Source organism: Sphingobium sp. CECT 9361, from assembly GCF_918741285.1.
Lineage (GTDB): Bacteria > Pseudomonadota > Alphaproteobacteria > Sphingomonadales > Sphingomonadaceae > Sphingobium.
This window is the reverse complement of sequence record NZ_CAKKNC010000015.1, coordinates 1-115,343: the sequence shown is the minus strand read 5'-3', so window position 1 is coordinate 115,343 and position 115,343 is coordinate 1. Positions and strand designations below refer to the sequence as shown.

Below are 115,343 nucleotides of genomic sequence, written 5' to 3'. Positions count from 1 at the left end.
TGATGGGAACAGCTGATTTAACGTTCTGAGCCTTGCATGACCGGATGGAATGGGTGCTTGGGTCACGCTGCATTTCTCCCCGCACTTCGGCGGGGTTTCGAAGCTGCTGCGGATAGACCACACGCAGCTTTGACTGCTGCGTCGAATAGGAGGTCGAGCAAGGCATGAAACGCTGCAGCAATCGATCCGGCTGTAGGTTTAGGACCGGGGCCAGACCCCTGGGCAAAACTCGCGACCTTGGGCTCCACCGCATTTTCGACGAGGTTCGCGAAACAGAATCCGCACTTTTGGCAATACAGCCGATGATAGTCGGTGCTGTCCCACCCGGCATACGGGCCAGAAAGACAGATGGCAGCGCACAGGAACACGGCGAAGAAGAGATACGGCGCACCATGCCCTTTCTGTCAGACAAGACAGTGGCACAGGCCAAAGCCAGAAGCGTCACCTGTATCGGTAAGCCGCAACGCACCCCATGCGCGACCAACACGCAAACGATGAGAAAGTCCAAGATGGGGTTGCCGCCTATAAAGCAGGATATTGTCCGCTTATCGGTCGGCAAAGAACGACGGCCGCCCGTCCGCTCTAGTGGAGCGAAAAATCTGCTTCTAAATAGCAAAGACGGGCAACATTCTGTCTGGTTCAGCGCGAAACTGAACGGGAAACGCGGCCGATATAGTCTGCTGACCCGTCATCGGCTGCGATCCAGCGCTTCGCTTTGCCTACGCCACTATCTGCCGCGAACCAGGTCGTCCGTTGGCATCCGGCGTATCGATCAGAGAGCATGGCTACGCGTGGTGAAGCATCAATGACACTGCGAGCAGCGTCTTGAATAGCTTAATTGGAGACGGGTCCGGCATCTGTGCCGTGATCAAATCACAGGCAAGGGAACTCCCCTACGGCCTGGCATCATGGAGCCTGATAGCCCATCGGCCGCACCCTCAAAGCAAGGCTACTGGGATCATGCTCGAAATACAGGCCGCCTTGTGCGGTGCCATGGCCTGAAACATAATCAATCGTGCTGCTGCTCGTCTCAATCACTCGGCCCTGGTCGGTGAGTTGTCCCTCGATCTCAAGCGCAGCAGCAGAGGCCCCGCCCCTATTGCGGGCATCGAAGGTCACCAGATATCTTTCCCCCGCCTTCACGCTTGTATGAACATCGATGTGAATGTCGGGGGGAACACGCGATCCACCCTGCACTACGTCCAGGCCTATCGCTACCAGCAGGAACAGCAAAAGTAGCAACCCCGTGGCGGCAGCGATCCATTCGAGGATGGGGGTCCGAGCAACAGTGGAAGAGTAAATTTTCACGGAGCTACGTCACACGACAAGGCGGGCGATCGCTGCACCGATGGATGCGGGAAACCCGAGTACAACCATACTGCCGGCAATGGCGTGAACCGCCTGGCCATCTACGCGGCCGAAGGTCCAAAGTATGTAGAGGCCGACCAGGGCAGCGATGGCATATCCGGGAATGGTATAGGCTAGGAACAGCCTTATCCCGCCATAGCCCTCGGGCGCGCGCTCTTGACCCGGAAGACCTACCGCGAACACCAGTACATGCAGTGCAAAGAGAGACACAGCGATAAGCGCCAAACTGTGCCAAGGCGTCATCTTTAAACCGATCAGAATGACCTCTTCTGTGGGTGCGACGTTGAACGCGAGGAACAGCGCCCCGGCGAGCATAAGAAACAGCTCGCCTGCATATTCGCCTGACCTCCGCTTCTGGTCCTGCGACTTTTCCCTTTCGCCCTCACCCAACTGCTTGCGTGCCAACATCGCGCCAAAGCTCGTAGGAATGGACTGTATCGCGATCATACGTGCAAATTCGCCGATCGGCATCGACGTGTATAGCAAACCAAAGAGGCTCAAGATCAGCGTGGATCCCGCTATGCCCACCGCATAAGCACCAAGGGCGTCCAGCAAGTCTTCACTGAAGGAATCGGTGGGCTCGAAGCCGCCAAAGCGCGAGAGAACGACAAGGACGCCGAAGTTCAGGCAGACGAAAAGCAGCAGCCGGGCGGGATGGATGTCGAGACCCAGTGACCACATTTCCATGGTCATGAGCAGAGGAAGGCCGAAGATAATCGCCCCACCGAGCGCGCGGGCCAGTCCAAGCGCATAATCCTGATTAGACATGGCTGGCAGGGTTGCTGGCATTTAGTGGACTAGCCTCATGTAGACGGCCCCGGGGTAATGGTGATGAGGCCGAACGTGGCGATAGGATGGCATTGGATACATATCGGGCGGAAGGTCAAGAGCCGTCGTAAAAGGCCTTCATCCTCGACGATGGCACGATGATTGCCGAAAACGTCGCGGTACCCCGGTGGATCGCCGGTGAGACACCGGCGCTGCAGGTTGGCGGCACGCTGGGGTGAACGCACGTGCTCGAAGCGCTGACCTGCATCACCACAGAAATCCACCGGCCTATAAGCTGATGTGGCACCCTAGCAGTGCCGCCGAAATGCGAAGGCGAGCGAAACGGTGCTGCGACTGCTGCAGCCGCTTTCTGATGACCTGCAGGGCGACTATCTCTTCGGCGCCAAGCCCCAGCGTTGCCGACTTCTACCTCTTTGTGATGTTGGTCTGGGCGGACCGCTTTGCGCTCGATCTACCGGTTCCCCTGCCCGCACTTCGCGAACGCCTAAAGTCGCGTCCGGCTGTTCGAGCCGCCATGGCGGCAGCGGGAGTCAACTGAACCTGCCAGTCTTTCGGGGCGCCGCAGTCCGCCGTCGAATTCCATCGAATTCGAAGGCGATATCGCTCTCCTCGACAGGTTCTGGCTGGCTCGACACCCGCCTCGATACGCCGCCTTCAATCCTCCATTGTCACCTATTTTCCCGCATAGCTCGCGAAACACGCGTGCAAACTCGGCATGTCCGCTGGTCATGCGGTAGGAGTTGAACATGCTCGCTCCTCTAGCTGCCGCCGACGTGGATCGAGGGGCTGGCGCCGTTCGCGCCTTGCCACCGAGGACGCACCGGTGGACGACCCTACCTCCTGGCCGTTCGCCGTAACGAGGCGGCTAGGCCTGGGTGACGCTCTGCTACAGCAGTAGGTCACCCATCGTCAGTGCCGCGCCATCGACCGTTTCCACTTGGATGAGGGCGTCTGTCTTGAGGTCGCCATCGAAGTCGATCTTCACGCGGGTGTAAGCGCCCGCGACCAGCGTGACTGTGGCACCGGTGAAGGCGGAGAGGTCTAGCTGGTCGATTCCTACCTCGAAGTCGTAGATCTGGTCCCGCATCCCGTAGGCCAGGCTGACATCGCCAGGGGCGAACACGAACACATCCGCGCCGCTGCCGCCGAAGAGCTGGTCCGCTCCCTGGCCGCCGACAAGCCTGTCGTTCCCGCCGTCGCCGTTCAGGCGATCCCCGTCGCTTCCGCCGTAAAGGATGTCGTCGCCGCCCCCACCGGTAATCCTGTCCGAACCGGCGTCACCGTGAACCTCATCGTTGCCAGCGGCACCAAATCCCGCAATGTCCCCGTCCAGTTCATCATTGCCGCCGCCGCCGCGGATGATGTCGTTGCCACTCCAGCCGCTGAAGACATCGGCAAAGGCGCCCCCGGTCACGACATCATCACCGCGGGTGCCGTAGCTGTAGGCGGAGATGGACTCAACGTTGCGAACGGTCGCACCAAGCAGGGTCTGTTCGACGGTCGGATCGGCCAGCGAGAAGATCATGGTCTCTGACGCCGGATAGTAGCCAGAGAAGTGGATGGAGTCGATCCCGTCGCCCCCATCTACCAAGATGTCTCCCAGGCCGAGGGATAGATAATCGTTACCATCTCCGCCAAGCAGGGTGTCGCGGCCATCATCCCCACGTAAAATGTCGTCACCGCCGCCACCTTGTAGAATGTCGTCGGCCCGCCCGCCAGAAATCTCGTCATCCAACGCACCGCCGGTTATATCGTCGCCGAAACTTGAGCTGTTGCCACGATACACCAGTCGCTCGATGTTGACCAAAGTAACGCCATAAAACGGCTCCCGCGGCGTGTTTACGTATGCATAGAATGTCTGCGGAATGGAGGGATCAGAAAGATTGATTATCGAATCGAAACTCGAGCTTATTACGGCAGTGTCTACGCCGGAGCCTCCGTCAATCAGTGTTATAGGAACCTCTGTCCCGATGACTGTGTTTCCATCTGTGAACTGCAGAATGTCGTCTCCGTCGCCGCCCGAGAGAATGGCGTCCGTCTCGTGAAAGAAGCTTCCACTATACCCGTTGACGATATCGTTGCCGTCGCCGCCGTAAAGCTCGTCGCGGCCGTCCCGTCCGGTGATTTCGTCGTTGCCGCCGAGACCTTCGATCACGTCGGCGTCGGCGGTTCCCAGTAGGTTGTCAGGGCCTGCGGTGCCGAGAATTATAGCCATTTCACCCTCTCCCCTTTTCTCAATCAAGAACTTGGCAACTCTTGCGCGGCGAGAATTCGATCGTTCCTTAAGGTCTCCGTCAGGTTACACGTGAACGGAGTGGGAAACAAATCAATTAACGGATCGAACTGCGACCGCTTTTGCTAGGATTGACGTTCAACTCTACTGCTCTGAACGGCTGGGTCTGGTCGATAGTGTTGAAAAACTCTGGCTTGAAGTAGTTTGCGAGGTCTGATTCACTGCTCGTGCAGGACGGAGACAGGCCGATGATGGGCGAGCGGACGGTGGCACAGGAAGCGCTGTTTTACAGCTTCAACGTGGAACGGCATGTGCCGGCAGGCCATCTGCTGCGATCGATTGACAGGTTCGTCGATCTGTCTGGAATCCGCGAGCATTTGCGGCCCTACTACAGCAAGACCGGCCGGCCATCGATTGATCCGGAACTGATGATCCGGATGCTGCTTATTGGCTACTGCATGGGCATCCGTTCGGAACGCAGGCTGTGCAATGAGGTGCATCTCAACCTCGCCTATCGCTGGTTTTGCAGATTAGGACTGGAAGGCGATGTGCCCGATCATTCGACCTTTTCCAAGAACCGCCATGGCCGGTTCCGCGACAGTGATTTGCTGCGCACGCTGTTTGAGACGACGGTAAAGCGCTGCATATTGGAGGGATTGGTCGGCGGTGAAGGCTTCGCCGTCGATGCCAGCCTCATAGCCGCTGATGCCAATCGCCAGCGTGGTGTTCGAAATGCCCTTCTATCACCCCACGTTCGAGGAAGGACTTAAACAGGCGTTGCGGACCGTCCGCGCTGCGACCCCGATCGCAATCCCACAAAAAAATCAAACTCGGGCTCGCCTGTAGGCGCGTAGCACCAGACGAGCCGGGCGTCATTCGACCGTAGGAAGGCGCACCTCGAACGTACTGCCTTCTCCGAACATGCTGTGTTTCAGGCGGATGGTTCCGCCATGCAGCTCAACCAGCTGCTTCACCAGCGCCAGCCCGATCCCGAGGCCGTCCTGCTTGACCTTGCCCTTGACATCGGCTTGCTCAAAAATCCCGAATATCCGGCTTTGCTGATCAGGCGCAATGCCGATACCGTTGTCGGCAACCTCAATCCAGGCAGTCTGGTCTTCAACCCGCGCGGTCAACCGGATTTCGCCCGCTGCAGGAGTGTATTTGGCAGCATTGCTGATCAGGTTGCCAATAATCTGCGCCAGGCGGGCGTGATCGGCGTTAAGCAGCACCGGACCTGGCGGAAGATCGATTTGCAGCGTATGCCCTGCCTCGTCGATCGCTGGACGCGATGTTTCGACGGCAAACGCCAGCACATCGTTCAGGTCCACTCGCTCGCACTGCAGAGAAATCTTGCCTTGCTCGATCCGCGCGATGTCGAGCAGATCCTCCACCAACCGTGTCATGTGCATCAGACAGCGGTTCATCGAAATACGAATGTCGCCTTCGACAGGCTGTCCCTTTTTCCGCTCGAGCATGATCAGCCCGGCATTCAGCGCTGCGATCGGGTTGCGCAGCTCGTGCCCCAGAACCGCCAGGAAGCGGTTCTTCTGAATATCGGCTTGCTTCAGCGACGCGCTCAACGCGGCAAGTTCATCGCGCTGTGCCGCCAGTTGTCGGCGCTGGCTGTAGAGCTCAAGAAACACACGCGCTTTCGATCGCAGGATATCGGGCTCGATCGGCTTCTGGATGAAATCGACCGCACCGGCCTCATAGCCCTTGAACCGCCGAGTCCCGTCGCCCGCACCAGCTGTGACGAAGATGATCGGAATGTGCCGAGACCGTTCGCTGTTGCGCATGAACTCGGCCAGCTCGAAGCCATCCATGCCGGGCATATGGACATCGAGAAACGCCAGCGCATAGTCCTTGACCAGCAGCAGCTCGAGCGCCTCCTCGCCACTGCGGGCGGTGTCGCAGCTCAGCCCCTCGCGACGCAGCAGCGCGTTCAGGGCGATGAGGTTCTCCTCCAGGTCATCGACCAGCAGAATGCGGACCGGTTCGTTTGCCAAGGTCATCACGCCGCCTCCTTCCGCAGATATTTAACAATTTCGTCGATGCTCAGGCATCGGGCCGCCGGGCACGCCTCGAGCGCGGCTCGCGGCATGGTTGGCATTTCAGCGGTCACCGGGTCCTGGACGATCACCGTGCCACCCGCCGCCCAGATCGCCCGCAGCCCCTCGGCGCCATCATGATTGGCACCGGTCAGGACGATGCCGGTCAGTTCAGGGCCCAAAGCGTCTGCGGCTGTTTCGAACAGGACATCGATCGCGGGGCGCGAGTAGTTGACAGGTTCATCGGAAGTCAAGGCAATCGCCATGTTTTTCTCTACCAGCAGATGGTAGCCCGGAGGCGCGAAATAGACCGTGCCTTGTTGAAGCGCTTCCTTGTCCTCCGCCTCTTTAACCTCGAGCAGACATCGGAGCCGCAGCAACTCGATGAGCGGGTTGTCATTGCGCTGCGGCACATGAAGGACAATCAGGATCGGGTGCGCGAAATGCGGCGGCAAGGCCGTCAGAATCCAGGACAGAGCCTGCACTCCACCTGCCGACGCGCCGATGACGATAGCTCTGGTCATGAACCGGCCCGCTGATAGATCTTTTCTTCCCGCGCAAACGCGCCAAAGGAATCGGCATGCGCGGAAAAACGCAGGCTCTCCTTCGAGCCGAGGCCCAGAAAGCCTCTGCGCGCGAGCGAATCCCGGAACAACCCGACCGCGCGGTCCTGCAGCTCACGGTCGAAATAGATCAACACGTTGCGGCAGGAGATGAGGTGCATCTCGCCGAACGCGGCATCGGTGACCAAGCTGTGATCCGAAAACACCGCTTGGCTGCACAGCGTTTTGTCGAATACCGCACGGCCATAGTTGGCCGTGTAATAGTCGGACAGCGATGAGCGGCCGCCCGATTGCTGGTGATTTTCGGTAAACAGCCGGATTCGGTCAAGCGGATACACGCCGGCTTGCGCGGCATTGAGCGCGGTCGGGTTGATGTCGGTGGCGTAAAATAGGGTTTTCTTGGCCAGTCCCTCTTCATGGAACAGGATGGCGAGCGAATAGAGTTCCTCGCCATTGCTGCACCCGGCCACCCACACCTTGAGCGAAGGATAGGTCCGCAGATGCGGGATGACCTTCTCCCGCAGCGCCCGGAAATAGGATGGATCGCGAAACATCTCGCTGACCTGCACCGTCAGGAAATCGAGCAATCTTGGCAGCAAAGTCGCGTCACGCAGCACTTCCGCCTGGATTGCGGAGATGCTGTCATATCCCAGTTGCGCGCGCGCTTGCACCAGCCGACGCTTTATTGAGGCGCGGGCATAGTGCCGGAAGTCATAATGATAATGCTGGTACAGCGCTTCCAGCAACAGCTGGATTTCGATGTCCTCGATTGAGCTGGTCACTAGCGCGGCATCCATACCCGCACCAGCGAGAGCAGTTTGTCGACATCGATAGGCTTGGCCATATAATCGTTGGCACCCGCATCGAGGCAGTTCTGCTGATCGTCCGGCATGGCTTTGGCGGTCAGCATGATGACCGGCAGCTTAGCCCATTTGGGATCGCTCCGCATCTCGCGCACGGCAGTCAGCCCGTCCATTACAGGCATCATTACGTCCATCAACACGAGGTCGATCGACTGATCGGCCTGATCGTCGCTTGCCTCCAGAATATCAAGCGCCTCCTGGCCATTGCGCGCAATCTTGGCGATCACGCCGCGCGGTTCAAGAACGCTGGTAAGCGAATAAACGTTCCGCACATCATCTTCGACAATGAGCACCCTCCGACCCTCGAGCGCGGCATCGCGATGCCGGGCCTTTTCGAGCATCCGGCGCTGTTCGGGCGGCATTTCGGCGACGACCTGGTGGAGGAACAGCGAGACCTCATCCAGCAGCCGTTCTGGCGACTTGGCGCCCTTGATGATGATCGAGCTGGAATAGCGACGCAGACGCTGCTCCTCCTCGACCGTCAGATCGCGCCCGGTATAGATGATCACCGGCGGATAGGCGCGGTCGCTGTCTTGACTCAGCTCTTCCAGCAGCGAAAAACCCGACGCATCGGGCAGCGCAAGATCGAGCACCATGCAATCGAAAGACTCGCTCTGCAGCAGCTCCAGGCACCTGGCCACCGTGCCCACCCCCACGGTTTCGACATCCTGCGACTTGAGCAGTTCAGATACCGCATCGCGCTGGACTTCGTTGTCCTCCACGATCAGCACACGCCGCATTGAGGATGCGAGCTTCTGCTGCAGCCCGGCCAGCACTTGGGCCAGCCGTTCCCGCTGGACCGGCTTTTCCAGATAGCCGATGGCTCCCAGCGCCAGCGCGGTCTGGCTCTGGTCGGCGCCGGAGATCACATGGATCGGGATGTGCCGGGTCTCGTTCTGGTGCTTGAGATGATCGAGAACGGTCAGCCCGGACTGGTCGGGCAGACCGATATCGAGCACGATCGCGCTCGGCTTGTAGTCGCGCGCAATGTCGATGGCCTCCTGCGCGGTTCCGGCGACGATGCACTGGAAGCCGAGATCGTGCGACAGGTCGCACACGATCGAGGCGAAGGTCGCATCGTCTTCGATCACCAGCAGCAGCCGCTTGCCGGTATCGAGCACGTTGCGGTCGTCCTCAATCCCGGAAGGGCGAGGTTTGGCCGCCGCACGGTGCTTGACAGGCTGCGGGTTGGCCAACGCCGGCTGCGGCGCGGCGCGCGTTTGCTCGCGCACGGGAACCTTGAAAGGATCATAGGTCGCGGGGATGGTCAGCATGAACCGGCTGCCCACGCCGACCTTGCTTTCCACCGTGATCGCGCCGCCAAGTAGCCGGGCAAGTTCGCGCGAGATCGACAGGCCCAGACCCGTCCCGCCATAGCGCCGACTGATCGAGCCATCGGCCTGTTGGAACGCGTCGAAAATGCTGTCCTGCTGCTCCTGAGTAATGCCGATGCCCGTATCCGCGACCGTCAGCGTCACGCTGTTGTCGGCCGCCGACGCTACGGTCAGGCACACGCTGCCACGCTCTGTGAACTTGAGCGCATTCGACATCAGGTTCTTGAGAATCTGTTCCAGGCGCATGCGATCGGTAAGGAATGTGCGCGGGCAATCGTCGGAGAGCTCCAACGACAATGTCAGCCTCCGCTCGTCTGCGATGGGCTGGAAAACCTTCTGCAGATCGTTCAGCAGCCGGTCCACCGGCACCGCCGCCGGCTGGATTTCGATGTGCCCCGCCTCGATCTTGGAGAGATCGAGAATGTCGTTGATCAGGTTGAGAAGGTCGTTGCCCGACGACTGGATCGTCTGCGCGAACCGCACCTGCTCGGGCGATAGATTGCCATCGGGATTGTCGCCGAGCAGCTTCGACAGGATCAGCAGCGAGTTGAGCGGGGTGCGAAGTTCGTGGCTCATGTTCGCGAGGAAATCGGTTTTGTACTGGCTGGCTTGTTCCAGTTCGCGCGCCTTGAGCTGCAAGGTGGCGCTGGCGCGTTCGAGCCCGTCACGCTGGGTTTCGAGCGTCTGCGCCTGTTCCTCAAGCTGGCTGTTGGTCTGTTCGAGCTCGACCTGCTGAAGCTCGAGCCGCGCCTGCGATTCGCGCAGCGCTGTCCCCTGTTCTTCGAGTTCCTCGTTGGACACCCGCAACTCTTCCGATTGCGCCTGCAGTTCACTGGCCTGATGCTGGGTCTCCTCGAGCGCATCCTGCAGGCGTTCGCGAAACCGTGCCGAGCGCAATGCGATGCCGATGGCGCCGGACGCCTCGTCGAGCAGTTCGAGTACCACAGGGTCCACGGGCTCGAAAAACCCGAGCTCGATTACCGCATTTACCACATCGTCCGCCTTGGCCGGCGCGATGACGAGATGCCGCGGCGCGGAGCGTCCAAGCGACGATCCGACCGTAAGATAGCCCGGCGGAACATCGTCAAGAACCATGATCTTGCCATCGACCGCGACCTGACCCATCAGTCCCTCGTTTAGCGCGAATTTATCGGGAACATCGGCATCGCTGGGCACGCCGAGCATGTTGGCGCGCCGGAAGCTACCGCCCTCTCCCTTAAATAGCGCGCCGGCCGGGCTACCAGTCCGCTCGTGCATGAACCCCAGGATGGCTGCGGCGAGCTCCGAAATGCTTTTGTCGCCCATCATCGCCTTGGCCAGATCGGCCTGCGCGCCCTGAAGCCACTGCTGGCGTTCGCGGCTGCGCGCATTGCGCATGAACAGGATGAAAATGGCGATCGTCAGTCCTATACCGGTGAGGCTGGTTATGACGGAACTGACAATCGCCGCCTGAGAGGCGGCTGCCATCGCAACGAGACGGGTTTCACGAATCCGCTGCTCTTCGCGCGTCATTCGCGCGATCTGTTCGCGAATATCATCCATGACATTCTTGCCACGATCGGTGTTCAACGCGGCTACCGCAGCCTCGACACCGCCGACCCGACGCACCTTGATGACATCACTCATGATCCGCATTCTGGCCATGACCCTGTTTTCCAGGGAGACGAAGGTTTCCTCCTGGACGGGGTTGGCGCGCGTCAGGCCATTAAGCTTGCGCAATTCGTCATCGGCGCGTGCGATTCCCTCGGCATAAGGGTCGAGATATGTGTCCCGCCCCGTCAGCAAATATCCGCGCTGCCCGGTCTCGGCATCGAGCATGGCAGACAGCACATCGTCAAGCGTGGTGAGAACGCCATGGGTGCGCCGGATCTCGCGTTCGCTGGCGCGCACATTCGCGATGTTGAGATAGGCAAGGGCCGCACTTATTACGAAGAAGGCGATGCCGATAACAAGTCCCACGACAGCCCATCTGCTCGCAAGGCCATGTGCATGCGACGTAACGCTCGCTTTTTTCACTCTGTTTCTTCTCGCAAACCTTGGTGCCGCCCTGCTTAGCCAAGAGTGGCGATGATGCACAAGGCCGCAACTCCTCGTGTCTCCATCGGACTGTGTGAATGCAATGGTCGAACCGCGCGCGGCGACACACTATGCCTGCAACTCTCTGTCAGCCAACGCCCGCTCTTGTTTGACGTATGCAATCGGCAAAATGGCGGGATAGAGCGCTGGGACAATTCTGCCGTTCCCGCGCGACGAGTACAGCGGCAGGTTCCAGGCCAAGCCCGACAACTCAGTGGTCGGTCCGCATCGTCGACATGCAGGCCGATTACTTGACAGAGACGAGGCTTTGCGTTCTACTCGACTTATAAATCTATAAGATTTGCGCTCGGGTCGGTGAGCGGGGATTTCTGGCCATGAGTAAAGAAGCAAATGCGCTCGCGAAGCTTATCGCGGAATATGTCCCACCCTTCGTGCTGTTCGAACTGAACGATCCGGACGTGATGCTGGACGTCAAGAACTGGCGCAACGAACTCACCGGGCACAAGGCGCAGAAACTCGAACTGGCGCAGCGGATCGTCGATGCGTTCGAGACGCGCGGCTTGATTTCGTCGCTCGCCAATACCCTCTATCGCAAGATGGGCAGCGACGATCTGGTCGCCGCCAAATTCGTACCCTTTGCCAAGGACGGCACCCAGGATAATCAGCAGGCGGCCTTGGCCTATCGCGCGCTCATGCTGCAGCAGTCCAAGCTGCGCGAATTTCTCATCGAGTGCGAGCCGCGCATCTGCATGGTCTTTGCGCCAGGCCCTCAGGGCACCGCCTCGCTCGGCACCGGCTTCCTTATCGGGCCGGACTGCATATTGACCGCCAGACATGTCGTCGACTTCGGCATCAGAGGCCCCGGAGGTGGCATCTACGAGAGATATTGCGCCGTGTTCGATCATGTCACCGGGCCTGCGCTCAACAACATCAAGGATATCCCGGCGACCGCCCGCAAGGTGATGTTCGCGCCCAACTGGCAGGAGTTGCTGCAGGCACGGGACGTGATGCCGAACGACGGCGGTATCGCCAATCCGAATGCGGAACAAATCGAGCAACTGAAGAAGAATCTGGATTTCGCGGTTATCAAGCTAGCCGAGCCGGTCGGCTCGGAAAGTCGCTACAATAATGGCGGCAGCCGCCGCGGCTGGTTCAGCGCGAGCGCCTTCACGGGGCCGGACCTCGATCAGCGCATCATCATCCCCCAGCATCCGATGGGGTTCCGCCAGCAGATCGACTTCGGCCGCTTCAAGGAGAAATGCCCGTCGGAGACGCGGATCCGCTACGATACGGAGACGGCCAAGGGCACGTCCGGCGCGCCCTGTTTCAACGAGAAGTTCGAGCTGGTCGGCATGCATAACGCTGCCTACCGTCCGGACGGGCTCGACAAGTGGAACCAGGCCATTCGGTTCGACTGGATCGCGCCGCTGCTGCCGCCGATCGACAACAGCACGCCGAAACCCGTTGCCGTGCAGATATGGAGCGCCAGCCAGACCGGCTCCAAGCCCATCTTCGGCCGGCGACTCCTGATCGAATGGATCGACCGCGCCATGTCCGTCACCGCGCCGGTTGTCGACCAGATCTTCGCGGCCGAAGGCAAGATCGGCAAATCCGGCCGCGCCTTCTCGGTCGAGATATTGCGCGAGAAGCTCAGCGTGCGCAGCGATCCCGTGGTCGAACTCGGCACCGCCCTCGCTCCGCTCCCGACGACGGTCGAGGACATCATGGCGACCATTGTCGACCAGTTGGCGCTGCCCCCGTCGGTGCTGGCCGACATGCCGGTGCGCCCCTACAAGAACGCGATCGACGGCTCGAAGAAGACCGCGACCTGGGCCTCGAAGGAGGTCCCCGACTGGTTCGAGCGCGTGCTGGCAGACAATCGCCAGTTCGGCGTGAGCCTGCTCGATTATGTCCGCCAGCTGCAGGAATACGGGCAGGCCGCGTTCGACGCGAGCGCGACCGACGACGAGCGCGCGCAGGGCCGCAAGTTCGAGTTGACCCCGGAGCAGCAGCAGATACTGGCGACGGAAGATGGCGGGATCGAGAGCCGGAGTCGCTGGCAACTGATCTGGGTCGTCCTGCGCCTGCGCACCGGGCAGAAGCTCACCGAGGAGCTCAGCAACCTGCTCGCCCGGCTCGCCCGGACGGTGGAAGGCGGCACCAGCGAACTCGGCCGCATCCGCTGGCTGTTCATCGAGACGATTCCCGATTTCATCGCCATCCTCGATCCGCGCTCGAAGGAAGTGCTCAACCCCGCCGAGATCGGCGAGACCGAGCTGCGCAATTGCTGGCGCGGCATTGCCAATGCGGCGAACTATCCGTTCAATGAGAATGATCCGAATGTGGTCGGCTCGCTGAACTTCTTTAAAAAGCTGGACAAGCTTGTTCAGACGGAACAGCGCCTGCCCATATTCCAGCAATATATGTTCGAGATCGCCACTGCATTTCGCGCGACCGTGTCCGCTAACAGATCGGCGGGTGTATGACAGCTGCGGATTCCCCGTCCGTCTCCCCTATGGAGCGGCTTCTGGCGCAATTCGACACGATGACCGCATCGGACCTCGCCAAGAATTTCCCACAGGCAAGCCCGCAACCTGAGCCGATACTTCCGGTCAGCGCGGCCTCGATCCAGGCGGCGATTTCCGATTATTTCATGCCCGGCGCCATCCACCCCTCGGGGCAGGCGACCGATGCGTTGGTGCGTCACGCAGCGCCGGTGATCGTCGACGGAGTCAGCCGTCTGCGGCTCACCGATCAGGCGCGGGCCGATGTGCTTTGCGCTGCGCTGCGCGATCCGGCGACCAAGGCCTATCTCCACAAGCATATCGCCCTGCTGACGGCCGACAATGTGCCGGACGCCCCCGTCAGCAAATGGATTCGCCGCTTCCTGGCCGGCGAGGCCGTCAAGCTCACCAATGCGCCCCCGCACGAATTGCGCGCCGCCGTCGATGCGCTCGAACGGCTGTGGGAAGTGCCGCCCGATCTGGTGCCGCGCCCCGCCGCCGCAGAAGCGCGCCGCGCGCTCGAGCGGGCAGAACTGCTCGAACCGCTGCGCCTGCTCGTCGGAACCGAGGGCGGCTGGGACGGCAGCCCGGTCACCGACCAGTTCGTCGGCCGGGTCCAGCAGCAGCATGATCTGCGCGCCTATGTCGATGCCATCGCATCGCACGGGGCGCTGGAAGCGATCAGCCGCTACGGCAACCGGACCCTCCAGTCTTTGGGACTGGCGGATGCCGGGATCGTCGTGATCGAGGCGAGCGGCGGGCTCGGCAAATCGGCGCTGATGGCCAAGTTCGTGCTCGATCATGCCATGGATCAGGTCGATCCATTCCCCTTCGTCTATCTGGATTTCGATCGCAGCGCGTTGCAGCCCCGCGAGCCGCGCCATCTCCTCGCCGAGACGCTGCGCCAGCTCTCGCTCCAGTTCGGCGAACATGCCGAACCGCTGCTCGCACTGCGCGATCAGCTGCTGGGCGAATTGCAGGGCGCACTCACCCGCGGCGAGCCTTTCGCCGCCTGCCGCGCTCTGCTGACCGATCTGCTGGGCGTCGGCCGGCGCCCCTTCCTGCTCGTCCTAGATACGCTGGAAGTCGCCCAATATGAGCCGGTGGCGATCGACGGGATCGACCGCTTCGTCGAGGCGATGGCCGGCCCAACCGGATTGCCGGGATTGCGTGTTGTCGCGGCGGGCCGGGCCGGCCTCGGCAACATGGGCTTCCTCAGCGCGATCAAGGGCCCGGTCCACCCCATAGTACTCGATGCACTCTCGGTGACCGAAGCGATTGAGATGGCCAACAAGCGCGGCGGGGCGGTCTTGGGCAATGCGTGGAACGAGCGCTGGGCCACCTGTATCGTCGGCCTCGATCGGGAAGCCCGGGAGGAAGTGGAACGCCGCGAGCCGCTCTCGGTTCGCGTCGCTGTCGATGCGGTGGCGCATACCGAGCCGGCCAAGCGGGCGCAGCTTGCGGAAAAGATGGCCAAACATGGTTTTGCCGCGGATTCAAGCTTCGTCGGGCGCCTATACGAGCAGCGCGTGCTGGCCCATGTCAACAAGGACGCGGTCAAACTTGCCTGGCCTGGCCTCATCGTGCGCAACGTCACCGTCGAGATCGTCCGCGACCTGCTGGCGGGCGTGATCGGGATGAAGCCCGAGGAGGCGCAGGCCGCGTTCGACTCGCTGGCGCGCGAAGTGTGGATCGTGGAAGGCGCGTCACAGGACGGGACCAAGGTTCTGCGGCACAAGCGCGAACTGCGCGCCAAGACATTGCCGCTGATGCGATTGCAGGAGGACAACAAGTTCGACGAAGTGAACCGCGCCGCGATCGGCTATTTTGGGCTGTTCAGGGACGCCGCCAGCCACGCCGAATGGATCTATCACCGATTGCTCGACGATCAGGAGCCCGCCGTCGTCGACGCCGACTGGACGCCGGACGACGCGCGACGGCTGGCCGATGCGGTGAACGACTTCCCCCGCAGCAGCCCGCAGCGCCTCTATCTGCTCGGACAGACCGCCCAGGCGCTCCTGCCGGCAGACACGCTCATGAAGCTGCCGGATTGGCAGGCGCTTGAGCATCTCGCGCGCACCGCGGCCGATCATGGCGGCTTCGACGATGTGCGCACCCTGCCGGAAATCCTGCCGCTCACCCGCCAGTCGCCGTCGAAACCATTGTCGAAGGAGGCAGCGGCCGTGCGCGCCGCCCTCCTGATCAAGGCCGGCATCTGGGACGACGCGCTGCCGGATCCCGCCGACATCGCCAATCCCGCATGGGCGGAGCGCGCCCGGTTCGCGCGTAGCTATCGCGAGGCGCGCCGGCCTCCGCCGTCGCCGGACCTCAGCACGGTCGCCGCGCTTCCGGACATGGCCGGCCCCAACCAGTATAGCTGGCTCGCCCAGGATCTGGCCGCCGCGCGACGGCTGCGCCCGCACCTGTTCGAAACGCTGGACGACGAGCTTGCCGCCCATCTGGACGATGTCCGATCGCTCCCGCAACGCTGCGACCTGGCGTCGCTGCGCGTGGCGGCGATCTTCGGCGAGAAGAGCTGCCTGCCCGCCGCCCGGCTCTGGTCGGCGGCGAGCCGTCAGACGCTCTCGCGCGACCAGATGCTGACCATGTCGGGAGCGGAAGCAGAGATACTCACGTCGGGCGACTTCGATATCGCCGAATTCGCCGAACCGCAGGATCGCGACCTGATCGTCGAGCGGCTGCAGCTCCTGACGAAATCCCGCCAGAGCAAGATTCGCCTGGCCGACGCGGAATTCGACGGCGCGTTGCAGCGCACGCTCGGACATCTCGCGGTCAGCGTAGCGCCGAATATCGACATTCTCGTCACGCGCTATTTCGCCCAGCGCCAGCCGGACTGGATCGTGCCGCTGGCCTATGCCGCCGCCGCCGCGCTCGACGACAAGCCCGCCGCCGCGCGTCGCGTGGCGACTTATGTCAACGCCTATCAGCCCAAGAAACTGTTCAGTTCCGCCCACCTGATCCACGCGAGCAATCCGCTCGACATGGTGGAAGTCATGCGGCTCGCCGACGAAGCCTCGGATCTGCGCGGCATGGCGGCGGAAATTCTCGATCTTGCCCCGCATTCGCCCGCCGCAGACCGCCTGCACACCCTGATCAAGGATTTCGACGACTGGCGCGCCGCCATCAGCACGGTGGTCGCGGCGGACATGCCGCAGTACCGCTCGCGCGAGGATTGGGCGCCTTCGCCGCCGGCGATCACGGTGGAAGATGATCCGCAAAAGAACCGCTGGGGCGGTAAGCCCGAGCGCGACGGCCGCCGCCTCGGCGTCACCCTGACCGGCGAGAGCAAGTCCCTCTTCAACATTGATATTTTCGTCGATTCCACCGACGGTACCGAGCTTGTCGGCCCGGTGATCTTCCATCTCCACTCGACCTATCCGCGCAGCGTCATCCGCATCAACCGCGTGCGCAACAGCCGCGCGACGCTCTTCCAGGTCGTGTCCTACGGCATGTTCACCATCGGCGCGCAGGTGAAGCGGGCGAACGGCGCCTGGACCCAGCTCGAACTGGATCTGCTCGACGTGCCGGGCATCCCGAACTGTTTCCTCGACAAATGAGACCGGCCGGGCGTTCGCGATAGCGAATGCCCGGACGCCTCACTGGTCCTGCGCGTAGCTGGCGCCATATTTCGCCACGATCTTGTGCAACGCCGCGAAATGATGGCCGTAATTTTGCTCGCGCGAGATGCCGGCGAAATGGAGGCCGATCACCCGCCCGCCATTATCGTCCAGATCGACCAGCGCCGATCCGGAATTTCCCGCGAGGGTCGAGCAGCCATGCGCGATTGCCCATTTCCTGCCTTCGTCGCCGGGCATCTGGCCGGGCAGTTGCATGACGCGGCCGGGCGCCAGCTTCTTCACCCCGAGCTTGCGATCGAACACGCTGTTGACGACATCCGCCGTCTCGAAGCGCGGCGGCGGCTTGCCCGGGCCGAACCATTTCATCGGCGGCGCGGGAAAGCCCACCGCATAGATGCCCTGCCCATGATAGAGCGCGGCCGGATTCTGTTCGAGCGTGACGGTACCGATGGGCTTCGGGTCGCCGACCGGCACCATACGCAGGATCGCCATGTCGAGATGCGCGAAATTGACCGTGCCGTTGATCGGATCCGCCCCGAAATATTCGACGCCGATCACCCGATAATCGGCATGGGTCGGCAGGCCGAATTCGGCGGTAAAATCAATCACCGTGTCGTCGGGCCATTCGAGCGTCCAGCCTCCCTTATCATCGGGTCGGGCAATCGCTTCGAGCACATGGCGGTTGGTCACGACCAGCTCGGGCGTGATCGCGAACACCGTGCCGGCAAAGCCCGGATTGATCGGCACATTCAATCGCCCGACGCAGGAGATAACCTGCTGGATGAGGCTTTCGAACTTGATAAGCGCGAACTTCCAGTCGCCGACCGCCGGCGCCTTCACGTCGATAAAGCCTTTCTTGACCGTCAGGCTTGGCGCCGAACCATCGGTCTGGATGACGGCTTCCAGCGCGACCAACTGGCGCATCGTATAGCCGTCCTGCGGCTCGCCATCCCGCTCCAATATTTCGCGCGCGCCGCGAACGACCTGCGCCGCGGAATCCTTGTCCTCCACGTCCGCCAGCGCGGCATCCAGCAGGTCGAGCCGATCGGCGGCAGACTTGCCATCGGCGGATTCGAGCGAGGGCATGGCGCCGGCTTCGAGGCTGGACATGGTGAAGCCGCTGCTCTCAGCCACCTCGCCGCTACCCCCGGCCCCGGCCGCACCATTGGCGACGCGGATGGCGGCCTTCACCTCGCTGGCCGGAACCGGCGCATCCCAATCGGTCATGACAGGCTCTCTTCTCCTAGATCGCCCATGGCGCGGTCGAATCATAATCCGCCTTTTCGGTCCCGACCGAGATATGGACATGGTGGTTGTGCGGATTGCGCCCGGAATAGGGCCGCCATGCCCAAGCCGGCTGGCCGTCCTTCGGAGCGGAACTGGCGATGCAGCGGTTCCAGATGATATATTTGACCCGCTTGTCCTTGCTCGCGCGGATCGCCTCGGCCAGCGCATTGGCGTCACAACCGCCGTTAGGATCATGGGTGATGTCCATCGCCGTCACCACGCCCTGCCGCCCATCGGAAATCCAGGGATTATGGTCCGAGCTGCGGCTGGCATGGGCGGCGTCGCCGATCGTGCCGTCGGACGCCTTGCTGCGACGGGGCGCCCTGGCATTGACCTGATTCTTAAGCGTGAGCAGCGCCTTGGCGACGCGCCAGTCGATCGGCCCTTCTGTGAAGTCGCAGACCGCCGCCGCGATGCGGTTCGTGTCGAAATCGGCGTCCTCATCGTCGCCGCTATTGGGCGTCGCCGTGTCGCCCGACATGGCGTCGTCCGCTTCGGCGACGCGTTCGATCCCGGCGCGGAAGGCGACTTCGCGGCCGCGATCGTCGATGAACTGGTCGGCGTCGCGCACCTCCTTGCCGAACAAGACCCCGGTCCGCGCCTCGATCTCCGCGATCGGCACCATCAGCCGCCGGAAATTCTCGGTGACCGTCATCTCCAGCGGCACATTGCTCAGATCCTGCTCCAGGATGAAGCCATAGGCCGCGATACCGTCGCTCACCCGCGCGACGACGACTTTCCAGAAGGCTTGTGGGATCTTGGCGCGCAGCGGAACGCCATAGCCGGCCGTGCCCACGAATGTCTCGTCATCGCCGGCCAGGATCGGCCCGGCGAAGACGCACAGCCGTTCGCTCGCGGCATTGCCGTACACGAGATTCTCCAGGTCGCCCCAATTATCCTTGCCCTTGGTCGACTGGTTGAACTGTGCGACCTGCGGCGAGCAATTGGTGACATGATAGGTATCGCCATTGGCGCGGCGCAGCACCGCATAGCTCCTGCCCCAGGCGACATCCTCGCGGCGCACGATATGCCCCTTGTCGAACGCGCCCTGATCCTTGGTGAAGAAGGCGTCGGGCAGTTGATAATGATCGGCGATGCGCGGTTCGGGCAGCCACTTCTCGATATCGTTCGGCCCCAGACCGGAGAGGCCCTTGCGGGTATAATTCTTGCCCGCCTCGGGCTCCTTCAAGGCATGCTCGTCGGTGACATTGCTCGCCGTGAACAGGGCAATGCGCCGCTGGGCGTGGATCTGAAGAGAGAAATTCTCATATTTGAGCGTCTTGCTGCCGTCCTTGAGCGGCGCGACCACGCCGGGATCGGCCGCTTGCGGCATCGGGACGGTAAGGCCGCCGCCGAGAAATCCGGAATCATAGCCGCCACGCGCCGAATAGTCCGGGTCATGGACAGGCTGCACCATCTTCTCGGTCAGATCCGCAGCGGCGACGGATTCTTGGGCGACGGCAGCGCCGGCCGGAACCGGCGCCCCGAGTCTCACGGTGATGTGCAGCGGCACGGTGATCGAGATCGAGCCATCGCCATGCGTGGTTTGCGCTGGCGGGGGGGGCGGCGGCGGTGGCAGTGCCGCCGGGGCAGCGGCTGCGGCGCTGACGCCTCCGCCGTCGCTGCCTCCGATGCTCTCAGTCGCCTGCCAGAAACGCTCCCATGGCGGCGTCCCGCCGGTCGGCACGCCCGCAAAACCCACGCCGGCATCGACGACCCGGCCGTCACGCGCCAGTTCGAACGCGGGCACGGCATAATTGATGTCGAGAAAGCGACCGCCGAAATGCAGTCCCAGCACCTCGCCGGTCTCAAGATCGATGATCGCCGATCCCGAATTGCCACCGAGCGTCGAAGCATCATGCGTGCCTGCCGACACCAGCTTGCGGAAACTCTCCGTGTCCCGCCGCGCGCCGAGCTTGCCTGGCTGCAGCCGCTTCACGCCATAGACGCCGTCGAACAGCTCATTCTGCGTCGCGACATCGTTGCGCAGCGGATCATAGGCGGGATAGCCGATGACCGCGACTTCGCGCTTGTCGAGATCGCCTATGTCCATCAGCGACAGCTGCAAGGCGGAGCGCTGGGCGCCGACGCCCTCGACCGACAGCAGAGCCATGTCCCAATAGGGATGGATCATCCTGATGCCGCGCACCGTCAGCATCTCTGCCGCCGCGCGATCGCGCTCGTGGCGGAAGTCGATCGTCGCCTGCCAGCCGGTCTGGAAACGCAGCGTCCGGTTGCCCAGCCCGGCCGCGAATATCTCGGCGACATGGCGATTGGTCATCAGCAGGCCAGGGCCGACCAGAAACCCGGTTCCGCCATAAGGCAGGCGCGTCTGCCCGGGCAGATCGATGCGCCCGACCGCCGGGATCTTCTCCACCAGCCGGGCGTGAAGTGCCGTGTCGCTGTCGAGCTTGAGCCATAGCGGATGGTCGGCGGTGAAATCGCCATCCTGCACGTCGAAGGCCGGACGTTCCTTGGGGATGATGATCGCCTCGATGGCAGCAAGTTCCGGCCGGGACAGCTGGACGTCGGGCGTTTCCTTGAGCTTGCGTAGGCCCTCATTGGCCAGTTCAAGTGCTTCATCGGGACCGGACAATTCCGGTGCGGCCTCGATCATGCTCTCGGTCTGCGGCGTGCGCGCGGCCGCCGGTTCGGCAGGAGCGACCGCCTCTATGCCGCCCTCGCCCCGTTTGATGTGCGCAAGATATGCTGCCAGCCGCCTCTGATGAACTCCGGACATGACCGTATCCTCCTCTGCCGCAATCAGCTCTTTCGCCGCGGCCGGCCGCTACTGTGCGGTGCCGTCGGCCGTGGGAAGCGGCGCGCACACGCTGAACGCCGTGGACGCGCGATAATCGCCATTCTCCAGCCGGACCTCATAATGGCCCGGCTCTCCAATCGGATCGAGATACAGTCGCAGCCGGCTGAGCGCTGGGCCTTCATAATGCAGCGGCACGCGGCGGACGTCCTGCGCCTTCGCCTTCTCCTCCTGCAGGACGCGCACCAGGACGAGGTCGCCCGACAATTGCTCGATCGATGCCGGCATTTCCTCGGGACCATCGGGATAGATGAGCAATTCGACCGACTGGTCGGCCGCGATCATCGGGGATTCGACCGACATGGCGAGCTGGCCCAGCCCAGCCTCGACCGCCGGCCCTTCATTGCCGCCGAGCAGCCGCACGAATGTCCGGCGGAATGCGACGCCCTTGAAGGCGGTGGCATGTTCGTTCGTGACGATCGCGCGCTGGCCCGGTCGCGGGAGCGCGCTGTAGAGCGGGACCGTGCCGTCGCCGCCATCCTCGGTGCGGGTCAGCACCGTCTCGCCAAGATCGAGATCGCCCCCCGCCTTGCGGACTATATTGATCCGCGTGACCGTGCGGTGGCCGGTGCCGCTGAAATAGAAATAGCGCACCTTGTCCGGCTGGTTGCCTGCGCCCAGCACGGCATGAACCGCCTGCGCGCGCGCGATCAGCCTGGTGTTGAGCTTGAGCAGGGCGATGCCTGCTGCGTCATAGATATCGATCGGCGCAAGCGGCGGGTCCGTCTGGTCCGACTGGTCCCAGCATGATCCTTCGCCCGGTGCCGGCAGCAGCTGATAGGCCGAGGGATATTCCTCCCGGCTGGCGAGCCAGGCGAAATCCGCGCCGCTGATGCCCATCGCGCTGTCCTGCCCTAGCACCCGGCCGAGTGCGAGCGGGGCGCCGAGATGCGGCGTAGCGATGGCGATCAGCTGGTCGATCAGCCCGAACCAGGGCTCAGTGCGGAAGCGCGGATCTTCCAGCAGCAACCGCGAAATCAGGCCGCCCATCGAGTGGGCGACCAGCGAGACGCGCGTGGCGCCCTTCGCCACCTCATGGGCGATGAGTTCGCCCAGATCGTCGGCGAGGTCGAACAGGTCGCGGCGCCAGTCATAGGGGAACTCGATCTGGCGCTTGGCCGCGCCGTCCGCGGTGAAGCCCAGTCCGGTCAGCAGGTCGAGCAGCGGCTGGTAGAAATCGAAGCAGGCAACGCGCGTGATGATGCCGCCCGGCTTGACCTCGGCGCTGGCGAGCTTCTGCGTGCGCTTGTAGCCGAGCTGGGTCTCCAGCGGCGTGGGCGGCCAGACTTTTTCAATGCCGTCCGGGGTCGGCAGCAACAGCTCGGTCCCCATGATTCCCGGCACGACGATGACGATGTGCATTCAGTCCCCCGCTTCCCACAATCCCTCCGCGACAGCCCTGCGCCACAAGCATGGCCAGCTCCGCTCAGAGCTTGGCTTCCGCTATGAAGCTGGTCGCCAGCGCCGCCAGCTTCGTGCGCAGCGCCGATTCCATCAGCGCGAGCAGGCTGTTGTTCGCGGTCAGCGTCTTGGTCGAGCTTTCGAATTCCGCTTCGGCCTTGGTCAGCTTGAAGAACAGGATGCTGGTCGTCTGCTGCTGAACATGCAGCCGGGCGACGGCGTAGCGGATGGTCGTATCGATGTTGGTGCTGCTGACCGCGGCGAAATGCATCTCGCTCGCATTGAAGCGCCGCGTTTCCCGGTCAAACAAGGTAATCCAGGGCTGGTCGGCGTTCATGTCCTGCAGATTCTTGAGGCCGGCGAGGATGACCGGGCCGATCGCGGCGCCGCCAAAGGCAATGGTGAGGAACGGGATGATCGCCTTGTGCACCTCGACGCCGGTCTTCTTGAACGTCGATTTGGTGATCGCCGTCCCGGCGACGTTGAAGCCGAGATTGCTCAGATTAGACGTGTAGGCGGCGAGCCAGTCATCCTCGTCATCGTCGCCCGTCATCGAGGTCGTCGCGACCCGGCTCGCGAACAGCATGGCTTCCGACACGCCGGCGCGCACCGCCATGCTGGGCACTTGCGAGAAATCGATGAGCGTGGTGCCCGACACCACGGCGGGCGGAAGCTGGTCCAGATTGAGACCCGGCGCCTCGATGCCGGCGACCGACTCCTCGATATTTCCAAGTTCGGCGCTTTCGATGAAATTTCTGGGATCGGTCGTCATAGCTCCTCCTTCTGGCGTGCGAGACAGAATAATGCTTCCGAACATCTTTAACAGAAGACAGGCGCGCGGCGCCCGATATCGGCGACCGATCGGCCGATTAGCTCGGCTCGATAGTATTTCTAATAAATATCAGAGTAACCGAGTCGATGGTTCGACCATACTCGAACAAATGGAACTTCGCCAGAGCCCTTGGAGACCGTATCAGACACCAAGCGGTTGATTGCTGCTAAGAGTCTGTTTGGGAATGGGGTGAGTAGCGGCGGGATGCGTGGTTCAAACTCGGGATGTGGAACCGAGCGAGCCTTAGCCGGATGGCTGAACGTTAGAAACAGGCTGAGCGCTACCCGACCGATCTGACGGATGCGGAGTGAAAGACTGTCCGGCCGTTCCTACCCTCGCCGCCGAAGCATGGGCGCGAGCCCACGACGGATCTGCCCGAGGTGCTGAACGCCTTAAGGTATCTGGCGCGTTCGGGCTGCGGCTGGCGGATGCTGCCCAAGGATTTTCTGTCCTGGCAGACCGTCTATTGGTGGTTCCGACGCTTCGTGCGCCGCCTACTGTGCCGCACGATCCACGATATGGCGCTGAGGCTCAACCGAGAGCGTGAGGCGCGCGAGCACAGTACGTCCGCAGCGGTGGTCGACAGCGAGTCGGTCAAGGCGCCTTTGTCCCCATCCGGGGGTGGCCACGATGCAGGCAAGCGGATCAAGGGGTGCAAGCGCCACATCGCGGTGGACACGGATGACCGACTACAGTCGCAACCTGCAGGCGCTGGCTTCGAGAGCGCGCCTCGACCGAGCCGGCCAGGAGCGGCGCTGAAGCTACGCCTGCCAGAAGCGCCTCGCGGCGTGACAAGGCCCCGCCTGCCGCAAAACCGTCGTTCATCGCTTCAACACCTGCTCCTGAAGGAACGCGTCGGCCAAGGAAAGCGCTTCCCGTTCACGGGAAGGCACCGGCCAGCATTTGGCGATCACGCTGGCGCCATCATCGGTCACCAGAAACCGCTCAATAGGCCAGGGCGCAGCCATCGGCGCGCATGTCGCTACCTGCCGCATAGACGCGTTCGCTCTGGGCACCACGGGTTTCGATACCGTGATAGCGGCCGAAGAAACCTGTTCGCGGCTCCACCAGATCCCATCCGATGTTGCTAAGAAAGGACTTTGCCTCTGTTGGCACGGCACTTTCAAGCCGGAGTTGTCCGCGCGGGCCGACACCCGGCGCGTCCTCGCCCATGTCCTCGGATGATCCCGAATGGTACCATCGTGGGCTATCTCCCGACGCCTGAACGTCAAGACTATAATCCTCGCGGTTGATGATGACCTGAGCCTGGGCCTGCGGCTGAATCTCGCCTCCCATAACGCCAAAGCTGAGTAGCGGGCGGCCTTCCTTCAGAGCAAAGCCCGGAATGATTGTCTGGAATGGGCGTTTGCCCGGTGCGTAGATATTGGGATGACGATCATTCAGGTTGAACAGCTGCCCGCGGTTCTGGATCATAAAGCCAAGGCCATCGGGAACCAGGCCGTTGCCCAATCCAAAATAGTTGGACTGGATAAGCGAAACCATCATCCCGTCATCGTCCGCCACGGTCAGATAGGTGGTGTCGCCATGGGCCGGCGCTTGGCCCGGAAAGATCTGATCGATCAGTCGATCCTTCTTGATGAGCTTCGCACGCTGCGCCCCATATTCCTTTGAAATCAGCCAGCCGACGGGTACATCGACGGCCTTTGGATCGCCGTAGTGACGGGCGCGATCCTCAAAGGCCAGACGCTTGGCTTCGGCCTGCAGGTGCAAGGACAGTCCAGACTGAAAGGCCGCGCTCTGCAGATCGAAACCCTCGAGAATGTTGAGGATCTGGAGCGTGGAAATGCCTTGTGTATTCTCCCCCAGCGCGAACACTTCGGCATCTCGATAGGTTGTGGACAGCGGAGTCGTCCAGTCGCCACGGTGGCTCGCGAGATCCTCCTTGCGCAGCCATCCGCCGATACGACGAAAATAGCGATCCATCCGGTCGGCGATCTCGCCGCGGTAAAATGCATCGCGGCCGCCATCGGCGATCAACCGATAGGTTCGGGCAAGATCGGGATTTCGGCGGATATCGCCGACGTTCGGAAGCCTGCCGCTTGGCGCGAACAGCTTTTCGGCATTTTCAAATTCTTCGATCTGCGCGCGATTGCGCCGCAGATCGCTCATATGGAAGCTGATGAAGCCGGCGATGACGTCCGGAACGACCGTTCCTTCCGTGGCCAGCGCAATTGCCGGCTCGAACAGGGCCTTCCAGGGTAGCTTGCCATAGCGCTGGTGAAGCAGCCACCAGCCATCGACGGCACCCGGCACCGATGCCGTCACCGCACCGTATCGGGGCAGCACGCCGCCGATGGCGCGCGAGCGGGCCGTTGCTAGGTCGAGCGAACGAGGCGATCTTCCGGAACCGGCAAGGCCGACGACCTTTTCGGCCCGTGGATCCCACAGCATAGCATAACAGTCACCGCCGATCCCGCAGCTGGCAGGTTCCAGTAGCCCGAGGCAGATGTTGATGGCGATGGCGGCATCGACCGCCGATCCGCCCTCCCGCAATATCGCTATCCCCACCTGCGTGGCGATGGGATGCGCCGATGCCGCCGCGCCGTGGCGCCCATAAACGGGGCTGCGTGAGGAGCAACTTGCGCCGAAGGGACGATCACCAGGACGGATGTTCGGACCATCGCTTCCAAAGGGCAGCTCAGATGGCGCCTGCCCGGACGGCGCCTGTCCGGATGGGCGGGCCGACTGGGCAGCCGACCCGACTGATCCGAACATTGCTGCGGCCGTAAGTCCCAGAGACGTGCCCAGCAGGGAACGGCGATCAATTTCGGAGACCGGGCGCATCAGTAGCGCCATCCCAGGCTGATGCCGTAGGTAACGGGCATACCCGCATTGCGAACGACGGCATCCTGCAGACGATTGGCGGCGACCCAGTAATAGGTGTTGGTGACGTTTTGCCCCCAGATGCTCGCTGTCCACCGGCGATCGGAGCTTTCGATGCCGGCGCGCAAATCGAGCAAGGCATAGCTACGCAGGCGGTAATTGGCGAGTTCGCCGAAGCCACCATAGGTATGGCTCTGGAACGTCAGCGTTCCGCCCAGAAACGCGTTAAGGGTCGAGTTCAGGCCCCAGCGATACTCTGCATCGGAGCTTCCAGTCCATTCGGGCGTATAAGGGAAGCTTTCTCCACCCAATTCGACGGCCGGCGGGAAGCCGTCGGCACGAAAATTGACGAAGGGCTTCTCGATCTTCGATTTGACGAAGGACACCGACGGCGAAATCGTCAGGCCGCCATATGGGCGGATGGTTGCACTCACCTCAGCGCCAACGACATGGGACTTGGGAATATTGACCAGCCCCTCGAGCGCGCCAAAGGGCGGAACGTCGCGGCGCCCCCGGATCTGCTTGTCCTTATAGTCATAGTAGAACACCGCGCCGTTCAACTGTAGCGCTCGGTCGAAAAGCGTAGCTTTGGTGCCCGCCTCATAGGCCGTCACCCGTTCCTGCACCACTGGCGCGAGCTGCCCGGCACGCGAGGCGGACACGGTCGGATAGCTGCCCGCCTTGAAGCCGCGGGTAATGTTGGCATAGAGCATGAGGTCCCGGTTGGGCTCGAACCGCACGCCGGCGCGCCATGACAGGTTATCCTCATCAAGGCTCGACCGAACCAGCCCGCCGCTCGTCGGCGTGATGAGCGTGATGCAGTCGCCAGGACCAAAATTGTTCGGCACACCCGTCAGCGCATTGAACACTGCGGCCGTCGTGCCCGAACCGGAGTCGCGCGAGCAGCCCGCATAGTTCCGATCTTGGCTCGTGTAACGAATACCGCCATTGAAGCTTACCCTCTCAGTGACGGGAATGTCGATGTTGCCATAAATCGCCTTGGTCTCGACGATCTGCTCGTTGTCGTTAGTGAGCGTACGGCCAAGATGCCGCTGCGAGCTTTCACTTACATCCAGGAAGCCCGATTCGAAGGTATTGTCGTGCTGATAATTGGCGCCGATGATCCAGCTGCCCCGACTGCCCAGATCTCCTCCGATGCGAAGCTCCTGGAACCAGGTTTGGATCTTGCCGGTCCGCAATATATAGATATTTCTGAACGACGAACCGTCATTGTCCAGCGGCATGTAGAGCTTATAGTCCTGATAGGACGTTAGCGACGTTAGATTCAGGTCATCCGACAGGGCATAGTCGGCGCGCAGCGATGCCTGGTAGAAGCGGTTGTTCCGTCGATAGTCGTAGCCGGGGGTCCAATCCGCAGCCCGCGCGTTTGCAGGCGCAATCGGGGATCCCGCAAGCCCTGGGAATGCGCGACTGGGGTCGGGACTCTGATTCGATATGAGACGCAACTGAGCGACAGGCGATTCCGAACGGTCGCGCCATGCGTTGACGTTGAAGGAAAATGAGAGGCGGTCGGTGGCATCCCAATCCAGCAATATGCGGCCGTAGAGCTGATTCTTTTTACCGATCTCATCCGCACGCGTATAGCTTTTCTGCCAAGCATCGGCCTGGAGTGAGCGGGCGGACACGCGAATACGCATCGTGTCAGACAGAGGGCCGCTGACAAAGCCAGAGAGATCCGCGGTATTGAAGCGCCCATAGCGGATATTGCCGCCAGCCGAAAAAGTGTTGGTTGGCTTGGCTACAATATAGTTCACAAGCCCGCCGGTCGCATTCTGACCATAGAGCGTGCCTTGCGGCCCTTTCAGCACTTCGACACGGTCAAGATCGAGTGATGCGCCAAGGGTCGTCAGGGCATAAGGCAGCGGAATTTCATCGACATAGACGGTAACCGACGGACTGGCCGCCACCGTGCTTTCCTGGAAGCCGATACCGCGAATGGTGTACACCACGGCACCTCGGGCATCGGTGTTGAAAGTGAAGCCGGAAACGACCTTGGCCAGGTCCGCCGTATCAGTGATGCCGCGCGATGCAAGTTGCTCACCGGAAACCGCCGCGATCGACATCGGCACGTCATTGACGGACTCAGCACGCTTCTGGGCGGTGACGATGATTTCGCCACTTTCGAAAGGCGACGGTTCGACGGTGGCCGGAGCTTCCCGCACCGGCAACGAAGCTTGCTCCGGAGGCGCCACGACCGCCGACAGCTTTCGCACGGGCGACGACTGGGCCAGAACGGTGAAGGTCCGGGAGCCGGTCAGCCGGGCGACCAGCCCGGTCCCGTTGAGCAACTGCCGCAACCCCTGCTCGATCGACATTGTGCCGCGGACCGGGTTCGTACGCCGCCCCTCGGTCGTCTTGCGGGATGCCGCGATCTGGATATCGGCCTGTCGCCCGAGATCCGATATACCGGACCTTGCTGGCTGCGCCGGAATGTCGAACGATTTCGACTGTGCGGCGATGGGCGCTGCGGCAACAATATAGATAGCGGCCGACGATGCCAGGATCGCGGCACGTGACATGCTGACGGTCATTGAAAATCCCCCTTTTTTGCTTTGCCTCTGACATCAAGAGTCCGGAAAGGGGAATTTCCTAGGCTGTAAGTCGAATTATTTTTGGTTTGTGGATCCAATCTGGATCAGGAGTGGGTCAGCCATATTTAATGGAACATTCAGGCTGGTCCTGATGGCTTCCGCGAAACCTATTGGATCATCGGTCCGGAAAATTCCGTCAAATTGTTCGGCACCCAGAGCCGGATCGAGCAGGACAATCTTGCGTTTGTTGTAACGGTTAAACTCGGCGACTGCTTCCGACAGCGGCTGGCCGACCAAGTCGATCTTACCGGCGCGCCAGGCGAGTGACCGGTCAACCGACGAGGTGCGGGGATTGGCCATTTCCACAAAGGAGTTGTCACCCACATAGGCACGATTGCCCTCGGCGATCCGGACTATGTGCCCCTCGGCGCCATCGGTCCAGACCTCGACGACACCTTCGGTCACCAGCACATCTGCACCCTTCTCGAGCCTGCGTACCGAGAAAGCGGTGCCCACGGCCCGCACCCGTACCCGACCGGCTTCCACCAGGAAGGGCCGCTGGCGGTCCTTGGCGACTTGGAACCAGGCCTCTCCCTCCGAGACTTCGACCAGCCGGAGATCTTGGCGCAGATCAATAGATACGCGGCTCGCCGTGTTGATCGCTGCGGTCGACCCATCGTCCAACGGGATCCGTCGTATCTCTCCAACCTGGGTCCGATAGGTCGATCCCGCCGAGATTAAATCGAAGAAGCCAATCGACGCCGCTACTCCTGCTACGGCAGCACCGCCGCCAATCAAAAACTGCCGACGGCGGACCCCTCCCTCATACCGATCGGCATCGTTGGCGGCCAAGGCAGGTACCCGGGCAGCCTCAATCATGGCGAGCGCAGCTTGTGCCTGAAGCAGCGCGCCTTCGCGACGTGGGTCGCCCTCCCGCCAGCGCCCCAGCTCGGCCTCACGTTCGGCGTTCCATTCACCAGACGCCATCTGCGCCACCCAGCGGGCAGCGCGGTCTGCGATCTCAGATGCAGTCTCGCGCGTCACCGCCAATGGCCTTTCTGCTCATGTTCACCCAAATGTTGGGCCATCTTCTCGTCCTGCTCCTTCAGTGCACGAATGACGGTCTTGATGCCCTGATAAACATGATATTCGACCATGCCCTCGCTGATCCCCTCGCTGCTGGCGATCTCGCGCTGGGAAAGTCCGTCGAATTTTCTCTTTTCGATGATCCGCCGCGAACGCTCCGGCAACGCTGACAAAAGCTTACGGACACGGTCGAAGTCACTGCGCGCCGCCGCTTCGCGCTCGGGAGAGGGACGGTCGTCATCGAAGGCCTCGATCTCGGCGATCGTGGTCAGCGGAACGACGCTGGACCTGCGCAACTTCCTCAGCAGGAGATTGCGCGTGAGGGAAAAGAAATAAGCGTCCGGGCGCTCGATGTGATCGAAGGTGTCTAGGCCAGCCAGTTTGCAATATGCCTCCTGAAGGAGGTCATCGATATCATCGCGCGAGACTTTTGCTCGCCCTAACCACGCCCGCACCTTGGGCTCGTGCGGCATGACCGAGGCACCAATCCAATTCGCGAGCGCAGGTCTGTCAGCTGGTTTCGCCATAAAATCTCTTCGCAGGGCACCCTTGTCCCAATAGAGTCCTCACATTGGATTTTCCTAGGAAAGTTTCTTCGAAAAAATTAGCGGCCCCTGCTCATAGCGAGCCCTCAGGGGGCTGATGCTGCGGGCATCGAGGATCCGGGCATATTAAACGCCATCGATGATTACACCGCCTAGCGTGGGTTAGCCATAACCGGACCAGCCAGAGGCTGAACAGGAGTGATACACTTATTCTGGTTTTCGTCGGGTTCCACCTCGCCGGGGAGATTATGGTGCTTTTGAGAACACGCTATCGTCTCAAGAACGGTTTGGATGCGGTGCCTTGCTGCCATGTCTCGGTTGGCTGAACGAACATGGGGTAATCGCGGGAGCGGGTCGCCTCTGAGCTACTGATGTATGGAGAGCAGCAAGTGCACACCCTATACCCCGTGGTGGCCGCACTCAGCCACCATTCAAATTTCAAATGGGAGTGGCAGAAGCTGGGATGGGATGGCACGGGGCAGCACCGTCGGAATTTGCTGCGAGCTTGCAAGTCCTGCTGCGAAGAATGCCGCGGCTCCTTTTTCGTCGGATGCACGCTCGTCACTTCGTGAAGAATGCGGAATTCACAGGAAGCCGGCGTTGATATAGGCTGGCTATCGGTACAGAGTGGCAGAACGATCTCGAGCATTGGCTCCGCTACTTTTTAGCCAGAGCCACTTGGCAACAAGACGCTGTGCGGATCCGACTCTATTGTGGTTGTCGCAGTTCAGAGCTCCCGATATACCGGTCTACATGGTAGAAACCCGAAATAATAAGAGATACACTCAGGCCCGCGGCCGAGCGCGGCGAGAAGCATTACTGACGGCAGCACGCGCATTGCTAGAGGAGCGTGCAATGCACGAAATCACCTTACCGATGATTGCCGAACGCGCGGCAATTCCTACAAGCTCAACTTACCATTTTTTCCCCGATATACGCGTGCTTTACAAAGAGCTGGCCCGGAATATCGCTGACGAAATGAGCCTGATGGCGCCAGAGGCCATTGCCTATGAGCGTTGGCAGGATTGCGTCAGCACCTTCTTGCGAGCCTCGGCCGCCTATTTCAATTCAGACGCCGCAGCCCGTCAGTTGCTGCTCGGTCCCCAAAGTGCGTCAGATATCAAGCGAGCAGCCTGTCATGACGATTTGCGTTTTGGCGCCGTGTTGAGCAGCGTTTTGGAATCCTTCTACCACCTTCCCCAAATGAAAGACCCGGTGCTGACTTGCTTCTACGCCGTTCAGATTGCCGATACCTTTTTCAGCCTTTCGGTGTTGGAAGATGGCATTATCACCAAGCAAATGCTTGATCAGGCAATCATTGGCTCAACATCTTATCTGGCGAATTATCTGCCACCCCTTTTGGAGATGCGTCACAGCCCGACCATCACGAGTGAGGCACGAAAGACTGTCAGTCTAATCGCGTCTAGCCGATCGCGTGCAGACAGCACGATCGCGGTGGCATGATAGCCTGAGAATAGCGTGGCAAAACGATAGCGCGCGAACATTTAACGGTAAGCGAACACCGAAAAAGACCATGATCGTTACCGACCCGCGGCAACAATATGGTCTTTTTCAATAATGATTGGACGTCAAACGGCTGAAGTGCGTGAAATCGCCAAAGGTCAAGAGGGCACCGATAGAGGTGCATCGATATAGCACTTCCAAACGCCGTCAATTTTTCGCCAAACTGTCAGGAGCCGCACGCGCCCCCCTACCCGCCGCTTGTTACTGTCGAGCGAAGTAATCATGGCGCTGCCGATAACATATCCGATTGCCCCGTCTGACGATACCGTCGCACGCTCAAGATCAAAGGCAACGTTAAACCCAGGACGCCCTCCTAATATTGCCACATAGTCGCGAACAGCGTCACGGCCTTCGACGATGGGGCCTTCCCCTCCGACGATCAGAGCATCGTCTGTAAAATCCTTGACGCCTTCAACCTGGTCATTGGCATTCACCCTGGCGAGCCATGCTGCATGAGCGCTCACCAGCTCCTTTTGACCCGCCGATCCTGGAACCTCTGCACTGACACCGGTTGCAGCAAAAGCCAGTGTGATCGGAATGAGCCCGGCGGTGTATTTCGTCTTCATACCGATCGTCCACTTGGTTTGGGATTGGATATTCGCTGTCGCAAAAGGCGCCTTTCAGGTCATTACCGCCCTGGCCTAAACCATTGCGATAACGACCCTGAGACAAAGTCAGTAGCGATAGCTCAGGCGTACGCCATAGGTTGCTGGGCGGCCCGCATAGCGTGTAATGAAGTCGCCAATGTTGCCTGTCGACGTTTCATACGTCTTGTTGAAGACGTTCCGGCCCCAGAGACTTGCTGTCCATTTGTCCCCTTCAATACCCGCGCGCAAATCAACGAGCGCATAGCTGGCAATCTTGAAGGGCGCAGAGCGGGCCAGATCGCCGTAGCTGACCGACTGGTAGTTCACATTACCACCCACGAATGCGGTCAATTCACTACGCATCGCCCAGCGATATTCGATATCCGTATTGCCCGACCATTTCGGCGTAAAAGGAAATGCCTGGCCGCTAAAATTCTCCTGATTTCCAGCGACATCAAAGTTCGTGAAGTTGCCACGAATTTTGGAATCGACCATCGTTACCGACGGGGCAATCGTCAGGCCGGTGATCGGCTTCCAGGCAGCATCCAATTCGAAACCAACAACGCGCGACTGTGGTATATTCACCAGCAGCTCAAGCACACCAAAGATAGCGAATACGCCCCTGCCGCGGATCTGCTTGTTGGTGTAATCATAGTAGAATGCGGCACCATTCAGTTGCAGCGTCGAGCCCAGATTGAGCTTCGCGCCGACTTCATAGGCTAAGACACTTTCCTGCGTGACCGGGCTCGATTGCGGCTCGAACGCCAGCGACAGAATAGGATAGCTGCCGGACTTGTAGCCCCTACTGACGTTGGCGTACAAAAGCGTGCCATTGGAAGGCTTGTAGTTCAGGCCGGCTTTCCAGGAGATATTGTTCTGGTCGAGTGTGTCAGTCACTTCGCCTAGCGTGAAGTTGTTGAGGAGCGTGATGCAGCTCCCGCGCGTCGCGCCTGGGAAGAAGCCTGAGCCTGCAACCGTGCCGTCATAGTCCTGTGTGCAACCGCGATAATCACGATCCGCTTCGGTGTAACGAATTCCACCAAGAACAGTCAGACCATCCATAATTTCATAATCGCCATTGGCGAAGACAGCCTTCGTATCGACAGTCTGCCGCGACACATTTTCAGGATTGCCCAGGAATGACGTGACTGCGAAAGGAATGAAGAAGGTATTGATATCGTGTATTTTATCTCTCTGATAGTTCGCGCCCAGCATCCAGTTAACGCCCGGAGCGTTACCGGCGACGCGCAACTCCTGGAAGAAGGTGGACGTGCCCCCCTTCAATCCAATACGGAAATTGGCCAGGGCCGTGCCATCCGTATCCATCGGCTGAAATCTCTTATACTTCTGATAAGAGGTGATCGAGGTCAGCACGATGTCGGAGGACAGATCGAGATCGATACGTCCCGATGCCTGATAAAAGTGGCTATCCTGTCTGAACGAAATGCCTGGGTCCCAATCAGCAGCCCGGCTGTTGCGAGGTGAAAGAGGATAGTTCACAAGCGCTGCCGATGGCGGCGGAAAAGGACTTGTCGGCGAAAGCTTGACCGCCTGGGCGGCCGGAGTGTCGGAACGGTCACGCCATCCGTTCACATTGAGCGAGATCTTGAGATTGTCCGTCGGGGTCCAATCAGCCAGGATGCGACCGATGAACTGGTTAACAACGCCGATCTGGTCATCGCGCGTATAGCTATATTGCCAGGCGTTGGCCTGTTGCGTTCTGGCAGCCACGCGCACTTTCAATGTGTCGCTAATCGGGCCGCTGACAAATCCAGAAAGATCGACGGTATTGAAGCGGCCATAGGATGCATCAACGCCCCATTTGAAGGAATCCGTGGGCTTCGCGGCAATATAGTTGATTGCACCGCCGGTCGAATTTCCACCGAACAATGTGCCCTGCGGTCCCTTCAAGACTTCGACGCGTTCGATATCAAGCGCCGCCCCCAGCGTTTGCGATGAAAAGGCGACAGGCGCTTCATCCACATACACGCTGACGGTCGGGCTGGCGCCGAGACTGTTATCCTGGAACCCGACACCGCGGATTGTATAGACCGGTGTTCCGTAGGCAGTCAGGTTATAGTTGAAGCCCGGCACGATCTTGGACAACTGCGAAACGTCGACCACGCCTTTTGCCAGAAGTTCGTCGCCCGTAGCTGCCGTGATCGACATTCCGACATTGTTGATCGACTGCGAACGCTTTTGTGCCGTCACGATGATTTCGCCGCCAGTCGTGTCGGAAGCGGACGAGGTTGATGCACCCGCTTGATCCTGCGCCCATGCAGGCGCCGATCCCACCGACAATATTGCAGCCGTCGAAAGTAGTCTAATCAAAGACATCTTGTCATTTTTCATATAATTCCCCCTTATTTGAATATTACTCGATGCAATTAATCAAATTCATTCAATCGTCTTTGTTGCCCTATTGTCTTAGGAGCAGGCAGGAGCATCCTTTTTGGGATTTTTATAGACAACTGCCCCTTCAAAGATGGTCATAAGTGGCGCGGTTTCTGAAATACAGTCGGGGTTTACCGTAAATATATCCTGATTCAGGATGACGACGTCGGCCGACTTTCCTGGCTCCAGCGAGCCGGCAACATCATCGACGCGAAGGACCCTTGCGGAATTGATCGTGTAGAGTTGCAAGGCGGTTGCAACATCCAACGCCTCTTCAGGATGCAGAACACCGGGAAATTTGCCGGTTGGATTGCGGCGCGTGACCATGCCCTCGATCCCCGACCATAGATCAGAATATTCTCCCGGGATCGTTTTCCAGTCGGTGCCCCCGGCAACCAGCGCTCCATTCTTCATATAGGTGCGGAACAGCCAGAAGTTCTCGGCCCTGTCCTTACCGAGCATAGCGATCATGGCGTCCATGATTGGTCCTGGAAACCACATTGTTGGCGACGCTTCAAAAGCGACATTCAATGTAGCGAAGCGCCTGATATCTTCCGGCGCGAGATGTCCGGCGTGTGCCAAGGTGTGCGTGGGGCCACGATTGCCGTTGGCAGCTCTGGCTGCCATGACTGCATTGAGGGCTTCACGCACCGAGCCATCGCCTGTGACGTGCATCTTAACCGATACGCCAAGCGCATCGAGAGCGGTAACAGTCTGATTGAGCAGATCCTGTGAAACCTTTTGCTCCCCATGATAATGCGCGCCATGTTCCTTGTTGGGCAAGTAAGGCTCCAACACTGACGCTGTCTGCGTAACTGGAGTACCGTCCAGAAATATCTTCGCAAACTTGGTGGAGAGATGGGCATCATCAGAAGCCGATGCGGCCTTGAAAAGAGCTGGCAGTTCGGACGGCGCAACCTTGTTAGGGTCCAGTAGGATGGAGATGCCCACCCGACCGTGAAAATTGCCACTTTCGTCAGCTTTGCGATACGCCGCAGCGCTTTCCACGGAGGACATGGCCTCTACCCAGCCAGTAACCCCAAAGCTGTTGAGCAAGACCGCGCCTTGTTCGAGAAGTCCACTGTCGTCAGTGCTGTTGAATTTACCCAGCGGGCTGATCGTGTCGACCAAACCAGCCGCACCCCACTCTATCAACAGCCCGTTAAGTTCACCGCTGCTCGGATCTTTCCCGATCGTGCCGTCAGCGACTGTCGTTTGCTTGGTGATATTGGCAAGTTTAAGGGCCGCCGAGTTCACCCAGCGATCATGAACGGAGTCGCTGCGGATAACCACGGGGTTATCGGGCGTCGCCGCATCCAACTTCTGCAAGGCATCCGATGCGGTCAGTTGCGGTATCAGGCGGCTGCTATACGCATTGACCGTCACCCATTCACCGGGCTTACGCCCTTTAGCGCATGCCGCAACATTCACTATAAGTTGATCAAGGCTGGCATCGTTTGGAGACGAGCAGTTGAAGGCTATGATATCTTTTATGGAATTTGAAAGATGGACATGAGCATCAATAATACCAGGAATGACTAGTTGTTTTTGAGCGTCAATTACCTCAGTGCTAGGTCCAATATATTCTTTTATATCCTGCGTTGAACCGATAGCGAGAATCTTTTTATCTTTGATCGCGAGCGCTTCGCTCCACGGTTTACTGGTGATGGAAGAGAATATCTTTCCGTTACTAATCACTATGTCGGCAATCGGCGTGCCGGCATTTTTAGCATGCACAGGCAAGGGCAACAATGCTAAAACGGCCAACGATGCTGCTATCGCCGAGCGTGATAGATACATAAAGTGTATATTGCTGCTCATCAAATTTCCCCCAGCCAGCACTTTTGAATGAGCAAGACAAATTGTCTGTCCCATGCATCAATTCTCAGCGATCACGGCAGCCGCTCGTCGCAATCTTCATCCTGGACCGATCAAGCCTGCAGACGCCGTATTTTTTGAATGGTCGAAAACGACCGACATTAGCCCTCAGCGGATAAGAGGATCGTTATTCGAATCCGTTCTGCTTAATCGCCTGAATAGCAAAGTGCACTTCGCTTTATGGCCTAGTCAAGAGATAAAAGTGTAACGAAGTCGAGTTTCTGTGTGACAACGACAACTTCGCCGAATTATTGTCCCTGTGGCCCTTGCGGGGGGGCTCTAGGCACGGGCAAGAGGCAAGCGCGGGCTGTTCATGCTGGCCAGCAGTCAGCTCATTGGCGTGGGAGACGCCGTCGAGCGGTGATTTGCAAGACGCATCGTGGCGCGTGACTGCCTGAGAACCACCGCATGGGGAACCGAGCCTCGACGTTCCATTATGACCGCGTTACAGTTCGGAAAGCCGTCCTTGGTCCAAATTCGTTGAGGTCCAGATATCTCGATGACTTCAGTTGCATTTAGCCGATAGCTACGGATTGCGCTGGTGCTCTAGCGTTCGCTTCAGGACGCCGTGCTTTCGCTCAGCGATCCGGCAATTTGCGTTTGAACGCTTGTCTTGCTGCCCCCATAGCCGCGAACCAATCGAACGATCTTTATCCAATCAGTCTAAAACATCACCAGTACGCTTACTAAATCGGTGTAATGCCCCGCCGGCGGAGCGCTCTGCGCAGGATTGATGCGGGCCTTGAACAGATAATTTTGCCCCGGCACGGCAGCACCTATGCCGGGTGCAGCACCGACGACGGGTGCGGCGGCATTCCATATGGTGTGCCCATCGGCCCAGTAAATATTATAGTCCAGCGTTCCGCCAGAGCCATTACTCATCTTCCGCCATGGCGTCGATGCGCCTGAATTGCCATTGGTAACGCTAATGCTGAACGTGCTGTCCTTGGTGCAATCCACAGCAAAGCTGCCGCTTTTCTCGGTAAATTGATCGACCAACGCAGCCGAGCCGAAGCTGATCGGCTGCACGCTGATCCGGCAATCGGCACTGACAATCATCGTCAGGGTAACAAGGGCCGTTCCCGTGCCATTTTCGCTTAGGATGCAGATACCCAGGACGTTGACACCATGGCAAACCGACCACACCCAGTCGATACGCATTGTATCGGTATAGGTCCCAGCCGATACGTTGGCACCGGACTGTGGCAGGATGTAGATGGATGGCGCAAAATTGCCCTGATCCAATATGCCCAGCAACGCCAGCGTTGAAGAACTCATATAGTTGACGGTGCTGTTGTTGGAAAATGGCAATGTGCCACCCGGATCGGCAGATACTGCGTACTGTATAGCGTCGCTGCTTCCTGCACGCTTGAGCTTGAACTGGTTCGTGGTGGTCATCGTTGCATTCGCACTGTTGCTGGATACAAGCGTGATGAGTGCTCCGGAACACGTGAAGCCCGCACCAATCTTGGTACGTGCAGCGCCGCCTGTCTGGACGCTATAGGATGACTGCGTGCCGAGACTACCGCTGACAGCGCTAACCGTGCAAGCCGCTGATGCCGTTTCAGGCAAAGCCATTAATCCGAATATGATCATAAGGATACGGACCAATGGAACGATTACAGGCATGACACCACCGAGGGCGTTACAGATTCTGTTGAAAGCGTCGGCACTAATGCACGGCAGTGCCCGCCATCGGCGCGAAGCACATCGAGAACCGCACCAGATTGTACATTTTCAAGATATAATAGGCCATCCCAGCCGACCACCACGGAGCCCTCCGGCCCTATCTTTTCGACAATGCTGCCGACCGGAAGTGGGCGGTTTATGCCATCGATTAGTGTCAGGGCGATGGCACGTTGCTTGCCAAGCGCGAAATGGACGACAGCGCCGCCGCCGGTACGAATGTTAACGCGCTTTTCGGCAACCGGCACCGAAATAGTCTGGTCAAGCGCCATCGGGTCGATGCTGTATCGACCCGAATAATGCGATGTAACGCTAGGTACGAAAGCGTACCCATGACGATTGCTCACACCGACACGCTGATTTTCATAATAAACCGGCACACCTTGTATGCCATCGGTGGAGACGAGTGCAAAGGCGTCGCTGACTTGTGCGGTTGGCATAACCTGCCCGCCGAGAACGATCAGCGACCCACTCGCACTGCCCCAAAGTGCGGTGTCGCTGCGCCCTCGCGATCCTCCTGCCGTCAATTGAGCGACAGGCGTGCGCCACACAGCTTCACCTTGTGCAAGCGTCCCACTTTTTTCTTCGCGTGCGATACTGGCGGACATCCCCACGCCGCCTTCGCTGGGGATGGATCGAACGAAATCGGCCTGCGTGCGAGTTGTGCCGGTCGATGTGCGCTGCACGCCCGCCGACACGCTGTTTCGACCGAACGGCAAAAGCAGACGGAACTGTCCACCTGCACGTCCAGTCCTAACATCTACGTCAGCGCTTGCAATTACGCTAAGACGCCCCATTAGCGTCGTCGTGTAGGACGCCGTGGCCAGGCGGGTGCGCGGTGCGTTGCGATACACTGCATCTATATAACCGGCACTGATCGATCCAGCGGAATCCAGCGATGCAGATGCAAAGGCACGGGTGCTGCGGCGCGCCGCCGAGAGCAGGTCCAAATCGAACGATGCCAGATCGCTGTAGGCCACGCTTCGTTCCACATGTTGCAAGGAGATGCCGAAGCGGCGCCCCACATAATCATATCCCATGACGACTTGTTTGCCGTTTGCACCGGTCGCTTTGCGGCTGGCACTGACAGAGAGATTGACGGTGCCAAAGACGCCCGGCGCAACTATTGCCCCCACTCCCGCCATTTGTACCTTGCGGGATATCTGGCTTTGCGCCTCAAGCGTCAGATGACGCGTGATGCCGACACGCGCGACACTGCTCGCTGCCGCCATGCCATATGCAAAGGACCGCAGGCCGTAGTCGCGACGTAGAGCGCCGGCTTCCAGTGAAAAATCTACAAGGCCAGGACGCAGCAGATCGTTGGAAACATAGAACGGTATGCTGGCGGCGATCCGGCGTCCCACTGCGTCGGTGGTCACGACGACTGCCTCTCCGGCGCCGTTGATAGAAGGACGCGCATCGAGGAGAAACGGGCCAGGGCGCACGCTGTCTGTCCGGGATCGCTGCCCATTGATGAAAAGATCAACGGCGGAAGGCACGCTCGCTTGCCCGGCAAATTGTGGCAAAGGTGTCAGCACGAGATCTGGCCGGATACGGAAGTTGCGTCCTATCTGGATGCCGCCCATCCTTACCGCGCTGCCCCAACTGAGCGCGCCTGTGACCAGATCGCCCACGGTAGCGGATAGCGCACGGCCTTCATCCTGCACGCGCAGCCGCGTATCGTATCGCAAATACCTTGCTGCGCCGCGGAATGTCCGCAATGTGCCGGTGTTGGACGCAGTGCCCGAACGTCCGAAGATGCGCTGTTCGCTCCATAGGGATGCCGTTGTGCGGCCACCGATGGTCTGGACGTATAAATCATAGCTGATGAGCGCACCGCTGCCAGAAATGGCAGGCGCTAGTGACGCAGAGATGTCGCCCAGTTGCTGCGTGGGCAAGAGCGAAGGCGGTACGGTGACAGACAGACTCTGTTGTCCGGCATCATAGGCAACTTTCGCTCCTGTAAGTGCTGTTATATCGACCATATCTTCCGCTGCCCCTTCAAGGTGCAGACCTACAGCACGCAAATCGTCGCGTTTTATACGAAATTGCTCGCCATGCTGCTCCACGAACACAACTGGGCCATCGCGCGTGCCGTTGACATCGACTTTCAGGAAAAGCTGCGTGGCGGAGGATGCGATATCCGCAAAGGAAGGTGTCTGAGCCCAACCCGATACCGGAATCGCCGCTATGCAGAGCGCCAATACCGCGTGCACCAGTGCGCGGCAGCGGCGCGAGATCAGACAGTCCTCCATGGTCCGCAGGCACGCGTCAGGTACCGGATGCCAGCAGACGATCCTGCCCATTGACGCCCACGCGGACGGCTGCATCGGCTGGCGCATCGGACGGCAACGGCAGATATATCGTGGCGCCGGGCAGGACATAACCGATCAGACCGTCGCGCACGGCCGTTTCATGACCCCGCGTGAAGAGCCGCAGGTCCGTCAACCGAGCGTGAATGGTACCGCGATTGCGGATTACGACGTGGCGTTGGCCGCGCTCGATAACCATTGCCGCGTCAAGGGCTGTAGCCGGGCTCGCTGCACTCAATGTTTCGCCCCGCACGAACAGCGGAATGGAATAGCGCATCTGGACAGCCAGATCGGCACGCCGCGCACTTTGCTCTCCTTCCGCAGGCGGCTTCGGCAGTTCGTCGATCAGCAGGCGATAGGCGGATTCGGTACCCTTGCTGGGGCCGTTCACCTTTATAATGCGGATCAATTGTCTTGCGCCTGGCTCGACCTTCGCGACTGGCGGGCTCGCGATGACGTCGCTTTGTGGCTCATGCACATTCTCGCTGTCGTTCTGTGCCCAGCGATAGGTGCGAACCTGCAGGGTGACCGGTTCCGTCCCCCGATTTTCGATCCAGAGCGGCGTTGCCTTGTCCTGTACGTCCATTGAGGGATCGATGGGCCAGATCACCACCGATGACGCCGCAAATGCCGGTGAGATTGCAGCCAGACTTGCACATAGTATGCCAAGCGGCATGACGAGTAGTTTCATCGCGTTGTCCTTCGCATAATCACCATGTGAGCGTGACATGGACTGTATCTGTGTAAGCCCCTGCGCGCGCATTGCCCGGAAGCGTGAGGCGGGCGACGATGGGCACTGTCAGGATCGTGTTGGCGGCAGTAAAGCCCAGCGAGAGCGCGTTGCTGGTCCAAGGCGTCGTGCCGCCATTGGCATAAAGATCGTAAGCGACGGGAGTGCTGCTTGCCGGACCGGCCAGATACCGCTGCCCGCTCACGGCATGCGCGCCGGCATCGGCTGCGATGCAGAGTGTTACCCCCGGCGTGCATTCGATACGCAGACCGCTCCCGCTGGCACCGATGACCGTGGCGTCAAGCGTTGTCGTGGCTGTGCCGGGATGGGTGCCGAAGTCAGCGTTTCCCAAAGCTCCGCTGCCCGTCGTCGCGATCCGGCAACCAGCCACAACATCGGCAGACACCGGCACATCCCGCGTCAGTTCCGCATAGGCTGGCGACCACGCGGTCCACAATAGGCATGGCACCGACATAATGGAGGCAAAACAACGTGCCATGGCTTGTCTCGATCAAGTGCACGTTACCAAGCCAAAGTGACCTGCACGGTATCCGCATAGGCTCCCGCAGGCAGCACACCGCTGTTCGTGGCGCGTGCGTAAAGCGGCACAGTGACGGCCGTTTGCCCCATCGTGCCCAACGCAATGCTATGACCGACAGTCACTTCCTGCGAGCGCCCGGCGTCCGTGTAGAGGCGGTATGCGATACGGTTGGTACCCGACGCCATCCGCCGCACACCACTATCGTCGTTGAGACCGTTGCCGATCGTCAATGTCGGCGTCGTGCCGGGCGAACAGCGAATGGCTAGATCGCCAAGCGATCCGACAAGTTGCGCATCGGTCTGCGTGAACGTGCCCGGCTCATTCGGGAATGCGATCGTGCCAGCCGATCCGAACGACGCGGTCGATGCCGTTCCGTTGACGAGGCAGGCCGACGTTATCGTCAGTTGAACATTGATCGTTCCGGTGCTGCTCCCCGCCTGAGCCGGTGGAGCGACCCCCATGCTTGCTGCCGCAGCCAGAGCCGCAACGCCATGCTTCAAAAATAAACGCATATCCATAAGGCTTTCCCCGCCATTTGACTGCCATCAACTAAGCGCGCCATTTGGTTAAGAAAGTTCTCCAAAATGAGAACAAATAGAGAATATTTAGACTAATGTCTAAATTTCTTTTGGAAGAAACGTGGGAAATTCAGCGGCTTGGTTTACGTTCAATAGTCGCCTGCGTCAGTTCAATGGCCTTTTCCAACGCATCCGGTTCATCATATTCCACCGCAGACCAAGCCGTGCTGAGCTTCTCAAATCCCATCATTCCGCACATCCCGGCAACATCATGGGCAATGGCTTGCGGCGCTGCGCCTTTTGCAATCTTTTCCAGTGCCTGGCGCAATGCTGCAATACAGCGCGTCAGCATTCCCGCGGCCATGCTCTGACCGACGACCCGTATCAGTCGATAATAAGGATTGTCTAAGGACCGGAATGCTTTGTCGTCTAGCGGCCCGGTCCATTCGCTCACCGCGTCCAGCAGCCTGTCCTGCACTAGCGGCATATGGAGCACAGCGTTGCAACCCTGTCCCGCTTCTTCGACATGCGGTGTCAGCAACAGTATCGGCAGCGCAGACGCCGATCCTGGCAAACTTCGAAGCGCGCGCACCGTTGTCGCAATATCGCTTACGACCCCGCTATCGATCAGCACGATGGCAGGCACCCGGTCCGAGACATCAGCCAGTAACTGCCCCACATTTTCCTTATAATGGCACGACCATGAGCAGTCGGTCATCCACATCTCTATCAGTCGACGGCAAGTATCGTCCACACTCAGGAGATAGAGGGCATTGTGGTCCATAATCTGCATAAGCGGTCAATATAGAGTTTTTCCATGAAAATCATGGACTTCCCTCTCAAAAATCGTCAATCATACGTATTATCACTTACACGTTCCGACACAACGCGCAGACGGTGAATGGAAACGATATGCGAGAGGGCCGAATATTACTGGCGGACGACCATCCGTTGATCCGGGAAGGATTGCAGATGGCGATACGTATCCGTCATCCAGAATATATGGTCGATGTTGCAGATACCATAGCAGCCGCCGAAGATTTGGCACGACGGCGCAAACCCTACAAGCTGCTGGTGCTGGACTATCGTTTGTCGGACAGCATTGGCTTCAACGGTCTGTTTCGCATGCGGCATGCGCTGAGCGATACGCCAATCGCGCTTCTGTCCGCCTATACGCAACCCTCGATCATCGCGACTGCACGGGCTTTGGGGGCCGCTGGCTTTCTTTTCAAATCCCAGCCGCTTGAAGAGCTGGTGCGCGACATCGACATGCTGCTTACGGGAAAGCAAATTTTCTCCAGTAATATTGGAGTGCCCGCCAACATTGCCGATCTCAATGCGCGGTTGCAGAGCCTATCGGCGGCGCAGTCCCGTGTGCTGTCCGCGCTGGCTAGCGGTCATCTCAACAAACAGATTGCGGCCGACCTCAATCTTACCGAAGCGACCGTCAAAGCACATTTGACGTCCATTTTTCGCAAACTTGGCGTGACCAATAGATTGCAGGCTATGTTGGCCATGCGTCCCCTGATCGATCCCTACGCAGAATCGTCACTGTGACGGCGATGCCCGTGCCACTTACGGCACCGCGCCTATGGCGCAGCATGGTTGGCGCATCGCTTATTCCGATGCTTTTGGCTGGTTTGACGCTCTGGTTTGCCAGCGAGTATCGACGCGCCGCGCAAACAAATGATGCTGTGTACCAATCATTCCGACGGCAGATCGCGATCGAATCGGTGTTCTCGGCTGTGCAGGACGCGGAAACCGCGCAACGCGGTTATGTCATTACAGGTGATCGCACTTTTCTTGAGCCCTATCGACGGGCCAGTCTCACACTTCCCAAAGATCTGGCGTCGCTGGAACGAATCTTGGCCGATGATCCGAGTAGTTTTGCGCAGTTGCCGAAACTGCGCCGCCTGATCGACCTGAAGTTTAAGGAAATGGAGCGGGTACTGACGGCACGGAATGCGGCCGGGCAAGCTGCCGCAGCGTCCATGGTTATACAGGGGCGCGGCAAAACGATCATGGATGAATTTCGCGCTCATGTCGCGACCATGGTGCGCGATCAAAACGCGATGCTCGCCCGGAATCTTGCAGCTGAGGATAAGCGTAACACTATCATTCGCACTGCCGCATGGGTTGTCGTGCTCCTGTCCGCTATATTGGCGATACTGGGCGCATTTATTGTTCACGCAGCAAGGGCGGCCCGTTACCGGGCGCAGCAACAGGTGGCCGATGCCACAGCGCGGCAGACTGCCATTTTCCGTCATAGTCTCGATGCCATAATATTGGTGAACCCCAGCGGCAGCATGGAAATGCTCAATCCTGCTGCCGAACGGCTGTTTGGGTATCCGTCGCAGCAATTGCTGCGACGCGACCTGTCGCTGATCGTCGATATTGCGCCGGGGGAAGGTCGGTTTCTTGACAGGCTGGGTGTGGTAGGTGATGTCATAGCAGCTCCCCTGCGTACCCCGCTGGAAGCCCGTACCGCGACCGGTGCGGTCGTGCCCGTGGAAGTGGCACTGGGTACCATGCCGCTGGATGATGGCATGCATATCGTTGCGGCCTTTCGTGACATTTCGGAGCGGGCAAAGGCGGAGCAAATGAGGGATCAGTTCCTTTCCACCATAAGCCATGAGCTGCGCACCCCGTTGACCTCGATACTTGGTTCTCTTGGGCTGCTGCGCGGCGGGGCGGACCAAGAACTTCCGCCCGATGCGCAGCGGTTGGTGGTGATCGCAGAAAATAATGCCCACCGCCTGATCCGGCTGGTCAACGATCTGCTCGACGTGGAAAAGATGCAGGCCGGCCTGATGACGTTCGATTTCGCGCAATGGGACATGCACGATATTGCAGGTCGCAGCCTGGATGCTGTTCGCGGTATGGCGGCGACGCGCAATATTCATCTCGACTTGATCAGCGGTGCGGGTCCTATGCCTATCCATGGCGATACCGACCGCCTGATGCAGGTCGTGCTAAACTTGCTGTCCAATGCGATTAGCTATTCGCCAGAAGGCGGGACCGTTACATTGCGGTTGGACACGCAATCCGGCCACGGCCAAGTCGCGGTCATCGATCAGGGACCAGGCATCCCACCCGACTTGCGCGAGCGTTTGTTTACGCGCTTTGCCCAAAGCGCGCACCGGATTGGACCGACCCCCGGTACAGGTCTTGGCCTCGCTATTTCAAGAGAGATTGTGCACAGTCATAGTGGGCAGATATGGTGGGAACCCGCGCGGAATACGGCAACGGGCACGGGCAGCGTTTTCACGTTCACTGTGCCGCTGTGGAATGGCTTTAGCAGGCAAAGGGACAGGATCGGCGCGCCACGCCTTCTACTCTTTTGCGATACGGTTGAGGCGGAGACTATCCGCGCCACTATCTCCCGCCGGGAGATACTGACGGACGTAGTGGCCGATCGCAATGCGGCACTCGCTGCTCTAGCCAATCGCCACTATGTAGCGCTGATACTGGATGTTCAGTTTGCCGGACAGAACGCTTTGGCGACATTGAAGGATATCCGCGCCGATCCGCAGCATAGATCGCTGCCCATCATTGCAATCGCGAGCGAAATACCGGCGCTCCCTGCGAAGGAAACAGCTGCGCTCGATGTTATAGACTGGATTGCCAAGCCTATCGCCTCATCCCGCCTCGATCATGCCTTGGGCACGGCGGTCGAGCGTGCGGCGGTGGCCATGCCACTCGTTCTGCACATCGACGACGACACCGACACACTGGAATTAACAGCACGCGCGCTTAGCGGTCATGCGCGCATTGCAAAGGCTAGCGACCTTTCGACAGCACGACATATTCTCGCCGAGCAAAATGTCGATCTTCTGATCGTGGATATCGCGCTTCCGGATGGGTCGGGCCTAGATATCCTGGCCGATCTCGATCGGGCGGGATCGGACCGGATCATTCCCGTCATAGTGTATTCGGCGCAATATACAGGCTCTGCTTCCTTCGCACCGAACGTCAAGGCCGTGCTGCTGAAATCGAAACGCTCCTTACCCAGTCTGGTCGAGACCGTCATAAGCCTCACGCAGCGGCATTCTGCTGAGAAAAGGCCATGAACGACAGGCTGCGGATCCTATATGTGGATGACGAGAACGACATAAGAACGATCGTCGAAATGGCACTGCGACTCGACCCGAACATAGAATTGCAGTCTTTGTCGTCTGGTGCAGAAGCACTTGCTCTGCTGGATGCAGGCGGGTTCGAGCCAGACATGGCGCTGATCGATATGATGATGCCCGACATGAGCGGTATCGAACTGCTTGGAAAGCTGCGCAGTCGCCCCACAATGACGAAACTGCCGATCTACTTCATCACAGCCAGCGCACGGGCGTCGGATATTGCCCGCTATAGTGACAAGGGTGCCAATGGCATCATAACCAAGCCCTTTGATCCTACAATCCTAGCTTTCAGCTTACGTCAACTATGGGGAAAGGACAGCGAATAACCGTTGCTTTCTGCCTTACGACAAACCTGCGCTAGTTGCCGAAATTTTAAACCGCGTCTGGAAGGCTGCCTGATGGCTTCCAAAGCGCTCAGTTTTGAGTATCTGCGGTTGTGCTAAGGTCGAAGATCGATGTCATCGACCAACAATATCATGGTGCATTGGTGCGAGCTTTGACAAGAGCCGGTTCTGCGCCTGGAAGTCGACGCCCTCCTCACGCATTGCCTGCTGGAGCAATTCGACCAGCCGATTCATATCCTTGCGGTGCACACCAAGATCCTTGTGCGAACGCACCATGTCACGTCCAGTATAAATGCAACTGGCGTTCAGGATGTAGCAGAACTGTTCGAACAAGGTGCGCTTGAGCCGGACTTTATCATGCCCCTTGAAAATTTCACCGATTTCCGAATCGCCATAGGACAATGTGACCATGCGGTCCACGATACGCCGTATACCTTCCTGCCCGTGGAACGCCTCTGCCATGCCATCACCGTCGAAGGGCTTTGCGCCGACGTTAACATCTTCAACCGTATACGGATCGACTGCTTCTTCCCCGGGAACCGCATAAGGGCGAGCGGGAGATGTGGCAACTGGTGAAGCCTGAAGCAGGAGCAAGGCAAACAGAAGTGACATGACCGGCAACCCTTAAAAGGAAGTTTGAAGCGACAACATGACGCCGCGTTGGCCCGAAACCGTGGCGATTGACCCAAGGTCGGTATAGGCAATCGTGGCCGTCACATTGCGCGTAACGGCGAGCGCGGCGAAGGCGTCAAACCAGTCGTCTTCCCTGGCGATGCCGAGATTGTCAGGCTTGCTGCGAAATTCGCTGCCCACCACCAGATGGCGCGACAATTGCCACGCAGCCGATCCTTCCAACTGAAGCGTATAGTTTTTGTTCTTGTCGCCACCAAAACCCAGAAGGCCAAGTTGGTTCGCCTTGGTCAACCGCGCAGTGCCTGATAGCAATATGGAACGCGATAGAAACAGCTTGCTGATGGACGCATAGTAATCGACGCCTTCGTCCTGGCGTGCGCCCAGCAGACGTGCGACCGCGCCATTATTGTTCTTCTTGTACTGCACGCCCACAGCAACAGCGGGCATTCGGTCATAGGCAATGTCACCCGCCACGCGCCACTTTGCGCCGATCACATCTTGCGAGAAGCCATAGTCCTTACCTAAGGCCAGCGCGGTCCCGATGTCATTCGTGTTGAAATATTGATGCGCGTAACTGAGTTCCAACCGGTCACGGAACCCCAATGCGATACCTGCACTCTGATAGTCGTAATCCGTCATCTCTACCAGCGTTCCATGCACCGAAAGGCCAATACCTTCATTGGTTTCGTTGCCCGCAATCACGGCCCAGGGAGTAAGCCCGCCGCCCGCAGCCCCCTCCAGCGAGGATATGCCGCTAGTGAGCAGTAGCTTTCCCCCATGACGGAGCGGTTTGGCAAAACCTGCTTGCGGAGAAATGACAGTGAGTGTGGTGGCGACAAATACTAAAGCGCGGCGATAGGTCATGCTGTGTTGTTATGCCAAACGTGGTTAAAAAATCGTGTGTCGCACCATGTTACCGCCCACTGGCGACCTTCGGCCCGGACTAAGTATTTATTCAATATTGGGCGTTAAGATGCTGCATATGCATATCTTTCGCTTTTTTGTCACATCGCTCTCTCTTCTTTCCAGTCCCGCGCTGGCAGGGGATCTCGACCTGAAAATTGTTGATGCCGCGGGCAAAGCGGTGAGCGACGCAGTCATTACAGTTCGGCCGGCGGGAGGTGTACCGTCGGAGCCGATTCGCTTCCCATGGGGCACCAGCATGGTACAGCAGAACATCGCGTTCGTGCCCCATGTCCTAATTGTGCCTGTCGGCGCGACTGTGCGTTTTCCCAATAAGGATAAGGTTCGTCATCACATCTATTCTTTCTCCAAGCCCGCAAAGTTCGAGATCAAACTGTTTGGCCAGGATGAGAGCCGCAGCTACACCTTCACAAGCGCAGGCGCTGTCGCCTTGGGCTGCAACATTCACGATCAGATGAGCGGGTTCATCAAGGTGGTCGATACGCCCTTTGCAACGAAGAGCAATGCGGCGGGCCAAGCGCATCTCGGCGGCCTCGCCACCGGTACGGCCAAGATGACCGTATGGCACCCGCTGCTAAAAGCTAAAGACAATGAGTTGGTCATCAACGTTCCGATCCCGCCCCGCGGCAGCGCGACAAAAACGATCACATTAGCTCTGCGCAGCGCCAGATGATCGCGTCTGCCAGGTTGCGCCGAACGTGGCTGCGATGGATATTGCGGATGCAGTCCACGCTGACATTGAAGATGACGATGTTCTACGGCGCGCTATTCGTCGCAGTATCGATATTGTCACTCTATGGTACGCGCAAGGCGATTGAAAGCTATGCAGAAAGCGTCATACGCCGGGAAATGGCAGTTGGTAGCGCCCTGTTCGACAGGATTGCGATTTTGCAGTTCCATCAATTAGGTCAGGCAGGCAACGTACTGGCCGGGGATTTTGGATTTCGTGAGGCTGTGGGGACCGGCGATGTGCCGACAATCGAATCCGCACTGCACAGTCTTCGGGGGCGGTTCCAGCTCGACCGAGCAATATTCGTGGGCGTTGATGGTACTCTCGCTGGAGATTTGTCGCAAATTTCCGTGCGGGAACGAACGCAACTGTACGATGCATTGGACGCAGGTCAGCAACAGGGCATTGTGCGATGGGCTGGAGAGAGCCACATGGTCGCTGCAGCTCGGATCCAAGCACCGGCACTCATGGGGTGGGTCGTGTTTGCTCGTAATATGGGTCCACGGGACCTTCAGGCGTTGGCCAAGCTGACGTCGATCGACTTGGCTCCACAGCTTGTACCGCGGGCAGACAAATCAGGCGTCGGGATCAAGACACGCGAGGTCGAGCAAGACGGAAAGCGGATACTCATCCAGAGCCGGGCCGTCCCGACTCTGATAAAATCCGACCGTGAATTGCTGGTGCTGAAATATAGCCTAACCGATGCGCTCGCTAGCTATTCACCAATTTTGTGGGCGCTCTTCGGTTTTGGTGGCTTGGGCGGAATCACGGCAATCGTCGGTGCTTGGGTAGCATCGCGTAACCTCACAAAACCTATCGTCGCGTTGGAACGCGCCGCTCGAAAGGTGAGTGCAGGCGAACATGCCGAAGTGAATGTGGAAACGCGCGACGAAATTGGCCGTTTGGCACGCAGTTTCAACCGCATGGTCAATGCTGTTGAAACGCGCGAGCGACAGATCGCTCATATGGCTTTCCACGATTCACTGACCGGGCTTGCAAACCGCGTATTGCTGCGCGAGCAGATTGCTCTGGCACTGCAACGGCCGGGCGGGTCCGGCTTTGCATTATTCTGCCTCGACCTCGACAATTTCAAGGGCGTGAATGACACTCTGGGTCATCCAACAGGCGATGCACTGTTGTGTGAGGTTGCAACGCGATTGACGCAGACTTGTCCCAACGGCTTTATCGCCCGCCTTGGCGGCGACGAATTTGCAATCATCGTTCAAGATGGCTGTACAAGCGCCGATCAGACAGGCCGCTCCCTGGTTAAGGCGCTGGGTCGACCCTTCGCAGTCAACGGCCACCGTATTGTCACCGGGACGAGCGTGGGTATCTCCCTTGCCCCTCAAGACGGGCGGGACGCCACATCTTTGCTGAAAAACGCCGATCTTGCGCTTTATCGCGCCAAGCATGACGGGAAGGCCAGTCACCGCTTTTTCGAAAGCACAATGGACGCGGAAGCCCAGGCACGCAGGGCGATGGAAGTAGATTTGCACGATGCGCTTAACAAAGGCGAGCTAGAGCTGCATTTTCAGCCTCTGTTCGGCCTCTCGCAAAATCGCGTTACAGCCTTTGAAGCGCTGTTACGCTGGAACCACCCGGTGCGCGGCATGGTTTCGCCGGCCGATTTTATTCCGTTGGCAGAGGAAACAGGGCTCATCATTCCGATCGGCGAATGGGTACTTCACGAGGCCTGCCGTATCGCAGGGACATGGGCGAGCGACATCCGAATTGCGGTCAACATTTCACCGGTTCAGTTCCGAAATTCAATGCTGAACAGCATTGTTCTGCAGGCACTTGCGCGGTCTGGCCTGGAGCCGCAACGGCTGGAGCTGGAAATCACCGAAAGCCTGTTTATCGACAATGTTGAAGCCACGCTGGCCTCCCTTCATTCTTTGCGCGCGCTGGGTGTGCGGGTGGCGCTCGACGATTTCGGAACGGGCTATTCTTCGCTTAGTTATTTGCGCAGCTTCCCGTTCGACAAGTTGAAGATAGACCGTAGCTTCATCGTCGATCTGCTTGCCCATGACGGCGCAACTGCTATTATCCGGGCGATCACGTCATTGGCCGATGCGCTCGGTATGGAAACTACAGCCGAGGGCGTGGAAAGCAGCGAGCAGCTAGACATCCTGCGTGCCGAAGGCTGCGGCCAGATACAAGGCTACCTATTCAGTCGACCAATTCCAGCTTCCGAAGTTGATGCCTTGCTTTGCAAGCTGGATGAAAAACGCGTCGCCGCCTAACTCTGCTCGGCTATTTTCGGGGCTGCGCCCCCCCCCCCCCACCGTTACGCGCAAGGACATATTGGCCTTCGGGCGCGCATCGCGTTGTCCTCACCTTAAGCACGATGTCCAGGGCAACATTGACCATGGCCTTCTAGTTGCTGCCCGGCAGCAAAAGGCTGATTGTAGCGCAGCGCTATCGCACCGGATTAACAAGACATGGCGCATTACGGCGGCGAAGGTTGATGGCAGGCGAATGACCGGTCTTGGAAGAAGCCACCGTTCGTGGTCCTGCTACAGAACGGTGTATGCTGGTCACCTACCGGTGCGCCAAATCGCGGGATCATAGTGAGCGGTGTTTGCAAGGTCGGCCAAGCGCATTGCACAATCGCCATATAGCTTCGATCTGATTATAAGCGCCCTTACGATGACCAACACAACCACGCCTGCGCTTCTCAAGGACATTCTTGGACCGCCGGCGCTTAGAGTCATCGCCAGCGCTGGAGCTTCGGTATCAAGGCACTTCGACCAAGCCGTATTTCTCAGCTCAGCATCTAACGGACTTGCCGGGCTCTCGATCATGGGCCGCGTCCGCCATATCGCTGATGCCCTCAAAGCCGCACTCCCCGACCGGTTTGAGGATGCGCTTGAGATCGTAGGCGCCATGGCGCCACAACTCACCCATGGTTTCCAGGCGATTGCGGTCACTGAGTTTGTGGCGCGATATGGGCTCGATGATGTCGACAGGTCGTTGGATGCGCTTGCCCATTTGACCCGCTTCGGCTCCGCCGAGTTTGCCGTGCGTCCGTTTCTGGCTCAGGACACAGAGCGAACCCTTGCCATAATGGCGCGCTGGACCGGTAGCCCAGACGAACATGTTCGCCGGCTCGCGAGCGAAGGTAGCAGGCCGCGATTACCATGGGCTTCCCGCATCCCGGCGTTCAAGGCCAATCCGACGCTTGCAGTAGCGATCCTAGAATCGCTCAAAGCCGATCCCAGCACCTATGTTCGCAAGTCGGTCGCCAATCATCTGAACGATATCGCAAAGGATCGCCCGGACTGGCTATTGCACCGACTTGCGGATTGGCAAAACGGCGATCCCGGCACAACCTGGATCATCCGCCATGCCCTGCGTACCTTGATAAAGGAGGGTAACCCGCGTGCGCTGGCCCTCATTGGCGTTGGCGATGGTGCCGCAGTCACCATACAAGACTTCTCGATCAAACCACGAAATGTGCGGCTCGGGCAGGCTATCACCATCAATGTCGAGCTGATCTCGACATCGCCGGATGCTCAACGTCTGGTCGTGGATTATCGCGTTCATTATACACGCGCTGGCGGCAGGACTGCGGGCAAAGTTTTCAAGCTGAAGACATTCGACCTTCCCGCCGGGCAGGCTGCCACGCTTGGCGTTCGGCAGGCTATCCGGAATTTTAGCACGCGTCGCCACCATCCGGGCTGTCATGAGGTCGAGCTGATCGTGAACGGACAGACGATGGCAAAAACTGCGTTTGAGATTGAAACCGAATCATCGATTTGACGCAGCCCCCCCCTAACCCGCTGGAACGCCGTCGCACCCGTCGACTGCAGTCTCGGAAGGACGTTCATGGTACGCGGCCGACGGGTTTTAAGAAATGCAGTGGTTCCGTAGCACCTTGCCAAATGTCTTGAGCGGGTTGGCGGGCCCCAGCAGGCGAGCTGACAAGGTACCTGCCACTGTGGACCGTAGTCGAACCTGCAGGAACGAGTAGATGGAACGATCGGTCGATCGAGACGCGAAATACTCCGAAGGTTGCACTGGCACATTTGATGTCGCCCATGTGTTTGGAATGCGCGTAGCGAACACCATCTCGGCCAGCGGGATTTTCCCGCGCCAACAGGCCGGACATCTGATAGCAAGCGATCGAGTCGAAACGCTGCTCGAGCCCTAGCAAGTGGAGGGTCGTCCACATCTGCAACCTCTACCACGCCAAGAAGCCCGCTGCCGAGATTGCCAGCCTGTTCGGCGCACAAATTCCTGTGGCATTCAACTCAGCCGATGAAGTGTACCCCGGCTATCCTGGAATAGTCGCGCGCGAACAGGACGGTCGGCGCATCTTGCAGTCGATGGTCTGGGGCTTCCCAAGGCCTATGAAAAGCAAGAAAACCGGGCTGCCTTTGAAGCCCAGGCCGGTCAACAATATCGCCGATCTGTCGAACTTTATGTGGCAGGGCATCGCTCCCGAACCACAGTGGCGCTGCCTGATACCCGTGACGGCATTTGCCGAAGCCGAAGGCGCGGCAGGCAGGATGACGCGCACATGGATCAGCCTGAAGGATCAAGAACTATTCGCCTGGGCCGGCATGTGGCGCGTCAGTGATGAATGGGGGCCGGTCTATTCCGGTCTGATGACAGAATGCAATGAGGCGATACGTCCCGTGCATGTTCGGATGCCCGTGCTGCTGCAAACAGATGAGTATGACCAGTGGCTGCATGGCTCACTCGATGATGTCCTCGCCTTCCAGTCACGAACTTTTTCAGATGATTTGATTGCGCTGGATCGGACGGACGAGCCTTGGTTCAGGCGAAAAGGAGCGGAGGCAACTGCAGCGCAGGAGAATATGCTGTGATCTGCCACCCGACAGCTATTATTTCGAGCATTCCAAATTTCCGGTACCGCTGCCCCGGGCAATATCCGCCTGATCAATCGCCTTCAGCAGATCTTCGAAGTCGTGCGCCCCTTCAAGAGGAAACATCCTGCTGAACCCTTCGCCGAGCCGATCGATGTCGCGCTGGGTGAGCAAGCCAACGGCAATAATCTGATGTCTGTCCATTATCGATTCGCTCCTTATTGATGCAACCATCGGCAATCGACAAAAGTGCCAACCGTTGATCCACCGAAACATCATGACGATGGATCGACCCCAGTCCTGACAGGAGGGGCGAATGCCAGACACAGCTATGACGAATGGCGGATATGGGCCGTTGCATCTAAAAATTCTGGCGACCCATGGGGCAGATGTAGGCGGTTAAGTGTTGGAACGCTTACGAGCCGTGATGGGACAGCGGCTACGTTTTTAAACGGTCCCTGCGCCTACGCGATTAGACTGTATTCTCATGTCGGCATCGCAACGCCAGGCGGGGCGGTGAGCGATTGTCGATCGCATAATCCCACGCGCGCCAAAAGGCGGCCTGATCTTCGTGCGCCATAGCGTACCGATAACCCATAGTCGTCCGCTCAGGACGCTCATGACCGCACTGAAATGTCCTGGATGCGCCAGCTTCGAATGGGCAACTCGGGAGATTTGTTTGCCTCTTGCAAAAAGGCTTCGCGGAGGCGACTAATCTGTTGGTTTATCGGGGGGAAGCTATGAAGAGTTGGTCGCTTTCGATCTGTGCCATACTGCTGTGTAGCGTGGCTGTCATCTGTAACCAAACTGCTCTGGCCCAGGCTACGGCGGCGGCGGATACACCATCCAGCACAACTGGCAAAACGACCTATATCCTTCCTGAAGGATGGATGGCTGCGGTAACGAAGGCCGGCATTGTGTTGTCACCGCCCGAATCTGACCTGAAAATAGCGATAGTGGAGGTTGGCAAGGCGGTGGATGGAAAGGCGGCAGCCGCCGCTGCCTGGGACGCTTACCGGCCGGGCAAGGCGCATCCGTTCAAATTGGCTACTTTGCGCCCACCTCGCAACGGTTGGGACGAGCAGATGGTTGTCGACTATGAAAGCTCACCCAACGAACACCTCGACCTTCGCTCCATTGCCAGGCGTAAAGGCGACGGCTGGACGGTTCTGATCCTAGACGGAAGCGAAGCCACATCCGAAAAACGTAGCGGCGCTATCGGACAGATCAACCAGAGCCTGCGACCGGCTGGTTATCAGCGCGAAAGCTTTGTTGGCAAAACAGCCCATCCCCTGGATGAAACCCGTGTCGCGACGCTGATCGACTTTGTGCAGAAGGGTGCGGCGGACCTGAAAATTCCCGGTGTCGGCCTGGCCCTCTATTCGGGAGGTAAGATCGTCTATGAAGGGGGTGTCGGCGTAAAGGAAGCAGGCAAATCCGATCGGGTCGATGCCCACACCCGCTTCATGATCGCGTCGAACACGAAAAGTATGGCGACCTTGCTGCTTGCAAAGCTGGTCAGCGAAGGGCGCCTCGGTTGGGACGATCCCGTTACGAAGGTCTACCCGTCCTTTCGCCTCGGCAACGATGCGACGACGAAGTCGGTCCTGATCCGTCATCTTGTGTGCGCTTGCACAGGCTTGCCGCGTAAGGACATGGAATGGTTGTTCAGTACCACCCCCCAAACGCCGGCTGCCGACACGTTCAAACAACTCGCCACCACGCAGCCGACGAGTAAATTCGGTGAAGCCTTTCAGTACAATAATTTGATGGCGGCGGCTGCCGGTTATGTTGCAGCCCATCTTTACTATCCGGACATGGAGGTAGGCGCCGCATTCGATCGCGCCGTGCAGGAGCAGATATGGAATCCGCTGGATATGAGGGATTCGACCATGTCGATGAAAACTGCGCTCGCCGCTGATCATGCAAGCCCGCACGGCGAGGATGTGGACAGCAGGTTGACCATCTTGCCGCAAAACCTGAACAGCGCAATTGCACCCTATCGTCCGGCGGGCGGTGCCTGGTCGTCGCCGCACGACATGATCCTTTATATGCGCAACGAACTGGAAGAAGGGCTGCTGCCCAACGGTAGGCAACTTCTGTCCAAAGAAGCGCTCCTCGCCCGGCGGACACGGGGCGTACCGACCGGCGAGGATATCTGGTATGGCATGGGGCTGGAAGAGAATGCGCGGTGGGGCGTCTCCGTTATCCATCATGGTGGCGACCTGGCAGGCTATCACAGCGACATGTATGCGATCCCGGCAGCGGGTGTTGCTGCGGTCATCCTGACCAACGCGGATAATGGCCCTTATTTGCGTGGGCCCTTTATGCGCCGGCTCCTCGAGGTCCTCTATGATGGCAAGCCTGAAGCGGAAGGCGATGTCGCTGCTGCAGTGAAGCGCGTAGCCGCCGAAAGCGCCGAGTATCGTTCAAAACTCACGGTACCGGGCGACCCAAAGGTTCTCGCGGGCCTCGCTCCCCGCTACGAAAATCCTGATCTGGGTCCCCTGCAGATCAAGCAGAAAGGTAACGCCACCCGGATTTACGCTACCCCCTGGGACAGCGCGATCGTAACGCGCCGCAACGATGACGGCACTGTTTCCTTGATTACCAGCGACGCTGAACTCATTGGTATTGAGCTGCTAGTGGGCATTCAAAATGGCAAACGCACACTGACGCTCCGTGACGGCCAGCATGTCTACATATTTACCGAAAGCCCCTCCTGACATTGTGCACCTCTGGAAACGAGCGGAGGAGGTCGCTGCAGGTCTATCCCGGCGCGTCGAGCGCAAGCAAATCCTGATCGTCAGGATGGCGTTCGATATAGGCCGCGACAAATTCGCAGAGGGGAACGACCTTGAGCCCTTTTTCGCGCACGTCGGCAAGCGCAGCTTTGACGATGCGACTGCCCACGCCTTGCCCTTCGAGGGCGTGGGGCACTTCGGTATGTGTAAAGACCAAAGCGCCATCCCGTCGGTCATAGGCGGCAATCGCCAATTGTCCGTCGATCATCAACTCATAGCGTCCTTCGGACTCATTGTTTCGAAGATCACCTATCTTAGTCATTATTCTGTCTCCTCGTTCGGCGCGCTACTCACTCGCCCATGAGATGGAGCGCAAGATGTCTCGTATGTGCTGCCCGTCGATGCTCAAACAGGTAGATGCCCTGCCATGTTCCAAGCGCCGGGGCCCTATTGATGACCGGCACGGTGAGTTGCACGTGCGTCAATGCCGCGCGCAGATGAGCAGGCATATCGTCCGGCCCTTCATCATCATGGTCATAGCGCCCCGCGTCTTCCGGCGCGATCCACGCGAAATAGGCTTCGAGGTCCCGCCGGGCGGCGGGGGCGGCATTCTCCTGAATAAGAAGCGAAGCGGAGGTGTGCTGGCAAAAGATTGTGAGAAGACCTGCAACGATCCCACTGTCATGAACCCAACGCAGGATCGGCCTGGTCACCTCATGGAGCCCCTGCCCTGGTGTTTCGATCGTGAGGATCATCGTAGTCTGCCGCATGGTGCCTCTTATGTGAAGGTTCACTTTTCTGGATCACGCTCGAATTGGCGAACCGCAAGAGGCGTGACCCAAGGCAGTCGTCGGATAGTCCAGTTTTCATATTGCGGTACGAGCCCAGCCGCTTCGGCGAAGCTCGCGACAGGGAGCTCCACCTCATTTCCGACGAGGTTCGCGAAGCGCGATCCGCACGCAGCGCAGTATAGCCGGTGATAGTTGAGACTGCTTTCCCATCGTACATGCGGGCCAGACAGACTGACGGCAGCGCGGGGGAATACGGCGAAAGCGAAATACGGCGCACCATGCGCCTTCTGGCACACGAGACAGTGGCAGATTCCTACCCGCAATGCCTCACCTCGCACGATAAATCGCAGCGCATCACATGCGCAGCCCCCGAGCCGTTCCAAAGTGACAGTCCTCATAAGGCAACAACGCTCAAATCGAAAAAAAGGCTCGAGGGGTTTGCCGCACAGGAAGCAGATCTTTGGCCGCTTCTGAGTCCTGAAGGAGCGACAACTGTCCGTCCACTCTTGGAGAGCGAAAACGACCTTCTCACTGGCGACACCGACTGGTCGGTAAAAACGCATGCGATGTGCCAACTACGATCAAAGGGTCCATAAGATTACCTGTCCGAGATATCCGTCCCTCCGGTTGACGTTTCCGATCGGTTCTCAGCGACTTGTCGAGCCATCAACGCGTCGCGCTACTCCCATTGCTCGGACAAGCCTGCCGCCGAGCCCTCCAGTGCTTCTTCCAAGGCTTCTCTGGATGGATAGACCTCATGGAAACGAAGTAATGTCCGTTGGTCTTGGGCCTCAAAAGTTACAGTCGTTATCGCGCCTTGTTCATTGTCGTCATTGGTCCAGACGAGGTCCCAACCTGAGGATTGAAAATGCCTGCCCGGCTCGCCCCCAGGGGCCGATTGCCACCCGAAGCGGTAGGCGGATCGTAGAACATTGTGGAATGTCGTTCAAAGCCACATGATCCTTGAAGCTGTAGCAATTGCTGGCCACTGTGCAGCCGGTAAAGCACGTGAAAGGGACGGCGGGCTCCTCAAGGGCCTGCCCTTTATCGTACGTGCGGCTTCCACTTGCGCGGGTAGTATCGCTGCAAACGAGTCGGGACGTTTGGCCCCGGTCGATAGGAAGGACAGCCTGTTCATATCGTTCTAGCCAAGCCGGACAGACAATATTACCAACCATCGACGAGGTTATTATTTTTGAGCGAAACGCGGCAGCCATCCGCACGGAACAGCCAGAAACAGGTCACAGTCGCGCGTTCAGTGGATACAACGCATCGGCCCGCGAACAACGCCTTCATACCAAACCGCAATTTGCTATCATTCAGAAGTTCATTAAATACCCGGGCATTGCCGTAAAATGTCTTAGTGAACGGTGACAGAGAGACACTGGAGTGCTCCCGCTTTATCCGGAGTATGCCCATGCCCTATTCTACTCATCTGGCCATTCAGATATTTGTCGAACGTCTCGCTTCGCGGACAAAGCTAGGCAAAGAAGAGATCGACACGATCCTACATTTGCCCAACGAGACAGTTACCGCTGGGGGTGATCGCGACCTAGTTCGTCCAGGTGAGCAAGTCGATCATGCGTGTCTCGTCGTTAAAGGGCTTGTCGGTCGGTTCGGGCAAATGCGGGATGGCCGGCGGCAGATCACCGCCTTCTATGTGGCGGGTCACATGGCAAACCTGCAATCAGTCGTCTTTCCCAGCACGGCGCAGTCATTACAGGCTTTGACCCCTGTCACGATTATCAAGATGCCCCATTATGCGTTGAAGTCTGCTGTGACACTATTTCCGGCACTCGCAGACGCGTTCTGGCGGGAATGTGCTGTGGATGCGTGCGTACTGGCGCAATGGGTAGTCAATCTAGGGCGCAAATCTGCAGTTGGCCGCCTTGCTCATCTTCTTGCCGAATTGGGGCTAAGATTGGAGGAGGCTGGCCTGGGAACGAAAACGAAATATCGGCTCCAGCCCACTCAGCTGCATCTGGCCGATGCGCTTGGCCTAACCAATGTGCACGTCAACAGGGTGTTTCGGGAGCTTCGGGACGCTAATGTGGTCGCCACATCAACCGACAGGATGCTTGACATTCTGGACTGGGACGCCCTTGTTGCAATCGGCGAGTTTGACCGGGACTATCTGCACATCGACACAAAACCGTGGAAATTTCCCCGCATTGTGCAGGACGATGGCGCCCTTGGCAGCTCAGAAATGACACGCTTCCAGAGTGGGGCGCTGTGAGGCGCAACGCCGTCACACTGCTGGTCCTTTCTCTATCCATGGCCGAGGCTTGCTAACCAAGCAGGCATGGAAAAAACCATTGGAGTCGTGGCCAGGCAATCCTCTCGTTTATAAGCGTTCATTACCCTCAAAGAGCGCGCTTATGCGTCACGTTCTTTCGACCTTACCTGCTGGGCAATAGCTAGCGGATCGTCGTGGTCCAGTCACGCACCGGTCCTACAGCCCGTTCCTGTCGATATGGCCGGGGGTTCGCGGTGCGCCGCTGCGGCTGGCCAGGCGTCGGACGCCAAAACGGGCCAAGCATGAAATTCACACTTGTCCATTCCAACGCGGATGCGATCAGGACCCAATGTGATGCGATCCAGAGGTATCGCCCGTAAGTCTTCTCTTAATCCATGGTGCTCCGAAGCAATCACGACATAGCTTATTCGTCCGGAGACACATTCGATTAAAGCCTCGACCGCCTTTCCTAATGACTCGCCTTGGGCGTCCTGCGTCATCATGCCGGCAATACCCGTGGCGGTGAAAAGCGTCGGGACCGACGAGCGGCGGCTTGCAATCGTCGCTGACCTGCCCCCATCTTCATAGGCACGCTGTTTTCCAAGCCAGCGCCAAATGCCTACCATATTGACGAACAGCAGAAAGCCATTGGTTGCCAACAGATTAGTTTGGCCAGTATTGATGCCGACGACTACCCAACACACCGAGCCGAGCGCGAAGACGACAAAGCCCCATCCGGTAACCCGCGCTCCCAAATTCGCTGCGGTCATCATCGCTGCAGCCATCGTCGCAATCGGCGCGATCCATCCCGCTATGCTTTCCATACAGTCTCCATGTGCGCGCAAGCATCCTGTGAGTTGGGCTTTTTACGAAGACTTTGTAGCCTATTAGACAGGGCATCTGGCGAAACAAACGTCGATGCACTTAGACGCAAGAACAAATGAGATGCATCGGGCGTGCGCAGAGCTATTTCACCTTGTCACTTTCCCGCCGCAAGCCATCAGCGGCTGCCATTGCGGCGCGGTGCAGGCTTAGCGCGGTCAGTTCGGCTGCTTGGACCGTCATCGTCGCAGCTATCCCACCGGGACCTTCAAGGACAACAAAGCCCGCCTCCGCACTCGCGATCCCGGGCTCGGATTCTGGCTGGATCAGAGAGCTGGCGGTCATGTTGGTCACCCTAGAAAGACAAGCAAGAAAGAGCTTAGAAGGCTCGGATCAGCCGCCTTCAACCATGTGAAGACGTAATGGCTTACGTGCCGCTCGCAACTAACGGGCGACGAGGCAGCCTGTTGCAAAAGCGCAGTAAACAATCGTCATGATGTACGTTAGTGCTGCCCGCTTGAGCGCCCTGCCAGACCCATCGCATTTCTTTGTAGTCAAAATGTCCACGACGAAAAACCGATCACAAAGCGAAATTTAACTTTTGTAAAACACCGGTTTGATGCCCGATGATGGGCGTCCACAGCCGGCATCCAGGGTGACGCGCGTGCGCGCGCTATAGGGCTGCGCTGTTGGCAGTCGTTCGCACTTCCACCGCCAGACAGTCGCGGGCTATGCGGCCGAACATTCTTGAGGGTCCAAAGTCGTCAGGCTTTCGAGGAGAGTGGCCAGCGTGACAAGCCGATCAGCCTCGTCACTCTGCTGCTTAAGAAGCCAGCGGCCGTCTTTGCGGTGGAGCTGCGGGCAGTCGCTTAAGTCGGCGGTAGCGTCGCGCGGGGTCAGCGCTATCGCTGCTGGGCCTGCATCAACGCGGGCAATGCCCGCCGCACGCGCCAGAATGGCAATCCTGGTGACTGCGACCAAACGTTCAGCAGCCAAGGGCAGCGGACCGAACCGGTCAGTCAGTTCCTCTTCCATCGCCTCAAGTCCGGTTTCATCGACAAGTCGGGAAAGCCTGACGTACAGGCCTAAGCGGATATCAGGGTCGGGAATCCAATCCGATGGCAGTCCCGCAGCGCAGCCTAGATTAAGTTCCGGCGTCCAGAGGCCAGCGTCCTTTCCACGGGCTTCCTTCAAGGCAGCTTCGAAGAGATGTTGATAGAGTTCCACGCCAATCAACTTCATGTGGCCTGCCTGGGTATCAGCCAGCGGATCGCCAGAACCTCGCTGATCCAGGTCGGCTGCGCTAATCCCGAAGCCCGCGCCGAGCCGATCGTAGGTGGCGAGCGTTCGCAACCGCTTCACAGTCCGTTCGGCGATCGCTCCAGGTTGCGTAAGCAGAATGACCTGGCCCCGGCGATTGCCGCGACCCACCCTGCCGCGCAGTTGATGAAGCTGCGCAAGGCCGAACCGGTCCGCCCGCCATACGATCATCGTGTTGGCCCGCGGCACGTCGAGACCAGCCTCGATGATATTGGTAGCGAGAAGAACGTCGCCCTGCCCGGCACCAAAGCGCACCATCGCGTCATCGATCGCCGCTACAGGCATCCGGCCATGGGCTTCGATCAGTACCAAGTCTGGCACAATGCGCGCCAAACGCGCGGAAATGGACGCGAGATCCTCGATGCGGGGAACCACCACGAAACTCTGTCCGCCGCGCGTCCGCTCGCGCAGCAGCGCTGTCCTGATCATTGCATCATCGGGGCTGCTCAGACTGGTGCGGATCGGCTGACGACGTGCGGGCGGGCTCGCTATCACCGACATTTGTTGCAGTCCAATCATGGCACGATGCAAGGTTCTTGGGATGGGCGTCGCGCTCATCGCCAAAAGATGGAGGTCTGCGCGCCCCCGCAGCTTTGCCTTGTCAGCAGCCCCGAAGCGCTGCTCCTCGTCAATGATGACAAGCCCCAATTTTGCATAGCGAATGTCTTTCGCCATCACCGAGGCTGTTCCGATCACAATGCCGATGGAACCATCAGCCAGCCCTTCCTTAGCCGCTTTCTTCTCCGCGGCGGTGGACAGGCGCGAGAGCGCGGCGACGTTTATGCCCGTATCTGCAAAACGGCGGTGAAATGTTTCGAGGTGCTGACGCACGAGAACCGTGGTGGGCGCAGCCAGAATGACCTGATATCCCGCAAGAGAGGCCAAAGCAGCGGCGCGCAAAGCAATTTCCGTCTTTCCGTAGCCCACATCGCCAATCACGAGGCGATCCATTGGCCGCCCGCTGGCAAGGTCATCTCGCACCGACTGGATCGCTCGGGCCTGATCGGCGGTTTCATTAAACGCAAATGTGGAGACAAATCGTTCGTAAGCTGCGCTATCTGGCTCGATAATAGCAGCTTTAACCGTATCTCTTTCCAGCGCCAATTGAAGGAGCACGCGCGCGCTTTGGGCAACCGCCTCGTCGATCGTACCGCGACGTTTCGACCAGGTCGAACCGTCCAGCTTGTCGAGCCGCACTGCTTCAGCATCGGCACCATAGCGCCAAAGCAGCCCTGCTTCTTGAGACGGCAGGAGCCGCCTCGCACCACCGGCATACTCAAGGGCAATCATTTCAGCATCGCTCCCGCCGGGCGCTGGCTCAAGACCAAGGACCCGCCCCACGCCCCGATCCTCATGCACTACCAGGTCACCTGCGCGCACGTCACCGCCTGCATGGGCGAGACCTGCTGCCGCGCCCCCCTTCCCCGGGTTGGAAAGTGCACGGCTGCCCAGAACATCGGCGGCCGCAATAAGCACCAGGGTCGCGCTAAGAGCGCCTTTCGTGACCGGCGCGACCAGTCCGGCTATGGCGTTAGGGGACAGTGCTTCTACAGCGGCGATCGACTCTATGGGCTCGACGGCGGTTTGGAACGTCTTAGCGAACTTTGGTCTCAAAAAACGTACGTCACGCTCGCTGCCGACCAAAAGCAAACGTTTACCTTCTTGCAAATGCGGTACAGCAAAGCGCTTGAGTGCCGCTAATGGCGAACGTTCTTCTCCAAAACGGGGAATGGAAGATACGGCAAAAGCCCCTTGATCGCCCATATGCCAAGGCGCAAGATCCTTTGCCCATAACGCGTCAGAGGCAGCATCGATCGCCGAAGCGGAACTGGCTGAAGCTTCGGTTGCCAAGCGAATGAAACGCTTGCGACGCTGCTCGGCCTTCGCCGAGAAGTAGATCCGGCCCGGCCGCAGGTGCGCCAGAATGGTCACGTGTCGGTGCGATTCCGGTTCGGATGCCCGGCCGATCTCGAGAACTTCGCACGGTTCTAGCGTCCGCTGACTGGCTGCATCATAGTGTCGAATGCCCACAATATGACCGTCAGCAATATCGATGCGGGCCGGTAGCCCGGAATCTGCCGGGAAGATATCTATGACCTCTCCCCGTACGGCTACTTCGCCTGGTTCATCAACCCGATCGTCGGCTACATAGCCAAGCCGCTCCATGTGCGTTGCGAATTCTACTGGATTGACCTGGTCGCCCCGACGCAGGCTAGGAGGGGCAACGTCGAATGCACCGGGGTTCGCGTAAAGCCGCGCGGCCCCTTCCCCGCTCATAATGACTGCAAGAGGGGGGCGGGGCGACGTGTGCGCGAGCCGCCGAATGTGCCGCAAGGCCGCCACGCGTCTTCCTATGTTTGCTGGAGAAGCAGGCGCGCTGTCCCCTGGCAAGGTATCGCTCGACGGTAAGCAGACGACATGGACACCAGGCAAAACCTGCATAAGCCCATTTGCTATTGCTTCGGCATCCTGCTCGTCATCGGCAAGATAGAGCAGATCACCTTCGCCGAGCGCATCTACCAGCATCAAAATGGTTTCGCCCAGACCCAAGGAAGCGCTCATCTTGCTGCAGCCTTGAAGGCGTCGACCTGCGGTGACCAGACAGCAAACCGGCTCAAAACCCGTCTTCGCCCAGAGGATCACCATGGCCCAATGCGGGTATCTCAGCGAGATTGCGATCGGCTTTCCTGCGCGCAGCCTTGATCATTGTCGTTCCTTATCGGATGAGCAAAGGTTGTATGTCGGCGCGACTTTCTGATGAGAGCTACCCGTCCGGGCTATCGGCGGATCTGCTTGCTGATTCTTACCTAGTCTTTTCGCTTCCATCTTCAGGCTCTCCTGCGGCAGGCAGCAAACTGCGAGAGGATGTCGCCGGTTCCGTCAGCGCGAGACTGTCGAAGAAAAAACTCGGGGCGACGAGTCTTTCGAAATTGTGCGGAAATGGCGACGTTGGACGCTGGAGATAGTGACGCTGTAGCCGAGCCTCTATTCTGGGTTCACCCTGGAAGGCAATGATGGGAGCAAGTGTTCCGGCAGACCGAGCATTCAGATCAGTGACGCTTTCCTGGTCGCTGCTTTCGCAGGCCGTTTCCTGTTGATGATGATTGCCAAAGACCGACAGCCCACTCGACGAGGTCGGAGGCGATGCCCGCCTTCAACAAAAATGGCGAGTAAACCCTTCGTGCAATATGGCCGGTCCTTCCGTTCACAAATCCAGCAAGGCAGTCGGGCAAATCAACATATTGGCCATTCTTGGATGCATCGTCGGTACCGGCAGGACGCAACGGGATGGTCCAAAAGCGACGGCTTATATTGCCTAAGAGCCTAGGCGCGATAGAATGAGCTTTTATGGATCCGATGCAGCCAAAATGCCACTTAAGCGTATCTCAGTTGGCACGAGATTGTATTTCTGTGCTGGCACCGGTTTCACGTCGTAGCCGGTATGGGAGAACATAAGGCTAAAATGGTGAATAAATCGACTGATCTGGCGCTGACCGGTGTGGCAGGCCTGGACGACATATTGGCGGGAGGTCTCACCCGCGGCCGGGTTTTTCTGCTCGAAGGTAGTCCGGGTACAGGCAAAACAACCATTTCCATGCAATTTTTGATGGAAGGGGCGGCAAAAGGCGAGCGGTCGCTCCACATAACTTTGTCTGAAACCGAAGATGAGATGCGAGAGAGCGCACAGTCACATGGTTGGGATCTTGATGGGGTCGAGGTCCACGAGTTGGTCCCTCCTGAAAGTCTGTTGGATGAGGAGCAGCAACAAAGTTTGCTCTACTCGTCGGATCTGGAACTGGGCGAGACGACGCGGCGCATTTTCGAGATATTCGAGCGAATAAAGCCGGACCGGGTCGTGCTGGATAGCCTATCGGAAATCCGTCTCCTGGCACAAAGCTCCCTGCGCTATCGTCGCCAGATCCTGTCGCTGAAGCATTTTTTTTCCACAAAGAATACGACGGTTCTGATGCTCGATGATTTGACGGCGGACGTTGCCGACAAAACTGTCCACAGCGTGGCGCACGGCGTGATCCGACTTGAAGAACTGGCCCCCGATTATGGATCCGAACGGCGTCGGCTTCGCATTATAAAATATCGTGGCCGACGGTTTCGCGGCGGCTTCCACGATTTCCTCATTGACACAGGTGGTGTCCGCGTCTTCCCGCGATTGGTATCTGCCGAGCACAAAAATGCTTTTGTACGCGAAGTCATCAAAAGCGACTCTGCGGAAATGGACGCACTTTTAGGCGGCGGCGTAGAGCGGGGATCCAGTGTCCTGGTGTTAGGACCGGCAGGCACCGGCAAATCTTTGCTTGTCCTTACATTCGTGACTGCGGCAATTGCCCGGGGGGAACGAGCCGCAATGTTCGTCTTCGACGAAGAAATCACTCTGTTGTTCGATCGCGCGATGATGCTGGGTATTGACATGCAAGCCATGGTTGATGCCGGAGACCTCATTATAGAGCAGGTCGATGCTGCCGAATTGTCTCCGGGGGAATTCTCGCAACGCGTTCGCAACTGCGTCGAGACACATGGTGCGCGGACTGTCGTAGTCGATAGTTTGAACGGATATCAGGCGGCGATGCCTGAAGAAAATTCGCTGATCCTTCATATGCACGAGATGCTGCAATATCTGAATCGCAAGGGGGCGACGACCTTCCTGACTGTCGCTCAGCATGGGTTGGTGGGCGACATGCGCTCGCCGGTCGATGTTACCTATTTGGCGGACACCGTTATTCTCCTTCGCTATTTTGAGGCTTTAGGGCGGGTACGGCGCGCTATCTCCATCATCAAGAAGCGTACGGGCGCACATGAAGACACCATCCGTGAATATCGGATCGGCAACTATGGGATCAGGCTTGGCGAGCCTCTGACTGATTTCCAAGGCGTACTGCGCGGCGTGCCAACCTTTGTTGGTAATAAAGGAAAATCTGCTCTGCTCGAAGACGAACGCGAATGAATCTTCTTCTGTCGGAGCGAGCCGTCATTCTTGCGCCTGGCGGGCGGGATTCGTCAATTGCAGCAACTCTGCTGCGCGATGCAGGACTTACATCTGCTGTAACCTCCTCTCTTGACGAATTGGTATCGGAACTTGAAAGGGGAGCGGGTTTTGCGCTCATGACCGAGGATGGCCTGCGTTCTGCCAATCTTGTGCCTTTGGCGCACTGGCTGGACAAGCAACCGGAATGGTCTGATTTTCCCTTTGTTCTGCTAACGCAAAAGGGCGGAGGGATTGAAAGGAACCCTGCTGCCAAAAGGCTGCTCGACATACTTGGGAATGTGACCTTTCTTGAGCGTCCGTTTCATCCCACTACGCTTGTCAGTTTGGCGCAATCTGCCTTGCGAGGCCGACGACGTCAGTATGATGCGCGGTCTCGCCTTGACGAACTCCATCGCGGAGCCGCCAAATACCGGTCTCTGTTTGAATCGATAGACGCCGGTTTCTGCATCATTGACGTAATTTTTGATTCACAAGGCATGCCGGTCGATTACGTGTTCGTAGAGGCCAATCCGGCATTCGTTCGCCAGACCGGGCTGGTGAACGCGGTCGGCAAGTCCATACGATCAATGGTTCCCGGGCATGAGCAGCATTGGTTCGATATCTACGGCGCCGTTGCCAAGACGGGGGACCATGCTCGCTTCGAGGAGCACGCCAAGGCGTTGGGCGACATTTGGTACGACGTCTATGCCTTCCGTGTCGGCGACCCGTCCGCTGCGCGGGTGGCCATCTTGTTCAACGACATTTCCGAACGCCGAAAAATGGACAACGCCCTGCAAGAGAGCCAGAATCGGTTACGGCGTCTCAACGATACATTGGAGGATCGTGTTCAGGAGCGCACCCGCGCGCTGGAATTAGCGCAAGACGCGCTCCGGCAGTCCCAGAAGTTGGAAGCCATGGGGCAACTTACAGGCGGTGTTGCCCATGACTTCAACAATCTGCTTACTCCGATAGTCGGCAGTCTTGACCTCCTGCGCCGGAAAGGTGTCGGAACGGACCGCGAGCAGCGACTCATAGAGGGTGCGATAAAGTCGGCAGACCGTGCGCGGACCCTCGTACAGCGCCTGCTGGCATTTGCGCGACGACAGCCATTACAGGCCACGGCCATCAACGTGGGCACGCTTGTCAATGAGATGCGCGATCTGATCATAAGCACCTGTGGGCCGCGTATCCAGGTGCTGTTCGACATCGCCGACGACCTTAAGCCTGCCAAGGCCGATGCCAACCAAATCGAGATGGCGCTTCTCAATCTGGCGGTCAATGCACGAGACGCCATGGAGACAGGAGGCACTCTGACCATCAGCGTCGAGGAACGCCCCGTTCACCGGAATAATGCGGTTGGGCTTGCAGAGGGCGAATATGTCCTTCTGTGCGTTGCCGATACCGGTTCGGGAATGGACCAGGATACAGTCGCCAAAGCTATCGAGCCATTTTTCACGACTAAGGGTATTGGCCAGGGAACCGGCTTAGGCCTTTCGATGGTGCATGGGCTTGCGGCGCAGCTAGGAGGTGGCCTGGCTATCGACAGCGAAATCGGCCGCGGGACTACAGTCCATCTCTGGCTTCCCGTGACCGACGCTTGTCCGGTGGCGGAGCCGGTTCCAGACGCGGCGATATCTCAGCAAGATCGCGGCGTGGTTTTGGTGGTCGATGATGAGGACCTGGTCCGAGCCAGCACCGCGCACATGCTAGGGGAGATGGGCTATTCGGTCCTGGAAGCAAATTCCGGCGAGGCGGCGATTCAGTTACTTGACGGAGCGCAAACTATTGATTTGCTTGTTACAGATCATCTGATGCCGGGCATAACTGGCACTGACCTTGCGCTGCATTCACGCCGAGTAAGGCCTGAGGTCCGGGTGCTGATAATTTCAGGTTATGCAGAAGCAAAAGGCATTGCACTGGATTTGCCCAGACTGCCCAAGCCTTTCAAACAGAGTGATTTGGCGGACAGTTTAGCGCGGCTTTGAACGGCCGAATTACCCTTCCCGCTGTTTGCCATGACGCGAACTTGTCGCACGCAACTGCAAACATTGAAGCTGGCTTCAGGAGACAGAAGTCACAGTTTATCAGTATTTTTCGACTACGGGTAAGCAGTACGTTAAAACAGGCAGGACATCTCAAGGGACTGGTTCCTGCGATGCAGTGGGGCCCCCTGCCCTTCCTAGATGGCGCGAGCGGAATCTGGCGACAATATACCCTTTTAGTCGCCGATCAGGGCAAATGGGGCCCAAAAAAAAGGATGCGTGCGATAACTGCCGTCAGCGTCATTGATAAACGCTAGCTCGGCATCGCGAAGCGCCCTTGTTGCTGCCTGCCCGCTAGCTGCAAGCGCCACTGTTTGCGACGTCAGCCGGGCGGCTGCTTGTGAGTCGACAGACCAATGCGAGACGAGCAGCGACCTGGCGCCAGCGTAGAAAAACGATTTTGCCAGACCGGAAAGTGGTTCTCCACTTGGCGAGCCATCGCCCGCTGCGGTGTTACAGGCGGAAAGGACTACCCATCGCGCGCGCAGCTTCAGCATCGCGACCTCACTAGCCGAGAGCAATCCATCATCCGATGCGGAAGGCACCGAAGGCGGGGTAAGAGCCAGCCCCGGTTCGGCATAACCGGACAGTTCCCCTGCTACCAGACCGTGGGTAGCAAATACGATCGTTCCGTACGCATCGAGCGGCGTGGAGCGCACGGCCCCTTCAGTAGCCTCTATCCCTAGCATAAGGCGTGAGCGCCCCGTGCCAAAGGATTGCGCCATCGTGGTAAGCTCGGCACGGGTATCAGGGAGCGCGGCCAACTGAGATAGAATACTGACATCTGCCAGTCTGGTTTGCCCGAGTTTGCGCAGGACTTGCGAACTTTGTAAGCTGCCGCCTTTCTTGCCGAGGAAAATTGGGTCGCCTACCCCCAACATGGTATTTGTGCTGTTTGTGGTGACAGCCATAGTACGCAGTGCGACAATAGCCGCCACTGAGGGATAGGTCGTTGTGGCATAGCGCCGAACGAGCCACGGGAGGGATTGATACTCGCCTTTGTCGCCAATGATGTCCGGCGGCGGTGCGGTTAGCAAAACGGAAAGCGGTAAGCTCGCCATTGGCCCTTCAGTAACCGTGATCAATTCATCGATGTCCGCTAATGCCGATGCGGCAGGCGCAATCAGCGCCGAATAAAGACGATAAGCCGCTTCAACATCGAATATCGGAAGCTCTGCGCGCCAGCGATTGGGGTCAAGTGCGGAGCGTACGCTGGCCACCAGTTCGGCAGTCCGGGATTGCGTAAGTGTGGAACGAAAAGCCAGGGTCCTGGTGGGCGTCACCACGATAACGAAGGTGGCGGTGGCGTCGGGCGTAAAACTGATCAGCGCTTCCCTGGGTTTCAACGCGCGCTGAATGGCAGCGAGTGTGACGACGCGAGACTTGATCAGAAGGTCGAGCTTGGCATCGCGGGCAAGGAGTTGGCCATCGATTTTGCTCAACTGTGTCGCAACTGCCTGCTGTCGCGTCAGTAAGCTATCCCGCATCCCGTCATCGTCGCCGGCGCTTTGCGCAAGACTGCCAACGAGCGCATCCTGTATGGCGCGCCATTCTGCCGATAGATCATTGCGTTGCCCAAGAAGTGCGCCGAGCGCTGGATTGCCTGTTTGCAGCCTCGACGTCATTTGCGCGATGGCGCCTCCCGTTGTGGTGGCATTGGCGAGTTGCGCCGTCGCCAGCATGCGCGCTACCAATTGCGGATCTTCGCTAATGTCATCGGGCTTCAGACCAGACGTCGCCAACGCCAGATCATTCGTCAGAATGGAACGCGCCGCGATGCGTTCAGCCTGTGCGTCATTCCAAGGGCGCGCTTCCCCGATCGCCAATCTGCGTTGCAGCACCTCGACGGCCTCTGCGCTTCGCGCGAGTGCCTGGTCATGATCACCGCGCCGTTCCAATACGCCCGCGAGGTTCGATAAGGTCGTCCCCAAAGAAAGGGCGCTGTCGCCACCCCAACGCCTTTCTATCGTCAGCGCCCGCATGAAATATGCTTCCGCGGCTCTAAGATTACCCTGATCTTGCGCCATTGTGCCCAGAGCACGCAGTCCCGGCCCAAGGTCGAACGATTTGGCGCCGCGTGCCTGTTCGAAAGCCGACAGGGCCATCTTCAGCTCGCTTTCCGCCTCAGCCACATGGCCGGTCTTTTGGAGCGACAATCCCAGCGATGCATGTGCGTAAGCACGGGTTAGCGGCCCCTGCTCAACCTTGCCCAGCACAATTGAGAGAGCTGCACGCGCGCTTGCGACGGCTTGTGCACCCCGTTGCGCTTCGCCAAGCATCAATGCCTTTTCCATTAGCACGAGCGCTTCTGCTTCGCTGTCGCCTCCATAAATTTTGCGGAAGGAAGCGCCCGCGCTATCAAAGAGGCGCGCAGATTGATCGAAGTCTCGCGACATTCCCGATATGATGGCAAGCCCGTAGGTGATTTCTCCGCTGCGCTGATTGTCGTTAAGTTTGATTTTGCTCAGCAGGGCTAACGCTGTGGTAAATGCAGCGGCGGCTTCGGGAAGTTCGCGCCGGACCATGTGTAAAGTACCGCGACGCTGTGCAACGTCGGCCATCAACGTCGGATCGCAAGCGTCAAAGGCCGGGGCCGATTGTTCGATGTCACTAATCGCGTTGAGCGACTGATTGAGTTGGCCTTTCTCATAGGCGACATCAGCATTGATCAATGCAATCCGAGCAGACGACCCCAGCCGACTGTCCAAACGGCGTGCATCTGCCAGTGCCTGTGCGGCTTTATCGAACAGCAAAGCACGGCGATAGGCAGCGGCCAACCGAAGGAGGATGTTCGCCTTTAGATCGGGGCCGATGGCATTCGTTGCGGCAACGGCTGCAGCCTTCTGCGCATGGTGCAAACCGCTAGACGGACGACCGGCTCCATATTCGAAGTCGCTATAGGCAAGCTCGGCATTGGCTATCATCTCGGGCGTACCCGACTTGGCCATCTCTGCAACGAGTTGTGCAAATAATATCGCCGCTTCGGTGCGCTTTCCCTGCCCGGCCAGTGCGACTGCAAGATTCTGTGTGACCAGCGCCTTTTCCAGTGCATTTGGAGTCGCCTTGCGCGTGGCGAAACCCAGCGCAATTCGTGCACTGTCTTCGGCTCGCTTGAAATCAAGTCCACGATTGGCGAACGTGGCAATATCTTGATGGGCTATAAGGAAGCGCGCATCGTCAGGACGCCACTGATCCTGCGCTTCGGCGAGCGCTGCGACGCTCAGGCCATATGCCGTGGTGATGTCGCAACGGGCGGCACTTTCACGCGCTGCTGTGATAAGATCAACAGGATTACCGTATGTGACGGAGGGTTCCGCCAAGCACGCTGCGCAGAAAAGGGAGAGAGTTCGCCGTCCTCGCATTGCCATCCGTATCATGAACCAGAAACAAACTGTAAGATCTTGCTTGCGAATTATTTACATTCTCATCTACAGATTAATGAAATCGCCGCAAAGGCGAGGGCTAAAAGAGTCGGCGGGGGGTCGCGCGACCGTTTCTGTGCTCAGTTCCATATGAAAGGAAGCTCGGTGCGGCGCGTATTTGGGGGCAGTGTTTGTGTATCCGCGGTTATGGCAGTATTGTTTAGTTCCAGTGGCTTATACGCTCAGGAAATTGACAGTACTGCGGCTGCCAAGATCAATGCCGATGATGCCGAACAGTCTTTCCGCTATGCCGCAGACGCGGCTGCGGCAGGAAACATTGTCGGTGCGATATCGGCGTTGGAACGGGTCTTGCAGAACAACCCGGATCTCGACAACGTCAAACTGGAACTGGGGCTGCTGTATTTGCGGGCAGGCAATGTCGATCTTGCCAAGTCGTATCTGCGCCAAGCAGTGAATTCGCCTAATGCGCCGGGATTGGCGCGCGAGCGTGCGCGGATTGCCCTGGGCAGCGCCAACGGAGGGCTGGGCGGCTTCACGCTATCGGGCAGTCTGTTTGCCGGGACGCAGGTACAATCTAATCCAAATGGCTCACCTGGTGCAGTCAGCGTGGCGGGCGCTGGAGGCATTCCCATAATCATATCAGGTGACGACCTTAATATTCCGCGCGGAACGGACGTCTCTGCTTCGTTGGGCGGTTCGCTGCAGCTGCGATATGGCCTTAACAGTCAGCGCGGAAACGACATCGTCGCCGACATGGCTCTCTCGCAAACCAATTATAATGACACCACCGAGTTGGATGCGACATATGTGAACGCCCGCATCGGGCCGCGCTTCTTTACGGGACCAGCAAATGCACCGACAGGTTTCATTCGTCCGGTCGTTACGGGCACGTTCCTCGCGCTGGGACATGCACGCTATTTTGGAGCCCTAGGGGGCGGTATCGAATTTCTCTTTCGTCCGTCTATCGTCACAAACATCGCCGGGCAGATCTCCGTTGAGAAACGCGATTTTCATAATTCCCGTCGCCGTCCGACAGCAGAAGAACAAGGCGGGACCTATACGAGCGGTTCGCTCGATCTGACGCAACAGCTCTCCGCCCGTATGCGGGTGACCGTCGGCGGCCTGTTCGAACATGTTGATGCCAATCGCAGCTATTGGAGCCGGTCAACCTTTGGCGGCCAGGTGGGAGCGCTGTATGCCTTCGGAGCGGGGGCGAAGAGCGTATTATTGCGCGCCAACGGAAGCTATCGACGCAGCGACTATGATGCCGCCGATCCCCTGGTCGATGCTTTGAAAAAGCGAGACGAAGACAGGTTTGATCTGGAGCTGCTGCTCAGCATTCCAATGACCCAGAGGCTGTCGATGGATTTGCGTGGCTCGCAAGTCTGGAACACGTCCAATCTGCCCAATTACGACTACAAGAACACCCTTGGCGCGGTTGGCGTTAGCTACCGTTTTTGACGCCCTTGTGTAACCGAGGTAAAACGACATGACTGAATTTCAGGCTGTTCCATTCCGTTTTCGTCGCACTTCAACAGCATTGAGGGTGCTGATGTCCGGCGCGTGCCTGGCTGCATTGGCGACCATTCCGGCACACGCCGACACACCTCCCGTGACGCAGCAGCTCAAGGCCGAAGCCCAGCGGACGGTCGTCCGGATCGAACGATCAACGGCAACGGCCGAACCGCTGCGCGCCAAGGCGGGCGAGACATTGGAGATCATGCTATCGGACGGCGGCTCGATAGTATTGGCGCCGGGATCCGAGATCGTGATCGACAGTTATGTCTTTGCCGACGGAAAAGGGACACTTTCCCTCACGCTACGGTCGGGATCGGTGCGGCTTATGGCAGGAAACGCGGCTGCCAGCGGTCCTGTTACTGTTCAGTCGGGAGGTACGACATTCCGTCTCAGTTCGGGGGGCATGTTTATAAGTCGTGAGCCCGGAGGCGATCGCGCGTCGTTATTGCTTGGTGGACCGTTGGTTGCCAGTGGCGCTGGACAGACACAAGAGATTGTGCGGCCCGGCTTTGAGCTCAGGACGTCCGCTGACGGAAGCCCTTCGGGCCCACGACGGCAACCTGAAGGGCAAGCATTTGCGGACGCCAGCGCAGTCAATCCCGGCCTGACGTCTGGGGGGCTGGCCAGGATCCTAGGCGGCTCGGACGCTGAAGCAGAAGCCCTCGCCAGAAAGAGCGACGATGGATCGCTGACTCGCACCGAGGTAGCCTCACAGGACGCGACGCCTACCCCAACACCAACACCTTCGCCGACGCCAACGCCAACGCCAACGCCGACACCAACGCCAACACCGACACCGACACCGACACCAACGCCGACACCAACGCCGACACCAACGCCGACACCGACACCGACACCGACACCGACACCGACACCGACACCGACACCGACACCGACACCGACACCGACACCGACACCGACACCGACACCGACACCGACACCGACACCGACACCGACACCGACGCCCATCGGGTTCGGCAATACGCCAGTAGGTGTTTCCACCGGAGGCGCGCTTGCGCTTGGCTTACCTGCTACGGGCGTGGTCGCGTCAAGTGGAAGCGGAAGCACGGGCGATAACGCGGACGATATTGTCGTGGCACAGAATTTCGTGATCACGGATTACGGCGCCGGGTTCAACGGAGAGGGAGGCAGCACTGGCGCGTACGCAAGTCGCGCCCGGTCGCTGACAACCAGCCGGCTGCTACCGTCCGGCAGTTTTGACTATGGTTCGGCAGGTCTCGCCAGTCTTCCCAAGTTTGGCAATTCAGACATCAGCTATGCCGTCTCAACAGGTTTGTCTGTTTTGAATGGTTTCAACGACATCAGAGACTTTATCGATGTGAGGATAACGCCCGATACGATAACCCCTGGTGTCGGCCTCGATCCTCCGGTCTCGATAACCTTCGGCGGTGTTACTTTTACCGATACACAGGGCTTGGGCCTGGGGTACGAAGACAGTCAAGGCCGGACGATACGGCGCGATCAATTCGGCAGTACCGAAGTCTACATGATCGACCTGGAGGTGCCGGATAAAAGCCGATATCTGGAGAGCAATGTCCTCGTTCTGGGCGCCACTATTGGGCTCGATTCCTTCAGCAGCTTCCTCTTCGGTCAGGCTTATCTGCCCTTGAACGCGCTTGGGGCTGACGGACAGATCGTTCGCACGTCCAACTTGCCTTCACAGGTCGCAGCCAACGCATTCAATTCGTTCGATGAAAACGACTATAGTGATTTCTTTGCGAACAAAAATTATACGACATTCGAAGATGTAGAAAATTCGCTGACGGATTACCTGGACAGCATCATAACCGTGGATATTGTCGATGCAGATAGCGGCAATGGCTTTTCACGTACCGGCACACATTCTTCTGTCACGTTGCGGAGCGGGTTCGGCGGCACAGGCGCGGAAAACGAATTGGGGGGCCGTGCGCTCGACAATTTTCTTTTTGCGCAGATATTTGATCAGGCTGGCCGGTCCATATTATTTGCAACGGGCGACGTCGGTAAAACACGCACCGGCGGGGCGACCATCGATACCTTCGGCCTTAGCCGCGGACTGTCTACGCAGGACGCTGTCCAACTTACTGGACAGCCTACATCAACTCTCAATTTCCGGGCATTTTTGCCGCAAAATAGCGCTGGCGACGTACCCATCGCAAACATCGTCCAGACCAATGTTCTTGTAGCCAACCCGGCGGCGGGTGGAAACCTTTCCACGTCGCGCCTGTTCCACGCCGATCTTGGCACATCGGCTAACGGAACCTCCGTGTCCGTATCGGCGACATTTGGCACGCTAGTCTACGACAATGCCGGCTACCCAGACCGCATTCCAACCTACCAGGACGATTCATATTCTGGTCCCGATGACGATATTCCCCCTGATAATTTGGCAATCAACGTCAGCGATCCGCGTGCAAAGGTGACCTTGGAGGGGACGACAATCGGATCGAGCCAACCAACCAGTGGAGCCTCTACCTTGTTCGCGGGGCCGCTGACGGCAACGGCAATCGGCGGCGGACGCGACTGGCAACCGGGGAATGGCACGCAATTGCGCAGCGGATATGCTGGATACCTTGTATTAGAGGGTGCGGCCAATTCTTCGTCCAGCCTTGTTACTGGCAAGGCCAGTCAGCTCGGCGCCAGCAGCTCCGACGAATATGGCTACCTGCGACTTGCTGCAGGATATAGCAGCCAAAGCGATGCCGACACGGTTAACGGGGCGTCGTCGGCTATTTTCCAAGGCTATGTCGCCGGCGCCATCGAAAAGGTTGGGACGACAGGAAGCGTAACGGTGCAACCTTATCTCGGCACCATTTCGGACCTCACGCTCAATCCGGTGGCCAACACGGTCGCTGCCAGCATCAGTTATAATGACGGTTCTGCCAGAACCATGAACTTCGGATCCGGAAGCGACCTCAGCACGTTCATAAAAGATGGCGCATATGGGGCAGCGAGCACGACAGGTGGAGGCAATGCCGCCTTGATCGCCGGTGACGCTGTAAAGGCTGGCCTTGGCACGCAAGGCGCAGCAATCGGTTCGTATCAGCATTTGCAGTGGGGCTTCTTTTTTGGTGATGTCTTGCCCTCAGACCCATCCGGGGCAGAGCGTCGCAACCACAGCGCGCTCTCCACCTGGGTCGCAGGTAAACGATTTACAGGCAACAATGCCGACGTCGGCGCGGATTCTTCGATAAGGGGTTCGGTCAGTTTCAGCGGACATGCGATAGGCACAGTGCTTTCAGACCTAAGCGCAAGTGCGGCCGTCAAGGTCGGGTCTTTCACCCAGCAATGGGACTTGAATGCGAGGACAGGTACGATGGACCTGGCCTTCGATGCGCGCGCCTTCCAGGCTATTCCGCTGGCGGTATCCGGTACTACGGGTTTGGCCTACGGCGGAACGTCTTTACTGGTCGACAGCCGACAAGCTAAAGTGAGCGGAGAACTGGTGGATGTTCCGACCGCACGAGCGCTGCCTGGCGCGACAATCGGAGAATTTCAAGTCCGCAGTGTCGATGGCACTTACCAGGCAAACGGCACTTTTGGAGGCGACCGAGCGCAATAGCGGTGGTTTATAAGACGCATCTCGGGATTGATCTGGTAAAGCACCGTCAGTGCGAAAGCACATCGCCGACCCGACCTACGAGATAGCTGCTAGGGCCAATCGGCATCCGTCATCCGCCCTGCCGCCGGGTTTAGGTTGGCGACGCGAAGATTATTGGGTTTCCGGACCTGTAACCGCTTGAGGCCCCTTATACCTGCGCAATCAGCGTTGCTTCTTTGCGATGGTGGCCGTGAAGTCCGGATCCTTCTTTGCTACCCAGTCGACGAATTTGCGAACATTCGCATTTTCCAGGATGCCCGCCACCTCCATTCCGTGGCGCTGCAGTTCAGAATTGGTGAAATTGGCTATCAGCGTCTGCTGGCAGATAGCGTGCATCGGCACGACATCGCGACCGCCACGACTCTTGGGTATGGGGTGATGCCAAACGATGGTCTTGCCGGTCGGGCGGCTGCATAGCCAGCAGGTCACCACCGCTTCTGGAGCGTCGTCTTCCTGCGAGGGATGATCGCCGGGATCGTATTTCGAATGCTTGCGTGCCATGGTTCGATTTAAGGGCCTTGATGACGGTTCAGCCAGCGCGATGCGACCTTCCGCATCATATTGGCAAGCGCATTCATCGACCCCTTGTCGAAAACCGGCGGTCGCCGGAGCAAATGGGGACAAGATAAAGAAATGACCGAAGCATCGACGCCATGGGATGGAGCACAGGTCCGCAAATGGCTTGAGCGCCGGTGTGAAGCCTCAAGGCTGGATCAGGCTGCAGCGGACCGGCGTGGCTACGAAGCGCGCGACGATTATGACAAGGCCGCCGCAGAGGAATGGGTCTGCCGCGCGCTGAAGAATGCCGATTGCACGAATGTACAAGTCCTGTTCGCCAAGCGCGTCAAGGAACTCATCAGCCAGGAGGAATATCCTGTGACAGGCATCCATGACGATGCCCGGTTCGAACGGCATGTTCGCACCCATCTCAGGAAGCTCGCCAAGATGACGAAGGCAAATGCAGGGTTCGAGAAGACGCTGCACCATCAGTGAAGGGGGCCTGCCGCCCTCGGCATGCGATCGCCTGGACATGCCATCGCCGCCCAAGGGGGGGGTATCGAATTTACCTGTCCAAATATGGTTGGCACGTTTCATAAGGACCAAAGATCAAGCGGGACCGATACGAATGGTCATCTCGTCGATAGCGGCGGGATAATAGACTGCTACAACCGGCCGAGGACAAGCTGCTGCGGAGCGCCGGCACCGGCTCGAACCGCGCCTGCCGCTCATTGCCGGTAGATACAAGCGCCGCCATGTCCGTTGCATCCGCTCTTACACTGGGACATGCGTCATTGCAGGACTGCGGTCTTCGTGAATTGCCTTTGCCGCGTAAGCGCCGCCTGTGCTGATAGCAAGCTAGCCAGGCCTGCGGCTGTTGGCGTGCTGCTATGTTGGTCATATCCTCCCGCGTCTTGCAGAATGACCCAGATAGCGGCGATCCCATGGTCTTGCCCCCCCGCTCACCGCAACCGACTTGACGGCAGACCGGACTCATAGGAACATAAAGGGAACATATGAGTCGTATCCTAGCCTATGCCCTCCTCTCTATCCTTGCCCGATCGGACCTCGGCCGAACAAATCGCGTCGCTACGCGCCGCGCTTTCGAGCGCCAACGAGACGCGCGGGCCAGCCTTGGCGTTCGGCATCGAAGCGGTGGACGATCGGCTTGCCGATCGCGGTCTTGCAAGCGCGGGGCTGCACGAAATCGCGGCGGCAACTGCTAGTCTCAATGACGATGCAGCCGCGACGCTATTTGCAGCTGGCATAGCTGCCAGATTTGCGAGCAAGCGCGGCGATACAGTGCTCTGGGCACTCTCACAGTTCGACCTTTACGCGCCGGGACTGGAGCAGGTCGGGCTTTGCCCCGATCGCATCCTGTATGCACAGGGCAGCAAGGACACGCAGGTGCTGGCGATGGCCGAAGATGGCCTGCGAGACGGCTCGCTCGCCTGCGTGATCGCTGAGGTAAAGGCGGCGGACATGACCGCTACCCGACGGCTCCAGCTTGCGGCATCGGACGGACGAACACCCATATTGCTCTTTCGCCGCCATCGCACTCGCGAGCGCTGTCCCTTGCGCACAGTGTCGGCAGCGATGACGCGGTGGCGGATCGGCTGTGTCGAGTCTGCGCGATTGCCTTTCCCCGGTCTTGGCCGGTCCCGCTGGTCAGTCGAATTGGCCCGCCAGCGTGCCGGTAATCCCTTTTCTCTCGAACTGGAGGCCTGCGATGAACAGGGTCGCCTCGCTCTTCCTGCCGCAGCTCCCGATCGAGCGGCTGCGCGCGGAAGAGCGGTCACGCAGGCCGCCTGACGCGCTGCGGCTCATCGCCGCAGCGCTCGCGCCTCCGGTCGACGACAATGCTGGCGCTTGCTCAGTTCCCCGCGGCGGAGGCTGGCGCCCGGGCGCGCGATGGGCGCGGGACAAGGCGATCGTCGCGAAGCCGAATGCGGCGGACATCGACCGGCTTGCGGCACATCAGCGCCCGACAATGCGCGAGATGGGCCGACGCAGCGAAGCTGCCGACCCGCCCTTCCGCACGCTGCGTGGCAATGATGGCGCATCGAGCCCATCGAAGGCACCGGCACTGCTGACGTGGTCAAATCTTTGGGGCACGCCCACGATCCTGATCGCCCGCACTGGACAGAAAGACGTCGTGACCGCCGCCTGCCTTCAGGCTCTGGAGTTAGGCCTGCACCCTGGAATGGCTGCTGCCCACGCTCGCGCGCTGGTTTCTGGCCTGGAGGTCCTGGACGCCGAGCCCGAAGCCGATCGTGCCTGGCTTGACCGTCTCGCACTGCATGCTGTCCGCAAATGGACCCCCATGGCTGCCGTTTCGGGACCGGACGGCCTGTGGTTCGACCTTACCGGCACGACGCACCTGTTCGGCGGCGAGGCACGCTTCTGCCGCCGGTTGCTTGGCTTCCTCAAACGCCTGGGATTCAGTGCCCAGATCGCGATCGCTGGCACGCTTGGGGCAGCCCATGCATTGGCGCGCCATGGCGGTGCACCGATCATCCTGCTGCCGCCGGGCCATGAAGCAGAGGCGCTCGGGCCCCTGCCCTTGGCGGCATTGCGGCTTGCGCCGGGTGCGCTGCTGTCGGCAGCGCGGTTCGGGCTCGAAAATATCGGCGATCTCTACTCGATGCCACGCGGGCCGCTGGCGCGTCGGCTGGGCCTTGCGACCGTCGAGCGGCTCGACCAGGCCCGCGGCATGGTCGCCGAGCCAATCATACCGGTCATAGCGTTCGAACACCCCAGGGTGACGCGCCGACTGCTCGAACCGATCGGCACGCCCGAAAGCATCACCCAGGTCATATCCGACCTCGTCGACGATCTCGTGCCAGTGCTGCGCCTGCGCGGGCTGGGCGTACGCAAGATCACTCTGGCGCTCGACCGGGTCGATAGCGCGGTCCAGCATATCGGGGTTGGCGCCTCCCAGGCGACGCGGGACGCAAAGCATCTCAAGCGCATGTTCGCGCTGAAGCTTGCCGAAATCGAGCCAGGCCTGGGTATCGAAGCCATGCACCTGGCGGTGCCGCATAGCGAGCCGCTCGGCGCCAGTGCGGTGGCAGGGTTGCTGGAGGATGGTACACAATCGCCGGACCTCACGCTTCTGGTCGATCAGCTTATCGGCCGGTCCGGGGCGTCTGCACTGTTCCGCCTCGCGAGCCAGGAAAGCGACGTGCCCGAACGCGCTGTCAAGCGGGTCGGGCCACTTACCGAGCCGCAAGGCTGGCCGATATGGAAGCGACCCACACGCCTGCTGCCCCGTCCCGAGATATTGCGCAATGTCATCGCATTGCTGCCTGATCATCCGCCGCGCCGGTTCACATGGCGGCGGCAGGATTATCGCGTAATCGCGGGTGATGGACCGGAACGCATACATGGCGAGTGGTGGCGCCGGCCTGGGGAGCTTTGGGCTGTCCGCGACTATTTCCGGGTCGAGGCCGAGGGCGGCGCGCGCTTCTGGCTGTTCCGTCGCGGCGATGGCATCGATGGCCCGACCGGCGATCTGAGCTGGTATATGCACGGGGTCTTCGGCTGATGGGCAACCCTCAAACGCGTTACGTCGAACTCCAGGTCACCAGCCATTTCTCGTTCCTGCGCGGTGCATCGTCGCCCGAGGAATTGTTCGCCGCCGGCGCATTGCTCGGCCATCGCGCGCTGGGCCTGGTGGACCGGGGTTCGGTCGCGGGCGTCGTGCGGGGTTGGGATGGCCAGAAAACCACCGGCTGCCGGATGATACCGGGCGCCCGTATCGACACGCGCGAGGGTCATGCGCTCCTGGCTTATCCGACCAACCGCGCGGCCTGGTCGCAACTGACCCGATTGCTGTCGATCGGCAAAGCGCGCGGCGGCAAGGGCTTGTGCCTTCTTGATCTTGCAGACATAGCCGCCCACGCCGAGGGCATGATCGGCATCCTTCTGCCCGACAGGCCCGATGCCGTCACCGCAGCGCAGCTCGATGACATGCGTCGGGTTTTAGGTATGCGGGGCTATGCGGCCCTGTCGTTCCGGCGGCGGCCCGACGATGTCGCCCGACTGCATTTGCTGGACGATATGATCCGCACGTCAGGCCTGCGTGCGGTCGCGACCGGCGATGTGCTCTATCACACGCCCGAACGCCGCCCGTTACAGGATGTCATGAGCGCGATCCGCGAGAAGTGCCAGGTCGAGGAACTGGGCTTTCGGCGCGAGCGGTTCATGGACCGGAACCTCAAGTCACCCCAGGAGATGGAGCGTCGGTTCGCGGCCTTCCCCGATGCGATCCAGGCCAGCGCCGATATCGCTGGCATCTGTCGCTTCGACCTCGGCGAGATCGAGTACCAATATCCCTATGAGCAGGTGATGGAGGGCCGCACGGCGCAGGAGGCGCTTTCCTGCCTCACCGAAAAGGCCGCGTCGGAGCGTTTTCCAGACGGCGTCCCGCAGCGCTATCGCGACCAGATCGACCATGAGCTTAGGCTCATCGCCCGGCTTGGCTATGCGCCCTACTTCCTGACCGTGAACAGCATCGTTGCCGAAAGCCGAAGGCGCGGCATCCTGTGCCAGGGGCGCGGGTCCGCTGCGAATAGCTGCGTCTGCTTCCTGCTCGGCATCACTTCGATCGACCCGATCCAGCATGAGCTGCTCTTCGAGCGGTTCGTGTCGGGCGAGCGCAAGGAACCGCCCGACATCGACGTCGACTTCGAGCATGAGCGGCGCGAAGAAATCATCCAGTGGATCTACCAGACTTATGGCCGTCACCGCTCGGCGCTGACGGCCGTCGTCACGCGCTATCGCACCCGGGGCGCGGTGGCTGAGGTCGGCAAGGCGCTAGGACTGCCGCGAGACCTGACAAAGATGTTGACGGGCCTCGTCTGGGGTTGGAGCATGGATGGTATCCCGCAGGAACAGGTCGAAAGCCTCAACCTCAACGCCGACGATCATCGGCTCAAGCTGACGCTGGAGCTGGCACGCCAGTTGATCGGCACACCGCGCCACCTCTCGCAACATCCCGGCGGCTTCGTGCTGACCCAGGACCGGCTCGACGATCTCGTGCCGATCGAACCGGCCCGGATGGAGGACCGGCAGATCATCGAGTGGGACAAGGACGATATCGATGCGCTCAAGTTCATGAAGGTGGACATTCTGGGCCTTGGCATGCTCGGCTGCATGAATCGCGCCTTCACTCTCCTCGAGCAAGAAAAGGGCATCACGGTCGGCATGGCCGACCTGCAGGACGACGATCCGGCCGTCTATGCGATGATCCAGAAAGCCGACACGCTTGGCGTGTTCCAGATCGAAAGCCGCGCGCAGATGTCGATGCTCCCGCGCATGAAACCGCGCGAATTCTACGATCTCGTGATCGAGGTGGCGATCGTGCGGCCGGGCCCCATCCAGGGCGACATGGTCCACCCTTATCTGCGACGCCGGGAGGGCAAGGAGAAACCGGAATATCCCCGCCCCGAACTGCGCGCGGTGCTCGAAAAGACACTGGGCGTGCCACTTTTCCAGGAACAGGCGATGAAGGTTGCGATCGTCGGCGCCGGGTTCACGCCAGCGGAAGCGGACCAGCTTCGCCGGGCTATGGCGACGTTCAAGCTTACAGGGGGAGTCAGCCATTTCTACGATAAATTGGTGGGAGGCATGATCGAGCGCGGCTATCCCAAGGATTTTGCCGAGAGGACGTTCAAGCAGATCGAGGGGTTCGGCTCCTACGGTTTTCCCGAGAGCCACGCAGCGTCGTTCGCCAAGATCGCTTATGCGTCCTGCTGGATGAAGCATCATCACCCCGACGTCTTTTGCGCTGCTTTGCTCAACGCGCAGCCCATGGGCTTCTATGCGCCAGCGCAGATCGTTGCCGATGCCCGCAAGCATGGCGTCGAAGTGCGGCCTGTCTGCGTCAACCACAGCCATTGGGACTGCACGCTCGAACCGGCCGACGGGCAATACATGGCCGTGCGCCTTGGCCTTGGGCAGATTCTCGGGCTTGCCAACGGCCATGGCGCGGCGATCGTCGGCGCCCGTGGCCCAGCCCCTTATGACAATTTCGAGGACGTCTGGCGCCGCGCTGGCACGCCGCGCGCCGCGATAGAAAAGCTGGCGGAGGCCGACGCCTTCCACTGCTTCGCCGAGAATCGCCGCCAGGGACTGTGGAAGGTGAAGGGCCTCAGCGAGGCACCGCTGCCACTTTTTGCTGCCGCCGATGCACGGGAGGGCGGTTTTTCGCCCGAGGGCATGGAGCCGACAGTCTCGCTCAGGGCGATGACCCAGGGCCGCGAAGTTGTCGAGGACTATCGATCGATCGGCCTTTCGCTGCGCGGGCATCCGCTCCAGTTCCTTAGGGCCGAACTGGACGCCATGCGCATGGTCACATGCGCCGATCTCGCCTCGATCCGGGACGGCCGCAATGTCGAGGTCGCTGGCGTCATTCTCGTGCGCCAGCGCCCCGGTTCGGCCAAGGGCGTGCTGTTCGTGACGATCGAGGACGAGACCGGTGTCGCACAAGGAATTCTCTGGCCAGATCGCTTCGAAATCTATCGCCGTCAGGTCATGTCCGCCTCGATGATCGCGATGCGTGGGCGGCTTCAGAAAGAAGGGGAAGTCATCCATGTCATCTGCGATCGCATCACCGACCACGATCCAATGCTGCGGTCGATCGCCGGACGACATTTCAAGGTGATGCCAGGGCATGGCGATGGCGCAACCAGCGGCGGCGGTCCCGACCCGCGCGACCCCACATTCCCCAAGGCCCGCACAGGCGTGTCGCCGCCATTCGGTAACATCCAGGAGCAGGAAGAGATTCTCCGCATCCGCAGCCATGACTTCCATTAATACCGACCCACGCACGGCGGGCACGATCAGCCGCGCCCTCAACGTCCTTCGCGAAGCGACCGCGGCACGGGGACAGACGCAGTCGCGCGGTGTCGCCCTGGCGCTCTGGAACCTGCGGCCTTGGGTCGCCGACGACTGGCTGGTCTGCTTTTGGGAAGCGGCCGGATCGGATCACGACATCGGTCGAAGCCAGGGACTTCACGCCGCCTATAACGGCATCGTCCGGCAGGTCCGCAGCAGGGGCGCTACTGTGAAATGAGAAGACACGCTTCCTATATCCCCAGCACCATGAAAGGCACTATCGCCATCATCGCCACCTGTGCCGCAGGCGCCCGGGCCTCACCGGCACTTGCCGATCCGTGTGAAGCTGTGCTGCCGTTTATGGGCTGCGCTTTCTCGGGTCCGGCGGGCTATGTCGGGGATAGCGACGGCCTGTGCGTCAGCCCCGCTGGTCGGCCGACACGCTGGATCGAAGTCCGGCTCGCTGGCCTCTATGCACGGGAACTGCACGCACCCGGCGGGATCGACGCCAAGAGCCGCCTCGAACGGATCGTGATGGGCAAGACGCTGACCTGCCGCGCCAGCAGGTGTGACTACGATCCTGTCGTGGCACGCTGCACGCTGCTGCGGGCCGCGAGCGGTACCCAGGGCCGCCAAGGAAAACCACGGGGAACATGATGCTCGATCTCTTCGCAACGCCTGTCGTGCCCGGGCTGTCGATGCACGACGCCTTTCTCTCGGCGGCCGAGGAAGCGGCGCTCATCGCCCACATTGACGAGACCAGCCTCAGCGCTTTCCGTTTCCAGCGATGGACCGGCAAGCGGCTTACCCGTTCCTATGGCTGGCGCTATGATTTCGAGACAGGCCTGTTCGCGCCCACTGAGCCGATGCCCGAATGGCTCGACGATGTCCGAGCGCGCGCGGCACAGGTCGCAGGCTTATGTCCGGCTGACCTCGTCCAGGCCCTGCTGATCCGATACGATCCGGGCGCCGGGATCGGATGGCACAAGGATCGCCCGGTCTTTGCGCATGTCGTCGGCATATCGCTGGGACACGAAGCAACCCTGCGGCTGCGACGCCGGACCGCCAATGGGTTTGAACGCGCGAAAGCCGAGCTGGCACGCCGCTCGATCTATCACCTGTCCGGTGAAGTGCGGCATCATTGGGAGCATAGCATTGCCCCCATCGAACAGCCGCGATGGTCGATCACCTTTCGCAGCCTTTCCGACCGGAACCGTAGACTGTGAGCGGGCAGGACTATCCCACGACCCCCGACGGTCGTTATTTCGTCGTGCGGGGGCGGCTGTGGCGGACAAGCAATCCCGCGCTCGAGCCTATGCTTCGCGAACGCCTCGTTGGCGCGCTTATGGACGCCCGCCGTGCCGTTGGCGTTGCAAAGCGAACGAATGACCGCGTGGCGGAACAGGCGGCCCATGACGCGGTCGATCGCGCCAAGGTCGCACTTGGCGAACGCGGTCCGGTCTGGTGGGACGACGGCGGACCTGACTTCAACCGTCATCTCGCCCGCACCGGCCCCTATGCAGACTGGTATGCGAAGGTCGCCAAAGAAGACGACTAGCTCTTACCACGACGTTTGGCCTTGGCGGCCAATTCAACACATAGCGGCGCATGGTCGCTGGTCTTTTCCCAGCCACGCGGGCGACGGTCGACGTCGGCTGCGGCAAGCCGCGCGGCGGCTGGCGGATTGAGCAGGATGTGATCGATCCGCAGCCCGGCGTCCCGTTCGAAGGACTGGCGCCAATATTTCCAGAAGGTGTAGATCCGTTCGCCAGGATGGAGATGGCGCAAGGCGTCGGTCCATCCCTGTGCGATCAGGCTCGCATAAGCCTGCCGCACCTCGGGCGCGAACAGCGCATCCTCGCGCCAGCGCTCGGGCGCGTAGACATCCAGGTCGGTCGGCATGACGTTGAAGTCGCCGGCGACGACGACGGGCGCATCCAGTGCGTAGAGGCCTGCCAGATGATCATGCAAGCGCTCGAACCAGCGCAACTTGTAGTCGAACTTGGGGCCTGGCCGGGGATTGCCATTGGGAAGGTAGAGGCCTGCGATAAGGACGCCGTTGACCGCCGCCTCGATGTAGCGGCTCTGGGTGTCGTCCGCATCGCCGGGGAGGCCGCGGCGGGTTTCGTGGATGTCCCCGACCCGGCTGAGGATCGCCACGCCATTCCAGCGCGGCTGTCCTTGCCAGAGTACATCATAGCCAAGATCGCGGATGGCGGCCTCGGGGAACCCGGCATCGGGCGCTTTCAGTTCCTGCAGGCAAACCACGTCCGGCTCGGCTAGTTCAAGCCAGCGCAGCAGCACGGCAAGGCGGCTGTTGATGCCGTTCACATTGTAGGTCGCGATTTTCACGCAGAGAGAAGTGCCTTCAGCACGAAGTCGTTCCCCTTAGGCTCACGCTTGAGGAGTGGGTCAGCCCCCTCCCCCTGCCTGAATTGCCAGCTTATGCCTTCCGCGCGCGGGCTGCCGGACGCTGCCTTGTCGACGTGCCGGTCGAGCATGTCACGCGACGGCGCCAACGTGAAGGCGCGCCACCGCTCGACGAGAGCGAAACGTCCGCTTTCGAGATCGACCGCCGGGCATTCTGCCCCACGAGCCGCTCGCCGCCCGATATCGAAGCTGTGCCCCCTCGCCCTCCTCCAGCTTTTGCCAACGCAGATAATAATAATAATAGCGAAAGCACATAACAGGTCGCAGCGGCGCGGCGGACAGACCTTTGATCTGAAATCGCGAACATGATCACACCATATCGGTCCTGGAACGGAGACAGATTTGGCAAATTATCGCAAGATCGGCAAACCGATTTCGCGCCGCATGGCCTGCGGGTATAGCCTATTCCGGCCAACCGACATGCAAGGGCCAATCGCCTGCGCTTTGGCGCCCCGCCCTGACAAGTGCAATTGCGCCGGTACCGCCCTGGACGCGCGCATCGCAGCCTTTGCGGACGGAGATATGTCCAGCTGTGACGCACTGAGCTTCACCGTTTCGATCGGACCTGCCAGCGTCGCGCCGCTGCCTTATCGCACGTTCGGCATGGTGTGCACGCACGGCGCCTTAGCCTTAAGGGGACAGCGTTTTTCGCCATTTGCTTGATTTTCTCCAATCATAGCGAAGGGCAAAGGGGTCTTGCATCATGCCCAGCTTGCCAGGCTGCGGTCGGCACGACGATCCGCGCTAAGATCCTGCCCGCCGGGGCTTATGCCTTGCGTCCTTGGGCTTTGCTGTCCACCTTCCGCGTGTCCAGGCATATATGCCTGTGCCGAAGACATAAAAGAAAAAGGGTATGAAGAAGATCAGTGCAAAGAACATGATCGCTTCTGTCCATTGCATGATCGCTTGGCCGGCGAGCGTAACGTCCGGCATCCCAAAGAAATCAAGCCGGACCGGCTGCGCCGGCTTTGGTGGGCTTGCTGTAGGATCACCCGCAGCGGTTTCCCCGATCCAATAGATCATCTGGCCCGCCCCAAACACACCGGTTCCGCCCAGGAGGATGTTTAACTGTGTATCGCGCCGGGCTGTAGCCGTGTCCGCTGCTTTTTGATGACGGCGCATCAGATCGCTTGCATGGTCCTCCAGGCTGGCAATGGCCAGTGCAAGGGCTTCCTTCTTGCGCTGTGTTCCCCGTAAGCTCTCCAGTCGTGCGAAAACATCGCGCTCGGTGTCGTAGCGAAAGGGATTGGTGTAACGATAGCGTGCATATTCTGTGTACTCTGCAAGCTTGACCTGGTTGATCGCCATTTCTGCCTCATCGAAGATGTCGTCGCCATCCAGCGTTTCACTTTCGTTCAGTGCCAAGGCCGCGGCGCTCAGCGGCAAACGGCGATCGGCGCGGGCAACCAGCCATTCGATGCGCTCGATGCGCGCCATGCTCTTGGCCTCATGCTCCCGCGCGAGATATTCATTGTGAAGCGCAATCGCGTGGATCAGAAACGCATAGGGACAGGTACCAATATAATCGTTGCCCGTTTCCAAGCTCCGGCTCTTGGGTACATAGGTCACCATTGCGCGGTGGTTGGCATAACGGACGAAGAAGCGCTCTTCGGATTGTTCGGTACTGTCGGGGTAGATGGGGTCGATGCTGTCGAGTATTTCAGACGTGTCCTGATTCATGAAATCGATGATATTCTGGTTAAAACCGGCAAGAAACAGATAGTCGAGACAATCGGTGCGCTGCGGCTCGAAGGCGGGGATCCGCACAGCCTGCGGCAAGGGCAAAGGAGCGCCCGCATCGTCGACGGTCCGTACCGCGGCACCGACGCGCGCTGCCGCAGCCAGTTCTTCGAGGCTGCCGAAGGAGCTATTGTCGGCCTTGCGCAACACCGGTTGGGAGCCCTTGATCCATTCCGCGTAATGCGGTTGCGACGTCACCCAATTCCAGTAGTCTTCATCGAGACGTACGATGCCTTGGCCCGCCTCGGCAACTTTGACCTGCTCGGCCAGCTTATGCTGATACGGCAGATAGCATTGCTCCTGGACCATCAGCTTGCGCGCGACGCTTTCGCCGGTTGCCGGATTGAGCGGCATCAAACGCTTGAAGAAGCGCTCATCCTGGAAAAGGAACATAAACCGCGATTTTGGCACCGTCAGCCCAGGCACCTCGATGAACGGCACTTCCTCGATCAACTGCTCAGCGAGATTAACGACCCGCTTGGTGCCGATTTGCACTGCAATCCGGTCAAAGAGTCTCTCGGCATCGCCCATCATCCGTCGCCGGACAAACGGCCAAAATCGCTCGGGGACGCCATCGGGTTCAGTTACCATCAATGCGTCGAGCGGGGCTATCCCCAAATTCTCATCAAAAACAGAGGCAGGCTGCCCGCGCTTCCAATGTTCGGCCAGTTCGAATTCCTTGGGGGCTGCAAGCTTTTGAAGCAGCGAAAGAAAATAGAAGGTTGCAGGATCGTAGCCGGCCATGTCCCCATCGTCGTCCATAGACGCGTAGTGATGACTAAAGCCGAGATGATAGCTGAGCCCACCATTGTTGTGCGCCAGCCAGAAGCGGCGCATTCGGACGATCCGGTCATCGCCAAGCCCTTTGGGGGACGCCTCGTAGGAGATGCCCTCGGTCATCCATCGCACGGCGGGCGGCGGGGTGAAGATCAGCCGGTCATGCGCGCGTATCGCCTTCTCAGCGGCTTTGCGCTGCTGTTGATGACAGGTGGGTGCGTCAGCGTTCGGCGCCTCGACTGCGGCAAACAGATGTTCCTGCACTGAGCCGAGAACCTCACGATCGGCGATATCGTTGAACAGCGGATCGATCGCATTGCGTAGCAGAAGCGAAGGCAGATGGCTTGCCTGGACAGCACCCATTTCGTCATGGCGCAATGGCCTGTGCGGTCGCCCCGCTGCTGCGGCGACGCGCGCTGAATTTATATAGAGAGACAGTGTCCAATAGACCGTACCGGGCCGTGCGGTTTCATACCCTTGCGCGTCTTCAAAGTCCCCCCGAATGGCCATGTTTTGCTATCCTTCCTTTTCGGCTACGGCAGCCAGCGCACGGAAGCTATCGAACCGGGCCGTCGGTTGTCCCGCGCGAATCCATCGAACCGCAGGCTCGATCGCCAAGAGTTTTACAGGTGCACAACACTGCGCCAGCGCCCCCAGTTGCGCGCCCGCAATACCCGCTGGGAGTTCGACTTCCCCTTTGAGAACGGAGATACGGAAAAAACTCTCCAGATGGTCATGCAACAATCCACGATCGACCCCCTCGCCCGGATAGTCGATTGCCGCATAGATCAGCCCGTCATCGGCGTGCTGGCCTGCTGAAAGAGGCGGCTGGATATAGGGGAAATCCAAGACGCGTGCACCCAGGCGTGCCCAGATAGCAAGCCGGTCGATCTGATCGGTGCCCGAATATGCCGTGTCTGCAGCATATTCCTCCGCTGTTAACCTAAGCGGATCATTCTGCTCGATGAACAGCGCCGGTTGCATTCCCGTGCCGTTCAATTGCAATGCCCTTGCCGCAAGCATACGGACTGCCTGAAGGATTATCCGTAACAGTCCCCGGCCGCGCGCGGCCGCTTCAACATAGACATAATTGAGCGCGATTGACGCGGGCGGCTGCATGGCGCCGCGGTTGATCGTGGTCGCCAGGAAATTGGCGCCGCCAAGCACTGTGCCGCTTGCATCTTCGACGATCGCGACAAGTTCGGCATGCACCCGGCCGAACGCATGGCGGTAGGTCCCATTAAGGGCAAGGCAGGCTTTGAACCCGCTTAATTCCTCACGTTCGTCCGGCAGGATGAAAGCGCGATCATAGCCCGAGAAAAAGCGCAGCAATACGGGCGACGCAGGATCGTCCGATGCCACGACGCGGAGGTCGTCGGTCAGAGCAAAACTGATCTCTCGATTATTGGGCGCCTGGGTTATGTCGAATTCCTGCCTGTGCCCATTCAAAATGGAAATGGTACTGACACTATGTAGTCACAGCATCATTAGGGCTGCGCAAGCCCATCGGGCCATCCCCGGGCCGACTTTATGTCCAAACATTCTCGTTTTCTCAAGTTTCATCTAGCCCAATTCTTGGCCCGTCCAGGACCAACGACGTCCAACCAAAGCGTTGGTCGTACCCCTTTCGTCTCTGCCTTGCTGTATCTGACAAAGACGCTTGCGGCATCGTCCCAGCCCAGGGGCCCGCGCCGGAAGACTGTTTCTGCGCGGATCAAATCGCGCGGCACGGAAACGCGGCTAGTGTTCCATAGAGCTCGCGATAGGTGTCGATGATCTTGCTGTGGCTATAGTCGCGCTCCACCCGTCGCCGCAGTGTAAGGCCCATCTGGCGGCGCAGGTCCGGCGCGCCGACGATCTTGCAGATTGCGTCCGCAGTCGCGCGCGGATTGACGAGCGGGGTGATGATGCCTCCTGCGCCCTCGTCACCAGGGCGCCCCTCTATCATTTCCCTGCAGCTGCCAACGTCAGGGGCAACGATCGGAATATGGCAGGCTCCTCCTTCCAGAATCACCAGCGGTTGCGCTTCGGAAAGGCTGGTAAGAGCCAACAAGTCGATGCGCGCCATCCATTGTTCGATATTGACCCGGCCAGCGAACTCAAAGCAGTCGGAAAGGCCCAGCTGCTCCACCAGGGCAAAACATTCAGTGGCATAGTCGCCATCTTCGTCCAGGGGGCCAAGGACAACGAAACGCACCTGGGGATCAGTGTGGTGCACCATTGCCGAAGCGCGAATGAAGGTCTTGATATCCTTGATCGGAACGACACGACCGATGAGGGCAACCAATGGCGCAGCGGGATCGCGCGCATCCTCGACATGGTCAAAACGGGCCAAATCAATCCCGTTGGGAATGATACGCAGACGTTCCGGCGGCGCCCCAAGCAGTTTCTGCACATCGCTATTGGCGGCATAGAGCGCTACGATCAGATCACTAGTGGCGTAGCAGGCGGCAGAGTAATGGCCAAAGGCTTGCCTCCACAGATCACGCAGATCCTTATTGGTCGGCTCCAGGGCCAAACCATGATCTACCTGGTCCCCGATCCAGTCTGCCATCAATACCTCTATCTGGCGTTCCAGCTGATATATCCCATGCTCGGTCAGGCAAAGCGGCCGTCCGGTCTCTATTGCAGCGCGGGCAGCAAACAGGCCGGCAAAGCCAGTCGAGATACTGTGATAGGCGCGAGCGCGTGGCAGCGGTGCCAGACACATGGCGAGCAGCCCGCCAAGGAGCACATGCGTCGCCCAGAAAAAATGGTGGAAGGAGGATCGGTCAAAATCTGCCGCATATTCACGCCGCAGCAGGGCAAAGGTCGAAGGATGGGAGAGCAGGTCATGCACCTGAGGGGTCGGCTTGATCTGGCGCAATGCCAGGAGCAACGACCGCAAGGTTTCACTGCCCCCCTGATGGACAAAGGTGGATGCCAATTGCATGATCGTTTTCACATGCGCTTTAGGCAGGCGGCGCGGCATACGCCTTTGGGTGGACAGCGCAACTTCGGTAACGCCCAGAACATTGGACGGCGGGTTGATTTTCCAGGCCAAAGCCTCATCGGACGGTTTGATCGCCACGATGTGAAAGCGGATGTCAGGCAGGTTGGTCATCAAATCCTGCAGCCAGCCGGATACGCCGCCCACGACATAAGGATAGGCGCCTTCGACGATCAGACAGATGTCTGCTTCGGCCACGGGATCGATCATGAGTGGCACGGTCCCGGACCGGTTCTGCCCTCGCCATCCTGCCACGCACCGTGCCCTGCCCACCACCGTGCAGCCGATCGCGTGCGCGCACATGGCCATCGATTATGGTCAGCCGCCAGGCCTGACAGCGCGTCGATCGCTGCCCAGTCCTTTGCCGCCCAATGGGCTTCAAGTGCCTGATGCAACGCGCCGCCGTTGGTCTCGTCCGCATTGGCCACATCGGTGGCGATCTGGTGGCGCTGGGTGTCGGATAACAGGATATCGAACCGGCTATAGTCCAGCAGCGAGGGTTCAAGTCGGGCAATGGTGGCGGCGTCCTTGATGGCCACCGCTTTTGCAAATGCCAGACGTTCTTCGGCAAGCCGTTGGGACAGGCGGTTTGTGGCTGCTGCGGCCAAGGCGCGAATCGTCTGGTCCTCGTCGGTCAGCGTCTTGGCGATCACCGACGATAACCGGGGATCATAGCTTCGCACGGCGGTTTCCAAGGCAGCCCGGCGATGGTCAACTGGACCATGGCGCAAAATGGTGATCAACGACCCAAGATCGTTGGCGTGCGGATGCCGGACGCGGCCGTCGAGGAAACGCGCAACCATTGCGCGTGCACTCTTGTGCGCCTGCTGTTTAGGATCTACGCAGGGGTCGCCAGGGGCAGGACGCTGTCGGGATCGGACACCGATGGTGGGGACAACCATGGCAAGAGCGATCATCGCCGGTCCCAGCGCCATTGCCAGAACAGGAGCCATCTGCCTTGCGCGGCCTGACCGCCACCAAAGCCAGAGCACATAAACCGACAGGCCCAGATGGCCAAGAAGGACGCCCCCCGGGGGTATTCGACCCAGAACCGAGGCGCACATTATCATGATATCGGCAACGCCAAGTAGCCCGATGCGCAGCATCAGGAGGATTTCTCGAGCAACACGGCAAAATCGGCCAGCATGCTCTGGTCCGCCACGAAGTCGCGCAGCCAGACAGCCAGAGCAATCAATTCCGCCTCGAGATGGGGTCCAAGGCATTCGAAGGGCATGTGGTGAAGCACCAGAATGCCCTCCAGCCTTGCTTCGTCGGGCGCGAGTATAGGGACCGCAACAAGTCCGACATCAGCAAGCAAGGGCCGATCAAGGGCATTGGCCGCATGGATAATCGCCCGCCGTTCCTGCAGAACATTCACCAGAGCGGGCAGTAGCGGTACCCTATCGCCGTTACAGCCGTCGCCGAACATGACAGGCCATGCGCGCCCCGCCTGCAGGCGATAGCAGGTGAAATTGTCACTATGGCATGCCATTGTGACCATCGACCGCAGGATCGATTGGCGTTCCCACCCTGTCGCATGCGCCAAACGGGCGGCAAGGGCAAGGGCTTGGCTGACGGTCCGTTGTTCGGTCGCTATGCCAAGTTGCAGGACACGATTATTTTGCGCCAGCCCCTGGAATGCATCGGCGATCCGGTCGCGATTGCGGCTCCCTATATCCCGGACCAGTTCCAATCGTCGGATACGACGGAGGCGCACATCGGTCACTTCGCCGATGATGACAGCAGACGTATACCAGAGCATGGGAAGCAGCGACACGTCGAACACCTTCGTGAAGTAGTCCGTGTCGGTGCGGCTGACGTCGTTGGTCGCCAGCCAGACCAGCGTTGCCAGAACAGCTGCCGTAAAGCCCGGCCAGCTACCGTAAACGATCGCCATAACCAGCACTGGCACCCAGTAAGGATTAGGCTGCCAGTGCGTAAAACCGTTCTGCCCGCCCCAAAGCTGATCGACCGCCAGCAGCAGCCCGACCATTGCCATCAACTCAGCCAGAATGCGTACTGTACGAGCAGCCGCCGGCGGCACCTTGCGTTTCATCGTCCAGACCCCAGTCCACGTCGCAATTCGATACGACCGAACGTCTGTCGCGCCGGATAGCCCGGTCGCGAGATCGATGTCATTCCCACACCGGCATCCAACTGCCATTGCAAGCCGAGCGGCACCCCGGCAGCGAGGCTGACATTGGGACCGGAGCCACCATAGCGATCGATCGTCCAGCCCGCGCCACCCGTCAACAGCACAGGCCCGGCAGCGCCACTCGCGAACGCCTGGACAGTATGGTTTTCGCGATTGCCGAGCGGTAAGTAGGCCCGGCCCGAGGGCACAAGAGCAACGCTTTGCACATATTCGGCATCGATCCGGTAGCCCAGGGACAGAACGATGGGTCGACGTGAGACAATATAGTCAATCTGCCCGGCGACGGTAAGTGATTCTGCTGCATCATCGACTAATCTCAGCCCGTAATGCCGCCAGCCAAGGTCAACCCGACTGCGCAATTCAGGCAGAATCTGGGCCGAACCGCCTATGGACAGTTGCGACACCGTCCCATTGTCCAGAGCCTGTTCGGCAAAGGAAAGGTCGGGGATCCCACGTCCGTAGCCAACGCGCATCTGCGTGTCACTTGACCCGTACACAAGGCGCGCACCGCCGCCCACGACACCGGTATCCAACCAGGCGCTGCCGGTCAGGTCGATGGCAAGTCTGGGGGCCGGCCGCATCGTGACCGTGATATCGGCCAAAGTGGCATCGGTTTCGATATCGGACACGATGCGGCGCTTCAGCATGGCATCGTCGGCGCGCGTAACGAGGTAACGGAGCGAAACGCCGAGCATCGTGCGATCACCGGTCGACACGGTGGCACGGGCGCCTGTTTCACCCTGAGCAAATCCGGACCCACCGCGGATCGTCCCCCAAAGGCTGGCCTGGCCAGGGGCAAGCGCCACAGTACGCATCGCAGCCCTGTCCCGAGCGCCTGCTTGCATGTAGCTTTTGGCGGCAGATCGATGGTCCCCATCTGCAGCCTGCGCATCGGCGAGCAGGCGCCGCACGTACCGATCGTCCGGACGCGCGATGGCAAGCTGTTCAGCCTTGCGTCTGGCGCTGCCCATGAACCCGGACGCTATGTCCGCCCGGATCGATACGATCGCCAGGTCGCGCTCGGCATTGGCCGGGGTAGCCGGTTCAGAATGCGCGTCATGGTCTGCGACAAGGAATGATACAACAAGGCGGTTGCCGGTGATGTCAGGCTGGATCTGGATGCCAGGGTTGGGGCGTAGCAGTAGACTGTCGTCGTTCCACCGAAGCGTCTGCACATAGGATCCCGCTTCGGCTTCGAAATCAGCTATCGAGGCTTCGTCAATCATGCGGTCGAAATGGACGACAAGTTCATCGACATGCTGTTCCAGCCGCAGCCTGGCGCCATCTTGCCATATGAGCGTGGATGAGGAAGCGACATCCTTTGGCGACACATACACCAGCGCATCGTCGCCAAACCCAGTCAAATCCAGGTTCAGCAGATGGGGCGCGGTTGCGAGGAGGAGGAGGGATGCAATCAAGGGTGCAGCAGTTTTCGGGCGCGGCCCGGCTGTCCATTAGCGAGCAGGAGTTCCCCTTTGAAGGCCGTGAGCGCAGCATCGCGCGGTGTGATTGCCAGCAGTCGATCCACCACGTCGAGTGCTTCGGGAATGCGGCTGAGGCTTTGAAGAATTTCCGCCTGTTCGCGCGTGCCGGGACGCGTGTGTTCCAAAGCCCTTTCCCGCCATGGCCGTGCTGCTGAATCGCCCTTCAAGGCGCGCTGGACGTCCGCCATCAAGCGCAGGGACCTGGGTTCATTCGGTCTGTCGCGCATGTACAGTGTCAGCATGGACGACGCCATGGTCACATCGCCGCGATTCCAAGCTGCCCAGGCCAGATCCATAGCATCCTGTCCGCTGACGAGGCCAGCGCGTAGCCGCCGGTCGGCCAGTTTGTGCGCCAAAGGAGGCGACAATCCCGGCGGAGCGGACATGGACAGTGTGTTGATTTGCGCCGGGGTTAAATCTGGGTCATCCAGGAGATTGGCAAATAATCGGCTGGCGCGGCCATCATCACCGCTACTTTGGCAAAGAGCCAGCCGGATCAGCTTTACGTCCGGCCGGTCGGCAAGGCTATGCCGACCGATGAAGTCGATCGCACTGGCCGGGCGGTCGCGCTGCGCGTAGATCGCAATCCATTCCGCGCGGGCCGACGGCGGCCCCTGGATCGTTCGTGCCTGCAACCAGCGTATATCGCGCGGGGCGGGGCGGGGACCGATGAGGTAGAGCAAGCGTTGAGTCAGGGCATCTTGCGGCGGAAGGGCGGCTGTAGCGCGCTGCAACAGGTCAATCGCTTCCTCGCGCAATCCGGCTGCCAGCAACTGTTCTGCAATTACAGGCAGCTTTGCACCGGGACGCGATGCGCGTTCGATGAGCAACGTGCGAAGGGCGGCTTTGTCCCCCTGCCCTGTCATCGATGCTTCAAGCGCCGCGTCCCGTTCTGCGGGCGGAAGCAGCATCGCGTAGCGCTGCACCAGCCCTGGTTGCCCCATCCGTCGCGCCAGGCGTATAGCGAGCCAAGGGTCGGCTTGTCGCCACGGGGCTTTGGTGACGGCATCCAGTTGCGCGATCCGATCGATGCGACCGATGGCTTCGAACCGACGCGCCAGGTCCAGGGCCCGCATTGCATCCAGGGCGGGAATAGCCCTGTTTGTTGCGGCGGTCAGTAGCACTTCCGGTGCGTCGAGCGCGTAGGCAGCCTCAGTGACGTCGCGCGCTGGCACTTTGGCATTGCGCAGCGCAGCCTTGTCCAGCAGCGTTCTGGCCAGAACCCGATCGCCCAGTTTGCGAGCCAGTTCAAAACGGACACGCCACAGAGCCGGGGCGTGACCATCAGCCTGCGAATCCATAAACGCCAGCGCAACACGATAGCGACCGGCTCGTTCCAGATCATGGACAAGCTGAGCCGTCGTCACGGTGACGTTGCTGGCCGCCAGGCGTTGAACAGCGTGCGCAATAGCCTGCGCATCGCCGGTGGCCAGGACACTGTCCAGCGCCGGAGGGCTGGGCGGCTGCATGGATTGCGTGGGTACCGCAATATTGACCAGCCGAGGCTGCGCGGCATGATGGCGGATCGCTTCACGGATTTCAGCGCGACGCGGCATCACGAATTGGCTCAGGGCCAGGACCGCCATGCCTGCAGCAAGCGGGGCGGCCCAGTAGCTCTTTGCAAGGAGATGCGCGCCGTTCATTGGCCAGGTTCGCCAAGCAGCCGATCGAGCGCCACAGTAGACACATAAGGCAGGAAGCCGGCTGCCCGTTCGCGGGCGTAGAAGCCAGCCACCGTGGCCACATCTTTGGGATCCCAATAGTCCAGCGTCATGACGTGCAGCGCAGGATTGGCCGACTGCGCGTTGCGCACGCGGACGGCCTGCCAGGCCCAGTCGTCATCGCTCAGACGCTCATAGGCCTGACGCGTAAAATTCCAGCGCGACGCCATCGCTTCGGCCAGCACATAGGTGACGGCGCCGGCCACGCGCGGCAGGACGGCATAGCCGCGGTTGAGCATGATCGGAATAGCGGGAAAACGATTACGAATCGCCAGGATCAGTTCCGCTGCCGCATCGACCATATCCTTGTTACCGATAGGGTCTGCTCTTTCCATAGCTTCGGCGTTATCGGTCGTATCGATAAAGATGCCATCATAACCGCGCTCCAAAATTGCAGGAATGGCGGTGTTCAGCAGGACGTCGCGCCAGGCAGGATGACGCAAGTCGGCCATGCGCGCGTCGGGCCAGTTTGGATTGGCCTGCCTCAGGGCGCCCTTGGCGAGAAGCGTTGGGAAATAGCCACGGCTCTTCTCGACCTCCCCCAGGCTGAGATAGCCGAGCAAAATGCTGTGTGCACCGCGCAATGGGGCAATCGGGCGAGCATGGTCAGGCTCCAGCACCAGCAGGTCGTACCTTCGGGCAAGTTCCGGGTTTGTGTCGGAGCCATAATCGATCCCCCAGCGCCAGGGCCGAGACTCGACCCGGGCCGAGACACGCTGTCCCCCGATGGCCCATGCAGCGGTCGCCGATGCGAGCAGCGCACGACGGCTCCAGAAGAAGCGTCCAGACGCCATGGTCAGAACCACCGCCCGCGCACGCCAATGATCGCGGGGTTATTGCCCACGAACAACAGGTAGGTCAGTTGCGAGGTACTTTGCAGAACGAGGGCCATTCCTATTGCGGCGGCAATCAGGGCCCCCGTCATATAGCCCATCCCGAACGCAGCGACACCCAGATGCCATTGAACCAATACCGTAAGGGCGCTGACGATGACGAAGCTCGTCCAGACAATCAGGACGCGGCCAAACAGGTCATAATAGGACAGGATGACTGTCATCTGGATAGCGACCAGATGGAAAACGACGCCCAGCGCCGTGTGACGAAATGCGAAGATCCCAGCCGTATCGCCACCCAGCGCATCGAACAGGGGCACGGCAAACACCCATGCCACGGCGGCAAAGATCGACTGGACCATCAGCAGCAGTCGGAAGCCCCCCAGGATCACGCGGAGCGTCTCGACACGGGCTTCCTCGATCCGTTCCAGTGTCGATGTTCCTGTGCATCGTGCAATCAGGTCGCCAAAGGCGCGGTCAAAGCGCGTTTCGCTGGCGATCAGAATGAGAGCGAGGCCTGGAATGATCGTCAATATGCCTAAAAAACTACCATAATCGTTGACCGGGTTCAGCCGCAGCATACCTAATGTCGCTACGCTGCCGGGCCCGTTCCACAACAACATCTTGTCAATCCACATCGCCAGCGCAGCGGCGCATCCGGTTACTATGAGGATGACGGCACGCTTGGCATCGGGGAGGTCGGTGCGATCCAGGCAGGGTGCGGCCGCGAAATGGTAGCGCAGCGCCAGCAGGAGGCAAAGAAGAGTCACGGCAGCGCCACTCACCAGGGCCAACAGGATCGACATACTGTCGTGTCCCACAATCAGCGCCGCAGTGCCGACACCAAGACCATAGCTGACGGTCACAAGTCGATAGTGGTGGATCGCGGTCAACAGCGGCGAGATCACCCATATCTGCGTGAGCCATGTGAGCAACAAGGTTGCGAGGAGGGCCTGAAGAAAGGGCAAGCCGGTCATCATGCCGAACAGGATCGCGCCGATGGCGAATGCGAGCACGCCGCCGATGAAGAGCGCGCCCATTACGAGGCCGGGTATACGGTCCTCATGTCCCAAGTAGAGCCGATCGGCGACCAGCTTCACGGTCAGCAGGCCGACGGGCGCTGCGGCCAGTGCTGACAGGCTAAATCCGTAGATAAGGATGGTCTGAACAGCGGCAATGTCGGCTGGGGCGACTTTCCCCGGCATCCATTGTGCAAGCGCGAGGGTCGCCACGACGGTGACAAGCCAGGGTCCTGCACTGACCATTGCACCGTAGGCCGCCGCGCCCAGCATGCCCGCGAATCCGCCGTCACGGGCCATTTTGGCCAGCTGAAACCCGATACCGGCCATGGGGTTATAGAATGAAGTCGCTGGCGGTCAGGACATGGTGGCCAGTCAATGCGATCGCGAAATCAACGGTGCGGCCCGAGTTGGCCCCTTCGACCACCGTATATTCGACGCCCCCCACCACTTCGTAGCGATAGTGCAATTGGCCTTCGGCAGTAATGGCAGTCCCGGCCTTTGGCAGAAAGGTGAATGCCTGGTCCCCCCAATTGAAAAGCGCGTTCTTCGCATCAATGGCCGACAGATCGATTTTGTCCGTTCCTGCAAGGAAGTCGCTAATGACGTCGCGGCTTGTCGCTGTCGTCCTGCTGTCGCCCGCCAATTCGAACCGGAACATGTCGGCGCCAGCGCCGCCGGTCATGACATCGCGGCCGCTGCCACCGGTCAAAAGGTCGTTGCCATCGCCGCCATTCAGCGTGTCGTCGCCCCAGCCACCGATGAGTGTATCGTTGCCGCCCAGTCCGTACAGCTTGTCATTGCCCCAGCTGCCGTCCAGCACATCCTGTTCGCTGGTGCCGTTGATGGTGTCGCCCACGAGGGACCCGGTCTTTGAAATCCCCACGACATCGGTGACCTTGACGGAGAGTGTCTGCGTGTCGGCAAGCCCGCGCGCATCGGTGGCAACGACGCTCACCACATAGACATTGTCCTTGTTCGCGTCGGTCGGCGCTTCAAAGTCGGGGCCCGTCTTGAAGCTGAGCGCGCCGGTCGTGGCGTTGATGTTGAACAAGGCACCGTCACCCCCGGCGCCCAGAGTATAGCCGATCTTGTCGCCTTGGGCGCTATTGGCATCGGTTGCGACCACTGTAGCGACCGCCGTTCCGCTTTCCGCCATTGTATAATTTGCTGTCGCCGCGCCACTGCCGGAGGTGATGACGGGCGCAAGATTGGCCGTGTAGCCCACGACGACATCCTTCCTGCCGATCCCGCCAATGTCGATCGTCACCAGCTCGCCCTGCTGGCTGACAATGGTGCCGCCAGAGACGTTCACCCAGTTGTTGCCGGGCGCCTGAACGTCAACCACCACCTTGCCTTCGCCTTCGACGGAAAAGCTGAGCGTGCGCCCATCACCGCTCACCGCCAGCAGGTTCGCACGCATGGGCAGCGACGTGATGTGGGTGACGTCGTCAGCGGCCCCGCCGACCGTGATGGCGTAGGTGCCGCCACCGGTGGGCAGGAACACGCTGTCGTCGTCATAGGCGTACCAGCCCGCTACGCTCTTGATCCTCTGGCCTGCGGCCAGATTGTCGAGATCGAGCGCGAAGGTGCCAACGCTTTGGGGCGCCGTAACCGTCGCGTTGATGACGTTGCCGGTCACGGTTGAGGTAATCGTCGCCTTTTCGAACGCACTGATGCGATCGGCCAGGTCGCCCAGCGTCACAAACTCCATCCCGGCCTTGGCCGCCATCGCGATATAATTGGTAAACATCTGCGTCGTGTAGGGGCTGGCGCTGTCGGTGCTCCACATCGCCGGGCCATAATCGTGCCATGGCCACACCACGATCGGGGTTTCGCCATGGGCAGCGATCTGGGAGAATTCCTTTGCCCAAACAGCTTCGGCTTCCGCAACGGTCTTTTTCTGGAATTCCATCAACGTGAAATCGAAAGCCGTGTTGGGGGCGATATAGACTTTGTCGGCGGCAGCGTCGGTCGGCGTCATGTACCCAAATGCACTGGGATAGCCTGCACCTATGCCCGAATAGCCGCCCGATATGTAGCTGTAATAATTGAGAATCTCTTGCGATGTTGCGATTTGCTCCGGCGCACCAGGTACGGCTGCTCCCTCGATCACGACGGTTTTGCCCAGATAGGCGCTCAGTTGCTTTTCCAGCTCGGTCCGGGACGTTCCGAATTCATAGGCAATTTGGGCGTCCGTCAGGATGTTGGTGTCGGCCGGATGCGTGTAGCTGTGCGATCCCAGTTCGTTACCCATGTCGAGCAACGCCTTGTAATAGGGCAGCGATACGGCCCAATCCGTCGTCTGGCCATTTGCGGCGTCCGCCCCGATGTTCACATAATAGCTACCGACGAAATTATACTGGGCTTTCCAGTCTGCCAGCGTCGGCAGCAGCTTGTCGTATATGCCCGCCGAACCATTTTCAGGATTGACCTCAAACTTTTCCTGGCTCTGATCCATATCGACGCGCGCGGCCGTGATGCCAGCCATACGCGTGACCTGAAGGCCGACCGAAATGCTGCTGTTGCCGCCGCTGACCGAATATTCGATCGCGTCCTGCAGCATATTATTGTCTGCCATGACTGCCGCGCTGGAGAAAAGGACGTTGCGTCCGCCTGTCTGTGCCGCAATGGCAGCGGCATAGTCCTGGCCGCCGACCGTGGCAGCAGCGATAGTCGTCCCCGTCCCGCTGACGCTCGTGAAGCCGTTCCAGCCCACGCCACTATATTGATAAATGGTTTCGCCATTGCTGTAGCCGTCGAGCACCAGGTTTTGCGCGTCGGTGGCCTTGAGGGTGACGTCGCCCGTACCCCCCGTTACGCGTGTGGCGTCGAACAATAATTTCATGCGCGCGTAAGAATCGCCTGCCAGCGCATTGTTGCTGGCGTCATTGGTCATAAATTCGCCCGCGGCAATGAGCCCGATGCCAAACTGCTTGGTCGCCTGTTCCAGCGTCTGAGAGATCGCCGTCACCTGATCGGCCTGAACATTGCGGAAGGAGGGAAAAACGATGCTGTCATATTTGGCCAGCGTCGCCAGATCGGTGAGGTCGGCTTCGGTCAATATGTCGAAGGGGACGCCCGCCTGCATAGCCTGGGACTGGGCGGCCATGAACAGCTGGGAATAGGCCGTTGCGCTGAAATAATTGGCTGCAGTCGTTTCAGAATAGACTATTGCGATGCGCTGCGCCGGGTCAGCCACCACGCCCGTGTCGTTGAAAACGGTAAAGCCGCCGTCCGAATAGCTGCCAGGCAGGAACACCGAATCGTTCACGTCGGCCAGTATGTCGATTGCCTGGGGATTGCCGATTGCCGCTTTGGATAGGCGGAACTCAAGCGCGGTCTTGTCCGCTGACCAGGCGGCGGTCAGACCGCTTTGAACGATCGTCTGTCCCGCGCTGCCGCTGTAGAGCGAGATTGAGCCGTCGGCTGCGACATTGACATTATATTCCGCGCCGCCGGCAAACCCGAAAATCTGGTGTCCGGTCGTCGTGTTGCGATCGCTGTTCAGCCAGAAGGTGGTGTTGGCACCGATGGCGATGGGTGCCTTAAGCGCGAACACAAAATCGCTGCCATCCGACTTGGCGTAGATTTCATAGCCTTGCCCAAGACCGCGATCGATACGGTCGGAAGAGGCCCAATCGTCCAGAATGCCATCGATATTCATGTGTAGCCCCCACTCACCCAGATGCGTCGCCATTACCCATCGTCGAACAGCGAATCAAATACTCAAGCGAGCAAATAGCTAAAAAATGATAGTCTTTCTGGAGTAAAGTGAACCAAATCATCCCGAATTGAGACATGTGTTAACAAAAAATATCGAATAGACATTGCTTATGCTATTGATACACAACAAAAATTTAACCGAAACCTGTTCAATATTAGGGCAATTGCGCACTGACTCTGACGTCCCCAGCGGGATCGCGCATGGGACGGTCTGAAGAAAGACTGTCCACTCCAATATCGTCCAGGCCGACAAAGACATAGGTGAGCACCGGTATATCGCCGCGACCGTCCTGTTGCCGAAAGTGAGCGTCCGGGTTGTAATGGCCGATTGCCGGGACCAGCATCGGTCCTTCCAGCCCGCCCATGGCGGCCACCAGTGTCGCGCGCGCAATATACTCGCTTGCTTGCGCCGCGACGAAACTATTGCGGACATTAAGGAGGTCGCGGGCAAGGTCGAGCACATCCAGCGTGGTGCGTGCGCCCGCTTTTTCCTGGATCACGGCACCGCGATACGCCTGTTCGGCTGCAGTCACGGCCGCCTCATAATGGGCGAGCGAGAGTCGGGCAGCCTGATACCCGTCCCAGGCGCTTGCTGCGGTCTGACGGGCTTCGCGGATGGCCATATCCACCAGACGCCAGTCGGCGTCATTGTCTTCCCGCGCGCGTTCGATGCGGGCGCGGCGCGCTCCGGAGTCCACAAGGGGTACGTTGAGCACCAGGGCAGATCGCAACTGGCTGGTCCGAAGGCTGTTCTGATAGGGATTTGTCCCGCTGTAAGTCCCCGTCCCTTCCAATGAAAGCACCGGTGCCTGTTCAGCCCGCGCTGCGGCAATGCCTGCTCGGGACATTTTCTCACGCGCTTGGGCGGCTTGTATCAGAGGGCTGTTGAGCTCCACCTGCGCGAAGGCGTCGACCAGCGTGCCGGAGGGCAGTTGGGGCAATGACGGCGCGACCAACGTGCCGGGCAACGCGCCGACATATTGCAGGAACCGTGCGTTACTTGCGCCCAATTGCCCTTTGGCACTTAAAAGCTGGGCCCGGCCGAACTCGAGACGCGTTTGAACCTGTTGCACATCTGTCGATGTTACCTCGTGCACCGAGAAACGCTTGCGCGTGTTGTCATATTGCTTTTCCAGCAGGTCAAGATTTTCGTTGGCGATGTCGAGAACGGCGCGTTCGCGAATGACCAGAACATAGGCTGTAATGACGTCGAGCATCGTTTGCGCTTCGGTAAGGCGCAACTGATTGCGCTGCAGAGCAATCTGCGCGAGTGCCGCGCCTTGCGCTGCTGCACGGCGCCCAAAACTCAGGAGGGTCTGGGAGAATATCAGTTCTGCCGTGCTACTGAACCCTTGGTGGTGTTGACGTAAGCCGGGCGCAGTCTCTATCTGGTCGCGCGCATAATCGTGCCGGCCCTGCAGGGTGATTTGAGGGCCGTAGGCTGATCGTGCTTCAGGATAATAGGTGTCGGCTGCGCGCAAGGTCGAACGCTGCGCCAGCAAAGTCGGGTTGGTCCAATAGGCAAGACCGATCGCTTCTTCCAATGTGGTTATTGGCTTCGCCACCGTGTCGGCACCCGTTTGGAGACCGTGTAGCTCTGGGGGGATATCGGGCTGGTAGACCGCAGATGTGGGTCCAACTGGCGATAGCGGCGCTTGTGCGGAGATTGCTTCGGCGCCCAGCGCCGCCGCGCAGAATAACGCCCCTTTCAAGATCGCTGTGCCGGACCGTCTCATGTCAATTATCCTTGAACGCGCGTGCAAACTGATCGCGCAACGGCTTGGTCAGGTAGGACAGCATCGAGCGCTGGCCTGTCTCGATAAAAATTTCAGCGGGCATACCGGGCTTGAGCGCAAGTTCGGGATATTTACCAATGTCGCCCTCATCGATGGCAATCCGAACCGGATAATAGCTGACCCTGTTTTCCGGGTCGCTCGACCGGTCGGCTGCAACGACTGTGACGCGGCCCCTGATTTCGGGTGTTGCCGGGCTGTTGAACGACGAAAATCGGATGCGGGCACGCTGGCCAACGCGCACCTGATCGATATCGCCAGGGTCGATAGCCCCTTCCACGAGCATCTGATCGCTGTCCGGCACGATTTCCATCATGACCTCAGCAGGACGTACAACGCCCCCGATGGTGTTGAACGCCAATTTGTCGATCACACCGTCATAGGGCGCGCGCACGACGCTACGCTGCCTGGCATCGATGGCGGAAATGCTTCGCACCTGTTGCTGGTTCAGCATGTCGTTGACCTTCGCCAATTCGGTCCCGGCCTCGGCGCGACTGGTCTGGTCCAGCTGGATGATTTGTTCGCGCGTTTCGGTTATGCGCGCCTGTGCCTGCGCGATACTGGCCTGCAGGGCGCCGATACTGCCTTGCAGATCGACTGCGGTGCGTTCCAGTTCGTTCATGCGACTGATGGTGACAAGATCCTGGCGCCACAATTCTTTCACGCCCTGCCGTTCCGGCTCGATCAACTTGCGTTGCGCCTGAACGGCACGAATTTGCGCCTGATATCCGCTGATCTGCTGTTGATACTGCTGAATTCTGGCGTGCAACTGAGCGGCGAGACCGCGTTGTTCACTCCGCTTGATACGGAACAATTGTTCCTCGTCCGCCAAAGCGCGCCGGATCGATATGCCGCTCTGGCCAAGTTGGGTCGGAAAGTTTATGCGCTGGGCTCCAGTCTGCTCGGCTTCAAGACGTGCGCGCCGCGCCATCATTTGGTCCAAACCGAGGCTTGAGTAGGTCGCATCGGCACCAGACACGATGTCATCGAACCTGAGCAGGATCTGACCTTTACGAACCCTTTGACCATTTTCGACCAGTATTTCCTTGATGATCCCCCCGACGGGATGAGCGATCCGCTTTACGCGCGATTGTAGACCGACCTGCCCTGTAGCGATCACCGCACCGCCGATCGGGATCAGGAACCCGCCGACGCCAAAGCACAAAGGGAGGGCAAACAGCGCCAGTATCGTTGCACTTTGCCGCTGTCTGGCAGGGCGGTCGGACTCCGGAGCGGACGCCCGGCCCGCAGACGAATGGGGAAGATTGTTCATGCTGCTACTTTCGTTCCGCATGTGCTGCCGGTGCCGGGGGGGGCGTGGCCTGGCCCGGCGAAGGCTTTGGCAGAAATCGTGACATGACGTCCGCTGCCGGGCCAAAGGCCTCCATCCGCCCTCCATTGAGACACAGGACGTGGGTAACCTGCATCAGCACGCCCATCTGATGAGAAATGACCAGAACAATGCCACCCCGCTGGCGCACCGCCAGGATCGCCTTGTGCAGGCATTTCTCGCCTTCGGCATCCAGATTTGAATTCGGCTCGTCGAGCACCACCAGGAACGGATCGCCATAAAGCGCGCGCGCCAGACCGATCCGCTGGCGCTGGCCAGCCGACAGCAGGCCGCTTTGTTCCGCCAGCATCGTGTCATAGCCTTGTGGAAGGCCCATGATCAGATCGTGGACGCCAGCGGTCTGCGCCGCAGCAAGGATTCCAGGGGAGTCGCCTAGGCCATCAAAGCGACAGATATTGTCAGCAACCGTGCCATCGAGCAGCTCGACCGACTGCGGCAGGTAGCCGAAAAATGCCCCGCGCGTCGTCGCCGACCATTGATCGAGCGTTGCTCCGTCCAGGCGAACGCAGCCCTGCATCGGCGGCCATAGGCCCATCACCACGCGTCCCAGCGACGTCTTGCCAGCGCCACTGGGTCCGATCACGCCACAGGCGTCCCCCGCGTGAAGGGTAAAATCGATGCCGCTGAGCACCACCGTCTGCTGGGCAGGCGGACCGGCAAACAGGCTCTCGACGCGCAGATCCCGGCACGGCGCGGGCAACTGCGTCACGACGGCCCGGCCAGGTCCACAATATTGCAAAAGCTGATCGAGGCGTTTCAGGCCGTCGCGCGCGCTCGCAAAACTACGCCAGTTGGCAATGATCTGATCCACCGGCGCGAGTGCGCGCCCCGACAAAATAGAGGCTGCAAAGATGATGCCCCCGGTTGCCTTGCCGTCGACGACCAGCAGCGCGCCAACGGTAAGAATGATCGACTGAAGCGCGATACGCAGAATCTTGCTAAGGCCGCCCAAGCTGGTGACGATGCGGCTCAACCGGCCCTGAACATCGCCATAATAGTCGTTCACCTGTTCCCATCGATCCTGCATCCGGTCGCGCATGCCTAATGCTGTGAACAGATCGACGTGCCGCAGATTGGCGCTGGCCATGTCATTGCGATGTGCCGCTGCCTGCGCCACGCGTTGCGAGCCGACGCGCGTGGTGGCGTTGGTGAAAGCAGTCAGCCCAAGTAATAGGGCCGCGCCAGCAAGCGTCACCGCGCCTAGCCAGACATGCAGCAGGAACAAAGTGGCCAGAAACAGGAACATCCAGGGAAGGTCGATCATGGTCGCGACGCCAGTAGCGATGAACCCACGAACCTGTTCCAGGTCACGCATCGGTCCCAGCCCGTCGCCGGGGGGTTTTTGGCCACGCAGAGTCATGTCGGAAATGGCAATCTGGACCTGGCGGGAGAGGACGCGATCGACCGCACCAGCAACGTCGGCTAGCATGCCGGCGCGCATCTGATCGAAAAAGCCCTGAAAGGCGTAAACGACCAAGATAAGCGCCAGTAGACCAATGAGGGTCGAAACGGACCGACTTGGAAGGACGCTGTCATAGACCAGCATCATGTAGAGCGATCCACCCAGCAGCAGGATGTTGAGGACGCAGCTGGCCAATATGATCAGCCCGACCAGCCGCGCCGGGCGATAGCTTGCGTTCCACACCGCACGTAAAGGATTGCTCTTAGAATGGATCAACGACCGGTCCCTGGAGAATGGGTATGAGGAGCGGCATGACGATTCACCCCTCTTTGTGCCAAAGCGGTAGTCCGAATGCTTTAAAATCCTGTTAGGCGCCGATCGAGAAAAGCGGGACTGTGATTTGGGCGCAAGGGGCTGCCCGGTACCGGCGTCATTGCCAGTGAGGCACGCCTCGTCCTGCAGGAACGGTGATGAACGTGGCGTGCTTGGCCGAGCGCATGGCGCTCGATCTAGCCAACTATCTTTTCGGACCTTCCGATCGGCACAGGCTTCGCGATGATCGGGCATTCGCACCCGAGTCCGACCTGTTCAGCACCAAGGCAATGGCGGGAAGGCGCGGGGGACAGGCCTCTCCTTCCGATCACCTTGCCCTCCTGTCTGACACGCGACATTTGAACCACGCGCTCGACTGAGCCACGAGCTCGACCGCCCCCTGTACACGTTGATATGGGCGTGGAACGCGAAAAGGCCCGTGCAATCGCGCGAACGGGGCATGGTCTTACGCGAGCGGCTTCCTGCTCCTTCCACCTTGCCCTTGCTGCACGGCATACGCCGCGCGTGCGCCCGGATCGATCGCGCCGATGATGTGCTTGAGGTCAATCACCAGCAATCGCGAGTCAAACCGGGCCTGCGGGCGCGTTACGCCCTGCCGAAACGGACTGGTCAATCAGGTATCAGGAGTCGAACTGGCTATTGTGCGTGCCGATGTGAAGGCAACCAAAGCCCCTTTGGGACATTATGACCTCAAACCGGTTCCCCCGCGTTATAGGAAGCGTCTGTGTCCAACCCTCCCCCGGTGCCCCGGCCCTTCCTGCATCCGCTGCACGGCCTCCTCCTTGCCTTTCCAGTAGCGCTATTCGTCGCAGCACTGCTCGGCGACATCGCCTATCTGAAGACCGTCGAGATGCAGTGGTCGAACTTCGCATCATGGCACCTTGTTGGCGCACTGGTCTTCGGCGGGTTCACTCTCCTGTGGGCGCTGATCCTTGCCATAATGCGCCGCCATACCCCTATCGGACGCCGGGCACGTATATACGCTGTCGTGCTGGCAGGCATGTGGCTGGCGGGCCTTGCCAACGCCTTCCAGCATAGCCGTGACGCCTGGAGTTCGGTCGGTATGCCTGGATTCACACTCTCGCTCGTCAGTGCATGCCTCGCGCTCGTTGCCGGGTGGATCGCACATGGGCCTATCAGAGAGATTGCACGATCATGAGCGCTGTACCCTTACGCTTTTCTCTCCCGCTGACTGTCGCGCTGCTGGCCCTGTCCTCGTGCGGCAGCAGTGCCCCCGGCCTTGACCAGACAGGCGCGCGCCCAGATCTCCCCGGCCAGCGCGAGACGCTGGTGCCGCCGATGAACATAGCGACACCAGAAGGGTGGAATGGCGATGTCCCAACCGCCCCGTCGGGCTTTCGGGTCACCGCGCTTGCGACCGGTCTCAAGGTGCCCCGGCAAATGCTGGTCCTTCCCAATGGCGATATTCTCGTCGCCGAAGGTTCAGGCGGATCGGCACCGCTGCTGCGGCCCAAGGATGTGATCGCTGGCTATATCAAGAGCTTGGGCAAGACCTCGATAAAGGGCGGCAACCGCGTCACGCTTCTGCGAGACGCCGATGGAGATGGGCGGGCGGAAATGAAGACCGCGTTCGTGACGGGTCTCAACGCACCTTATGGCCTCGCGCTTGTCGACGGCAATTTGTACGTCGCCAATCAAGATGCAGTTATGCGCTTTCCCTATCAAGACGGCATGACCCGGATGACCACCACGGGACAAGAGGTGATCGCGCTTCCTTCGCAGATCAATCACCACTGGACCAAAGCGATGGCGGCCAGTCCCGATGGTCGCACCCTTTATGTAGGTATCGGTTCGAACAGCAACATCGGCGAGCGTGGCCTCGCCGTTGAGGAAGAGCGCGCACGAATCTGGGCAGTCGACCGTCTTACCGGGGCGCGACGCACCTATGCGACGGGCATCCGCAATCCCACCGCACTTGCTTTCAATCCGCAGACGGGACAGCTCTGGACGGTCGCCAATGAACGTGACGAGCTTGGTCCGCAGCTGGTGCCCGACTATCTGACGTCGGTGCGGCAGGGCGCATTTTATGGTTGGCCCTATAGCTATTGGGGGGGCAATGCCGATCCGCGCGTCCATCCCCAGGATCCGGCCATGGTCCGCAAAGCCATCGCGCCCGACTATGCATTAGGCTCGCATGTTGCGTCGCTGGGCCTTAGCTTCACGACCGGCGGCGGGCTCGGCCCCGGTTTTGCGCAGGGCGCCTTTGTGGGCGAGCATGGCAGCTGGAACCGTCAGGATCTCTCGGGATACAAGGTTGTGTGGATCCCGTTCGTCAATGGACGGCCCTCGGGAAAGCCGGTCGATTTCCTGACTGGCTTTCTGAAGGATGGGCATGCGCGCGGGCGTCCGGTCGGAGTCGCATTCGACCCGTTGCATGGCGCGCTGCTGGTTGCCGACGATCTGTCGAACACCATTTGGCAGATCACCCCCTCCCGTCCACGGCCGACCCTGCCGCGCCAATGAGTCTGTCACCGCGGCTAAGAGTCCCTAGCGATATCAGCATCACTCCTGAATGGCTGCAACTTGGTGGCTACGCTTTGGGGGTTGCACTGGTGCTGCTCCTGCTATTTCGCATCCCCTTCGTCGGTTGGCTTCTTCGCGCACTCTTTTCGGTAGCTGTGCTCGCCTTCGGCCTCCTCCTGCTGCTACGGCAGGCGCCTTATGATCCTACGCTTGTCCGCCTGACCCAGCGACTGGGCCTCGACGACCAGCGGATCGTCGGCGACGCTGTCCGCATTGCGATGCGGTCCGACGGACATTTCTGGGCGCGCGTAGATATTAACGGGGTTGATCGGCAGATGTTGATCGACAGCGGTGCGACGATCACGGCGTTGTCACCGGATACAGCGCGTCTGGCCGGCGTAGAGGCAGGTGTCGGTCTCGTGCCCGTCCTGCTCCGGACGGCAAACGGCACTGTGCGTGCACAGACCGGATCGGTCGATCGGCTGGCTATTGGTCCCATCGATGCGCGCAACCTCAAGGTCGTAATTTCACCCGCGCTCGGGTCCATAGACATTATAGGCATGAATTTTCTCTCGCAGCTCTCAAGCTGGCGCGTCGATGGCCGGACGCTGACCCTGACACCCATCTGACGTCCTAACAGCCCTTGATGGTCCAAGCTCGACCCAATCAGATCTTCTGAACGCGCCGAAGAGAAGACGGATTGGGAAGATCGCAATTGCCGGGAAAATAGCGGCAATCTTCAGCGCCGCGCCGGCGCTCCTGCCATTGCCCACGCAAAAGATAGCAAAAGCGCAGATCATGCAGCGGCGCTGCGGGTAAACCTCTGATCTGGAATCTCGGGCCCGATTACACCATATCGTTCCTGGAGCGGAGACAGATTTGCCAAATTATCGCAAGACCAGCAAACCGATTTCGCGCCGCATTTCCAATTGGTATAGCCTATTGTGGCCAACCGGCCTGCAACGGCCCATGGCGTGCGCACTGGTCACCAGCTCTGACGAGTGCAACCGGTTCAGCACCGCTCTGGCCCCCCGCATCGCAGCCTTTGAGGATGGCGCTACGGCCAGCTGTGACGCGTCGCGCTTCACCGTTTCGATCAAGCCTGCCAACGTGCCGCTGCTCTACCGCATATTCGGAATGGTGGGCACGAACGTCGCCATGGGCTTTCGGGTCAGCGTTTCGCGCCATGTGTCTCAATCGCGCCAACCCTCTCGAAGGGCAATGACGTCCTCTATCACGCGTAGCGTCCCGCGCTGCATCGGCTTCGACGATGACGAAGGGCACCCATCCCGGTTTCGTCGCACTTGCGGCATGGCAGGAGCCTGAGTGTGCGGACTGTGACCACCAATGCCTCCATCCTCTATCTTGGGCTTCTCGAAGACGGGGATATCGAACTCGACAGCGCTGCTCTTGCGCTCAGTGCACTGGACCATGAAGGCGTGGATCTTGCCCCTTATTTCGATCAGCTTCGATCCATAACCCAGATCCTGGATATTGCGCGCCGGGCACAAGGTGACGCGGTTTCCGCCACCGGCTCCGGGCAAGGCGCTGTTCTGGGTGCGGTTATAGGGAGCAAGCTTGGCTTTGCAGGCGACAGCGAGAGCTATGATGCGCCGCTCAATGCGGACATGATCCGTGTGCTCGATCGCAAGCGCGGTCTTCCGGTCAGTCTGGCGATCCTCTACGTCGCGGCTGCGCGACGGCTTGGCTGGAAAGCCGATGCTCTCAATACGCCAAGCCATGTCCTGGTGGCCATCGGCCCTGCGGCGTCTCGGGCGTTTATAGACCCTTTTCATGGCGGTGCGCCGGTGTCACCCGCACGGCTTACGGCCTTGTTTGAACGGGCGACGGGACCGGGCGAATGGGCCGCGCAGAACAAGGCGGAGCCCATGTCCAATAGAATGACCCTCGTGCGCCTCCTGCGCAACCAGGCAATCCGCGCCGAGCAGGAGAAGGATATCGACCGCGCCTGCACACTGTTCCAGCGAATGACCATTGTCGCTCCCGATCACGGGCAGGGCTGGTGGCATCTAGCGCGACTGCAACTGATTATGGGCCGTATTGAGGAAGCACGCACGAGCCTCAGCGCAATGCTGGAGGTCACCCGCGATCCCCAGTGGCGCGGCCATATTACGCAGACCTTGATAAGGCTGAGCGCCAGCGAAGGCTAAGATCAGGCACGCAGGCGATTGTGGCGATGCGCGCTACGCCAAGCCGCTCCCTTCGGGCACGGCGCCCTCGTCGATCAGGTCACGCACCTTTTTCGTCAAGACATCCAGCCCAAATGGTTTGGTGATCACGTACATGTCCTGGCCCAGCAGCTCGTTGCCGACTGCAGCATTTTCAGCGTAACCGGTGATGAACAATATCTTGAGTTTGGGCCGATGCACCCGGCCTGCGTCCGCAACCTGGCGACCGTTCATGCCGCCTGGCAACCCCACATCGGTGATCAGGAGGTCGATCTGCAGGTCGGACTGGAGCACCTTAAGACCGCTGGGACCGTCTGCCGCCTCAATCACATGGTAGCCGCCTTCGGTAAGGACATCGACGATGAGTGCCCGGACAGAGGCCTCATCGTCGATGACAAGCACCGTTTCCCCATGGCCGTCGGGCTTCATGTAGGAAGGTTCCGTCGCCTGCTCCGTCTCGGCGGCGACCCCGGAGAGACGAGGAAGATAGAGGCAGATCGTCGTGCCCGCATCGACTTCAGAATAGATGCGCACCTGGCCGCCCGATTGCCGCACGAACCCATAAATCATTGAAAGGCCAAGGCCGGTGCCCTCGCCCAAGGGCTTGGTCGTGAAAAAGGGTTCAAAAGCGCGTGCAATAGTATCAGGTGCCATGCCTGTCCCTGTATCGCTTACGCATAGCGCCACATACTGGCCCGGTGGAATATTGCGCGCATGCCCGATGCGGTCGTCGAACCATTTGTTGGCCGTCTCGATTGTCAGTCGCCCGCCGTCCGGCATGGCGTTGCGTGCATTGATGCACAGATTCAAGAGTGCGTTTTCCGGCTGGTAGCGATCAACCAAAGTTGTCCATAGCCCCGCTGTCCCCACCACTTCGATGTCGATCGATCGACCCACCGTCCGGCGCAGCAGGTCTTCAAGGCCAGCGATCAGACGGTTGACGTCGACCGGCGTTGGATCAAGCGTCTGCCTGCGCGAGAAGGCAAGCAATCGCTGAGTCAGCGCCGCTGCGCGTTTCGCGGCATCCTGCGCGGTTTCGAGATGTCGGGCGATCGCATCCATTCGGCCTTGCGAAACACGCAGTGCCAGCAACTCAAGATTGCCAAGGACCCCTGCCAGCAGATTCTGAACATTAAATTGGCCTTGATCGCGCCAACGGCAATTGGTCAAGTAAGGGCAGTGCAACTTTCCCAAACGCGCCTCCCCCATATCGCTCAGACGGTCATTCCAGAGCCGTACGTTATTAAACCTGGCGCAATGACGGATCGCAACATGCGAGCCATGATAGGTCGAATCAGTAGCGTAGCCATCCGCAGGCATTCCTCGGTGGCCCGCGGGGGGGGGACGCACATCCCAACGCCGATGATCTTGATACACCGACGGAGACAGTGCGAAGGAAGACGTCACGGTGCCATTCCATCCAACTCCAGACATCTCCGGTTTTCTTAGTGCTCACCGCCGGGGAAGAAATTCGGCTGCAATGGCGCCTTCTTCGTCCTCGGGCACAAGGTAGTGCGATATAGGATATGGCCAGACCGTGTCGATTGTAGCGCGACAAACTGGGTGAGATGCTGGCGTCAATCAGGATGAGAATTGATTGTCGCGGCGTGGTGATGATGCCAACGGTAATTGTCGCTGGCAAGGGTCAGTCGTTGGTTTGATTGTCGCTGGG

Annotated in this window: 82 protein-coding genes and 3 pseudogenes (1 of these 85 running past the window's edge); 33 read left to right on the top strand and 52 right to left on the bottom strand. The window is 59.6% G+C overall.

Annotated features, from left to right (window positions below):
• Positions 1–16, top strand: partial view of a GNAT family N-acetyltransferase gene (locus LQ220_RS18260; RefSeq protein ID WP_230189567.1) — the end only. Its footprint begins 944 nt before the window's first position; 16 of the gene's 960 nt are visible here — the last part of the coding sequence; its start codon lies off the left edge, out of view; it ends in the stop codon at positions 14–16.
• An 890-nt stretch (positions 17–906) separates the two neighbouring features.
• On the opposite strand, the gene LQ220_RS18255 is transcribed toward LQ220_RS18260, so the two are convergent.
• The 3 genes from LQ220_RS18255 to LQ220_RS18245 form a co-directional block, all read right to left on the bottom strand.
• Positions 907–1,308: a hypothetical protein gene (locus LQ220_RS18255; protein ID WP_230189566.1), complete on the bottom strand. Its 402-nt coding sequence runs from the start codon at positions 1,306–1,308 to the stop codon at positions 907–909.
• A gap of 9 nt (positions 1,309–1,317) precedes the next feature.
• Entirely contained in the window at positions 1,318–2,136 is an 819-nt protein-coding gene (locus LQ220_RS18250; RefSeq protein ID WP_230189565.1) for a TIGR02587 family membrane protein, read from the bottom strand.
• A gap of 907 nt (positions 2,137–3,043) precedes the next feature.
• Positions 3,044–4,399: a calcium-binding protein gene (locus LQ220_RS18245; protein WP_230189564.1), complete on the bottom strand. Its 1,356-nt coding sequence runs from the start codon at positions 4,397–4,399 to the stop codon at positions 3,044–3,046.
• Positions 4,400–4,638: 239 nt separating this feature from the next.
• Here LQ220_RS18245 and LQ220_RS18240 point away from each other — a divergent pair.
• Positions 4,639–5,112: pseudogene (locus tag LQ220_RS18240) on the top strand (transposase); the annotation flags it as partial.
• Positions 5,113–5,262: 150 nt separating this feature from the next.
• Here LQ220_RS18240 and LQ220_RS18235 read toward each other — a convergent pair.
• From LQ220_RS18235 to LQ220_RS18220, 4 genes are read right to left on the bottom strand one after another with little or no spacing between them, the layout of a single operon-like run.
• A complete protein-coding gene (locus LQ220_RS18235) occupies positions 5,263–6,402 on the bottom strand; it encodes a hybrid sensor histidine kinase/response regulator (RefSeq protein ID WP_230189563.1) in 1,140 nt (379 codons plus the stop codon).
• Positions 6,402–6,962 (bottom strand): chemotaxis protein CheB, encoded by a 561-nt coding sequence (locus LQ220_RS18230; protein ID WP_230189562.1) that lies wholly within the window; start codon positions 6,960–6,962, stop codon positions 6,402–6,404. The genes LQ220_RS18235 and LQ220_RS18230 overlap by 1 nt, the downstream gene beginning before the upstream one ends.
• A complete protein-coding gene (locus LQ220_RS18225; protein ID WP_230189561.1) occupies positions 6,959–7,798 on the bottom strand; it encodes a CheR family methyltransferase in 840 nt (279 codons plus the stop codon). Before LQ220_RS18225 ends, LQ220_RS18230 begins: the two co-directional genes overlap by 4 nt.
• Positions 7,783–11,157 carry a response regulator gene (locus LQ220_RS18220; RefSeq protein ID WP_230189560.1) on the bottom strand — a complete coding sequence of 1,125 codons (3,375 nt, stop codon included), beginning with the start codon at positions 11,155–11,157 and terminating at the stop codon, positions 7,783–7,785. Before LQ220_RS18220 ends, LQ220_RS18225 begins: the two co-directional genes overlap by 16 nt.
• Before the next feature lie 509 nt (positions 11,158–11,666).
• Here LQ220_RS18220 and LQ220_RS18215 point away from each other — a divergent pair.
• On the top strand, positions 11,667–13,721 hold the full coding sequence (locus LQ220_RS18215) for a serine protease (protein ID WP_230189559.1): 2,055 nt from the start codon (positions 11,667–11,669) through the stop codon (positions 13,719–13,721).
• Entirely contained in the window at positions 13,718–17,317 is a 3,600-nt protein-coding gene (locus LQ220_RS18210; RefSeq protein ID WP_230189558.1) for a pYEATS domain-containing protein, read from the top strand. The genes LQ220_RS18215 and LQ220_RS18210 overlap by 4 nt, the downstream gene beginning before the upstream one ends.
• 39 nt (positions 17,318–17,356) lie before the next feature.
• On the opposite strand, the gene LQ220_RS18205 is transcribed toward LQ220_RS18210, so the two are convergent.
• From LQ220_RS18205 to LQ220_RS18190, 4 genes are all read right to left on the bottom strand, one after another.
• Positions 17,357–18,565, bottom strand: a complete 1,209-nt coding sequence (locus tag LQ220_RS18205; protein ID WP_230189557.1) for a serine protease — start codon at positions 18,563–18,565, stop codon at positions 17,357–17,359.
• A gap of 16 nt (positions 18,566–18,581) precedes the next feature.
• Positions 18,582–21,365, bottom strand: coding sequence for a DNA/RNA non-specific endonuclease (locus LQ220_RS18200; RefSeq protein ID WP_230189556.1), 2,784 nt, complete (start codon positions 21,363–21,365; stop codon positions 18,582–18,584).
• A gap of 48 nt (positions 21,366–21,413) precedes the next feature.
• Entirely contained in the window at positions 21,414–22,805 is a 1,392-nt protein-coding gene (locus LQ220_RS18195) for an alpha/beta fold hydrolase (RefSeq protein ID WP_230189555.1), read from the bottom strand.
• Positions 22,806–22,869: 64 nt separating this feature from the next.
• Positions 22,870–23,616: a hypothetical protein gene (locus tag LQ220_RS18190; protein WP_137405911.1), complete on the bottom strand. Its 747-nt coding sequence runs from the start codon at positions 23,614–23,616 to the stop codon at positions 22,870–22,872.
• Positions 23,617–24,002: 386 nt separating this feature from the next.
• On the opposite strand from LQ220_RS18190, the pseudogene LQ220_RS25060 reads away from it, so the two are divergent.
• Positions 24,003–24,179: pseudogene (locus LQ220_RS25060) on the top strand (transposase); the annotation flags it as partial.
• 442 nt (positions 24,180–24,621) lie between these two features.
• Here LQ220_RS25060 and LQ220_RS18185 read toward each other — a convergent pair.
• From LQ220_RS18185 to LQ220_RS18170, 4 genes are all read right to left on the bottom strand, one after another.
• A complete protein-coding gene (locus LQ220_RS18185; protein ID WP_230189554.1) occupies positions 24,622–26,481 on the bottom strand; it encodes a gamma-glutamyltransferase family protein in 1,860 nt (619 codons plus the stop codon).
• Entirely contained in the window at positions 26,481–29,072 is a 2,592-nt protein-coding gene (locus LQ220_RS18180) for a TonB-dependent receptor (RefSeq protein WP_230189553.1), read from the bottom strand. The genes LQ220_RS18185 and LQ220_RS18180 overlap by 1 nt, the downstream gene beginning before the upstream one ends.
• A gap of 75 nt (positions 29,073–29,147) precedes the next feature.
• The gene (locus tag LQ220_RS18175) at positions 29,148–30,116 is read right to left on the bottom strand and encodes a FecR domain-containing protein (RefSeq protein WP_230189552.1); all 969 of its coding nucleotides are present in this window, start codon (positions 30,114–30,116) and stop codon (positions 29,148–29,150) included.
• A complete protein-coding gene (locus LQ220_RS18170; RefSeq protein WP_230189551.1) occupies positions 30,113–30,685 on the bottom strand; it encodes a sigma-70 family RNA polymerase sigma factor in 573 nt (190 codons plus the stop codon). The genes LQ220_RS18175 and LQ220_RS18170 overlap by 4 nt, the downstream gene beginning before the upstream one ends.
• A 771-nt stretch (positions 30,686–31,456) precedes the next feature.
• On the opposite strand from LQ220_RS18170, the gene LQ220_RS18165 reads away from it, so the two are divergent.
• Complete coding sequence (locus LQ220_RS18165; protein ID WP_290369063.1) at positions 31,457–32,167, top strand: TetR family transcriptional regulator; 711 nt, start codon at positions 31,457–31,459, stop codon at positions 32,165–32,167.
• Between the two features lie 158 nt (positions 32,168–32,325).
• Here LQ220_RS18165 and LQ220_RS18160 read toward each other — a convergent pair whose 3' ends face one another.
• The 9 genes from LQ220_RS18160 to LQ220_RS18120 all read right to left on the bottom strand — a co-directional run bounded on the left by LQ220_RS18160 (position 32,326) and on the right by LQ220_RS18120 (position 43,657).
• Positions 32,326–32,793: a nuclear transport factor 2 family protein gene (locus LQ220_RS18160; RefSeq protein ID WP_230189549.1), complete on the bottom strand. Its 468-nt coding sequence runs from the start codon at positions 32,791–32,793 to the stop codon at positions 32,326–32,328.
• 108 nt (positions 32,794–32,901) lie between these two features.
• Positions 32,902–35,166, bottom strand: coding sequence for a TonB-dependent receptor (locus LQ220_RS18155; RefSeq protein ID WP_230189548.1), 2,265 nt, complete (start codon positions 35,164–35,166; stop codon positions 32,902–32,904).
• A gap of 75 nt (positions 35,167–35,241) precedes the next feature.
• Positions 35,242–37,083: an amidohydrolase gene (locus LQ220_RS18150; protein ID WP_230189547.1), complete on the bottom strand. Its 1,842-nt coding sequence runs from the start codon at positions 37,081–37,083 to the stop codon at positions 35,242–35,244.
• Between the two features lie 666 nt (positions 37,084–37,749).
• Positions 37,750–38,664, bottom strand: a complete 915-nt coding sequence (locus tag LQ220_RS18145; protein ID WP_230189546.1) for a spore coat U domain-containing protein — start codon at positions 38,662–38,664, stop codon at positions 37,750–37,752.
• A gap of 41 nt (positions 38,665–38,705) precedes the next feature.
• The gene (locus tag LQ220_RS18140) at positions 38,706–41,027 is read right to left on the bottom strand and encodes a fimbria/pilus outer membrane usher protein (RefSeq protein WP_230189545.1); all 2,322 of its coding nucleotides are present in this window, start codon (positions 41,025–41,027) and stop codon (positions 38,706–38,708) included.
• Positions 41,028–41,043: 16 nt separating this feature from the next.
• On the bottom strand, positions 41,044–41,775 hold the full coding sequence (locus tag LQ220_RS18135; protein WP_230189544.1) for a molecular chaperone: 732 nt from the start codon (positions 41,773–41,775) through the stop codon (positions 41,044–41,046).
• Positions 41,776–41,794: 19 nt separating this feature from the next.
• Positions 41,795–42,313: a spore coat U domain-containing protein gene (locus LQ220_RS18130; protein ID WP_230189543.1), complete on the bottom strand. Its 519-nt coding sequence runs from the start codon at positions 42,311–42,313 to the stop codon at positions 41,795–41,797.
• A 23-nt stretch (positions 42,314–42,336) separates the two neighbouring features.
• Positions 42,337–42,873 carry a spore coat U domain-containing protein gene (locus tag LQ220_RS18125; RefSeq protein ID WP_230189542.1) on the bottom strand — a complete coding sequence of 179 codons (537 nt, stop codon included), beginning with the start codon at positions 42,871–42,873 and terminating at the stop codon, positions 42,337–42,339.
• 130 nt (positions 42,874–43,003) lie between these two features.
• Positions 43,004–43,657, bottom strand: a complete 654-nt coding sequence (locus tag LQ220_RS18120) for an Hpt domain-containing protein (RefSeq protein WP_230189541.1) — start codon at positions 43,655–43,657, stop codon at positions 43,004–43,006.
• A 128-nt stretch (positions 43,658–43,785) separates the two neighbouring features.
• On the opposite strand from LQ220_RS18120, the gene LQ220_RS18115 reads away from it, so the two are divergent.
• From LQ220_RS18115 to LQ220_RS18105, 3 genes are read left to right on the top strand one after another with little or no spacing between them, the layout of a single operon-like run.
• Positions 43,786–44,430 carry a response regulator transcription factor gene (locus tag LQ220_RS18115; protein ID WP_230189540.1) on the top strand — a complete coding sequence of 215 codons (645 nt, stop codon included), beginning with the start codon at positions 43,786–43,788 and terminating at the stop codon, positions 44,428–44,430.
• Positions 44,431–44,441: 11 nt separating this feature from the next.
• On the top strand, positions 44,442–46,943 hold the full coding sequence (locus LQ220_RS18110; protein ID WP_230189539.1) for a CHASE3 domain-containing protein: 2,502 nt from the start codon (positions 44,442–44,444) through the stop codon (positions 46,941–46,943).
• Positions 46,940–47,332 (top strand): response regulator, encoded by a 393-nt coding sequence (locus LQ220_RS18105; RefSeq protein ID WP_230189538.1) that lies wholly within the window; start codon positions 46,940–46,942, stop codon positions 47,330–47,332. Before LQ220_RS18110 ends, LQ220_RS18105 begins: the two co-directional genes overlap by 4 nt.
• Before the next feature lie 132 nt (positions 47,333–47,464).
• On the opposite strand, the gene LQ220_RS18100 is transcribed toward LQ220_RS18105, so the two are convergent.
• Positions 47,465–47,962 (bottom strand): group 1 truncated hemoglobin, encoded by a 498-nt coding sequence (locus tag LQ220_RS18100; protein ID WP_230189537.1) that lies wholly within the window; start codon positions 47,960–47,962, stop codon positions 47,465–47,467.
• A gap of 12 nt (positions 47,963–47,974) precedes the next feature.
• The gene (locus LQ220_RS18095; protein WP_230189536.1) at positions 47,975–48,847 is read right to left on the bottom strand and encodes a DUF3034 family protein; all 873 of its coding nucleotides are present in this window, start codon (positions 48,845–48,847) and stop codon (positions 47,975–47,977) included.
• A 118-nt stretch (positions 48,848–48,965) separates the two neighbouring features.
• Here LQ220_RS18095 and LQ220_RS18090 point away from each other — a divergent pair, with 118 nt between their 5' ends.
• The 4 genes from LQ220_RS18090 to LQ220_RS18075 all read left to right on the top strand — a co-directional run bounded on the left by LQ220_RS18090 (position 48,966) and on the right by LQ220_RS18075 (position 54,469).
• Entirely contained in the window at positions 48,966–49,580 is a 615-nt protein-coding gene (locus tag LQ220_RS18090) for a methylamine utilization protein (RefSeq protein ID WP_230189535.1), read from the top strand.
• A 77-nt stretch (positions 49,581–49,657) separates the two neighbouring features.
• A complete protein-coding gene (locus LQ220_RS18085) occupies positions 49,658–51,880 on the top strand; it encodes an EAL domain-containing protein (protein WP_230189534.1) in 2,223 nt (740 codons plus the stop codon).
• A gap of 406 nt (positions 51,881–52,286) precedes the next feature.
• Positions 52,287–53,399 carry a DNA alkylation repair protein gene (locus LQ220_RS18080; protein WP_230189533.1) on the top strand — a complete coding sequence of 371 codons (1,113 nt, stop codon included), beginning with the start codon at positions 52,287–52,289 and terminating at the stop codon, positions 53,397–53,399.
• Positions 53,400–53,761: 362 nt separating this feature from the next.
• Positions 53,762–54,469, top strand: coding sequence for an SOS response-associated peptidase family protein (locus LQ220_RS18075; protein ID WP_354958130.1), 708 nt, complete (start codon positions 53,762–53,764; stop codon positions 54,467–54,469).
• Positions 54,470–54,487: 18 nt separating this feature from the next.
• Here the strand turns inward: LQ220_RS18075 and LQ220_RS18070 are convergent, their stop codons facing one another.
• Positions 54,488–54,673 carry a hypothetical protein gene (locus tag LQ220_RS18070; protein WP_230189532.1) on the bottom strand — a complete coding sequence of 62 codons (186 nt, stop codon included), beginning with the start codon at positions 54,671–54,673 and terminating at the stop codon, positions 54,488–54,490.
• Between the two features lie 536 nt (positions 54,674–55,209).
• Here LQ220_RS18070 and LQ220_RS18065 point away from each other — a divergent pair.
• Positions 55,210–57,195, top strand: coding sequence for a serine hydrolase domain-containing protein (locus tag LQ220_RS18065; RefSeq protein WP_230189531.1), 1,986 nt, complete (start codon positions 55,210–55,212; stop codon positions 57,193–57,195).
• A gap of 43 nt (positions 57,196–57,238) precedes the next feature.
• On the opposite strand, the gene LQ220_RS18060 is transcribed toward LQ220_RS18065, so the two are convergent.
• The 3 genes from LQ220_RS18060 to LQ220_RS25055 are packed head-to-tail and all read right to left on the bottom strand — an operon-like array spanning position 57,239 to position 58,402.
• Positions 57,239–57,535 carry a GNAT family N-acetyltransferase gene (locus LQ220_RS18060; RefSeq protein WP_230189530.1) on the bottom strand — a complete coding sequence of 99 codons (297 nt, stop codon included), beginning with the start codon at positions 57,533–57,535 and terminating at the stop codon, positions 57,239–57,241.
• 28 nt (positions 57,536–57,563) lie between these two features.
• Positions 57,564–57,983: a secondary thiamine-phosphate synthase enzyme YjbQ gene (locus LQ220_RS18055; protein WP_230189529.1), complete on the bottom strand. Its 420-nt coding sequence runs from the start codon at positions 57,981–57,983 to the stop codon at positions 57,564–57,566.
• A 20-nt stretch (positions 57,984–58,003) separates the two neighbouring features.
• Positions 58,004–58,402, bottom strand: coding sequence for a GFA family protein (locus tag LQ220_RS25055; RefSeq protein ID WP_354958114.1), 399 nt, complete (start codon positions 58,400–58,402; stop codon positions 58,004–58,006).
• Between the two features lie 1,013 nt (positions 58,403–59,415).
• Here LQ220_RS25055 and LQ220_RS18050 point away from each other — a divergent pair.
• Entirely contained in the window at positions 59,416–60,240 is an 825-nt protein-coding gene (locus LQ220_RS18050) for a Crp/Fnr family transcriptional regulator (RefSeq protein ID WP_354958112.1), read from the top strand.
• A 203-nt stretch (positions 60,241–60,443) separates the two neighbouring features.
• Here the strand turns inward: LQ220_RS18050 and LQ220_RS18045 are convergent, their stop codons facing one another.
• From LQ220_RS18045 to LQ220_RS18035, 3 genes are all read right to left on the bottom strand, one after another.
• The gene (locus LQ220_RS18045; RefSeq protein WP_230189572.1) at positions 60,444–61,025 is read right to left on the bottom strand and encodes a PRC-barrel domain-containing protein; all 582 of its coding nucleotides are present in this window, start codon (positions 61,023–61,025) and stop codon (positions 60,444–60,446) included.
• A gap of 181 nt (positions 61,026–61,206) precedes the next feature.
• Positions 61,207–61,407 carry a hypothetical protein gene (locus LQ220_RS18040; protein ID WP_230189528.1) on the bottom strand — a complete coding sequence of 67 codons (201 nt, stop codon included), beginning with the start codon at positions 61,405–61,407 and terminating at the stop codon, positions 61,207–61,209.
• Positions 61,408–61,791: 384 nt separating this feature from the next.
• On the bottom strand, positions 61,792–64,944 hold the full coding sequence (locus tag LQ220_RS18035; protein ID WP_230189527.1) for a DEAD/DEAH box helicase: 3,153 nt from the start codon (positions 64,942–64,944) through the stop codon (positions 61,792–61,794).
• Between the two features lie 901 nt (positions 64,945–65,845).
• Between LQ220_RS18035 and LQ220_RS18030 the strand changes: the two genes are divergently transcribed.
• Positions 65,846–67,342, top strand: coding sequence for an ATPase domain-containing protein (locus LQ220_RS18030; protein ID WP_230189526.1), 1,497 nt, complete (start codon positions 65,846–65,848; stop codon positions 67,340–67,342).
• Positions 67,339–69,348 (top strand): ATP-binding protein, encoded by a 2,010-nt coding sequence (locus LQ220_RS18025; protein ID WP_230189525.1) that lies wholly within the window; start codon positions 67,339–67,341, stop codon positions 69,346–69,348. Before LQ220_RS18030 ends, LQ220_RS18025 begins: the two co-directional genes overlap by 4 nt.
• 233 nt (positions 69,349–69,581) lie before the next feature.
• Here LQ220_RS18025 and LQ220_RS18020 read toward each other — a convergent pair whose 3' ends face one another.
• Entirely contained in the window at positions 69,582–72,725 is a 3,144-nt protein-coding gene (locus tag LQ220_RS18020; protein ID WP_230189524.1) for a CHAT domain-containing tetratricopeptide repeat protein, read from the bottom strand.
• Positions 72,726–72,806: 81 nt separating this feature from the next.
• On the opposite strand from LQ220_RS18020, the gene LQ220_RS18015 reads away from it, so the two are divergent.
• Both LQ220_RS18015 and LQ220_RS18010 read left to right on the top strand, forming a co-directional pair.
• The gene (locus LQ220_RS18015; RefSeq protein ID WP_230189523.1) at positions 72,807–74,249 is read left to right on the top strand and encodes a tetratricopeptide repeat protein; all 1,443 of its coding nucleotides are present in this window, start codon (positions 72,807–72,809) and stop codon (positions 74,247–74,249) included.
• 28 nt (positions 74,250–74,277) lie between these two features.
• Complete coding sequence (locus tag LQ220_RS18010; protein ID WP_230189522.1) at positions 74,278–77,868, top strand: hypothetical protein; 3,591 nt, start codon at positions 74,278–74,280, stop codon at positions 77,866–77,868.
• 201 nt (positions 77,869–78,069) lie between these two features.
• Here LQ220_RS18010 and LQ220_RS18005 read toward each other — a convergent pair whose 3' ends face one another.
• On the bottom strand, positions 78,070–78,408 hold the full coding sequence (locus LQ220_RS18005; protein ID WP_230189521.1) for a hypothetical protein: 339 nt from the start codon (positions 78,406–78,408) through the stop codon (positions 78,070–78,072).
• A 132-nt stretch (positions 78,409–78,540) separates the two neighbouring features.
• Between LQ220_RS18005 and LQ220_RS18000 the strand changes: the two genes are divergently transcribed.
• From LQ220_RS18000 to LQ220_RS17965, 8 genes are all read left to right on the top strand, one after another.
• A complete protein-coding gene (locus LQ220_RS18000) occupies positions 78,541–78,900 on the top strand; it encodes a hypothetical protein (RefSeq protein ID WP_230189520.1) in 360 nt (119 codons plus the stop codon).
• A gap of 540 nt (positions 78,901–79,440) precedes the next feature.
• Positions 79,441–80,217 (top strand): protein ImuA, encoded by a 777-nt coding sequence (locus LQ220_RS17995; protein ID WP_230189519.1) that lies wholly within the window; start codon positions 79,441–79,443, stop codon positions 80,215–80,217.
• Positions 80,135–81,952 carry a DNA polymerase Y family protein gene (locus tag LQ220_RS17990; RefSeq protein WP_354958107.1) on the top strand — a complete coding sequence of 606 codons (1,818 nt, stop codon included), beginning with the start codon at positions 80,135–80,137 and terminating at the stop codon, positions 81,950–81,952. The genes LQ220_RS17995 and LQ220_RS17990 overlap by 83 nt, the downstream gene beginning before the upstream one ends.
• Positions 81,952–85,224: an error-prone DNA polymerase gene (locus LQ220_RS17985; protein WP_230189518.1), complete on the top strand. Its 3,273-nt coding sequence runs from the start codon at positions 81,952–81,954 to the stop codon at positions 85,222–85,224. The genes LQ220_RS17990 and LQ220_RS17985 overlap by 1 nt, the downstream gene beginning before the upstream one ends.
• A complete protein-coding gene (locus LQ220_RS17980) occupies positions 85,211–85,483 on the top strand; it encodes a hypothetical protein (protein WP_230189517.1) in 273 nt (90 codons plus the stop codon). The genes LQ220_RS17985 and LQ220_RS17980 overlap by 14 nt, the downstream gene beginning before the upstream one ends.
• Positions 85,480–85,902 (top strand): nuclease, encoded by a 423-nt coding sequence (locus LQ220_RS17975; RefSeq protein ID WP_230189516.1) that lies wholly within the window; start codon positions 85,480–85,482, stop codon positions 85,900–85,902. Before LQ220_RS17980 ends, LQ220_RS17975 begins: the two co-directional genes overlap by 4 nt.
• Positions 85,899–86,471 (top strand): alpha-ketoglutarate-dependent dioxygenase AlkB, encoded by a 573-nt coding sequence (locus LQ220_RS17970; protein ID WP_230189515.1) that lies wholly within the window; start codon positions 85,899–85,901, stop codon positions 86,469–86,471. The genes LQ220_RS17975 and LQ220_RS17970 overlap by 4 nt, the downstream gene beginning before the upstream one ends.
• Positions 86,468–86,803: a hypothetical protein gene (locus LQ220_RS17965; protein ID WP_230189514.1), complete on the top strand. Its 336-nt coding sequence runs from the start codon at positions 86,468–86,470 to the stop codon at positions 86,801–86,803. Before LQ220_RS17970 ends, LQ220_RS17965 begins: the two co-directional genes overlap by 4 nt.
• Here the strand turns inward: LQ220_RS17965 and xth are convergent.
• The 15 genes from xth to LQ220_RS17880 form a co-directional block, all read right to left on the bottom strand.
• Complete coding sequence (gene xth / locus LQ220_RS17960; RefSeq protein ID WP_230189513.1) at positions 86,800–87,597, bottom strand: exodeoxyribonuclease III; 798 nt, start codon at positions 87,595–87,597, stop codon at positions 86,800–86,802. The two genes, LQ220_RS17965 and xth, sit on opposite strands and share 4 nt — an antisense overlap.
• Complete coding sequence (locus tag LQ220_RS17955) at positions 87,594–87,764, bottom strand: hypothetical protein (RefSeq protein ID WP_230189512.1); 171 nt, start codon at positions 87,762–87,764, stop codon at positions 87,594–87,596. The genes xth and LQ220_RS17955 overlap by 4 nt, the downstream gene beginning before the upstream one ends.
• A gap of 655 nt (positions 87,765–88,419) precedes the next feature.
• The gene (locus LQ220_RS17950) at positions 88,420–90,702 is read right to left on the bottom strand and encodes a hypothetical protein (RefSeq protein ID WP_230189511.1); all 2,283 of its coding nucleotides are present in this window, start codon (positions 90,700–90,702) and stop codon (positions 88,420–88,422) included.
• A 6-nt stretch (positions 90,703–90,708) separates the two neighbouring features.
• Positions 90,709–91,641, bottom strand: coding sequence for a hypothetical protein (locus LQ220_RS17945; protein ID WP_230189510.1), 933 nt, complete (start codon positions 91,639–91,641; stop codon positions 90,709–90,711).
• Between the two features lie 265 nt (positions 91,642–91,906).
• Positions 91,907–93,391, bottom strand: coding sequence for a GT4 family glycosyltransferase PelF (gene pelF / locus LQ220_RS17940; protein WP_230189509.1), 1,485 nt, complete (start codon positions 93,389–93,391; stop codon positions 91,907–91,909).
• Positions 93,388–94,134 carry a hypothetical protein gene (locus LQ220_RS17935; RefSeq protein ID WP_230189508.1) on the bottom strand — a complete coding sequence of 249 codons (747 nt, stop codon included), beginning with the start codon at positions 94,132–94,134 and terminating at the stop codon, positions 93,388–93,390. The genes pelF and LQ220_RS17935 overlap by 4 nt, the downstream gene beginning before the upstream one ends.
• Positions 94,135–94,286: 152 nt before the next feature.
• Positions 94,287–95,237 (bottom strand): hypothetical protein, encoded by a 951-nt coding sequence (locus tag LQ220_RS17930; protein WP_230189507.1) that lies wholly within the window; start codon positions 95,235–95,237, stop codon positions 94,287–94,289.
• Positions 95,234–96,700: a hypothetical protein gene (locus LQ220_RS17925; protein WP_230189506.1), complete on the bottom strand. Its 1,467-nt coding sequence runs from the start codon at positions 96,698–96,700 to the stop codon at positions 95,234–95,236. Before LQ220_RS17925 ends, LQ220_RS17930 begins: the two co-directional genes overlap by 4 nt.
• Positions 96,701–96,750: 50 nt before the next feature.
• Positions 96,751–98,463 carry a hypothetical protein gene (locus LQ220_RS17920; RefSeq protein WP_230189505.1) on the bottom strand — a complete coding sequence of 571 codons (1,713 nt, stop codon included), beginning with the start codon at positions 98,461–98,463 and terminating at the stop codon, positions 96,751–96,753.
• Positions 98,460–99,335: an endo alpha-1,4 polygalactosaminidase gene (locus LQ220_RS17915; protein ID WP_230189504.1), complete on the bottom strand. Its 876-nt coding sequence runs from the start codon at positions 99,333–99,335 to the stop codon at positions 98,460–98,462. The genes LQ220_RS17920 and LQ220_RS17915 overlap by 4 nt, the downstream gene beginning before the upstream one ends.
• A gap of 2 nt (positions 99,336–99,337) precedes the next feature.
• Positions 99,338–100,723: an exopolysaccharide Pel transporter PelG gene (pelG, locus tag LQ220_RS17910; RefSeq protein WP_290369062.1), complete on the bottom strand. Its 1,386-nt coding sequence runs from the start codon at positions 100,721–100,723 to the stop codon at positions 99,338–99,340.
• Positions 100,724–100,727: 4 nt separating this feature from the next.
• Complete coding sequence (locus tag LQ220_RS24945; RefSeq protein WP_290369061.1) at positions 100,728–104,060, bottom strand: M10 family metallopeptidase C-terminal domain-containing protein; 3,333 nt, start codon at positions 104,058–104,060, stop codon at positions 100,728–100,730.
• 214 nt (positions 104,061–104,274) lie between these two features.
• Positions 104,275–105,855: a TolC family protein gene (locus LQ220_RS17890; RefSeq protein WP_230189502.1), complete on the bottom strand. Its 1,581-nt coding sequence runs from the start codon at positions 105,853–105,855 to the stop codon at positions 104,275–104,277.
• A 1-nt stretch (position 105,856) separates the two neighbouring features.
• Entirely contained in the window at positions 105,857–107,185 is a 1,329-nt protein-coding gene (locus LQ220_RS17885; protein ID WP_230189501.1) for an HlyD family type I secretion periplasmic adaptor subunit, read from the bottom strand.
• A 4-nt stretch (positions 107,186–107,189) separates the two neighbouring features.
• Complete coding sequence (locus tag LQ220_RS17880; protein WP_230189500.1) at positions 107,190–108,941, bottom strand: type I secretion system permease/ATPase; 1,752 nt, start codon at positions 108,939–108,941, stop codon at positions 107,190–107,192.
• Between the two features lie 194 nt (positions 108,942–109,135).
• On the opposite strand from LQ220_RS17880, the gene LQ220_RS17875 reads away from it, so the two are divergent.
• Complete coding sequence (locus LQ220_RS17875) at positions 109,136–109,357, top strand: hypothetical protein (protein WP_230189499.1); 222 nt, start codon at positions 109,136–109,138, stop codon at positions 109,355–109,357.
• An 86-nt stretch (positions 109,358–109,443) separates the two neighbouring features.
• Here LQ220_RS17875 and LQ220_RS17870 read toward each other — a convergent pair whose 3' ends face one another.
• Entirely contained in the window at positions 109,444–109,611 is a 168-nt protein-coding gene (locus LQ220_RS17870) for a hypothetical protein (RefSeq protein ID WP_230189498.1), read from the bottom strand.
• Positions 109,612–109,722: 111 nt separating this feature from the next.
• On the opposite strand from LQ220_RS17870, the gene LQ220_RS17865 reads away from it, so the two are divergent.
• From LQ220_RS17865 to LQ220_RS17845, 5 genes are all read left to right on the top strand, one after another.
• Positions 109,723–110,157, top strand: a complete 435-nt coding sequence (locus tag LQ220_RS17865; RefSeq protein ID WP_230189497.1) for a DUF2231 domain-containing protein — start codon at positions 109,723–109,725, stop codon at positions 110,155–110,157.
• Positions 110,154–111,482 carry a sorbosone dehydrogenase family protein gene (locus LQ220_RS17860; RefSeq protein ID WP_230189496.1) on the top strand — a complete coding sequence of 443 codons (1,329 nt, stop codon included), beginning with the start codon at positions 110,154–110,156 and terminating at the stop codon, positions 111,480–111,482. The genes LQ220_RS17865 and LQ220_RS17860 overlap by 4 nt, the downstream gene beginning before the upstream one ends.
• Positions 111,479–112,111, top strand: a complete 633-nt coding sequence (locus tag LQ220_RS17855; protein ID WP_230189495.1) for a TIGR02281 family clan AA aspartic protease — start codon at positions 111,479–111,481, stop codon at positions 112,109–112,111. Before LQ220_RS17860 ends, LQ220_RS17855 begins: the two co-directional genes overlap by 4 nt.
• Positions 112,112–112,361: 250 nt before the next feature.
• Positions 112,362–112,808: a hypothetical protein gene (locus LQ220_RS17850; RefSeq protein ID WP_230189494.1), complete on the top strand. Its 447-nt coding sequence runs from the start codon at positions 112,362–112,364 to the stop codon at positions 112,806–112,808.
• Positions 112,809–112,810: 2 nt separating this feature from the next.
• Entirely contained in the window at positions 112,811–113,653 is an 843-nt protein-coding gene (locus tag LQ220_RS17845; protein WP_230189493.1) for a transglutaminase-like domain-containing protein, read from the top strand.
• Positions 113,654–113,686: 33 nt separating this feature from the next.
• Here the strand turns inward: LQ220_RS17845 and LQ220_RS17840 are convergent.
• Positions 113,687–114,808, bottom strand: a pseudogene (locus LQ220_RS17840) (ATP-binding protein); the annotation flags it as partial.
• Positions 114,809–115,343 lie beyond the last annotated feature (535 nt).

Coding starts and splice junctions, on each gene's coding strand:
- LQ220_RS18250 (WP_230189565.1), bottom strand. CDS start 2,136: ATGTCTAATCAGGATTATGCGCTTGGACTGGCCCGCGCGCTCGGTGGG.
- LQ220_RS18235 (WP_230189563.1), bottom strand. CDS start 6,402: ATGACCTTGGCAAACGAACCGGTCCGCATTCTGCTGGTCGATGACCTG.
- LQ220_RS18230 (WP_230189562.1), bottom strand. CDS start 6,962: ATGACCAGAGCTATCGTCATCGGCGCGTCGGCAGGTGGAGTGCAGGCT.
- LQ220_RS18225 (WP_230189561.1), bottom strand. CDS start 7,798: ATGGATGCCGCGCTAGTGACCAGCTCAATCGAGGACATCGAAATCCAG.
- LQ220_RS18210 (WP_230189558.1), top strand. CDS start 13,718: ATGACAGCTGCGGATTCCCCGTCCGTCTCCCCTATGGAGCGGCTTCTG.
- LQ220_RS18205 (WP_230189557.1), bottom strand. CDS start 18,565: ATGACCGATTGGGATGCGCCGGTTCCGGCCAGCGAGGTGAAGGCCGCC.
- LQ220_RS18200 (WP_230189556.1), bottom strand. CDS start 21,365: ATGTCCGGAGTTCATCAGAGGCGGCTGGCAGCATATCTTGCGCACATC.
- LQ220_RS18195 (WP_230189555.1), bottom strand. CDS start 22,805: ATGCACATCGTCATCGTCGTGCCGGGAATCATGGGGACCGAGCTGTTG.
- LQ220_RS18190 (WP_137405911.1), bottom strand. CDS start 23,616: ATGACGACCGATCCCAGAAATTTCATCGAAAGCGCCGAACTTGGAAAT.
- LQ220_RS18185 (WP_230189554.1), bottom strand. CDS start 26,481: ATGCGCCCGGTCTCCGAAATTGATCGCCGTTCCCTGCTGGGCACGTCT.
- LQ220_RS18180 (WP_230189553.1), bottom strand. CDS start 29,072: ATGACCGTCAGCATGTCACGTGCCGCGATCCTGGCATCGTCGGCCGCT.
- LQ220_RS18170 (WP_230189551.1), bottom strand. CDS start 30,685: ATGGCGAAACCAGCTGACAGACCTGCGCTCGCGAATTGGATTGGTGCC.
- LQ220_RS18165 (WP_290369063.1), top strand. CDS start 31,457: ATGGTAGAAACCCGAAATAATAAGAGATACACTCAGGCCCGCGGCCGA.
- LQ220_RS18160 (WP_230189549.1), bottom strand. CDS start 32,793: ATGAAGACGAAATACACCGCCGGGCTCATTCCGATCACACTGGCTTTT.
- LQ220_RS18155 (WP_230189548.1), bottom strand. CDS start 35,166: ATGAAAAATGACAAGATGTCTTTGATTAGACTACTTTCGACGGCTGCA.
- LQ220_RS18150 (WP_230189547.1), bottom strand. CDS start 37,083: ATGGGACAGACAATTTGTCTTGCTCATTCAAAAGTGCTGGCTGGGGGA.
- LQ220_RS18145 (WP_230189546.1), bottom strand. CDS start 38,664: ATGGCTTTGCCTGAAACGGCATCAGCGGCTTGCACGGTTAGCGCTGTC.
- LQ220_RS18140 (WP_230189545.1), bottom strand. CDS start 41,027: ATGGAGGACTGTCTGATCTCGCGCCGCTGCCGCGCACTGGTGCACGCG.
- LQ220_RS18135 (WP_230189544.1), bottom strand. CDS start 41,775: ATGAAACTACTCGTCATGCCGCTTGGCATACTATGTGCAAGTCTGGCT.
- LQ220_RS18130 (WP_230189543.1), bottom strand. CDS start 42,313: ATGGCACGTTGTTTTGCCTCCATTATGTCGGTGCCATGCCTATTGTGG.
- LQ220_RS18125 (WP_230189542.1), bottom strand. CDS start 42,873: ATGGATATGCGTTTATTTTTGAAGCATGGCGTTGCGGCTCTGGCTGCG.
- LQ220_RS18120 (WP_230189541.1), bottom strand. CDS start 43,657: ATGGACCACAATGCCCTCTATCTCCTGAGTGTGGACGATACTTGCCGT.
- LQ220_RS18115 (WP_230189540.1), top strand. CDS start 43,786: ATGCGAGAGGGCCGAATATTACTGGCGGACGACCATCCGTTGATCCGG.
- LQ220_RS18105 (WP_230189538.1), top strand. CDS start 46,940: ATGAACGACAGGCTGCGGATCCTATATGTGGATGACGAGAACGACATA.
- LQ220_RS18100 (WP_230189537.1), bottom strand. CDS start 47,962: ATGTCACTTCTGTTTGCCTTGCTCCTGCTTCAGGCTTCACCAGTTGCC.
- LQ220_RS18095 (WP_230189536.1), bottom strand. CDS start 48,847: ATGACCTATCGCCGCGCTTTAGTATTTGTCGCCACCACACTCACTGTC.
- LQ220_RS18090 (WP_230189535.1), top strand. CDS start 48,966: ATGCATATCTTTCGCTTTTTTGTCACATCGCTCTCTCTTCTTTCCAGT.
- LQ220_RS18085 (WP_230189534.1), top strand. CDS start 49,658: ATGTTCTACGGCGCGCTATTCGTCGCAGTATCGATATTGTCACTCTAT.
- LQ220_RS18080 (WP_230189533.1), top strand. CDS start 52,287: ATGACCAACACAACCACGCCTGCGCTTCTCAAGGACATTCTTGGACCG.
- LQ220_RS18070 (WP_230189532.1), bottom strand. CDS start 54,673: ATGGACAGACATCAGATTATTGCCGTTGGCTTGCTCACCCAGCGCGAC.
- LQ220_RS18065 (WP_230189531.1), top strand. CDS start 55,210: ATGAAGAGTTGGTCGCTTTCGATCTGTGCCATACTGCTGTGTAGCGTG.
- LQ220_RS18060 (WP_230189530.1), bottom strand. CDS start 57,535: ATGACTAAGATAGGTGATCTTCGAAACAATGAGTCCGAAGGACGCTAT.
- LQ220_RS18055 (WP_230189529.1), bottom strand. CDS start 57,983: ATGCGGCAGACTACGATGATCCTCACGATCGAAACACCAGGGCAGGGG.
- LQ220_RS25055 (WP_354958114.1), bottom strand. CDS start 58,402: ATGAGGACTGTCACTTTGGAACGGCTCGGGGGCTGCGCATGTGATGCG.
- LQ220_RS18050 (WP_354958112.1), top strand. CDS start 59,416: ATGCCCATGCCCTATTCTACTCATCTGGCCATTCAGATATTTGTCGAA.
- LQ220_RS18045 (WP_230189572.1), bottom strand. CDS start 61,025: ATGGCTGCAGCGATGATGACCGCAGCGAATTTGGGAGCGCGGGTTACC.
- LQ220_RS18040 (WP_230189528.1), bottom strand. CDS start 61,407: ATGACCGCCAGCTCTCTGATCCAGCCAGAATCCGAGCCCGGGATCGCG.
- LQ220_RS18035 (WP_230189527.1), bottom strand. CDS start 64,944: ATGAGCGCTTCCTTGGGTCTGGGCGAAACCATTTTGATGCTGGTAGAT.
- LQ220_RS18030 (WP_230189526.1), top strand. CDS start 65,846: ATGGTGAATAAATCGACTGATCTGGCGCTGACCGGTGTGGCAGGCCTG.
- LQ220_RS18025 (WP_230189525.1), top strand. CDS start 67,339: ATGAATCTTCTTCTGTCGGAGCGAGCCGTCATTCTTGCGCCTGGCGGG.
- LQ220_RS18010 (WP_230189522.1), top strand. CDS start 74,278: ATGACTGAATTTCAGGCTGTTCCATTCCGTTTTCGTCGCACTTCAACA.
- LQ220_RS18005 (WP_230189521.1), bottom strand. CDS start 78,408: ATGGCACGCAAGCATTCGAAATACGATCCCGGCGATCATCCCTCGCAG.
- LQ220_RS18000 (WP_230189520.1), top strand. CDS start 78,541: ATGACCGAAGCATCGACGCCATGGGATGGAGCACAGGTCCGCAAATGG.
- LQ220_RS17995 (WP_230189519.1), top strand. CDS start 79,441: ATGCCCTCCTCTCTATCCTTGCCCGATCGGACCTCGGCCGAACAAATC.
- LQ220_RS17990 (WP_354958107.1), top strand. CDS start 80,135: ATGAACAGGGTCGCCTCGCTCTTCCTGCCGCAGCTCCCGATCGAGCGG.
- LQ220_RS17985 (WP_230189518.1), top strand. CDS start 81,952: ATGGGCAACCCTCAAACGCGTTACGTCGAACTCCAGGTCACCAGCCAT.
- LQ220_RS17980 (WP_230189517.1), top strand. CDS start 85,211: ATGACTTCCATTAATACCGACCCACGCACGGCGGGCACGATCAGCCGC.
- LQ220_RS17975 (WP_230189516.1), top strand. CDS start 85,480: ATGAGAAGACACGCTTCCTATATCCCCAGCACCATGAAAGGCACTATC.
- LQ220_RS17970 (WP_230189515.1), top strand. CDS start 85,899: ATGATGCTCGATCTCTTCGCAACGCCTGTCGTGCCCGGGCTGTCGATG.
- LQ220_RS17950 (WP_230189511.1), bottom strand. CDS start 90,702: ATGGCCATTCGGGGGGACTTTGAAGACGCGCAAGGGTATGAAACCGCA.
- pelF (WP_230189509.1), bottom strand. CDS start 93,391: ATGATCGATCCCGTGGCCGAAGCAGACATCTGTCTGATCGTCGAAGGC.
- LQ220_RS17935 (WP_230189508.1), bottom strand. CDS start 94,134: ATGGCTCCTGTTCTGGCAATGGCGCTGGGACCGGCGATGATCGCTCTT.
- LQ220_RS17930 (WP_230189507.1), bottom strand. CDS start 95,237: ATGAAACGCAAGGTGCCGCCGGCGGCTGCTCGTACAGTACGCATTCTG.
- LQ220_RS17920 (WP_230189505.1), bottom strand. CDS start 98,463: ATGAACGGCGCGCATCTCCTTGCAAAGAGCTACTGGGCCGCCCCGCTT.
- LQ220_RS17915 (WP_230189504.1), bottom strand. CDS start 99,335: ATGGCGTCTGGACGCTTCTTCTGGAGCCGTCGTGCGCTGCTCGCATCG.
- pelG (WP_290369062.1), bottom strand. CDS start 100,723: ATGGCCGGTATCGGGTTTCAGCTGGCCAAAATGGCCCGTGACGGCGGA.
- LQ220_RS24945 (WP_290369061.1), bottom strand. CDS start 104,060: ATGAATATCGATGGCATTCTGGACGATTGGGCCTCTTCCGACCGTATC.
- LQ220_RS17890 (WP_230189502.1), bottom strand. CDS start 105,855: ATGAGACGGTCCGGCACAGCGATCTTGAAAGGGGCGTTATTCTGCGCG.
- LQ220_RS17885 (WP_230189501.1), bottom strand. CDS start 107,185: ATGAACAATCTTCCCCATTCGTCTGCGGGCCGGGCGTCCGCTCCGGAG.
- LQ220_RS17875 (WP_230189499.1), top strand. CDS start 109,136: ATGAACGTGGCGTGCTTGGCCGAGCGCATGGCGCTCGATCTAGCCAAC.
- LQ220_RS17860 (WP_230189496.1), top strand. CDS start 110,154: ATGAGCGCTGTACCCTTACGCTTTTCTCTCCCGCTGACTGTCGCGCTG.
- LQ220_RS17855 (WP_230189495.1), top strand. CDS start 111,479: ATGAGTCTGTCACCGCGGCTAAGAGTCCCTAGCGATATCAGCATCACT.